Source organism: Streptomyces tirandamycinicus, assembly GCF_003097515.1.
GTDB classification, from domain to species: domain Bacteria; phylum Actinomycetota; class Actinomycetes; order Streptomycetales; family Streptomycetaceae; genus Streptomyces; species Streptomyces tirandamycinicus.
The window spans coordinates 1,832,897-1,948,239 of the sequence record NZ_CP029188.1 but is presented as its reverse complement, the minus strand read 5'-3'; the positions used below and the strand labels follow the sequence as shown (position 1 = coordinate 1,948,239).

The following is a 115,343-nucleotide window of genomic DNA, read 5'->3' as shown; positions in this document are numbered from 1 at the left end:
GTGATCTACTTCTTCACGCGAACTGTCTTCGTGGAGCGCGTTTCGAGTGTCATCTCGTCCGCTTCCGTGACCCTTGCCTTCAGCCGCACAGTACCCGTCGCCGCGTCGACGACGTCCACCACCTTCGCCAGCAGCTTCGCGGTGTCCTCGTTGCCGGAGGCCGCCGCCAGTTGCACGGCGCGGCCGAGTTTCGCGGTGGCGTTGTCGAAATCTCCCGACTTGCGGGCGTCCAGGCCCTGCTGGATGACCTGTGCCAGTTCGGCCTGGCCGGTGTAGTGCGCGACCTGGGGGTTGATGGCGGTCGAAGCCGCCATGTCGTCGGTCCACACCGCCCGCACGAGCCCCTGGGCGAGGGGCCGCGGGGTGCCACCGGCCGGCTCCGGGATGATCAGCGACGCCCGGGCCGCCAGCATCTCCCTGCCGACGCCCGCCTCCGGCACCCGCACGCACACGTGGTAGTCGCGGGACTCGTCCCCCCAGGAACCGGTCGGATAGTCGCCGAAGCGGGCCCCCACCTCCGTGCGTCTGCCGGTCAGATCCTCGACCGTCGGCGCCACCTGCTTCACGAACGCGATCTCCGCGCCGACGGGGGTCCACAGCCGCAGGGTCACGTCCGCGACCTCCTTGCCCATCGCGTGCTCCATCATCCTGGTGAAGTCCGCGGCGAGCCCGGACGGATCCGCGACGATGTCGGCCGTGCCGAGTAGCGCGGAGGCGATGCCGGTGACCTCCTTGACCTCCCAGTCGGTCCCCACGCCGCGCGCGTCGCAGGTGAAGCGCCCCGCGCAGGCCTCCAGGGCGGCCCGCAGGGCCTCGGGCGTCTCGTGCTCGTTGCGGCCGTCGGTGAGCAGGATGCCGTGCCGGATCGGCACGTCGGCGCCGCCCAGCAACCGGTCCGCCAGCCGCAGCCAGGTGCCGATCGCGGTGCCGCCGCCGGCGCTCAGTCTGCGCAGCGCCTCCTTGGCCCGGGCCCGCGTCGTCGCGTCCGCCGTCGCCAGCCGACCGCCGCCCGGGTACACCTCGGTGGCCAGGTGCGTTCCCGAGACCACGGCGAACGCGGTGCCGTCGCGCAGGGTGTCGACCGCCGCGGCCGTGGCGTCACGGGCGTTGCGCATCTTGGTGGGCGGATAGTCCATGGAGCCCGAGCAGTCGACCATCACCACCACGGCTGCGTCCGTCCGCCGTCCCGGCAGGGAGGAAGCGGAAGCGGAGGCTCCGGTGAGGGGGATGCCGCCGTTCGTGCCGCCGCCGGTGGAGGTGACCGTCACGATCGCGTTCACCTCGCGCCCGCCCTCGGGCAGAAACTCGTTCTGGTACACCTCGACCGAGAACAGCGGCGCGTTCGACTTGGAGAAAGTGGCCATCCGAACTGGCTCCTCGATGCTCAGCTGGGCAGACAGACATGGCGTAGGGGTGCCGAACGGACGCGGGGGCGAGGGGCATGACCGTGTTCAGGGTTCAGACCGATCCTGCCCCCTGCCGCGGCACCGCGAACGGGAGCACGGCCACTGTTACGTTGTCGTGGCCCCCGCCGTCGAGCGCATGGCCGAGCAGGACCCGCGCCCCGTGCAGCGGACGGCCCGCCGCGTCGGGCGGCAGGATCTGCGCCATCTCCTCCGGCGCCTCCGCGTAGTTCCACAGCCCGTCCGTGCAGACGACCACCACGCCGGGGCGGTCGGGTTTGAACGCGGCCGTGTGCGGTTCCAGCTCATAGGCGTCCGCGCCGAGCCAGCCGGTGATCGCGTGTGCGCGCTCGTCCGCGTACGCCTCGGCCTCGCTCATCAGGCCGGCGGAGACCATCTGGGCCGCCCAGGAGTCGTCCTCGGTGAGCCGGGCGGGCGGGCCGCCGCGGTCGTCCGGGACCCAGTACGCGCGGCTGTCGCCGACCCAGCCCACCACCAGCAGCCCCCCGGCGGCGACGGCGCCCACCAGCGTGCACGCGGGAGCGTTCCGGTGGCGGTGCGGGTCGTGCTCCATGGCCCCACCGGGCTCCGCAGCCAGGGAGTTGACCGCGGAGGCGGCGGCGAGGATCGCCTCGTGCATGGCCTGCTGCGGATGCGTGCCCCGGGGCAGCGACTCCAGCAGGTGCTCGTTGGCGGAACGCGCCGCGGCGGAGGACGCGTCGTCGGGCCGGGTGGCCGAGGACACGCCGTCGCAGACGATCGCGATCACCGCCGGCGAGCCGTCGGGCAGGGCCGTGGCCGACACCGCGAACGAGTCCTCGTTGCGGTGGTGCCGCAGCCCCCGGTCGCTGACCGCGGCCACGCCGGACAGCTCCTGCTCCATGTGGTCGCGCTCGCGCGGCTGGGCGTGCCCGCAGTGCTCGCAGTAGCCGTCGGGGTCCACCTGCCCGGCGCGGCACGCGACACAGAGCTTCGCTCCGGGCGGGGGCGCCGCGGGGTCCTCGCCGGAGTGCCCACCGGTGTGCCTGGCGGCGCGGGGGTCGGGCGAGGCCGGCCCGGAGCCGCCGGACGCCGGTTCGACCGGCACGGCCGGGCCGAACCGCGCTTCGGCACCGGCCCGCGGGCCCGGCGGAGGCGCCGCCGCGGAGGCCGGCGGCGCATCGGGGCGGTCGAAGTGGACGGGGGTCGCGGGCAGTTCACGGCCGCCCGAGTCGGTACCCGGCAGCTCTCCGGGCCGCTGCGGCGTCCCCGGGCGGCCGAAGCCGCCGGCCCCGGGGGTCTCGGGGGCATGGGGCGCCTCGGGCCAGTGCACCCGGGTGCCCGTCGCCACGGCAGGGCGGTCCCGCGGCGGTTCGGGCACGGCGGCAGGGCGGTCCCGCGGCGGTTCGGGCACGGCGGAGAGGTCGTACCCGCACGCTCCGCAGAACAGATCACCGGATTCGAGCGGCTCCTCGCATCCGGGGCACTTCGAGCAGGCCGCCTGCCGGGGCATCTGCGGCGTCATTCGCTTTCACCTCGCCTTGATGTGCCGGGCGCGCCCAGGTCATTGCGCCGGACGTCCGGGGACGTGTCCCCCCGACGGCGCGGCATCACACCCACGTCCGGGGGCGGTAGCGGTTGGCCCGCTCCACCAGTTCGATGCGCTCCCCGCCGTCCTGCGCGAGCCGGGCGAGCACCCTGAACGAGCGTTCGAGGCCGAAGCGCAGTCCGCGCTCGTCGAGTTCGCTGCCGAGCAGGACGGCCCTCACCGGCCGGGCGCCGGCACTGCCGGAGAGTACCCAGTCCAGCGCCGTCCCCAGAACCTCCGTGGACAGCCGCTCACGCCGCACCGCGTCCAGTCCGAGCCCTTCCAGCGCCGTGACCTGGTCGGCGGCGGCCGTGAGGTCGTCGGCGAGCGGATCCTGCACGGCGCGCCGGCGCAGCCGTGCCCGTACCGCGGCGACCCGGGCGGCCGTGTAGTGGATCGACGACTCGGGGACGGAGTCGAGCGTGCGGACGGCCGCGGTGCGGTCGCCGGCCGCGAGTTGCACCCGGGCCAGTCCGAACGCGGCGCTCACATAGCCCGGGTCCGTGGTCCACACCAGGCGGTAGTACTCCGCGGCGTTGTCCAGCTGGCCCAGCACCTCGGCGCACAGGGCGAGCGCCAGCTTGGGCGCGGCCTCGCCCGGGAACGCGTCGTAGATCGCGTCGAACGACAGCGCGGCCGTCTCGTCGTCGCCGGTGACGAGCGAGGCGACGCCGCGGTACCAGACCACCCGCCAGTCGTCGGGGTGCCCGGCCTCGAGATCGGCCAGGGCGGCGGCCGCCGAGGTGAGCTCGCCCAGCTCCAGCCGCGCCCGCAGCTCGCACAGCCGCAGTTCCGGGGAGTTCGCGGGCGCGCCGTGCAGCGCGGCGAGCAGTTCGGCCGGCGCGGAGGCCAGGAGACCGGCGAGGAACCCCGCGTTGGGGTCGCTCGGGTCGACGCGGGGGACCGGCAGTGCGAGTGCGGTCGCGCGGACGTCCAGGTCCGCGAGGTGCGGTTGCCGCGCCGCCGCCGGCTCCCCGTGCGGTCCGGGAGGCGCCGCCTGCGACGGGACGCCTGCCGGGCCGGGGGCGTACGGATGCGGGACGCCGGAGGCGCGGCTCCCCGCCGCTTCCGGTCCGGCGGCACCTGCTCCCGGTCCGGCGACTCCCGCTTCCGGTCCGGCGGCTCCCGCTCCCGCCGCGTAGGGGTGACTCCCGGGCGCCGGGCCGCCGACGGAGCCCGGTGCCCGCGGGGCGGGCGCCGCCCGGGACGTGCCGCGGCCCCGGCGCGTGGGCCGCCCGGCGCCCAGCACCGAGACCTCGCCGTGGAGTTCGGCGAACAGCTCCGTGTCCGTGACCCGCAGCTCCGGGCCGAACAGGGTCGACAGCGACGGGCGCGGCCGGCCGGTCTGCAGCGCGACGACCTCTCTGAGCACGCCCGTGAGCTGGTCCGCCATCTCCTGCGCGGAGGCGAACCGGCGCGCCGGGTCGGGGTCGGTCGCGCGGACGAGGAGCCGGTAGAACGACTCGTACGTCCGGAACACCTCGATGTTGTCCGGGTCCGGGAGGGAGTCCGCGAACACGTTGGTGAAGCCCTGGAAGTCGAACGTCAGCACCGCCAGGGTGCGGGCCACCGTGTAGAGGTCCGAGGCGACCGACGGGCCGGCCTCGGCCACCTCCGGTGCCTGGTAGCCGACCGTGCCGTAGATCGCCGACTCCTCGTCGTCCATCCGCCGCACGGCGCCCATGTCGATCAGCTTGAGCTGGTCCTCGGTCTGGATGGCGTTGTCGACCTTGAAGTCGCAGTACAGGAGGTTCCGGCTGTGCAGATGCCCGAGCGCCTCCAGCGCCTCGATGCCGTAGGCGCACGCCTGCTCGACCGGCAGCGGGTCGCGTCTGCCGTCGGGGGTGCGCCGCTCGTTGGCGATCTCCTTCAGGGACTTGCCCCCCACGTACTCCATGACGATGTAGCCGTCCATGGAGCCGGTCCGCTGGTCCAGGTGCTCGACGAAGTTGTAGATGCGGACGATGTTGGAGTGCTCGATCTCCGCGAGGAACCGGCGCTCCGAGATGGCTGCCGCCATCGCGTCCTGGTCGCCCGTGTCCAGCAGGCCCTTGAGGACGACCCAGCGGTCGGACACCGCCCGGTCCACGGCGAGGTAGACCCAGCCCAGGCCGCCGTGGGCCAGACAGCCCATCACCTCGTACTGCCCGTGGACGACGTCGCCGTCGCGCAGTTTGGGAACGAACGAGTATGGATGGCCGCACTTGGTGCAGAAGCCCTCGGTGCGGCCCGGGCGGTCGCCGCGCGCACGGCCCACCGGTGCTCCGCAGTCGCCGCGGCTGCAGAATCGCTTCCGCTCCGGAACCTCCGGCTCCGCCATCACCGCCGAACGCGGGTCGGGGCGCGGCACGTCCGGGACCGAGACCAGCCCCGCCCCCAGTCGGTGCCGGCCCGACGAGGAGGCCGAGGAGCCCGAGCTGCGGACCGACACCGAGCGGTCCGAGCCGCGCCCGGACAGCGAACGGGACAGCCGGCCCGAGACCGACCGCCGTGACGTCGAGGAGCGCGACGACCCGGCCGAACGTGACGAGCGGGGCGAACGCGACGAGCGGGATCCCGACGGCGAACTGCCGTGTCCCGAGCCGCCGCTCCCGTTCCCGCTCGCGCCGCCTCCCGTGGCTCCGGTGGGCGGCGACGACAGCCCGCCGCTCCGCGCGACGACCGGGGCGAGCCCGCAGGTGCCGCAGTAGAGCCGGCCGCCACCGACGTCCTCGTACACCCCGTCGCAGCCCGGGCGCTGGCAGGCCTGTGTGGGTGCGGAGGCGCCGGAGTGGGCCGCCGAGGAGACCGCGGCCGGGGGTGTGGCACCCTGCCCGGTCTCGGGGGCGAGTCCGCAGGTGCCGCAGTAGAGCCGGCCGCCACCGACGTCCTCGTACGCCCCGTCGCAGCCCGGGCGGCTGCACGTCGTCAGGTCACTCACGGCTCCCCCTGCCTGCTCGCCGGCCCGGTCCCCGATGACGCGGACGGGATCCGCGTCGTGCTGCCGGTCCGGGCGCGGATCACGACTCCCCCCGGTGGCCCGGGCCGTCCACGGACCCCTGCTGCCGCGGGACCAGGACCTCGGCCGCGGCACGCTGGTAGCGCAGGACCGCCTGCTCGGCGGCGCGCAGGTCGCACGGCGCGCTCCACAGCATCCGGCGTGCCACGTCGTACCGCTCGATCAGCAGCGGGTCCTCGGCCATGCCGTGCCGGGCGACCTTCGCCTTGTACGCGTCGAGCCGGCCGCGCAGCTCCGCACGGACCGCCAGCGGTGCCGTCACGGCCGTCAACGACTCGCGCGCACGCATCAGTTCGTCCTCGGCCTCCCGCTCCAGCGACTCCAGCAGCGGCGACAGCCGGTGCCACTGGGCGTGCCTGCGGTACTCGGCCGCGGCCGCCAGCCGCTCCTGCAGCACGGTCGGCGGGCCGCTGACCGCGGGGACCTCGGACGCTGCGATCTTGGCCAGCACCTCGCCCCGTGCGGCACGCGCCTCGGTGAGCGTGCGGTCCGCGCGGGAGAGCACGTCCCGCAGCCGCAGGAGCCGCGTCTCCGAGTCCTGCCGCACCGCGAGGACCGCCTCGATCTCACGGCGGACGTCCTCCAGCGAACGCGCCGCCCGGTCGTAGCGTCCCGTGTCGGGACGGCCGCCGCCGGGCGCCGAACTCGCCGTCGCCGGCGACCAGAACGCCAGCGGGTCCGACACGACCTGCGCCCGCAGCGCGGACAGCTCCCGGGTGATGGACTCCAGCTCGTCGCCCGCCGGGTGCTCGCCCGGCCGCACGCCCACCGAGTGGGCCAGCGAACGGGTCCGCTGCAACTCCGCGGCGAGCAGGTCGATGCGCGCGGGCAGTGCCGACCACACCGTGTCGGCGGCCACCACCACGTCCAGGGAGCGGGCGTACAGCGTGTTCATCCGGCTGACCAGTCCCTCCAGCGTGAACCGCTCGGAGAGCTTGGCGGGGCCGCCCACGGACGGCGCGGGGTGGGCCGCGGCACTGGCGACGGTGACGCTGGGGCCGCGCAGCCGGTCCGTCAGCGCCACCAGGTCGTCCCGGCTCGGCCAGCGGCGCCGGGACCGCACCTCACGCGCCGAGCGCAACGCCCCCGCGTATGCCTCGAAGTAGCCCCACAGCAGCCCGATCGCCTGCTCGGTGGAGGCCCAGCGGTCCTTGGTGACGCCCGTCAGCTCCGCTCCCTCCAGGAGCCTGCGGCCCGCATGGTCCTGGAGGGCGAGGAGCGAGGTCTCGATCGCCTCGTGCTCCTCCTGGAGCCGTGCCAGCGCACGGTCCACCTCGTCCCGGTCCATTACCGGCCCGGGGGGTCCCGCGACGCCCATCGATCACCTCTCCGCTCGTGTACTCGCCACCACCGCCCGGCGTCCCGCCGGTGCGGCCTTCCCGCCGGGCCGCACGCTCCCGGCGACCGGGTCCCGACTGACTCCCGACTGACTCTCGACCGACCCCCGACCGACTCCCGACTGACTCCCCACTGACTCCGACTGGGTCCCGACTGACTTTCGGCCGCTTCCGGCGGCCTGCCGGACGGCGCGTCAATCCTCCCGGTACTTCGGCGCCGGGGGGCCGGTTATGCCGGGCAGGTCCTCCTTCAGCCACTTGACGTACGCCTGTGTCCAGGGGCCCGCCCGGTACTGCTCCAGCACCTTGTTGACCCTGCGGACGAGGTCGTCCCTGCCCAGTCTGGCGGCCACGCCGTAGTACTCGGTGGTGAAAGGCCCGTCGCCCTTGAGTTCGACGGACGGGTCCTGGGCGGCCTGGCCCGCGGCGAGGGCCGCGTCCGTCACGACCGCGTCCACCTCGCCGAGCTGCAGCCGGACCAGGCAGTCCAGTTGGTTGGGGACCGTCAGCCGGTTCCGGTCGCCGGGACCGTCGTCGTCCTCGTCCCGGAACAGCGCTCCGTGCGAGTCCTTCTCCAGCGCGTCGTAGGCCGTCGAGCCCTCGGCGGAGCAGACCCGCCGGCCCTTGAGGGAGTCGTCGAAGCCGGTGATCGGGGACTGCCGGGGCGCGAGCACCTGCTGGCCGGTGCGGAAGTACGCCGTGGAGAAGGCGACCTGCTTGATCCGGGCGCAGTTGATGGTCATGGTCCGTACGACGAGGTCCACGGTGCCGTTGTCGAGCGCGGCGATCCGCCGGTTGGTCGGGACCGCCCGGAAGATGATCTTCTCGGGGTCTCCCAGGATGTCCCGGGCGATCGCCCGGGCCAGGTCGATGTCGAAGCCCTCCAGCTCGCCGTCCGCCCGGCGGTAGCCCCAGCGGTAGCTGTTCTGGTCGATGCCGACGATGAGCCGCCCGCGCCGCTTGATCTCCTCGATCGCCGGGCCGTCCGCCGACGACGGCCGCAGCGACGCCTCCGGGCTGGTGCAGTCGTCGGCCTTCGCGGGTGGCGCGGCCGCCGGGCCGGCACCCGGGGGGGCGCCGCCCGGCGGGCCTCCCCGTGAGAGCGGGAGCAGGGTGAGGGCGGCGGTGAGCGCACAGACCGCCGCCATCCCGGCGACACCGCCCCAGCCGCGCAGCCGCGGCGCGAGGTGTCCGATGCGGTGCGGGCGGCGCGGCCGGGCCGCTTCCGCGGCCGTGGCCCCGGTCTTGGCTTGTGGTGTCGCGTTCGTCGTGCCGTCCGGAGACGCGTTCGTGGTGATGTCCGGTGCTGCGCTCGTCGTGCCGCCCGGTGTCGCCTTCGTCGTGCCGTCCGGTGTCGCACCGGGCATCGGGTCAGTCATCCCTCCCCCTCTCACCGGTACTCCGAAAGCCGCCGGCCGATGCCCAGGACGGCGCCGGCCGCGCCGAGGGCCGCCAGCACGGCCGCGCCGGCCGGCAGGCCCGCCAGCGCGCCCCGGCCGCCCTCGGCGGCCTCGGTGAACTCGGCCTGCTCATGCGCCAGCGCCCTCTCCAGCGCGGCGTCCACCCGGTCGAAGCACTGGCCGGTGGAGCCCTCGCCGCCGATCACCTTGGCCAGCGCACCGTCGTAGTCGCCCGCCCGGTCGCTCTCACCGGCCTGCCGGTGCCTGCTCCTCCACTCCGAGGCCGCGGAGACGGCCCGGGCGACCGGTGCGCGGCCCGCACCGTCGCCGGCGAGCTGCCCGGCGCGGCCGAGCGACGCGGTGAGCCTGCTCATGCCCGCGGCGTAGTCCGTCTCGTACTTGTCGCCCTTGCCGTCCTCGGTGAGCACCGCACCGCGGGCCACCAGGGTCAGGTTCTCGTTGGCCCGGGCCTTCAGGCTGCTGATCCTGGCGTCGTTGAGGACCGCCAGCGACTCCTGCCCCTCGGCCCGGGCCTCGTCGAGCCCCGCTCGCGCGAGGGCGTGCCCGGCGCCGAGCCAGAGCAGCGTCACCGTGCAGGCGGCGGTGGCGGCGAGCAGCCCGGGGCTGAACACCCGTTTCGTGCGGAGGTAGTTGCGGCGCTGTGCCCAGGCCAGACCGCCGAGCGCCACCACTCCCAGGCCCAGCGACAGGAGGGGCCATGGCCGGGCGTCGCCGTGGTCGTCGTCGAGCCGGGCCGTCTCCTCCTCGTACAGCTTCTCCGCCGCCGGCAGCAGCTCGGTCGTCATCAGCTCGTTCGCGTACCGCAGATAGGCGCCGCCGAGGGGGAGGCCCTGGCGGTTGTTGGCCCGGGCCCGCTCGACCAGTCCCGTGTAGCGGGGGAGTTGTTCGTTGAGCGTGGCGATCCAGCGGCGCGAGTCCGTCGAACCGTCCGTGTTCGCCGCCGCCTTCACCAGCAGTCGTGAGGCACCGGTGATGTCCTTGCGATAGCGCTCCCGCACCGCCGCCGGCTCCTGCGCCCCGGCCAGGAAGCCGCTGGCGGCCGCCGTGTCGGCGTCGGCGAGGGAGCGGTAGATGCTCGCCGCGTCGGCGCTGAGCGGCTGGCTGCGGTCGACCACGGCGTCGGCCGATGCGGCGCGGTCGGCGATCTCGACCGCCGTCACGGCGCCGAACGCCACCACCAGCGCCGCCAGTACGGCGCCGATGATCCGCAGCCGGCCGGGCTCCGTCGTCGCGGCGGCGCGCAGCCGCGACGACGTCTCCGCCCAGGCGCTGCGCCGCGCGGGTGGTCCCGCAGGCCGTGCCGACCGGTCGGAGGAGGGCGGTGACCCCGGGCCGGGCGCCGGGCGCGGCTGTGCCGGGACATGCGGCACCGGCGGCGCGGGCGGGCCCGCCGCGCTCGGCGTGTGTGTCACCTGACCTCCCCCTCGGTCACTGACGGCGTGCCACCTCCCGCGGGCGGGGAACACCTTCCGGCCAGAAGTATGGCCGCAGGAGCGGACATTCCACACCCGGGGTTCACTGGATCTTGTGTCATCCGGCGTGTCGCGTCAATGCCGCCCCTTGCCGGTACCTCCGTCCTGAATACGCCGCCGACGGCCGATCGGTTCCGTCCGGCCGCGTGGTCCGGTGCGCCGGACCACGCGAGGGTGCGCGGGCGTACGCGAGCGTGCGCGGGCGTGCACGGCCGTGGGCGGGGGTGCACGGCCGTGGGTGCGGGTGCCACCCGGTGGTGCCCGGCTTCAGCGGTCCGGCGGCCCGGTTCCCCCCAACGGTGTCGGGCTTCGGCGGATCGGCAGGGCCCGGCTTCAGCGGCCCGGCGGCGGAGCGCCTGATCCCCCTACCGCGGAGGCCTGTTCGCCGTACCGCGACCGCAGCCGGGCCCGTGCCGCGGCCGGCGACCCGAGGCGGTCCAGGCCCAGCAGCGCCGCGCCCAGCACGGGCGGCGCGGTCACCACGGAGACGACCGCCTTGGGCGCACGGGCGGCGAGCAACTCCTCGATCCCGCCGAGGAGCCGGGGGTGCCGCGCCGCGAGCACGCTGCCGCCGAGCACCACGGGGACCTCCTCGTCCAGCAGCCCGAGCCGGCCGAGTGCCACCGTGGACATCAGGACGACCTCCTCCGCGAGCCGGTCGACGATCGCGCCCGCGACGGTGTCGCCGGCGGCGGCGGTCGAGAACAGGACCGGGGTGAGTTCGTGCCTGCGCCCCGCGGCGAGACGTCCCAGGTGCAGCGCCTCGACGAGTGCGTACATCGACGGCAGACCGAAGTGCGCGGGCAGCGTACGGGCCAGTTCGGTCGGTGCACCGCGCCCGTCCTCGGCCCGCGCGGCGAACCACAGCGCCTCCTCCGCGAGCCCCGCGCCCCCTCCCCAGTCCCCGGAGATCCTGCCGACGGCCGGGAAGCGCGCGGTACGGCCGTCCGGCACCATGCCCACGCAGTTGATGCCCGCACCGCAGACGACGGCGACGCCCCTGGGCTCGTCGACCCCGGCCCGCAGGACCGCGAAGGTGTCGTTGCGGACCTCGCTGCTGGCACCCCAGCCGCGGGCCCGTACGGCCTCCGCCAACTCCGCCTCCTCGGCTGGGAGATCGGCATTGGCCAGACAGGCGGAGACATGGGTGACGGAGCTCAGCCCCGCGCTGCCGAGGGCCTGCCGGACCGTGCCGTCGAGTCCGTCGAGTCCGTCGAGTCCGTCGAGTCCGGTGAGTGTGTGGAGCGCGTGGAGTGCATGGAGTTGGCCCGGTTCGTCCCGTCTGGCGCCTCCGTCCGGTCCGGCCCCTCCGTTCGGTCTGTCCGGTCTGTCCGGTGCCGCCGCGGCACCCGCTCTCGGTGGCCGGAATCCGCCGCCGCGGGCCGAGCCCAGGACCGAACCCTCCGCGTCGACCACCGCCACGTCCGTCTTGCTGTTGCCGGCGTCGATGGCGAGGACCGTGGCCGGGGGGCGGCGCGGCCCCGAGCCGGGCACGGCCGGGACGCGCGCGGCCGGATCGTTCACGCCCACGGGAGGTGCTCCCGGTTGTGTGCGACCAGCCGCTCCGTCAGCGCTTCGGCGGACGCGTGCTGGCCGACCAGGGGGTGGGCCAGCAGCGCCTTGAAGACGCGGTCACGGCCGCCGCGCAGCGCCGCCTCCAGCGCCAGCTCCTCGTAGGCCGTGACGCTCGCGATCAGCCCGCGGTACAGCGGATCGACGTCGGGCGGCGGCAGCGGCGCGGCACCCTTGGTGCCGACGGCCGCCTGCACCTCGACGACGGCGTCGTCGGGGAGGAACGGCAGCGTGCCGTCGTTGTACGTGTTGACCACCTGGTAGGGGCTGCCCGTTCCGCCGAGCAGCGACGCGACGAGGTCCACGGCGGCCTCCGAGTAGTAGGCGCCGCCCCGCCGGGCGAGCAGTGCGGGCTTCTCGTCCAGCGACGGGTCGCCGTACATCTCCAGGAGCCGCTCCTCCAGGGCCGCGACCTCCGTGGCCCGCGGCGGCCCGGCCTTCATCTCCCGTACGACCGCGTCGTGCTCGTAGAAGTAGCGCAGGTAGTACGACGGCACCGCGCCGAGGCGGTCCAGGATCTCGCGCGGAAGCCGCAGGTCCCCGGCGAGCGTGTCGCCGTGCGCGGCGAGCAGCCGCGGCAGGACGTTCTCGCCCTCCGGGCCGCCCAGCCGGACACCCGTCTCCCAGGTCAGATGGTTGAGGCCCACGTGGTCCAGGTGCACCTCGCCCGGGGCGGTGTCCAGCAGCGCGGCGAACTTCCGCTGCAGGCCGATCGCGACGTTGCACAGCCCGACGGCCCGGTGCCCGGCGCGGAGCAGCGCACGGGTCACGATGCCGACCGGGTTGGTGAAGTCGACGATCCAGGCGTCGGGGGCCGCGCGCCGCACCCGTTCGGCGATGTCCAGTACCACCGGCACGGTGCGCAGCGCCTTGGCCAGCCCGCCGGCCCCCGTCGTCTCCTGCCCGACGCAGCCGCACTCCAGCGGCCAGGTCTCGTCCTGCTGTCGTGCGGCCTGACCGCCGACGCGCAGCTGCAGCAGCACGGCGTCGGCACCGGCCACTCCCGCGTCCAGGTCGCCGGTGGTCGAGATGGTCCCGGGGTGGCCCTGGCGGGCGAAGATCCGCCGGGCGAGCCCGCCGACCAGGTCCAGCCGATCGGCTGCCGGGTCGATGAGCACCAGCTCGCGGAGCGGCAGGGCCTCCCTCAACCGGGCGAATCCGTCGATCAGTTCGGGTGTGTACGTGGAGCCGCCGCCCACGACGGCGATCTTCGCCTGCCGGGGGAGCGGGGGGTGGCCCACGGTGGATTGCGGCATGTGCGTCTCAGCCCTTCACTCCGGTCGATGTGTCGGTGCGACGCCCTCGACGAGCGCTCTCCGGGTGGAAGTACCCGACCGTCACCGGCGCCATGACCATCACGGTCGCCGTCACCATCACGGACGCCCCCGCCGCCGGGTTCGCGTCCGTCCGGCGCGCTCCGCTGAAGGGCTTCCGGCCGTGGGAGAGCCCTCGCACGGTGATACCGCCACGCGGCCCGCCGCCCGGCCCGGCGGGTGGACGGACGGTGGGTGGACGGCGGGCGCACCGCGCAGGACGGCGTCGCAGCCTTCGTCGCGGGTGTCCGCCGGGGCGCTCCCGGTGCCCGGGCGGGGCTGGGCGCAGCCGAGGGAGCGCATGTTCCTCCGGTGGCCGGGCAGGCCTCTCGGTCCCGCGCCGGTCGTCACGGCCTGGCCGCTGCCCCGCCCCGTGTGGGCGAGGCGAGAGACTCCACGGTCCACCTCTGGTCGCTGCCGCCGGTCGCGGCCCGAAGCTCCAGAGGCCGTGGGTTCACCACCCAGTCCGGGTCCGGGACGAGGGCGACCTTCGGGTCGGACTTCGGCCGGATCGGGCCCACCGGTTCGAGGAGGAAGGCCATCTTGCCCAGCTTCTCCGGGTTGTCCGAGTCGCACGGGCGGACGCCGACCTCCGCGTCGTCCCCGTCCGCTTTCAGGCAGAACGTGGAGTCGTGGAGATTGCGGAGCCGTCCCTGCGCGTCCAGAGCCCATCGTTGCGTGGTGGCCTGGGTGCATCGGGCCACCACGGTGCCGCCCCGCTTGACGATCACTCCGTCCTCGATGTCCAGGCACAGCCCGCTGCCCGCGTGCACGATCCGTCCGTAGACGAGAGCGCCGGGCGGAGCCGTGATCCCGGACTCGGGCTGCGCGGGTGCGGTGGTGGCCCCGCTCGGCGATGCCGAGGCGGACGGGCGGTCCTCGGCCCGGCCGCGGCCGGGCCCGGGCTGCTCTCCGGAGTGGCGCTCGGCGACGAGCAGCAGGGGGAGCGAGACGACGGCCACCGCGGCCACCGCACCGGCGACGCGCACCCCGCGTCCCGGCCGGCGCCGGGGGAGGGGGCGGGCTGCCGGGCCGGGGTCCCACATCGCGCCGCCCCCGTCCTCCGCCCCTCCGCTCGGCGGGGGACCGGAGTCCGGCGTGTGCAGCCCCCGCGCGACGGCGGACGCGTAGGCCGCTCCGTCCAGGACGAGCAGCCCGTCGGCCAGTGCCGTGCGCAGGTCGTCGGCGAGCAGGATCAGCTGCGTCAGCAGCCCGTCGCAGGCCGGGCATGTGTCGAGGTGGAGGGTGAGGTCGCCGCAGCGGGGGCTGTCGCCGGCGACCGCCGCGGCCTCGACGAGGCGCCGGAAGCCGTTGCAGCGGGTGTCCCCGGCGCGCTCCGCGTGAGCCTGGAGCAGGGCGGCGTGCAGGGACTCCCGTGCCCTGGCCCGGAGGGCCGGAACATCGCCCGCTGCCACGCCGACGTAGGTCGCGACCCTCTCGTCCGGCTCCCGGTCCACCAGCGAGTACCAGAGGACGCCCCTGGCGGCCTCGGGGAGGGCGAAGAAGCCCTCGCGGAGCGCCTGCTGCTGCCCCGGCTTCGCCGGCGGCCCGGCAGGACGTCCGCCGCTGCTGTGGCCGTCCGCCCCGCTCTCGCCGTGGCCGTCCGCCCAGCTGAGGAAGGAGGGGGCGAGCAGGGCCCGTCTGCCGCCCCGGGCCCAGCTCAGGGCCGTGTGGTGCACGCACGTCAGGACGAAGTCGCGCCAGGTGCCGGAGGGGTCGACGCCCGAGCGCGCGGCCTCGGCCGCCCGCTTCAGCGCCTCACGCGCCAGCCGGTCGGCGGCCACCCGGCCCCGGGTGCACAGCTGTGCGCAGACCACGGCGTACGCGAGGTGACGCTGATTCAGTTCGTTTTCGGCCCGGTGGTCGACCGGACCTTGCGAGCGGACGCGCTCGGCGAGTTCCGAGTCCGTGGCGTTCGCACAGCCACTCTCCCAGGACGCCGTCGTCGAAACGGCCTTCTGCAGTTCCGGCATCGGACCCCTCACTTACTGCGCCTCCGCGCCCGTGGTGCTTCGGGCGCCACGGAGGCGTTGGTTACGGGGGATTACGGGGAACGGCGCCGCCCCGCTCAACTCCTCTACCTCGTATTGCGGTTGAGAAGACCTCATGGTGCGGGAACGGACGCGCCGAGGAAAAGTGTTTCCATCGGTAAGCTCCCCGCGCCGGGGCGGTATTGGGAGGTGATGCCCCGGAATCTCGCGGGGTCCGGGCAGCTGCTCGACCCGGCGCGGCGCCCGATCGGACCCGCCGGAACCGGGCCGCCGCCGCAGAGCGGGTTCGGCAGGGAACCGGGTAGCCGTCGCCGTACGGATCGGCGACCGTCGCCGCATGACCGCATGACCGCATGACCGCATGACCGCATGACCGCATGACCGCATGACCGCATGACCGCATGGCGCATGGCGGCGTGGCCGCGTCGCCACTTGCCGCGGGGAGAGCGCCGCCCCGGTCGCGGACCTACTTCGACAGGGGTGCCGGCGGGGAGATCGGGGACGCCGCCACCGACTGCGGCGACGTGGTGGAGGCGTATGCGGAGGGGGCCGCCATGCCCGCCGTCGGGTCGCTCGCCGCCTGCTCCCCGCCGGCCTGCTGGGGCAGTCCGCCGACGATCCGCACGCCCGCCTCGTCGAAGGCGCGCTTGATGCGCCATCGCAGCTCGCGCTCCACGCCCAGCGCCTTGCCCGGCATGGTCTTGGCGGACACGGAGACCGTCATCCGGTCGATCAGCACCTCGGTCAGGCCCAGGACCTCGACCGGACCCCACAGCCGCTCGTTCCAGGGTTCCTCCTTGGCCATGGCGGTGGCGGCCTCCTCGATGAGTTCGCGCACCCGGCCCAGGTCCTCGGCCGGCGGCACGTTCACCTCCACCGAGGCGGTCGCCCAGCCCTGGCTCAGGTTGCCGATCCGCTTGATCTCGCCGTTGCGGACGTACCAGATCTCGCCGTCGGCGCCGCGCAGCTTGGTCACCCGCAGGCCGACCTCGATCACCTCGCCCGAGGCGACCCCCGCGTCGATCGTGTCGCCGACTCCGTACTGGTCCTCGAGGATCATGAAGACGCCGGAGAGGAAGTCGGTGACCAGATTCCGCGCGCCGAACCCGAGGGCCACGCCCGCGACTCCGGCGGAGGCGAGCAGCGGGGCCAGATTGATGTTGAGGGCGCCGAGGACCATCAGACCCGCCGTGGCCAGGATCACGAACGACGCGACCGACCTCAGCACCGAGCCGATCGCCTCGGAGCGCTGTCTGCGCCGCTCGGCGTTCACCAGCAGCCCGCCGAGGGCGGTGCCCTCCACGGCCTGGGCGCTGCGGTTCATCCGTTCTATGAGCTTGGTGAGCGCGCGGCGGACGGCGATGCGCAGCATGATCGCGATCACCACGATCAGCAGGATCCGCAGGCCCACGTTCAGCCAGGTGGCCCAGTTCTGCTCCACCCATCCGGCAGCTTCGTTGGCCCGCTCGGCGGCCTCGTCGAGACTGACGGGCGGATCGGACGGATCGGCGGCCAGGAACACGGGGGAACCTCCGGGTGTGCGATCGGCGGACCATCCACACTATCGGGGCATACGCCGTGCCTCCGGCGTTCTCCGCAAGGGAGAGACGAGGCTCACCGCGAGCGAGAGACGCGCCTCACCACAAGAGCGAGGCGTGGCTCACCACAAGGGGGAGACGCGCCTCACCACAAAGGGCAGACGCGGCTCACCACGGGGGAGAGACGCGCCTCACCGCGGCGACCTCGCGTCCGGCGTGATCCGGCCGCTGCCGTCCGTCGCCGAAAGGAAGCCCGCATCCGCTGTGGCCGAGCGCACACAAAATCCCTCCGGCCCGTTACGGGTACGTAGTGGCGCTTCGACCAGGCATGAGGAGAGACTGAGTACAGATCGTCCCGGCGCGAGCCACGCGCCGCCGGCGTACAAGGAGGCATCCGTGCCGCATGTCCTGGTCCTCAACGCGTCGTACGAGCCGCTCGGCGTCGTACCGCTCCGCCGCGCGCTCGTCCTCGTCCTCGAGAACAAGGCCGTCTGCCTCGAGGAGTCCGGCGCCTTCATGCACAGCGCGACCCGGGTGATCCCCGCGCCCAGCGTGGTCCGGCTCAAGCGTTTCGTCCGGGTCCCCTACCGGGGGCCCGTTCCTCTGACCCGTCGCGCGCTGTTCGCCCGCGACGGGGGCCGCTGCATGTACTGCGGTGGCGTCGCAACCAGCGTCGACCACGTCGTTCCGCGCAGTCGCGGCGGTCAGCACGTCTGGGACAACGTGGTGGCGGCGTGCCGCCGCTGCAACCACGTCAAGGCCGACCGGCACCTGCGCGAGCTGGGCTGGCGGCTGCGGCACCAACCCGCCCCGCCGAGCGGGCTCGCCTGGCGCATCATCGGCACCGGGCATAGGGACCCGCGCTGGCTGCCATACCTGCAGCCGTACGGCGCGGACGACGCGATGGCCCGGATCGACGGCATCTCCGCCTGAGGATCCGGGCCACTGTCGTGTGCGCGCGCTCCGGGCCACCGGGCGCGCGCTGCCGTGCCCGGCTCGGGGCGCCGCCGCCGGGGCGGTCAGGGTTCGCCGGCGCCCTGCTCCGACACCGCGTACCCCTCGACCGACCACAGCGAGTAGCCGAAGCGCGTCGCCCGCGCGTCACCCTGCACCCGGACGAAACGGGTTCCCGGCGCGTCCAGGCGGACCGACTCGTGGCCGCCCCTGCCGTCGCGGACGGTGGCGGCGGTGCGCCAGGTGCGCCCGTCGCCCGAGACCTGGATGCGGTAGCTCGCCGCATGCGCCTCCTGCCAGTGCAGGACCACCTGGCCCAGCCGGGCCGGCCGGGGGAGTTCCGCCTGCCACCAGGCGCCGTCCTCCGCGGGGGAGGACCAGCGGGTGCCGGGGTCGCCGTCCGTGGCGGCGGCGGCCGGGAAGTCGGGGGTCTCGTCCCCGGACGACGACGCCGCCGCCGTCCGGAACAGGTCGGGGCCGCCGGTCGCCGGGTAGGCCCGTACGGTCAGCGTGCTCTCCTCCCCTCCGAAGGCGAGCGGCACCTCGTACTCGCCCGCGGGGGTCCCCGGCGGCACCGTCACCTCGACGGGCACGGCCGTACGCCGGCCGCGGGGCGCCCGCACCTCCTTCGGCACGGCCACCCTGATGCCCTTCGGCGCCCTGGCGGTGAGCGCGCCGCGCACCTCGTCCGGCCGCTGGGCGTCGACGTACGCCTCGGTGCGCTGCGGGCCGCCGCCGATCGGCGCGTCCAGCTCGCCGCGGCCGAGGGCGAGCCGGGCCTGGGGCTCGTCGGCGAACCACGGCACGAGCGCGTGCACCGAGGGCGCCGCCGGTGCCCCGGTGATCCGGAGGGCGTCCGCGCGCAGCCCCCTCAGGCGGCTCTGGGTCCAGCCGGATGCCGCGAGCCCGCCGAGCGTCCGCCAGCCCTGGCCCGGGACATGCGCCTCCAGCGTGCCCGCGGCGCCGTCCGGACCGGGCTCGGTCATCGCGGTCACGGCCTCCACGGGCCGGGCGCGGTCCAGCCGGACCGTGTACGCGTCGCCGGTACGGGTCACCGGGCCCGGCCTGCGGTCGGCGCCCGTCCACGTCGCCGACTCCTTCGCCACCCGGGTGAGGAAGGGGTCGAGCACGCCCTTGCCGACGGTCACCTTCCCCCGGCCGATCTCGGTGCGCACGGGGGTGAGCGCCAGCGACGTCCGCCAGGCGGTCTCGCCGTCGCCGCGCGCCTGGGCCTGCAGCATGTCGACGGCGAGTTCCCCGGCGGTGCCGTAGCGCGCCAGCTGGTCCAGCCAGGGACCCACTTCGGCGTCGAGCGGGGCCAGCCGCTCCGGGGCCTCCCGCATCACGGTGAACGCCGCCCGCAGCCGCCGCGCCGCCTCGTCCCTGGCCTTGGCGTCGTCGGTGGTGCGCGAGCGCCAGAACTCGGCCATCAGGGGCTGGAGGTACGCGGACTCGGTGGAGCCGAGGATGGACGAGGTGTGGTTCCCGGCGAGCGCGCCGAGCGCCTCCCGGGTCCGCGGGTCGCCGCCCGCGAGGTCGTCCACCGCCGCGTGCCAGGACTCCTGGGGCCGGTAGCCCTTCGGGTTCCAGGCGTAGTCGGCTGCGGTGAACAGCGGGATGCGGGACACCGTCGGCTGCTCCATGGCGTTGGCGAGCAGCGCGGCGGAGCCGGACGCGACGGCCGGCTCCCGTCCGGTGTAGGGCCCGAGGAAGATGCGGCCCTGCGCATAGTCGTTGACGGGGTAGTTGTCCATGGTGACCATCGCGCGGCCGAACACCCGCCGGGCCCCGGCCAGTTCCCGTCCGGTGATGGTGCGCGGAACGACCCCGACCCCCGTCCAGGCGACCTGGACGGCGGGGTCCAGCAGCTCGGCGAGCGCCGTGCGGTACTCGGTCGCGCCGTCCTGGTAGAACTCCGTGGGCATCACCGTCAGCGGCTCGGCGCCGGGGTGGCGTTCGGCGAGGTGCCCGGCGATCTCCCCGGCGAGCCGCGCGTGCGCCCGGGCCGCGGCGCCCGGGCCGGAACCGAAGGTGTCGGGGTCCCGGCCGCAGTGCCACTCGCTGTAGCTGACGTCCTGGAACTGCAGCTGGAAGGCGCGCACACCGAGCGCCCACATCGCGTCGATCTTGCGCTTGAGCGCCTTCACGTCGTCGTCGGAGGCCAGGCACATGGACTGGGCGGGGGCGACGGCCCAGGCGAGCGTCACATGGTTGCGCCGGGCCCGCTCGGCCAGCTCGCGGAACTCGGCGCGTTGGGCGGCGGGGTACGGTTCGCGCCAGCGGGCCTGCCGGAACGCGTCGTCGCCCGGTGCGTAGAGGTAGCGGTTCTGTTTGGTGCGGCCCATGAAGTCGAGCTGCGCCAGCCGCTGCTGGTGGCTCCACGGCCGGCCGTAGAAGCCCTCGGTCACCCCGCGGACGGCCGTGCCGGGCCAGTCCCGTACGGCCACACCGGGCACGGTGCCGTTCACGGCGAGCTGCCGCAGCGTCTGGGCCCCGTGGAAGAGCCCGTCCGCGCCGACTCCGTCCACGGCGACGGTGTCGCGTCCGGCGATCCGGCCGGTGCCGATCCGGTAGCCGCCCCGGGGCAGATCGGCGCGTTCGGGTACCCGCAGGGCGCGCAGCGCCTCGAGTGCTCCGGTTCCGCCGAGACGGAGCAGCGTGCCGCGCCCGGGCAGCTCCGTGTGGACGTTCCGCACCCCGGCGGCGCGCAGCGCCTCGCGCACGGTCTCGACGGCGTAGGGGTCGGCGTCCGGGGCCGCCAGCAGCGTCACATCCTCACCCAGCGGCACGGCGGGCCCGGTGGCCCTGAGCGTCTGCGGACGGGGCCAGATCTGCGGCGGCGTCCCGGCGGCCTCCCGCTCGGGGGTGGCCGTGCTGGTGGAGCCGGGTACCTCCGGGGCGGCGAGGGCCCCGGGAGCCGTCCCCAGCAGCCCGCCGATCACGGCGACGGCGACGGCGGTCGCCGTCTGCTTCCTGCGCCCGAACCGCACGTCCGGTCTCCCCTCGACTCCCCGTGCCCCGTGAATCGGGATCGAGCCCACCACCGCGGTGGTGAAGGTGTCAATGCGGCTGACGGTTGTGTCGTATTTGCCCATCGGCGCGCGCGAGTCGCGAGCGGCCCGTCCAACTTCCCTGCGTGCAGCAGAATGTGACACGGAACACGTTGACGAGAGGTGTACGTCTGCGGCCGTGCCCACTGGGTAGGGCTGCGAATGTCCTGTTGCCCATCGTGAGGAGGCCCTCCGTGGCCGCACCCGCACAGCTTCTGCTCCCCGCCCTGTCCAAACAGGTTCTCGGCCCGCTGACCAGCGAGCCGCCGCTGACCTCGGTACCGCCCCTGACCGGCGAGCCGCCGCTCGCCGCCGGTCCGCTCACCAGCGAGCCGCCGCTCGCCGCCGCCCTGCCGCTCACCAGCGAGCCCCCTCTCGTGGACGCCGCCCCCCTCACCAGCGAACCCACCGCCACCGGCGACGCCGGGGGCTCGGAGTCCCCAGGAGTCTGAATGGGCCTGGCCCGGCTCGCCGCGCTGCACGGTGTCGCCACCACGTACTCGCCCTCGGCGGGCGTCACCGTCCCCGTCCCCGACTCCACGGTCGTCGCGGTGCTCGCCGCTCTCGGCGTGGACGCCGCCACGCCGGAAGCGGTCCGCGCCGCCCTCACGGCAGCCGAATCCGCGGCCGGGGAACGGCTGCTCCCGCCGACCGTGGTCGCGTGGCTCCCCGCCACCGGGCCTCCCCCCGTCGCCGTCCCGCCCGGCTCCCGGGTCCGCGTGGACCTGGAGGACGGCGGCCTGCTGGAATGGCGCGAACTCGCCCCCGGCGCACCCGCACCGGAAACCGGCGGCAATCCGGCCGCGGAGCGTCCCGCCCCCGCCGGGGGCGGCCCGTCCGCGGCGCACCGCTGGGCGCAACTGCCCGCCGGGGTGCACCGGCTGACTGTCAGGACGGACGGCGGACGCACCGGCAGCGCCGCGCTCGTCGTCGCCCCCGAGGCCGTGGACCAGCCCGCGGAGCGGGTCCACGGCTTTCTGGTGCAGCTGTACTCGCTGCTGTCCGCACGTTCCTGGGGCATGGGCGACCTCGGGGACCTCGGCGAGCTGGCGTCCTGGGCCGGCCGCTGTCTCGGATCGGGATTCGTGCAGGTCAACCCGCTGCACGCGGCCGTGCCCGGCGAGCCGGCCGACCCGTCCCCCTACCGCCCGTCCTCGCGCCGCTTCCCCGACCCGGTGCATCTGCGGATCGAGGACATCCCCGAGTACGCGTACGTCACCGGCCAGGACCGGTACCGGCTGGACGCGATCCTGGAGAAGGCCGCCGAACTGCGCGCCTCCGTCCTGGAGAAGGGCGCGCTGATCGACCGGGACGCCGTGTGGCGGCTCAAGGCCCGGGCGCTGGAGCTGGTGGCGCGGGTTCCCCTCGGTCCCGGCCGCCGGGCCGCGTACTGCGCCTATCTGGCCGAGCGGGGCCGGGCGCTGGACGACCACGCCACCTGGTGCGCCCTCGCCGAGGTGCACGGCCCCGACTGGCACACCTGGCCCGAGGGCCTGCGCGACCCGCGCTCCCCGGAGACGGCCCGCGCCCGCGGGGACCTCATGGACCGCGTCGACTTCCACTGCCGGCTCGCCTGGCTGACGGACGAGCAGCTGGCGGCGGCCGCGGCGGCGGCCCGCGGCGCCGGGATGGCCGTCGGGATCGTGCACGACCTCGCGGTCGGCGTGCACCCGGACGGCGCGGACGCCTGGGCCGAGCAGGACGCCTTCGCCGCGGGCATGTCGGTGGGCGCCCCGCCCGACGCGTTCAACGCCCGCGGCCAGGACTGGGGCCTGCCGCCCTGGCGGCCCGACGTCCTCGCCGCCTCCGGCTACGCCCCCTTCCGGGGGCTGCTGCGCGGGCTGCTGCGGCACGCGGGCGCGCTGCGCCTCGACCACGTCATGGGCCTGTTCCGGCTCTGGTGGGTCCCCGCCGGAGCCCGGCCCACCGAAGGCACCTACGTCCGCTACGACGCCGAGGCGATGCTCGCCGTCCTGGTCCTGGAGGCCCGCCGCGCCGGGGCGGTCGTGATAGGGGAAGACCTGGGCACCGTCGAGTGCGGCGTGCGCGAGGCGCTGTCGCGCCGGGGGGTGCTCGGCACGTCCGTGCTCTGGTTCGAACGCGACTGGGCGGGCGGCGGCCGGCCGCTGCCGCCCGAGGACTGGCGCGAGGGCTGTGTGGCCACGGCCACCACCCACGACCTGCCGTCCACCGCGGCCCGCCTCACGGGCGAGCACGTGGCGCTGCGCCACCGGCTGGGCCTGCTCACCCGGCCGCTGGACCAGGAGCGCCGGGAGGACTCCGCCGAGGTGGCCGAGTGGCGCGCGTGCCTGGCCCGGCTCGGGCTGCTGCCGGAGGGCAGCCACGACGAGGAGGGCGGGATCCGCGCGGTGTACCGGTTCCTGCTGCGGACCCCGGCCCGCATGGTGGGTGTCTGGCTGCCGGACGCCGTGGGGGACCGGCGTCCGCAGAACCTGCCCGGTACCTGGGACCAGTACCCGAACTGGCGGCTGCCCGTCGCGGACGCCGCCGGCCGCCCGATGACCCTGGAGGACCTGGCCGCCTCGCCGAGGCTGCACGCGCTCATGGGCGTGTTCCGGCCGGAGCCCGCGCCCCGTTCGGGCACCCCGGGCGCGCGGCCGTCCTAGCCGTTCGCTACGTTTGCCCCGTGGACAAGAAGAACGCCCTGCGCACCGGCGCCGTCGCGGCCGGTACGACGCTGATGATGCTGCTCATGTCGTCCCCCGCGCTCGCTCTGACCCGTGACGACGGCGACGACCCGGGTACCGGTCTGAGCGTGGCCGAGACGCTCGGCCTGTTCGTCGTGGCGCCGATCGCGCTGTTCGTGCTGATCGCGGGCCTGGTGATGGTCCTCGACAAGTCCGACCGGCCCGGCAGGAAGCAGGCCTGACCTCCTGACGCCCGGCCCGGGAATCCGGGCCCGCGGGCGCCGCGGACGCGGCGCCGCACCGTGGAACGCCGCGAGGGCGCCGTACGGTACACACCGTGCGGCGCCCTCGTGCCGTCCACGGCACGGTGGTGATCGGCCCGGTGGTGATCGGCTCGACAATGATCGGCCCGGCGGTTACCGGCCGGGTGGTGACCGGCCGGCGGCCGTAGCGCGGGGGCGGGTCGGCAGTCCGCCGCCTGCCGGGCGCCGGTCAGGCCCCGGTGGCGTTGAGCAGCTTCCGCAGCAGCCCCGCGAGCTGCTCCGCCTCGGACTCGTCGAGGGCCGCCGCCAGCGCCTCGCGCTGCACCGCGAGCCCGGCCCCGACGGCACCGTCCACCACCTCGAGGCCGCGTTCGCTCAGCGTCACCCGCAGCCCGCGCCGGTCGTGCGGGTCCGGGCTCCGGCTGAGCAGTCCGGCCCGCTCCAGCCGGTCCAGCCGCCCCGTCATGCCGCCGGTGGTCAGCATCAGCGTCTCCGACAGCCGGCGCGGCGAGAGCGTGTAGGGCTTTCCCGCCCGCCGTAGCGTCGCGAGCACGTCGAACTCGCCGCGTGAGACGCCGTACGGCTTGTACGCCCGGTCGATGCGCTGGGCCATGGTGCCGGACAGCCGGTAGATCCGTCCGAAGACGGCCATCGGGACCGTGTCCAGATCGGGGCGCACGGTGGCCCACTGTGCGGTGATGGCGTCCACGGGATCGGCTGCCGAGACTGCTGGGGATGCCGAGTTCGTCGAGGAGCTCGTGGCCGCCGGGGCCGACGAGGCCGCCGGGGCCGACGAGGATTTCGAGGAGGAGGTCATCGCACCATTTTCGGCCAACGTCCGGTCGCTCACAAGCAAGCTGCTTGATGATTAGTAGCTCACTAGCAAGTAGCTTGATGCTAAGCTACTTGCTAGTGAGCTACCCATGCCGCCGCCGTCCCGAAGGGGCCGAAGTGCCGTCCCGAAAAGCCCCCCTCATCGCCCTCGTCGCCGTGACCGCGCTCGCCCCGGTCGCCTGGGGCTCCACCTACGCCGTCACCACGGAGCTCCTGCCGCCGGACCGCCCCCTCTTCACCGGGCTGATGCGCGCCCTGCCCGCCGGACTGGCCCTTCTCGCGCTGACCCGCACGCTGCCGCGCGGCGCCTGGTGGGGAAAGGCGACCGTGCTCGGCGCGCTCAACATCGGGGCGTTCTTCCCCCTGCTGTTCCTCGCCGCGTACCGCCTGCCCGGCGGGGTCGCCGCGGTCGTGGGCTCGGTCGGGCCGCTGTGCGTCATCGGGCTCGCGGCGCTGCTGCTCGGCGACCGGCCGAGCGCACGGGGGCTTCTGGCCGCCGTCGCCGCGGTCTTCGGGGTGAGCCTGGTGGTCCTCCGGGCCGGCGCGGCCCTGGATCTCGCCGGAGTGCTGGCCGGGCTCGCGGGCGCGGGGTCGATGTCCGCGGGGACGGTGCTGACCAAACGCTGGGGCCGCCCCGAGGGCGTCGGCCCGCTCGCGATGACCGGCTGGCAGCTCACCGCCGGCGGACTGCTGATCGCCTCGCTGGCCTGGCTCGCCGAGGGACCGCCGCCCGCGCTCGACGGCCGTGCCCTGGCCGGGTACGCCTATCTCGCCCTGGCCGGCACCGCCGTCGGCTACTGGCTCTGGTTCCGCGGCATCGAGCGGCTCACCGCCACCTCGGTGACGCTGCTCGGCCCACTCTCACCGGTCACCGCGGCCGTGATCGGCTGGGCGATGCTCGGTCAGGAGCTGACGCCGCTGCAGCTCACCGGCATGGCGATCGCGGTCGTCGCCACGGTGGTGGGGCAGATCCCGACCGGCAGACCGCCCGGCGTCACCGCGGCGACCGGACGCGGGGACCCGCCGGCGGGAGGGCGTACCGGCGCCCCCGCGGCGGCCCCCGCGACCCGGGTCCGCTGAGCGGCCACGCGGGCACCGGTCGCATGCCGTCGACGGCATCCGGCCGGTGCCCACCGCCCGGCGCAGTCCTCCCGCCACCGCCCCGCCCGCCGGTCCGGGCGGCAGGCGATGTGCGGGCGGGGTCACAGCCCGCCGGTGAAGAGGAGCCGGTTCGGCGACCCGCGGGTGATGCTCCGCACGACGTTCTTCGTGGACTGGGCGATGAGCCAGTCGGCGACCTCCTGCGGGCCGGCCGCGGGGTGGGCCGCCTTGTAGAGCGCGGCGACCCCGGCCACGTGCGGTGCGGCCATCGAGGTGCCGTTCATCGACGTCGTGCCACCGCCCATCCGCGCGGACGTGATGTCGCTGCCCGGGGCGTACAGCCGGAGGCACTCGCCGTAGTTGCTGTAGTCGGTCTCGGTGTCCGCCGTGTCGGTCGCACCGACCGTCAGGACGTTCGGCGCGCTCGCGGGCGAGACCCCGCACGCGTCCTCCGCGGAGTTGCCCGCCGCGACGACGGGCAGCACCCCGCTGTCGAAGACGGCCCGGGCGGCGGCGTTGGCGGAGGGGGACACGGGGCCTCCGAGGGAGGCGTTCAGCACGGCGGGGTGCCGGGCGTTCTTCGCCACCCAGTCGAGGCCCGCGATGATCCTGGACCAGGCACCCTCACCCTCGCAGTCGAGCACCCGGACGCTGACCACATGGGCCTGCGGCGCCACCCCGTACGCGGCCCCCGCCACCGTCCCCGCGACATGGGTGCCGTGGCCCTCGCAGTCCTGGCCGCGGCGCCCGTCGCCGATGGCGTCGAACCCGGCCACGGCCCGGCCGCCGAACTCGCTGTGACCGTAGTCGATCCCGGTGTCTACGACGTAGACCGTGACGCCCCAGCCCGTCGACGTCGCGGTGAACTGCCCGTCCAGCGGCAGGGCCCGCTGGTCCGCGCGGTCCAGTCCCCAGCTCGCGGCCTGCCTGCGGAACGCCGTGGCGACGCCCGGGTCCGCGAGACGGGCGGCGGACGGGACGCGCGGCCCCTCGGGGAGCCCGCGCGCGGACACCCGCGCGTCCTCCTCCACGGCCGCCACGCCCGGTGCGAGCCGCAGGGCGTTGAGCTGGGCCGCGTTCAGCGTCGCGGAGAACCCGCGCATGGCCCGGTTGTAGGTGTACCGGCGCTTCACACCCGCGTCCCGGGCGACCGCGGCCGGGTCGGCGCCCTCCCGGAGGGAGACGATGTAGCTGCCCTTCACCGGCTCGGACGACCGGTACAGCGGGGCGGGGGTCGGCCCCTCCGTGCCGGCCGCCGCGGCCGGTCCGGGGGCTGCCGCCGACACGGCGAGCAGCAGAGCGGCGACCGCGCGGCGCGCGAACAGTCGCATGGGGACTCCCATCCGATCGACGATGATCACATCACCGTTTCTCGACCCGGTCGCGCCGCCGCTTGAGCCCTTGTCAGCCGATCGCCGGTCCGCGTGCACCGATCTCCCCCGACTGCTCCACTCACCCGGAGGCGGGGCGCCCACCCGGGTGGCGGGCGGCCCGCCGGGCGGGTACGAGGGCGGGCCCGGCGCCCGGCGAACGGTGACGAGGGCGGCCCGGGCGTTCGCCGGGCGGGTACGAGGGGGCGGCCCGGGCGGCACCGACGGCCCGCCCGGGGGGCTCGGGCCCTCGGCCCAGGAGCCGCCCGGCCCGCCCGCTCAGGACGCCTGCTGCTCCGCCGCCAGGCCCTGCAGATACCGCATCAGCGTCATCAGCACGTCCCTGCTCGACGACCGCTGCCGGGCGTCGCAGGTCACGATCGGCACCGACTCCGGGAGATCGAGCGCCCCGCGGAGCTCCTCGACCGGGTGGTCCGGCGCGTCCGGGAAGGAGTTGACGGCCACGACGAACGGCACGGACCGCTCCTCCAGCCGGCCGATGACGTCGAAGCTGACCTCCAGCCGCCGGGTGTCGACCAGCACCACCGCGCCCAGCGCGCCCTCGAACAGCCCGCGCCACAGGAACCAGAAGCGCTCCTGCCCCGGCGTGCCGAACAGGTACAGCACCAGTTCCTCGTTGACGGAGATCCGGCCGAAGTCCATCGCCACGGTCGTTGCGTTCTTGCCGCCGATGCCCGAGGTGTCGTCGATGCCGACACCGGCCTGGGTCATCGTCTCCTCGGTGGTCAGCGGGCGGATCTCGCTGACCGATCCGACCAGCGTCGTCTTGCCGACCCCGAAGCCGCCCACGATCACCACCTTGACGGCGGCCGCGGCCGTCTCGGGCAGCGCGTCCTCGCTCCGCGGCCCGGTCGTCCGTACCGGCTGCTCAGAGCTTCTGAAGTCCATCGATCACTGCCTCAATCAAAGCGCGGTCGGGGAGTCTGGCGGGTGGGACGGGCGCGCGTGCGACCACCCGTCCTCCGGCGAGGAGGTCGCCGAGCAGGACGGTGACGACGCTGACCGGGAGCCCCGAGTACGCGGAGACCTCCGCGACGGACAGGGGCGACTGGCACAGCTCGAGAATCGCCGCGTGCTCCGGCTGCATGCCGGGCTTCGGCCGGGACCTGGCCACGATCAGCGTGACCAGGTCGAGTTCGACGGGGGCGGACGTGCTGCTGCGGCCGCCGGTGATGACGTACAGCCGCTCGGGACTGGCCTCCTCCCAGTCCCCGCCGCCCGGGTGGCTCACCTGGCCGCACCGTCCTGCCGGGGCGGGCTGCTCAGGTGGGCGCCGATCCGCAGCACCAGGTCGCGCATCCGCTGGCCCATGAGTCCGGCGTCCACGCCCTCGTCGGCGAGCACGGCGAGGAAGGCGCCGGCGCCGGCGGCCATCAGGTAGAAGAAGCCCCCGTCCATCTCGATCACGACGAGCCGCATCCGGGCGTCGCTGTGCGGGAGTTCGGCCCCCACCGCGGCGGCGAGGGACTGGAGGCCCGCGCACGCGGCGGCGAGCCGGTCGGCGGTGTCGGTGTCCGTGCCGTACTGGGCCATGCGCAGACCGTCGGCGGAGAGCACGACCACGTGCCTGGTCTGCGGCACGCCTTCCGCGAGGTCCTTGAGCATCCAGTCCATGTTGGCCTGCTGCTGAATCATGGCTGTGTGTTCCCCTTGCTGGCGTCGGTGGGCTCCCCGGACAGGCCGCTCTGGAAGGCGGCCAGCCACATTCCGGGCTGCACCTGCGGAGTGGGCTCCTGCTGCGGAGCCGGGTCCGGCGTGGACGACGCCGGCGTGTTCGGGGCGGCGGGCGGGACGGCGGGCGTCCTGCGGCGCCGCTGGGGGAGGCCGTTCGGCGTCCGCTCCACCACCACCGGGTCCGGCTCGGACGTCACCGGCCCGGTGGCCGGCCGCCGCGGGGCGGGCACCGGAGCCGCGCCGCGGGCCGGGGTGCTCGGCGCGGCCTGGGCCGCCTCCGGCGGGAGGGTCGTCCGGGGCACCGACGCGGCTCCGATGCCGTGGGCGAGACCGGTCGCCGCCGCGGTCGTGGTGATCAGGTCCTGCGGCACGACGAGGACCGCGCGCACGCCGCCGTACGCGGACGGCCGCAGCGAGACCTGGAAGCCGTAGGCCTGCGCCAGCCGGCCGACCACGGCGAGGCCGAGGCGCGGCGTCTCACCGAGGTCGTTGAGGTCGATGCCCTGCCGGGCCTGGCTCAGCATCCGCTCCGCACGCTCGCGGGCCTCCTCGCTCATGCTGACGCCGCCGTCCTCGATCTCGACGGCGATGCCCGACTGGACGTCGACGGCGGTCAGATGGACCTTGGTCTGCGGCGGGGAGTAGCGGGTCGCGTTGTCGAGGAGCTCGGCCAGCGCGTGGATCAGCGGCTCGACGGCGGGGCCGGTGACAGCCACCTCGGAGACGGAGTGCAGCTCGACGCGCTGGTAGTCGATGATCCGCGACATGGCGCCGCGCAGCACGCTGTACAGGGGCACGGCCCGGCTCCACTGGCGGCCGGGCCTGGTGCCGCCGAGCACCGCGATGGAGTCGGCGAGCCGGCCGATCAGCGCGGTGCCGTGGTCGAGGCGGAGCAGGTCGCCGAAGACCTCGGGCGACTTGCCGTGCCGGTCCTCCATCTCCCTGAGCTCCTGGGCCTGCCGGTGGACGATGGCCTGAACCCGGCGGGCGATGTTCACGAAGGCGCGCTGGGCGGACTCGCGCAGGTCCTCCTCGGCGACGACGGCGTCGAGCACGGTGCGGACGACGGCCCGGTGGGACTCGGGGGCGTCGAGCGAGGCGAGCACGTCCTCCGGGAACTCGCCCTTGCGCAGCCGCTCCACGACGTCCGGCAGCAGGGTGCCGGCGAGGTGCGCCGTACGGGAGGCCTGCTGGGCCAGTACGGAGTCGCGTTCGGCGACGGCACGGCGCAGCGAGCCGATCATCCTGCCGCGGCGGGCGGCCTCGGCGCCGACGGCGGCGAGCGCGACCGCGGCGACGGCTCCGAGCACCGCGACGGGGCCCCGGGCCGGGGCGGGGGCCAGCAGCACCGTGACCACGGTGCCGACGACTGTCAGAGTGGCGGGCAGCAGCCACCCGAAAGCGGCCGCGGGGCGCGGGTTGCCACTTCCGGGCGACGATTCCTCACGGATCATCAGCACCCTTGAATCATCCGAACCGAAACGATCATATGACGACGGTGAGGGAGCATAGTCGTTTGTGCGAACGGCTGTTGACGCATGGTCACACTTCAGACAGGCGGCCGACGGCGCTCTCCGGACATACGAGAGGGCGCCCCGGACACGATGGTTCCGGGGCGCCCTCCAGCGCGTCGTACGGGGCTCGCGGCCCCGCAGGTCAGGACGCCGCCGCGTCCGCCGCGCGGGCCTTCAGGGCCCGCTCCACACCGGCGCGGGACTCCAGGACGAGCCGGCGCAGCGCCGCGTTCGGGGCGGCGGAATCCAGCCATGCGTCCGTCGCGTCCAGCGTCTTGGCCGACACCTGGAGCGCGGGGTAGAGGCCCACCGCGATCTGCTGGGCGATCTCGTGGGAGCGCGACTCCCACACGCCCTTGACCGCCGAGAAGTACTTCTCCGTGTACGGGGCAAGCAGCTCGCGCTGGTCGGTCTGGACGAACCCGCCGATGACGGCCTCCTGCACCGCGTTCGGCAGCTCGCCGGTCCCGACGACCGACTCCCAGGCCTCGGCCTTGGCCTCCGGCGTCGGACGGGCCGCCCGGGCCGTCGCCGCGTGCCGCTCACCGGCGGCCGTGCGGTCCCGCTCCAGCTCGGCCGCGATCTCCTCCTCGTCGTATACCCCGGTCGCCGCCAGCCGCTCCACGAACGCCCAGCGCAGCTCCGTGTCCATGGCCAGGCCCTCGATCGAGTCACGGCCCTCCAGCAGCGCCTGCAGCAGGTCCAGCTGCTGCGGGGTGCGCGCGGTCGCGGCGAAGGCCCGCGCCCACGCCAGCTGGTGGTCGCTGCCCGGCTCCGCCGCGCGCAGATGCGCCAGCGTCGCGTCGGTCCACCGGGTCAGCCCCGTCTCGCGCCACTCCGGAGCCGCGTACAGGTCCAGGGCGAGCTTCACCTGCCGGTGCAGCGACTGCACCACGCCGATGTCCGACTCCTTGCCGATGCCCGACAGCACCAGCGACAGGTAGTCGCGGGCGGGCAGCTCGCCGTCGCGGGTCATGTCCCACGCCGAGGCCCAGCACAGGGCCCGCGGCAGCGAGTCGGTGAAGTCGCCCAGGTGCTCGGTGACGGTCCTGAGCGACTCCTCGTCCAGGCGGACCTTGGTGTACGTCAGGTCGTCGTCGTTGAGCAGCACCACCGCCGGGCGGGGCCTGCCCACGAGTTCCGGCACCGCGGTGAACTCGCCGTCGACGTCCAGCTCGACGCGGTGGGTGCGCACCAGCCTTCCGGCCTCGTCCAGGTCGTAGGCGCCGATGGCGATGCGGTGCGGGCGCAGCAGCGGCTCGCCCTTCGCGCCCGGCGGCAGCGCCGGGGCCTCCTGCTTCACCGCGAACGAGGTGATCGTCCCGGCCGCGTCGGTGTCCACCACCGGCCGCAGGACGTTGATGCCGGCGGTCTCCAGCCAGGCCCTGGACCAGGTCTTCAGATCGCGTCCGCTGGTCTCCTCCAGCGCGGTCAGCAGGTCGGTCAGCCGGGTGTTCCCGAAGGCGTGCCGCTTGAAGTACGCCTGGACGCCGCGGAAGAACTCGTCCGTGCCGACGTAGGCGACGAGCTGCTTCAGCACCGAGGCGCCCTTGGCGTAGGTGATTCCGTCGAAGTTGACGAGCACGTCGTCCAGGTCGCGGATCTCGGCCATGATCGGGTGCGTGGACGGGAGCTGGTCCTGCCGGTACGCCCAGGTCTTCATCGAGTTGGCGAACGTCGTCCACGCCTGCGGCCAGCTGGAGCCGGGCGCGTGCGCCTGGCAGGCGACCGACGTGTAGGTGGCGAACGACTCGTTCAGCCACAGGTCGTTCCACCACTCCATGGTGACCAGGTCGCCGAACCACATGTGCGCCAACTCGTGCAGGATGGTCTCGGCGCGCGTCTCGTACGCCGCGTCCGTCACCTTCGAGCGGAACACGTACTGGTCCCGGATGGTCACCGCGCCCGCGTTCTCCATCGCGCCCGCGTTGAACTCCGGCACGAAGAGCTGGTCGTACTTGGCGAACGGGTAGGCGTAGTCGAACTTCTCCTGGAACCAGTCGAAGCCCTGCCGGGTGACCTCGAAGATCGCGTCCGCGTCCAGGAACTCGGCCAGCGACGGGCGGCAGTAGATGCCGAGCGGGACGCTCTGCCCGTCCTTCTCGTAGGAGCTGTGGACGGAGTGGTACGGACCCACGATCAGGGCGGTGATGTACGTGGAGATCCGCGGGGTCGGCTCGAAGTGCCAGACGTTGTCCTTGGGCTCCGGCGTCGGCGAGTTGGAGACCACGGTCCAGCCCTCCGGCGCCTTCACGGTGAACCGGAACGTGGCCTTCAGGTCGGGCTGCTCGAAGTTGGCGAACACCCGGCGGGCGTCCGGCACCTCGAACTGGGTGTAGAGGTAGGTCTGCTGGTCCACCGGGTCGACGAACCGGTGCAGGCCCTCGCCCGTGTTGGTGTACGCGCAGTCCGCGACGACGGTCAGCTCGTTCGGGCCCTCGTGCAGATGCCGCAGGGCGATCCGCGAGTCCCGGAAGACCGCGGCCACGTCCTGCGGACGGCCGTTCAGCACGACCTCGTGCACCGCGGGGGCCACCAGGTCGATGAAGGTCTCCGCGCCGTGTTCGGCGGAGTCGAAGCGCACGGTGGTCGCGGACCGGTAGGTGCCGCCCTCCTGCGCCCCGGTGAGATCGAGGTCGATCTCGTACGAGTCAACGGTGATCAGGCGCGCCCGCGCCTGTGCCTCTTCGCGGGTCAGGTTTGTGCCAGGCACCCGGTCATCTCCTCGTTTCTGCGTCCTCGGTATGCGACGTTTCGGCCCATCCTTCCACGGGCCCCCCACGGCCCGCCCGTCCCCCGGCGGACTCCACGGGCGGGCTCCCCGGGCGGGCTCCCCGGGGGCGGGCGACGTACGACGGGGGCGGGTGACGTGACGACGGCGGGGCGGGGTCCCGTGCGCTCGGCACGTGACCCCGCCCCGCGGTGATCCGGGCGGATCAGGCCCTGAGCTCGTCCGCCACCAGCTCGGCGATCTGGACCGCGTTCAGCGCGGCACCCTTGCGCAGGTTGTCGTTCGACACGAACAGGGCGAGGCCGTTCTCGACGGTCTCGTCGACCCGGATGCGGCCCACGTAGGAGGCGTCCCTGCCGGCCGCCTGCAGCGGGGTCGGGATGTCGGACAGCTCGACGCCCTCCGCGTCCGCCAGCAGCGCGTGGGCCCGCTCCACGCTCAGCGGACGCTCGAAGCGCGCGTTGACCTGAAGCGAGTGCCCGGAGAACACGGGGACGCGGACACAGGTGCCGGAGACCCTGAGCTCCGGGATCTCCAGGATCTTGCGGGACTCGTGGCGGAGCTTCTGCTCCTCGTCGGTCTCGTGGGAGCCGTCGTCGACGATCGAGCCGGCCAGCGGGAGCACGTTGAAGGCGATGGGGCGCTGGTAGACGCCCGGCTCCGGGTACACGACGGCCTCGCCGTCGTGGGTCAGCTCGGCGGCCCGCTCGGCGACGGCCTTCACCTGGCCGTCGAGCTCGGCGACACCGGCCAGGCCGGAGCCGGAGACCGCCTGGTAGGTGGTGGCGACCAGCGCGGTGAGTCCGGCCTCCCGGTGGAGCGGCTTCAGCACGGGCATCGCGGCCATGGTCGTGCAGTTCGGGTTGGCGATGATCCCCTTCGGGCGGTCCTTGACCGCGTGCGGGTTCACCTCGGAGACGACCAGCGGCACGTCGGGGTCCCGGCGCCAGGCGGAGGAGTTGTCGATCACGACGGCACCCTGGGCGGCGACCTTCTCGGCGAGCGCGCGGGAGGTCGCGCCGCCGGCCGAGAACAGCACGATGTCCAGTCCGGAGTAGTCGGCGGTGGCGGCGTCCTCGACGGTGATCTCCCGTCCCTGCCCCTCGATCGTGGACCCCGCGGACCGGGCGGAGGCGAACAGCCGGAGCTCGTCGGCCGGGAACTTCCGCTCGGCGAGGATCTTGCGCATGACCGTGCCGACCTGCCCGGTGGCTCCGACGATTCCGACCTTCACGGGGACTCCTCCGTACGCTTGTGCAGCCTGCATGGCCTGGGTGTCTTCCATGATGCGTCTGTCCACGGCCGTTTTGTCCAATCCATTGTCCGAGGGGCGGGACGCATGGCCTTCCTCACACACGCCTCACGCACGAGCGGCGGCCCGCACGCACGGAGGGCGGGCGTCCCGCCGGACGCCCGCCCCCGTGACCAGGTCGGACCGTTACGGCACGACCTTCTCGATCACCACGCTGCCGGTGCCCGCGGCGGTGCCGCGCGCGTTCACCAGCCGGACCTCGCCGAAGAACCGGCGGCCCTCCGGTGCGGGACCGGCCACCTTCACCTCGGCGGAGACCTGCGCGCTCGCGCCGTTGGCCAGCGAGACCGTCTTCGACTCGTCGACCTCGACGGTGCCCAGCGCCGACGAGAAGTACACGTCCTTGTAGTCGTACGTGGTGCCGCCGGGCGCCACCGCGTAGCCGTCGACGAGGATCGTGTACGTACCGGCGGCCGGGTTGACCAGGGACACCGACTCCTCCGAGTCGCCGTCCGCGGACTGGCCGACCAGCCTGCCGTCCTTGAGGACCGCGAGGTCCAGGTCGGCGCCCTTGTCGGAGGTGTTCCCGATCACCACGTCCAGCCGCTCGACGCCCGCGCCGATGGTGACCGTGGACACCTGGCGCTCGTCCTGCGCGATGGTCGGCTTCGCGGTCTTCGCTGAGCCCAGCGAGCCGCCCTTCAGCTTGCCCTCCAGCGCGGCCGCGTCATTGGTGACCTGCCAGTCGACCGTCGTCGGAGTGCCGACCCCGGCCTCGGGGAGGGTCTGCACCGCCGGGTCGAAGGTGGCGCCCAGCAGGGTGACGTCCAGCTTGTACGGGTTGTCCAGCACCGGGGACGTACGGCGCGACTCGACCTCGATCTCCCAGACACCCGGCTGCGGGTTGGCGTAGGAGCGCACGTCCGGGCGGCAGGTGTTGGCCGGGTTGTTGTAGTTCGGGTAGCAGACCGTGGACGCGGTGCTCTCGAACGCCACGCCGTACGGGTGGATCGAGATGAACCGGGTCTGGCTGCCCGCGGCGAGACCGCCGAGCGCGACCTCCAGCGTCCGGGCGCCCTTCGGCACCGTGACGAAGTAGGACGTGAAGCTGTTGCGCTGCACCGACCCCTCGGCGGAGTAGGAGTAGCCGGGCTTCACCAGCTCGTTCGAGGCGACCACGGTGGCGAGGATCTGCTTGTCGACGCCCTCGGTGCGCTCGTCGTCCACCTCCAGGATGGCGCTGTGCACACCGGTGGAGCCGGCCTTGGCCTGCACCTTCACGGTGACCGGCCGGTTCAGCGGCAGGTCCACCTCGTCGTCGCCGACGATACGGAACGTGCCGTCGTTGTTGCGGAGGTCCAGCTCGTGCTCGATCGGCCGGTTCGGGCCGCTCGTGCGCGTGATGGTGACGTCGTACGTCTTGCGCTGGCCGGGCTTCAGCCCGCTCTCGCGGTCGTAGATGCCGGCTCCGAAGCCCGCCTCCGGCTTCAGCAGGTGGTCGAGCGCCGTGTCGACCGGTGCCTTCACCGTGTAGGAGTGGGCGGTGGCGCCGTCCCGGATGGACTCCCACGCCTCGTCGACGTCGATCAGGCCCGCGCCCTGCTCGTGCGCCTTTACCCCGGGGATCCGCTTGGCGGTGCTGGTCAGCGCGGTCCGCAGGGTGAGCGGGGAGAGCTTCGTGTAACGCTGCTTGGCGGCCGAGATGAGCAGCGCACTGGCGCCCGTCGCCTGCGGCGCGGACATCGACGTGCCGTTCAGCATGCCGTAGCCCGCGGGCAGGGTGTACCCGGCCTCGGGCACCGGGGCGCCCGCCTGCCAGGTCGGGATGGTGTTGACCGACGCACCGGGTGCGGTGATCGTCGGCGTGAAGCCGCCGTTCTCCGTCGGGCCGCGGGAGGAGAAGTTGAACATGTTGTAGCGCTTCTCGACCTGCGAGCCGTAGTTGGCGGCCCAGGTGCTGCGGGAGATGGCCGCGCCGACCGAGATGACCTTGTTGGCCAGGGCCGGGTCGCCGATCGTGTTCACGCCGGGGCCCGAGTTGCCGGCCGAGATGACCAGCTGGACGCCGTAGGTGTCGATCAGGCGGTTGTAGAGCAGGGCGCGCGCGTTGTCGGCGTCGTCGCCGCGGTCGCTGTCGTCGTAGTTCAGCGCGGGCAGACCGCCGATGGACATGTTGACGATGTCCACACCGCGGTTGACGACCAGGTCCCGCATGCCCTCGAGCAGCGCGATGTTGGTGCAGCCGCCGCTCCAGGTGCAGGCGCGCGACGAGACCAGCTTGGCGCCGGGCGCCGCGCCGTCCATCCGGCCGCCGAAGAGGCCGTTGGCGGCGGCGATACCGGCCACGTGGGTGCCGTGCGAGCCCTCGACGACGCCGATGTTGACGTAGTCGGAGAACTTCCCGGCCTCGAACTCGACGTCCTTGCGGATCTCCACCACGAACGGGATGCGCTCGGCGATGTCGGTGGCGGGGTCGTCGGTGCCGAAGTACCCGAACTGGTGGCCGTCCTTGTACGGCTTCATCGCGACGTCGTTGGTGAAGTCCGCGTCGTCGTTCAGGTCGACGCGGACCGTACCGGCGGCGGCGTCGTACAGGACGCCCCACTTGTCGGTGGTGTCGCCGTCGCGGTTCAGGTCTCCGGCCATGTCGCCGCCGAGGGTGGCCCGCTCCTCGAAGACGCTGAACCGGTGCTCGCCGGCCGGCGCCTTCCAGCTGCGGTCGCCCACGGTGAACACGGGACCGGTGACCCCGGTGTCCATCCGCCGCCAGGTGCCGTCGCCGTCCCGGGCCGGGTCGGTCGCGGTCACCCAGTCGACGATCTTGCGCTCGCCGGTGGTGGTCTTCTGCAGGGCCGGGTGGCCGAGGTCGATCCCGGAGTCGAGGATGCCGATGGTCACGCCGCGGCCGTCGGCCCGCGGGTGGTCCTCGACGAACTCCACGGCGCCCGTCTCGTGGGACGGGTTGTACGGGTTCTTCGCCTTGGTCTTCTTGCCCGGCGCCGGGTAGGTGGACGACACCGAGGCGGCGGAAGCGGTACCCCTGGCGCCCGCGTCCGGCCTCGGATCGTCCAGCTTGATCTCGCGCTGGAGGTCCATGCCCTGGACCGTGTCGAGTTCGCCCGCCCTGCCGAGGGCGCTCTTCGCCTTGGCGGTGGGGAGCGTGGCCCGGACGTAGCCGAGCTTGTCGTCCTTCTGGCCGACGACGGCGCCCGGGACGGCGTCCAGCTGACCGGCGACCTGCTCGGTCTGTCCGGGAGCGGTGGCGACCATCACGGTGACGGTCTTCTGGCCCTTCGCCTCGGCCTCGGCGAGGAGCTGGGCGTCGGCCCCGCCGAGCTTGTCGGCGGCCGTCTCGGCGGTCTTGACCGGGCCTCCGGCCGGGTCGTCCACCGAGGTGGCGGCGAAGGCGGGGGCGGCGCCGGTGGCCACCAGCGCGGCCACGAGGCCTGCGGCGGCGGCGACCCGGGCCACGCGTCTTGGCCCTGGTATGGAGCCCTGGGACTCGAGGGTTGTCATCAGCATCCCTGTTTGGTGAAAGAAGGGGTCCGGTATTCGGTACCGGATGACCGCTCACCCTTTCGCAAGTGACACAGGTTTGTGGAGAGTTGACGGAGGCGGGATGCGGTCCTGGCGGACATCCGCCAGTGGCGGAACATGTGCCGCGAGGAGCAAAGGGGTGGATATCCCGTCGATCCGGCTCGCCGGGGGGTTCGGGAACGGACGACTTCCCGTGTCGGCCGGCCGCCTCGGCGCCGTCCGGGCTCAGCGGCGAGCGGAGCGCCGCCGGGCAAGGTGGCCGGTTCTCGCAGGGCCGCGTGCCGCGGCATCCCGTGCATCCCCCCGCGCCCAGTGCATCCCGTGTATCCGCCGCGCCCAGTGCATCCCGCGCCATCCCTGCATCCCGCCGCGCGGCCGCACCTGGTGCCGGGCGTCGTCGCGGGGTTGCCGTGGGCCGTGGTGCGGCACCCGCACCGGCGCCGCTCCACGGCCCGTCGGGGAACCGCGGCGCGCACAGGCTGTGGCGCGGGCGCGGGCGCGGGCGCCGGGTCGGGGTCGGGGTCGGGGTTGAGGTGGGGGTGGGAGTGGGGGCGCTAGCGGGGGAGTACGACGACATACGGTGCCGGTTCCCGGTCCGACGAGGCCATCAGGGCCGTACGCAGCACCATGGCCTGCTGCACGGGGGCGTCCCGCAGTTGCCCGGGCGCGATCCGGACGACGGTGATCCCGAGGCGCTCCAGTTGCTCGCGCCGCCGGCCGGACGCCGACCACTCCGGGTCCGCGTCCGGCCCGCCGCGGGCGGCCGCGGCGCGCGGCGCCCGGGTGTCGAGTTCGACGGCGACGGCCTCGTCGGGCCAGTAGGCGTCGACACCGCCCAGGTGCGGGCCGCCGGGCAGGCGCAGATCCACGTTCCACACCGGCTCGGGAACCCCGTACATCCGCACCAGGTCGTAGAGGCGCCCCTCGGCGACCGACCGTCCCTCGGCCAGGAGGGTGTCGACGGCGTCCACGACATGGGGACGGGACAGCAGCCGGGCCCGCGTCAACTCGGCCACCACGGGACCCGGTTCGCAGTGGCCGGCCCGTACGGCCTCGGTCAGCAGCCGGCGCACCGCCGCCGGGTCGGTCAGCCGGGCGACCGCGTCGGCCAGCGCGCGCGCCACGGGGGCCACGGGCAGTCCCGTCACCAGGTCCGGCACCGGCGGCGTCTGCGTGCGGATCAGCCGGGCGCAGCCCGCCGAGCGCACCCGCCGGGTACGCGGCACGAGCACGTCGATCCGCTCCAGCGCCGTCAGGGGCGGCGCCGAGGTGAAGCGGTGCAGCGCGAGCGCCGCCAGCCCCGTCACCATGGCCTCGCCTCCGCCGGGGCGGCCCGCGTACGTCACCGCGGCGTGCAGCCGCTCCTCACTGGTGGGCGCCCCCGGGTGCAGCAGGAACACGCCGGGCAGGATCTGCTGCCAGGGGCCGCCGGGGCCGCACCGCTCGGCGGCGTGCTCGGCGGTCACCCCCCGGGCACGCAGCTGCGCGGTCGACAGCACGCGCCGCCGTACGTCGGAGAGGTCGCTCAACGGGCGGGGGGAGAGAGGGGTGTTGTGGTTCATGCCCCGCCGATTCCCGCGCGGCGGCGGGCTCCTAACCGCTGTTACACAGCCGTCGACAATTCAGGACATCACCGTCCTAAAGTACGGGCGTTCGATGGCCGATCAGTTCTGCCGCGCAGGGTGCTCCCCGCCGGGCCCGGAGCCGGGCCCGGAGCCGGGCGGGGGCACCCACTGCGCAGGGGCGGCGCCGTCAGCCGGCCGTCGCGTCGCAGGACTGGGCCCGCAGGGCGCGGGCGAGGTCGTCCCGGGACTCGAGCACCAGCCGGCGCAGCGCCGGCGCCGCGTCCGGGTGGGAGCCGAGCCACGCGTCCGTCGCCCGCAGCGTGGCCTCGTCGTCCTGGAGCGCGGGGAAGAGGCCGTGGACCACGTCCATGCCGATCTGGATCGACCGCTCCGCCCAGACCCGCTCGATCGCCGCGAAGTACTTCTCGGCGTACGGTGCGAGCAGCTCCCGCTGCGACGCCTGGGTGAAGCCCGAAATGGTCGCCTCCACCAGCGCGTTCGACAGCGCGTCCGACTCGACGACCTGCGCCCACGCCTGGTCCTTGACCGCGGCGTCGGGCCGGGCGGCCAGACAGCGCACCTGGTGGCGCTTGCCGGACGCGGTGTCGTCCCGCGCCAGCTCCGCGCCGATCGCCCGCTCGTCGGCCACCCCGTGCGAGGCGAGCGGTTCCAGGAACGCCCACCGCAGCTCCTGGTCGACCTCCAGGCCGTCGATCCTGGCGGTGCCCTCCAGCAGCCCCCGGAGCAGCTGGAGATCCGCCTCCGTGGCCGCCACCGTCGCGAAGAACCGCGCCCACGCCAGCTGGTGCTGGCTTCCCGGCTCCGCGAGCCGCAGCTCGCGCAGCGCCCCCTCCGACAGCCGCCGGCCGCCCTCCCCGCGCCAGCCGGGCGCGGCGTAGTGCACGAGTGCGGCGCGCGCCCAGGCGTGCACCATCTGCAGCACGCCGATGTCCGACTCCCGTCCGGCGAAGTCCAGGACGAGCCCGACGAAGTCCCGGGCCGGCATCAGGGCGTCGCGCGTCAGGTTCCACAGCGCCGACCAGCACACCGCCCGCGCCAGCGGGTCCGTGACCGACCCGAGGTGGTCCCGCAGCGTGTCCAGGGACCCCTCGTCGAAGCGGACCTTGCAGTAGGTGAGGTCGTCGTCGTTGACGAGGACCAGCGCCGGGCGCTCCCGGCCCGCCAGTTCCGGCACGGCCGTCCGGGCCCCGGTGACGTCCACCTCGGCCCGTGCGTAGCGCACCAGCTCGGCGCCCTCGTGCCGGTACAGGCCCACGGCCACCCGGTGGGGCCGCGCGGCCGGCGAGGTCGCGGCGCCGGGCCCGGCGCCGCCGTCCTGCACGACCGCGAGCTCGGTGATCCGGTCGCCCGCGTCGCAGGTGAGCTGCGGTGTCAGCGTGTTGACCCCGGAGGTCTCCAGCCACGACCGCGACCAGGCCTTCATATCCCGCCCGGAGGTCTCCTCCAGCACCGCCAGCAGGTCGTCCAGGCGGGTGTTGCCGTAGGCATGGCGCTTGAAGTAGCGCCGCGCGCCCTCCAGGAACGCCTCGCGCCCCGCGTACGCCACGAGCTGCTTCAGGACCGAGGCGCCCTTGGCGTAGGTGATCCCGTCGAAGTTGAGCTTGGCGTCCTCCAGGTCGTGGATGTCCGCGGTGACGGGGTGCGTGGACGGCAGCTGGTCGGCGCGGTACGCCCACGCCTTGCGGTTGTTGGCGAACGTCACCCAGCCGTTCCGGAAGCGGGTCGCCTCGACCAGCGACAGCGCCCCCATGTAGTCGGCGAAGGACTCCTTCAGCCACAGGTCGTCCCACCACCGCATGGTGACCAGGTCGCCGAACCACATGTGCGCCATCTCGTGCAGGATGACGTTCGCCCGGCGCTCGAACGAGGCCTGCGTCACCTTGCCCCGGAAGACGAACTCCTCCCGGAAGGTCACACAGCCCGGGTTCTCCATCGCGCCGATGTTGTACTCGGGCACGAACGCCTGGTCGTACTTGCCGAAGGGGTACGGGTAGTCGAAGTTGTCGTGGAAGAAGTCCAGGCCCTGCTTGGTGACGAGGAAGACGTCGTCCGCGTCGAAGTGCTTGGCCAGGCCCTTGCGGCACATGGCGCCGAGCGGGATCTCCAGCGTCCGCCCGTCGTCGAGGGTGCGGGTGTAGAGATCGCTCTCGTAGTGGTACGGGCCGGCCACGACGGCGGTGATGTACGTGGAGATCGGCTTGGTCTCGGCGAAGCGCCAGGTCCCGCCCTCGCGCGACTCCACCGCGGCGTTGCTCCAGACCGTCCAGTCCTCGGGTGCGGCCACCTCGAAGCGGAAGGGGGCCTTCAGGTCGGGCTGCTCGAAGTCGGCGAAGACGCGCCGGGCGTCGGCGGGTTCGTACTGCGTGTACAGGTAGACCTCGCCGTCCTCGGGGTCGACGAAGCGGTGCATGCCCTCGCCGGTGCGGCTGTAGGCGCACTGCGCGTCCACCACCAGGACGTTCTCCGCCCGCAGGCCGTTCAGGGCGATCCGGGAGCCGTCGAAGACCTCGGCCGGGTCGAGCTCACGGCCGTTGAGCGTCACCGCGTTCACCGAGGGGGCGACGAGATCGGCGAAGGTGCTGTCGCCCTCGCCGGTGCGGCGGAACCTGATCGTGGTGACCGAGCGGAACGTCCGCGGCTGCGCCTCCTCGCCCTCCGCGGTCGCGGACCGCAGGTCGAGGAAGACCTCGTACCCGTCGACCGACAGCAGCTCGGCCCGGGCGCGGGCCTCGTCGCGGGACAGATTCACTCCGGGCACGTCCACTCCTTCGTGTGTCGTTCGGGCAGGTCCGATCCTCGCACGCGCCCGTGGCCGGGGGGATCGGGGAATGCGGTCGTGCAGTGCGGTCGTGCAATGCGGTCGTGCAATGGGTTGGGGAATGCGTCCGGTGACCTCCGGGGTTGGTCAGGGGGAGCGACCCCCGCCACGAGCACGAGGAGTGACATGTCCGACAGCAGCAGGACCCCCGCCGACTTCTGGTTCGACCCGCTGTGCCCCTGGGCCTGGATGACCTCCCGCTGGATGCTCGAGGTGGAGAAGGTGCGGCCGGTGGAGGTGCGCTGGCACGTCATGAGCCTGGCGGTGCTGAACGAGGACAGGCTGGACGAGCTCCCCGAGGAGTACCGCCGCGCGATGGAGGACGCCTGGGGACCGGTGCGCGTGGTGATCGCCGCCCAGCAGAAGTACGGCGACGAGGTCGTCGGCCCCCTCTACACCGCCCTCGGCACCCGGATCCACAACGAGGGCCGCGGCATCACGCCCGAGGTGGTCCGGGAGGCCCTTGACGCGGTGGGCCTGCCGGCCGAACTCGCCGACTACGCCGAGTCGGACGCCTACGACGCCGAGCTGCGCGCCTCCCACGGCGAGGGAATCTCCAAGGTGGGCCAGGACGTCGGCACGCCGGTCATCGCGGTGCCCGGCGCGGACGGCGAGCAGATCGCGTTCTTCGGCCCGGTCGTGACCCCGGCGCCCAAGGGCGAGGAGGCGGCCAGGCTCTGGGACGGCACGCTGATGGTGGCGTCGATTCCCGGCTTCTACGAGATCAAGCGCACCCGGACGAAGGACCCCGACTTCTCCTGAAGCCCCTCGGGCCCGCCCGGGGCCGGATACGGAAGGGACCCCCGCGGGTCAGTCCCCCCCCCAGAGCCTCTGGGAGGAGCCGCCACTCGCGGGGGCCTCTTCTTTCCGCCTGCCGGTGAAGGGTGAGAAGACGATCACGAGCAGGACGGCCTACGGCCGGGACGGGGCCCGGGTCACGGGGTGATCAGCGGGGTGCGGTCCTTGGCCTCGGCGTAGCGCCTCGCCACGTCCTGCCAGTTGACGACGCCCCACATGGCGTCGATGAAGTCCACCTTCTGGTTCTTGTACTGCAGGTAGAAGGCGTGCTCCCAGGCGTCGAAGACCAGGATCGGCACCGAGCCCTGGCCGACGTTGCCCTGGTGGTCGTAGACCTGCTCGACGATCAGCCGGCCGCTGACCGGCTCGTAGGCGAGCACGCCCCAGCCCGAGCCCTGGGTGGTCGCGGCGGCCTTCGACAGCTGGGTACGGAACTTCGCGAAGGAGCCGAAGGAGTCGGTGATCGCATCCGCCAGTTCGCCGACGCCGTCCGCCGCGAGCGGCTCGCCGCCGCCGCCCTCCTTGGGCGCGACCATGTTGTGCCAGTAGATGCTGTGCAGGATGTGGCCGGAGAGGTGGAACGCGAGGTTCTTCTCCAGGCCGTTGATCGAGCCCCAGGCTTCCTTGTCGCGCGCCTCGGCGAGCCGCTCGAGGGTGTCGTTGGCGCCCTTGACGTACGCGGCGTGGTGCTTGTCGTGGTGCAGCTCGATGATCTGCGGGTTGATCACCGGCTCCAGAGCCGCGTAGTCGTACGGAAGTTCAGGAAGCGTGTACGTGGCCATGTCCGAGCCCCTCCGACTGCTTATTGCAAACCTTTCGCAACTGCAGGCTAGCAGCAGAAGGGCGGGAACGTGATCAGCGCGTCCGGCGGGTGCCGTGCGCCGCGGGCGATCGGGGCCGGGCCGGGCCGTCCGGGGAGGCCGGTGCCAACGGTGGCGACGGTGACAACGGCGGCGACGGCGGCGACGATGACGAGCCGGTGGCGACGGCTCCGGCGACGGCACCGAGGCGCCGTGCGGCCGTACTCACCGTGCGGCCGTACTCCGCGCAGGCGTCGCCGACGGCGATCGGATCGGCACCCCGGCCCGGGACCCCGCATGCTCCGGAAACGCCAGGACCCCCCGGGCCTCCTTCGGCCCGGGGGGTCCTGCGTCGCGGGGGAGTCCCGCTCAGTCCTTGACGGCGCCCGCCGGTGCCGCCTCCCGCTCGGCGCCCCCGTCGGCCGTCCCGCCCGCGGCACCGGCCTTGCGCCGGCGCTGCAGCAGGGCGCCCGACGCGGCCAGCACCAGCGTCATCGCACCGGTCGCCATCAGCTGGTCACGGGTGCCCGGCTGGCGCAGCATCAGCACGAAGACGGCGAGCATGCCCGCGATGGCGACCCAGGTCAGCGCCGGGAACAGCCACATCCGCACCACGAGCCGCTCCGGGGCCTCGCGCTCCGTGCGGCGCCGCAGCACCAGCTGCGAGACCGCGATGAACAGCCAGACGACGAGGATGACCGCGCCGATCATCTTCAGCAGCCACGGGAAGACGTCGTCGGGCCGCCAGTAGCTGAGCAGCACGCACAGGAAGCCGAACGCGGAGGAGGCCAGCACCGCGATCCGGGGCACCCCGCCCGACACCCTGCCGATCGCCTTCGGGCCCTGGCCCCGGGCGACCAGGGAGTACGCCATCCGGGAGGCGCCGTAGATGTTGGCGTTCATCGCGGACAGCAGCGCCACCAGCACGACGATCTGCATCACCAGGCCGGCGCCCGGGATGCCCAGGTGGCTCAGCGCGGTGACGTAGGGGCCCTTGTCGGGGTTGGCGACGTCCGGGTCGTCCCACGGCACCAGCGTGACGATGACCGCCATCGAGCCGATGTAGAACAGCGCGATACGCCACATCGCGGTGCGCACGGCCTTGGCGACCCCCTGGACCGGGTGCTCGGACTCGGCCGCCGCGATGGTGACGGTCTCCAGGCCGCCGTACGCGAAGATCGACGCGAGCAGGCCGATGACCAGCCCCTCCGCCCCGTTCGGCAGGAACCCTCCGTCGCCGGTGAGGTTGGCGGTGCCGGGCGCCTCCGTCCCCGGCAGCATTCCGAGGATGGCCAGCCCGCCGAGGATCAGGAACAGCGTGATCGCGCCGACCTTGAGGGCGGCGAACCAGAACTCGAACTCGCCGAAATTGCGCACCGCGGCCAGGTTGGTGACACAGAACACCAGCATGAACAGCGCGACCCAGGCCCACTCGGGGGTGCCGGGCAGCCAGCCGCTGACGATCTTCGCCGCGCCGATGCCCTCCAGGCCGACGGCGACGGACAGCAGCACCCAGAAGGACCAGCCCGCGGTGAAGCCCGCCCAGGGACCGAGCGCCCGCTCGGCGTGCACGGAGAAGGAACCGGAGGCCGGGTTCGCCGCGGACATCTCGCCCAGCATGCGCATCACCAGCATGACGAGCAGACCGGACACCGCGTAGGCGATGACGATGGACGGGCCGGCGGCGGCGATACCGGCACCGGAGCCGACGAAGAGTCCGGCGCCGATCACACCGCCCAGGGCGATCATCGACAGATGGCGCTGCTTGAGGCCGTGGGCGAGCGGTGAGTCGGCTCGGGCGCCGTCGGGCGCGGGTGCCGGGGTCCGGGACATGGGGGTGCCTGTTCATGAGCGGATGGGGGGCGGTGACAGTCTGGAGGGCCCACCGCTCACCGAGCACCCATGACCGCTATACGGACAGAATGCTCACACAATGTGAAGAGACGGTGCCTCCTCCCGCAGGCTCGGGCCCGGTCGCCGGTGCCCGGTGCGACCCGCCCGGATGCCGCGCGAGCGCCGAGGCCCGCCACCGGCGGCGCCACCGGCGCCGCCGGCCGACCACCGTACCCGGGCCGGGCCGTGCGTCGCGCATCCGCGCGGCACTCCAGACGGCATTCCACACGGGGCTCTCGGGGTGTGGGGGCGACCAGGCTCTCGGCCGGGTCGGGATTTGGGGGGAACCTACAACCCCTCCGAGCCCCGTCCGGCACGCCGGAGCGGCGTTGCCCGGCCACCACCTCAGTGACGAGCATCACGCGCCCCAGGCGCTTGCCCTGGCTGATTTGTGCGAACTCAACCATGCGGCCAAGTGGCGCTTTGTCATCGGCTGACGGTGATCGACCGTTCACTTCTGGGCTAACGTCGCCATGTCCACAACGACGTCATCACCGCCCTCGCACCCGGAGTCCCGATGAGCACTGCTGCCGCTTCCACCCCTCGCCAGGGGCTGGTCCTCGCCGATCTGCTGCCCGCCTCGCGCGCCACGTCCGCGGTGGACGCGGCCCTGGTCGTGGGCGGTGCCGTGCTCACCGGAGTCGCCGCGCAGATCTCCGTGGCCGTGCCGGGCTCCCCGGTCCCGGTCACCGGCCAGACCTTCGCCGCCCTCCTCGTCGGCACCGCGCTCGGCGCGCGGCGCGGCTTCCTCTCCCTCGCGCTGTACGCCCTCGCCGGAATGGCCGGCATGCCGTGGTTCGCCGAGGCGTCCTCCGGCTGGGCGATGCCGTCCCTCGGCTACATCCTCGGCATGCTGGTCGCCGCCACCGTCGTCGGCGCCCTCGCCCGGCGCGGCGCGGACCGCTCCGTCCTGCGCACCGCGGGTGCGATGGTCCTGGGCTCCGCGATCATCTACGCGATCGGCGTGCCGTACCTGGCGCTCGCCACCGGCATGACGCTGCCGCAGGCCGTGGCGGCCGGCCTCGTCCCCTTCCTGATCGGCGACGCGCTCAAGGCCGCGCTCGCCATGGGCGTGCTGCCCGCCGCCTGGAAGCTCGCAGGCCGACGCGGCTGAGCGCCCCGCGGCCATGCCGCGTACGCCGCGGCTCCTCGCGGGAGCCGCCCCCACCACCACGGAGGTCCGCCGGGCCGCACGGCCCGGCGGACCTCCTCCTCTTCGCGCCTCCTCCTCTTCGCGCCTTCTCCGCTTCGCGCGTGTCCCGCGGCGGCGCACCCGGGCCTGCCGGCCGGGGGCGTACACCGCCGTACCCCGCTGCCGAGTTCCCGGCCTCCCGCGTGCCACACTCGGACCATGCGCGTCTACCTCGGCTCCGACCATGCCGGCTTCGAACTCAAGAACCACCTCGTCGCGTGGCTCACGGCCCACGGCCACGAGCCCGTCGACTGCGGCCCCCACATCTACGACGCCCAGGACGACTACCCGCCGTTCTGCCTGCGCGCCGCCGAGCGGACGGCCGCGGACCCGGACAGCCTCGGCATCGTGATCGGCGGCTCCGGCAACGGCGAGCAGATCGCCGCCAACAAGGTCAGGGGCGTCCGCGCCGCGCTGGCCTGGAGCGTGCAGACCGCGGCCCTCGGCCGGGAGCACAACAACGCCAACGTCGTCGCCGTCGGCGCCCGGATGCACACGACCGACGAGGCCACCACCTTCGTCGAGGTCTTCCTCAAGACCCCGTACTCCGGCGAGGAGCGCCACACCCGCCGCATCGAGATGCTCGACCGGTACGAGACCACCGGCGAGCTGCCCCCCGTCCCGGCGCACCACCCGCAGGAGCCGACCGCCTGATGCCCGAAGGGCACACCATCCACCGGCTGGCCGCCGACTACCGCGAACGGTTCGGCGGCCGGTCCGTGCGGGTCACCAGCCCGCAGGGCAGGTTCGCCGACTCCGCGGCGCTGCTGGACGGCACGGTGCTGGAGCGCACCGAGGCCCACGGCAAGCACCTCTTCCTCGGCTTCGGCGGCCGCGACGGCTTCGGCGCCCGTGGCGGCGGTGAGTGGATCCACATCCATCTCGGCCTGTTCGGCACGGTGGACTTCGGCGAAGCGCCGGCCCCGCCGCCCGCCGGCACCGTGCGGCTGCGGCTCGCGAACCCCGGGTCGTACGTCGATCTGCGCGGCCCCACGGCCTGCGCCCTGATCACGGACGGCGAGAAGGCCGCGATACACGCGCGGCTCGGCCCCGATCCGCTCCGCCCGGACGACGGCCCCGACCGCGCCTGGGCCAGGATCTCCCGCTCCCGGACGACGATCGCCGCCCTGCTGATGGACCAGAAGGTCGTCGCGGGCGTCGGCAACGTCTACCGGGCGGAAGTCCTCTTCCGGCACGGCATCGACCCGTACCGCCCGGGCAGGGACCTCACCGAGCGCGAGTGGCGCGCCCTCTGGGCCGACCTGACCGCCCTGATGCGCGAAGGCGTACGGAACAACCGCATCGACACCGTACGGCCCGAGCACACACCGGAGGCGATGGGCCGGGCCCCGCGCGCCGACGACCACGGCGGCGAGGTCTACGTCTACCGCAGGGCCCGGCTGCCCTGCCACATCTGCGGCGGCGAGATCCGCACCGCCGCTCTCGCCGCCCGCAACCTCTTCTGGTGCGCCGGCTGCCAGCCCGCCTGACGCCCCGCGGCCCGGCCCGGGACCACCGCGGCCTCCGCCACCAAGGAGGCCGCGGCCGTCAAGGAGGCCGCTGCCCCCAGGGAGGCCGCCGCCGCGGGCGGCGCCGGTCCCGTCCCGCGCCGCCCGGCTGCGGACGGGCTCAGAAGCCGTGCGGCAGCCAGGGCGCCACATCCGAGGCGAAGGCCGTCGACGCCTCCGCCAGCGCACCCCCGCGCAGTTCACGCACCCGGCCCGCCGCCGCCAGGGACGACAGCGTCACCCCGCCCAGGAACGCGGCACCCAGGTCCCGCACGTCCAGGGCCAGATCGGCCGGACCGGAGCCGCGCTCGCACGACGCGCCCTTGGCGTCCCCCGAGAGCCGCCAACGCCCCTCGTTCCAGGGGCAGAACGGGTCCGCCACCTCGAACACGACGTCCACCGGCGTCCGGTACGTCCTCGCCACCAGCGCCGCGCCCACGTCGACCAGCCGCACATGCAGCGAATCCCGTACCCGCACACCGCAGCGCCGGACGTCCGTGACGAGATGCAGCAGCGGGTCGTCCACCGGCCGGTTGCGGACCCGGATCCGCGACGTCAGGTCGATGCCGAAGAGGAACCGCCACAGCGCCGCGTACGCCGCCGGGTCCAGTGCCTCCACATCCCGCAGCAGGATCGAGCCGTTGGGCCCGGACGCGTCCCACTCCGGCTTGTTGTGGAAGCGGACGTAGCCCACGACGTCGCCGTCCCGCTCGGCGAGCACGCACTGCGCAGCCGAGGCACCCTCGCGGTCGGCGGGCGGGTCGAGCAGCGCCAGCCGCTCCCAGCCGGGCGTCCGCGCGAACATCCCGGGCCGTGAGCCGAGCCTGCTCCGGTACACCGCCTCGCACGCCCCGGCCGACTCCTCGACCGGGGCGAACCGCAGCCGCACGTCGTCCGTCCCGGGCGGCGCGACGATCCCCCCACGGACCGTGTCGACGTCCATACTCAGCTGGTAGGTCGCGACGCCGTACCCGAACCGGCCGTAGATCTCCGGCTCCGAGGCCGTCAGCACGGCCAGCGGCTCGCCCAGCGCACGGACGTCGTCCAGCTGGCGCCGCATCATCGACGTGAGCACGCCGCGCCGCCGGTGGGTCGCGGCCACGCTCACCATGGTGACCCCGGCCGCGGGCACGAACGAACCGCCCGGAACCGACACCCGGAAGGAGAAGGCCCCGGCCGTGCCGACGCACTCGCCGTCCTCCCAGGCGCCGATCGAACGTTCGTGTTCCGTGAGTTCGCTCCACAGCGCGCGCTCCTCGGGGGACTCCGGGACGCCGCCGAAGGCGAGCTCCAGTCTCCCGTACCACTGGTCCCACTCCTCGGGACGGAGTACCCGCAGTTCAGTCGTCATGCGCCATGCCTACCAGCGCACCCCGTCCGGTCGCGACCCGATTTCGAACGCAATGTCATGGGGTCCCCCTCCACGGCGGACGAGGGTGTGGATAGGGTCGCCGACGATGGCACGTGGCGCAGCGGACTCGTACACGGCCCGGATGCGGAAGGCGACGCACCGGGCCCGCACGGCGCTGCGCAAATCCGGCGTCGACTACTTCCGCGGCGACGGCTCCGACTGGATCGCGCTGGCCGGACTGCTGCTGACCGTCCCGGCGATCGCCTGGGGCACGATCCTCATGCCGGTGTGGTGTGCGCCGGCCGCCCTCGTGCTGCCGATCGTCGCGGGCGGACTGCTGCTGCGCCCCGCGAGCCTGCTCGGTCTGTACGCGGCCGCCGCCCTCGCGCTGATCGTCGAGTCGCTCGTGCTCGGCCCGTACACCGAGGGCCCGGCGCGGGTCACTCCGGGGACCGTGCTGGTGGTGGCGGCCTGCGGATTGTTCGGGCTGCTCATCGCCCAGTTTCGGGCCCGGGTCGGGGTGCCCTGGCGGCGCGGCGGGACCATGCTCTTCGACCTGCGCGAACGGATCCGGGTGCAGAGCGCCCTGCCGCGGCTGCCGCAGGGCTGGCACCGCGAGATGGCCCTGCGCCCGGCCGGCGGCCAGTCGTTCTCCGGGGACTTCGTCGTCGCGGCCCGCACCAACGGCGGCCGCACCCTCGAAGTCGTCCTCACCGACGTCTCCGGCAAGGGCATGGACGCCGCCTCCCGCGCCCTGCTGCTCTCCGGCGCCTTCGGCGGCCTCCTCGGGTCCCTTCCCCCGCACGGCTTCCTCCCCGCCGCCAACGGCTATCTGCTGCGCCAGGACTGGGACGAGGGTTTCGCCACCTCCGTCCATCTCGTGCTCGACCTGGACTCCGGCGACTACGAGATGCTCTCCGCCGGGCATCTGCCCGCGCTCCAGCTCCAGGCGGGCACCGGCCGCTGGGAGGAGAAGGCCGCGGAGGGCCCGCTGCTCGGGGTGTACGAGGGCGCCCAGTTCGACCCGGTCAAGGGCACGCTGCGCCCCGGGGACGTCCTGATGCTCTTCACCGACGGCCTCGTCGAGGCGAACGACCGGGACATCGCCGAGGGCGTGGACCGGCTCACCGGTGAGGCCGACCGCTATGTGGGGACGGGCTTCGAGGGGGCCGCCTGGCACCTCATCGAGGCCGTGGCGAAGGACGTCAACGACGACCGGGCCCTGCTGCTGATCCGCCGGCAGCCGTGACGGCCGCGCGGGCGGCCCGGCCCTCGTAAAGTCGTACGCATGAACCTCACGGTCGACCAGGTCGAGGCGATCGCCCGGAAAGCCCACGCGGACCAGACCGACAAGGCGGGCCGCCCCTACGCCGAGCACCTCCGGGCGGTGGCCGACGGGGTGCGGCAGCGGGGCGGCACCGACGAGCAGATCGCCGCCGCCTGGCTGCACGACGCCATCGAGGACGGCGTGCTGACGCGGGAATGGCTCGCGGCAGCCGCACTCCCCACGCGGGTCAAGGACATGGTGGACGCGATGACCAAGCGGCCCGGGGAGGACGCCGAGTCGTACGCCCGGCGCATCCTCGCCACCCCGGGCGCCCGCCTCGTCAAGGAGGCGGACCTCGCCCACAACGCGGATCCGGACCGGCTCGCCCTGCTCGGCGAGCCGACCCGGAGCCGGCTCAGCGCGAAGTACGCGACGATGCGGCGCCTGCTCGGCCTGACGACAGCCGGGTGACGTCCCGGCGGAACGCCCACGACAGCTCCGGCTCGGTCACGACACGCAGTGCGCTCCGCACCGGCGGCGTGCAGAGCAGCGTCACGGCCGCAGCCGCGGCGAGCGTGACCACGATCACCCCGGCGGGCTCCGCCAGCCACGGAAACTGCGCCACCAGCCCCAGGTAGTCCAGGGACTTCACGAGGAAGCCGTGCAGCAGGTAGCCGCAGATGGTGCCCGCGCCGAGCACGGTGAACCACGTCCTGCGACGCGGCACCCAGGCCAGGAAGGCGGCCGTCAGCAGCAGCGCGCAGCCGAACAGCCCGAGGGTCATCAGCGGACCCGCCCACCACGGCGCGTCCAGTTCCACGGCGCTGGTGGAGCGGTAGAACCACCCCATGCGCACATCGGGCGCCACCCAGTAGGTGAACACCGCCGCGCCCGCGAGCACCGGCAGCGCCAGCAGCCGCACCTCCCGGCGCCGCAGCAGCTGGAAGTGCTCCGGGCGCAGCGACAGACCCAGCACGAAGAACGGCAGGAACTGCAGGATGCGCTGGAGGTCGAGGCTCTGGCCCATGCCCGGGGTGAGCGTCCCGACCGCCGCGAGGGCGAGGGCGACGGCCAGCGGCCACTTCACCGAGCGCCACAGGGGAGTCGAGAGCCGCCACACGAACAGCGCGATCAGGAACCAGGTCAGGTAGATCGGGTCGTTCATGCTGAACGGGTAGTGGGGGTCCTCGTCGGCCCACCGCTTGAACAGCGTGTACGCGACCTCGAAGACGACGTACGGCACGACGACTCCGCTGACCAGCCGTTTCAGTTGGTCGGGCCGGGCCTGGAAACTGCGCGAGAAGTAGCCGGAGATGATGATGAACGCCGGCATGTGGAAGGTGTAGACGAGCATGTACGCGGCTCTGGTGGCGCGGCTGCCGTCCATCACCGGCTCCCACGCGTGCGCCACCGCCACCAGCACGATGGCGAGGTACTTGGCGTTGTCGAAGTAGGCGTCGCGTCTCTTGGCCGGGGCCGGCCGGGGTGCCTCCGGCGTCACCGGTACGGGTGCCTCGTGCGACGCCGGCGCGGGGGGCGCGGGCGGTGCGGGTGCGGCCGTCGCCGTCCTCCCGTGGAGGGGCTCCGGCTCGCGGGAGGCGCCGGGGGCGCGATCCTTCTGCAATCCATTCGGAGCGTGGAACATTCGAGGCACCCTAACCGGATGCCCGGGAATTCGTAAAACCCACTGGAAGATCTCCTGCATTCGGTGCCGGGGTAACCGTGAAACGTCCGGTATGCCCCGATTAATCCTGCTTAAACGGTGCGAACTGGTGAACCCCGAAGCGTCGGTGAATTTCCTCACCGGTATTACCTGAATTTCCTGTGACCCGTATGTGTGTATTTCGCGACGCCGGGTAGCAGTAAACGGTGGTGTGCCGCCGGCCCACCCGCCGGTGGGGCCCGATGTGATCCGGCCCATTCGCTGACGACCTGTCAGGCGGTCACTCCCACCCGGATTTTGGTGGCACGATGATGGGGCGGGGGGTGTGCCGGGCCGCACGGCCCCCGGCGGGCAAGGCGGACCGACCGAGGGTGTGATCAGTTGTGGCCATTTCACTGTCTGTGGTGCTGCTGTTGGCGATCATCCTCGTGGTGATGATCCGAGGTGGCTCGCTCAAGGCCGGTCCCGCGATAGTCGCGGCGCTGTTCGGCTTCTTCCTCGCATCGAGCGGCATGGCGCCGTCGATCAACAACTTTCTGAACTCGCTCGCCGACTCGATCAATGCGATCAGATTCTGAACGAGTTCGTCCCGCGGCGTGCGTCCTGCGTTCTTCGTCCTGTGTTCTTCCCGGATCGCCTGGTCCTTCCCGGCCGGCCCCCCGGCCGACGTCAGGGCCGGTGTCAGGGTCGGTGACAGGGCCGGTGACAGGGCCGGTGAAAGGGGCCGACCGCTCGCGCGGCCCCGCGGAACCGGCGGAGGCGGTGGAGTCGGCGGGGCGTCCCGCGCGCGGGTGCAGAGGTACGCGCAACGGGCACGCGGTGGGCGCAGCGGGCACGCAGGCCGGAGGAAGCTCGGGGAACGCATCAGGGCCAGGCAGAGGAATCAGCCTCTGACCTGGCCCTGAGCCATCTGGAGCGGGCGACGGGAATCGAACCCGCGTAGCTAGTTTGGAAGACTAGGGCTCTACCATTGAGCTACGCCCGCAAGCACCGCGCCGCAGGTCGTGGTGGCCGCGGCACGAAGAGCATCGTAGCGGGTCCTCGGCGTGCGCCGCACACCCATTGCCCCCGCCGCGCCCCGGCCGCCGCGGCGGGTGCCGTGTGTCCCCGGCATCCCGGGGGGAAAGCGGCCTGCCCGCAGCCGGGGGCCATGTACCCTACGTGTCGCACCGACGGGGTGTGGCGCAGCTTGGTAGCGCGTCCGCTTTGGGAGCGGAAGGCCGTGGGTTCAAATCCCGCCACCCCGACCAACGTCGCGATCAGGCCGGGCCAAGATCGCATTGTGGGGCCGATCCCGCTTGCGGTTACTATGCAATCCGTGTGCCCGTGTGTCCGACCGAGTGTCCGAGGCGCCGGGCCCGATCCGCTGCTCCGCCGCAGGACGATCCTCCGTGGTGGACCCAGCAGAGCCCCAGAATTCAGCCACCAAGGAGACCGAACCGTGAAGAGCGCCGTGGAGACCCTGAACCCGACCCGGGTTCGGCTCACTGTCGAGGTGCCCTTCGAGGAGCTCAAGGCCAGCCTCGACGCGGCGTACAAGAAGATCAACCAGCAGGTCACGGTCAAGGGCTTCCGCAAGGGCAAGGTCCCGGCGCGCGTCATCGACCAGCGGTTCGGTCGCGGCGCGGTGCTGGAGGAGGCCGTCAACGACGCGCTCCCGAAGTTCTACACCGACGCGGTCAACGAGGCGGAGATCAACCCGCTCGGCCAGCCCGAGGTCGACATCACCGAGCTGAAGGACGGCGAGACGCTGAACTTCACCGCCGAGGTCGACGTCCGGCCGGCCATCGAGATCCCGGACTACTCCGGCATCGAGGTCGAGGTCGACGCCGTGGAGGTGTCGGACGAGGACGTCGAGAAGTCCGTCGAGCAGCTGCGCACCCGCTTCGCGTCCACCTCCCCGGTCGAGCGCGCCGCCGCCGAGGGCGACGTCGTGACGATCGACCTGGAGGCCAAGGTCGACGGCGAGGTCCTCGCGGACGGCGTCGCCGACGGCGTGCAGTACACGATCGGCTCCGGTGAGCTCCTCGACGGCATCGACGAGGCCGTCACCGGCCTGGAGGCCGGCGCCGAGGCCACCTTCACCTCGCAGCTGAAGGGCGGCTCCGCCGAGGGCAAGGACGCCGAGATCACCGTCAAGGTGACCCAGGTCGCCGCGCGCGAGCTTCCCGAGCCGGACGACGAGTTCGCCCAGATGGCCAGCGAGTTCGACACCCTCGAGGAGCTGAAGGCCGACAGCCGCAAGCGCCTCGAGAACATGAAGCAGTACGACCAGGCCACCCAGGCCCAGGAGCGCGTGCTCGAGAAGCTCCTGGAGCTGGTCGAGGTCCCGATCCCCGAGAAGCTCCTCGAGGACGAGATCCGCACCCGCAAGCACAACCTGGAGCACCACCAGCTCGGCCAGATGGGCCTCGACCTCGTGAAGTACCTGGAGATCCAGGGCAAGACCGAGGAGGAGTTCGACGCCGAGACCAAGGAGCAGGCGGTCAAGGGCATCAAGACCCAGTTCGTCCTCGACGAGCTGGTCTCCAGGGAGAAGCTCAACGTCAGCCAGGAGGAGCTCACCGAGCACCTCATGCGGCGTGCCGCCTCCTCCGGCATGTCCCCCGACCAGTTCGCGCAGGCGGTCGTCGAGGGCGGTCAGGTGCCGATGCTCGTCGGCGAGGTCGCCCGCGGCAAGGCCCTCGCCACGGTCGTCGAGGCCGCCACGGTCAAGGACACCAAGGGCGAGGTCGTCGACCTGAGCGACGACGAGGACGAGGTCGAGGAGGCCACCGAGGTCGCTGCGGCGGCCACCGGTGACGAGCAGAAGTCCGAGGGCTGAGTTCCCGACTCCGCCAGGGCGCGGGCCGGCGCGGACACGCGCCGCCCGGCGCCCGGTAGCGACCCGTGCGACGGGCCCGGAACCACGCCGGCGCGGTTCTGGGCCCGTCGCCGCGTCCCGGGGCCGGGGCAGGGCCCCACGGTCCCCGCGGCCCCCGCGGCCCCGGCCGGGCCCACGGCACCGGAGGGCGCCTGCAGGACCCGGGAGGGCCCGTACGGCCCCCGGCGCGGACCGTGCCGAAGGCACCGCCACGGGGCGTGTTCAGGCCGGTGCGCGCCCCCTAGCTTGCGCTGCCAGCGAACAGTTCGGGAACCGGGATGGCGCCCGCCCACCAGCGCGTTAGGGTCCATGAATACGAGGGCAGGGGACTACCCGCCCGCGGGGTTCCCCCCGCCCCCAGGTTCCCAGACGCTGAGACGGCCGCAGCCGTCAGAGACGAGCAGGTGGATTACGTGACGATTCTGATGCCTAACGCCGCCGGTGAGCCGTCCATCGGTGGAGGCCTCGGCGACCAGGTCTACAGCCGGCTGCTCGGCGAGCGCATCATCTTCCTGGGCCAGCAGGTGGACGACGACATCGCCAACAAGATCACGGCACAGCTCCTTCTCCTGGCCGCCGATCCGGAGAAGGACGTCTACCTCTACATCAACAGCCCCGGCGGCTCGGTGACGGCCGGCATGGCGATCTACGACACCATGCAGTACATCCCGAACGACGTCGTCACCATCGGCATGGGCATGGCCGCCTCGATGGGCCAGTTCCTGCTCACCGGCGGCAGCGCCGGCAAGCGCTTCGCCCTGCCGCACACCGACATCCTGATGCACCAGGGCTCGGCCGGCATCGGCGGCACCGCCTCGGACATCAAGATCCAGGCCGAGTACCTGCTGCGCACCAAGCAGCGCATGGCCGAGATCACCGCCCGCCACTCCGGCCAGACCGTCGAGACGATCATCCGCGACGGCGACCGCGACCGCTGGTTCACGGCCGAGGAGGCCAAGGACTACGGGCTCATCGACGAGATCATCTCCGCCGCTTCGGGCGTTCCGGGCGGCGGCGGCACCGGCGCCTGAGCCCGGCCGCCGGGGGCCCGCGCCCCCGGCACCGGGCCCGCGCCCCGCCCGCCTCCCGAAACCCCAGCCCCCCGAACGCCACCAGGATGGTGAACACGACCATGAACCAGTTCCCCGCAGCCTCCGCGAGCGGCCTCTACACCGGCCCGCAGGTGGACAACCGGTACGTCGTCCCCCGTTTCGTCGAGCGCACCTCCCAGGGCGTGCGCGAGTACGACCCGTACGCGAAGCTCTTCGAGGAGCGCGTGATCTTCCTCGGGGTCCAGATCGACGACGCGTCGGCCAACGACGTCATGGCGCAGCTGCTGTGCCTGGAGTCGATGGACCCGGACCGCGACATCTCCATCTACATCAACAGCCCCGGTGGCTCCTTCACGGCGCTGACCGCCATCTACGACACGATGCAGTTCGTGAAGCCGGACATCCAGACGGTCTGCATGGGCCAGGCGGCGTCCGCCGCGGCCGTGCTGCTCGCCGCCGGTACCCCCGGCAAGCGGATGGCCCTCCCGCACGCCCGGGTGCTGATCCACCAGCCGTCCTCGCAGACGGGCCGGGAGCAGCTCTCGGACCTGGAGATCGCGGCCAACGAGATCCTGCGGATGCGCGAGCAGCTCGAGGAGATGCTGGCCAAGCACTCCTCCACGCCGATCGAGAAGGTCCGCGAGGACATCGAGCGCGACAAGATCCTCACCGCCGAGGACGCGCTCGCGTACGGCCTGGTCGACCAGATCGTGTCGACCCGCAAGAGCGCGGCCGCAGCGGCCGCCTGACGTTCGACCTGCCCTTGGCGCGGTACACGTCAATGTGAACCGCGCCAAGGGGGGCCCGAACCGGGGGCCCGGCAAGGTACCGTCGGATATGAGGCACCAGGAGCCGCTGAACCAAGCGCTCCCAGGCGAAGGGGAAGCACCTCGTGGCACGCATCGGTGATGGCGGCGACCTGCTCAAGTGCTCGTTCTGCGGAAAGAGCCAGAAGCAGGTGAAGAAGCTCATCGCAGGCCCCGGGGTGTACATCTGCGACGAGTGCATCGACCTCTGCAACGAGATCATCGAGGAGGAGCTCGCCGAGACCTCCGAGGTGCGGTGGGAGGAACTTCCCAAGCCGCGCGAGATCTACGAGTTCCTCGAGGGGTACGTCGTCGGGCAGGAGCCCGCGAAGAAGGCCCTCTCGGTCGCGGTGTACAACCATTACAAGCGCGTCCAGGCCGGCGAGAACGGCCAGGGCCGGGACGACGCCATCGAACTCGCGAAGTCCAACATCCTGCTGCTGGGCCCCACGGGCTCGGGCAAGACGCTGCTCGCCCAGACCCTGGCGCGGATGCTCAACGTGCCGTTCGCCATCGCCGACGCCACGGCGCTGACCGAGGCCGGGTACGTGGGCGAGGACGTCGAGAACATCCTGCTGAAGCTGATCCAGGCGGCTGACTACGACGTCAAGAAGGCCGAGACCGGGATCATCTACATCGACGAGATCGACAAGGTCGCCCGAAAGAGCGAAAATCCGTCGATCACCCGGGACGTGTCGGGCGAGGGGGTCCAGCAGGCCCTGCTGAAGATCCTGGAGGGCACCACGGCCTCCGTCCCGCCGCAGGGCGGACGGAAGCACCCGCACCAGGAGTTCATCCAGATCGACACCACCAACGTGCTGTTCATCGTGGGCGGTGCGTTCGCCGGGCTGGAGAAGATCATCGAGTCCCGCGCCGGTGCCAAGGGCATCGGGTTCGGTGCGACGATCCGCTCCAAGCGCGAGATCGACGCCAGCGACCAGTTCCAGGAGGTCATGCCGGAGGACCTGGTGAAGTTCGGGATGATTCCCGAGTTCATCGGCCGCCTGCCGGTCATCACCTCGGTCCACAACCTGGACCGCGAGGCCCTGCTGAAGATCCTGGTCGAGCCGCGCAACGCGCTGGTGAAGCAGTACCAGCGCCTCTTCGAACTCGACGGCGTGGAGCTGGACTTCGACCGCCCGGCCCTCGAGGCCATCGCCGACCAGGCCATCCTGCGCGGTACGGGCGCGCGCGGTCTGCGCGCCATCATGGAGGAGGTCCTGATGTCGGTGATGTACGAGGTGCCGTCCCGCAAGGACGTCGCCCGTGTCGTCATCACGGCGGACGTCGTCCACAACAACGTCAACCCGACGCTGGTACCGCGGATCGTGAAGAACGACGGCCGTCACGAGAAGAGCGCGTAGCACGGTACGCAGGGGGCGGGGGCCGGTTCACCGAACCGGCCCCCGCCCCCTTGTGGTGTCTCGCCCCCTGCGGCGCGGAACGGCAGCCGCCGAGGGGGGTGCGTGACCCGGCTTCCCGCCGGGAGCACGGGGAGTGCCGGGAAAGGCGGGGGCTGGGCCGTGCTCAGACCTTCGTGCGCGAGGTGTTGTAGAGCTTCGCCGTCAGGTCGGCGACCTCGTTCTGAGGCACCGCCTTGCCCCCGCCTCCCAGGATCTGCGACAGATCGACGACGTTCACTCCGGCGATGGTGCTGAAGTCGGCCCATGCGCACATGGGTACCTCGAACGTCTTCGCGCCCAGGCCCGCCGACGAGGCGTCGCCGGTGGGGGTGAGCCTGGCGGTCCGGCACTTCATGAGGGCGCCGTCGAACCCGTCGGGTTCCACGTCGGAGGGCTCGCCGACGAATTCGACCTTCACATCGTCCGAGGCGTTCCCGTCGCTCTCCTCCAGCTTGCGGAACCAGCCGTCGAGCGCCTTCTCCGGGTCGTCGATCTCGCCCCACAGACCGGTCAGACTCAGCGCCTTGCCCGCCAGGGGCTGCCCGGGGTCACCCGCCTTGTAGCCGGCGCCCGCCTGCCGGGGGTCCTTGATGCCGAGGAGGGTCTCGGCCTCCGACTTCTCCTTCGCGGAGAGCGACTCCGGGTTGTCCTTGTCCTTCTTGAACTCGCCCGCCGACGCCGCCGGCGTCAGCTTGTAGCCCTTCGTGTCCGCCGCGACGCCGGAGCCCGCTCCGCCGGACGTGAACCACCACGCGGCGCCCGCGACCACCGCGAGGGCGACGACCGCGCCGCCGACGACCAGGGCGGTCCTCCTGCCACCCGGCCGCGACGGCGGCGGGGGCGGGTAGGCGCCCGGGCCCGCCCCGTACGGCGGCTGCGGGCCGTACGGTCCCGGCTGCTGCACCTGCGGGCCGTACGGTCCCGGCTGCTGGGCCTGCGGGTGGCCGTAACCGGGCTGCTGCGGGGGGAAGCCCTGCGGAGGCTGCTGGGGGTGCCCGTAGCCCGGCTGCGGCGCTCCCCCCGGCCCCTGGGGCGGCGGCGGGCCGTAGGGGCCCGGCCCGCCGTACGGTCCGGGCTGCTGGGGCTGACCGCCGTACGGGCCCGGCTGGTTGTGGCTCATTCCTGGGTTCCCCCTCCAGATGCTCGTGCGCTCCCGACATCCTGGCGGAAGTGCTCCGCCCCCGAGGCCACCGGGCCCCACACCGTTACGGAACATTCCCGTTTCAGAACGGGACCGTGACCCCTCTAAACTGTGGCCCGTGACCGAGAACACTCAGCAGCAGCCAGCCAGCACCCCCGAACTGCCGACCCAGTACGCGCCGGCCGAGGTGGAGGGGAAGCTGTACGAGCGCTGGGTAGAGCGCGGTTACTTCGAGGCGGACGCGAAGAGCGACAAGCCCGCGTACACGGTCGTCATCCCGCCGCCGAACGTCACCGGCAGCCTCCACCTGGGCCACGCCTTCGAGCACACGCTGATCGACGCCCTCACCCGCCGCAAGCGGATGCAGGGCCACGAGACGCTGTGGCAGCCCGGCATGGACCACGCGGGCATCGCCACGCAGAACGTCGTCGAGCGCGAGCTCGCCAAGGAGGGCAAGTCCCGCCACGACCTCGGCCGCGAGGCGTTCATCGAGCGCGTCTGGCAGTGGAAGGCCGAGTCCGGCGGGCAGATCTCCGGCCAGATGAGGCGCCTCGGCGACGGCGTCGCCTGGTCCCGTGAGCGCTTCACCATGGACGAGGGCCTGTCCAAGGCCGTCCAGACCATCTTCAAACGGCTCTACGAGGACGAGCTGATCTACCGCGCCGAGCGCATCATCAACTGGTGCCCGCGCTGTCTGACGGCCATCTCCGACATCGAGGTCGAGTACCAGGACGACGACGGCGAGCTGGTCTCGATCCGGTACGGCGAGGGCGACGAGGCGATCGTCGTCGCGACCACCCGCGCCGAGACGATGCTCGGTGACACCGCGGTCGCCGTCCACCCCGAGGACGAGCGCTACCGGCACCTCGTCGGCCGCGAGATCGAACTGCCGCTCACCGGCCGCCGCATCCCGGTCGTCGCCGACGAGCACGTCGACCCGGAGTTCGGCACGGGCGCCGTCAAGGTGACGCCCGCCCACGATCCGAACGACTTCGAGATCGGCCGCCGCCACGGGCTGCCGAACCTCGCCGTCATGGACGAGCGCGCGGTCATCACCGCGCACGGCCCGTTCCAGGGCCTGGACCGCCTGGAGGCCCGCTCCGCCATCGTCGCCGCGCTCCGCGCCGAAGGCCGGATCGTCGCCGAGAAGCGCCCGTACGTCCACTCCGTCGGCCACTGCTCGCGTTGCAAGACCACCATCGAGCCGCGGCTGTCCATGCAGTGGTGGGTCAAGGTCGGCCCGCTGGCGAAGGCCGCCGGTGACGCGGTCCGCGACGGCAGGGTCAAGATCCACCCGCAGGAGATGGAGAAGCGGTACTTCGACTGGGTCGACAACCTCCACGACTGGTGCATCTCGCGTCAGCTGTGGTGGGGCCACCGCATCCCGGTCTGGTACGGCCCGGACGGCGAGGTCGTCTGCGTCGGCCCCGACGAGGAGCCGCCGTCCGGCGAGGGCTGGCACCAGGAGACCGACGTCCTGGACACCTGGTTCTCGTCCGGCCTGTGGCCCTTCTCCACGCTGGGCTGGCCGGAGCGGACCGAGAGCCTCGCGAAGTTCTATCCGAACTCCGTCCTGGTCACCGGCTACGACATCCTGTTCTTCTGGGTCGCCCGGATGATGATGTTCGGCCTGTACGCGATGGACGGCACCCCGCCGTTCCACACCATCGCCCTGCACGGCATGGTCCGCGACCAGTTCGGCAAGAAGATGTCGAAGTCCTTCGGCAACGCGGTCAACCCGCTGGACTGGATGGACAAGTACGGCTCCGACGCGCTGCGCTTCACCCTCGCCCGCGGTGCCAACCCCGGTGTCGACGTCCCCATCGGCGAGGACTGGGTCCAGGGCTCGCGCAACTTCGCCAACAAGATCTGGAACGCGACCCGCTTCGCGCTGATGAACGGCGCCACGGTCGAGGGCCCGATGCCGCCGCACGAGCGGATGTCGGCGACCGACCGCTGGATCCTCTCGCGGCTGAACGCGGTGGTCGCCGAGGTCGACGCGTACTACGAGGACTACCAGTTCGCGAAGCTGTCGGACACCCTCTTCCACTTCGCCTGGGACGAGGTCTTCGACTGGTACGTCGAGCTCTCCAAGACCACGTTCATGGCCGGCGGCGAGCCCGCGAAGGTCTCCGCCCGCGTGCTCGGCGAGGTCCTCGACGTCACGCTGCGCCTGCTGCACCCGGTGGTCCCGTTCGTCACCGAGACGCTGTGGACCACCCTCACGGGCGGCGAGTCGGTCGTCGTCGCCGACTGGCCCGAGGCGGTGGCCGTTCCCGGAGCCGACGCCCCGGGCGGTTTCCGCGACGCCGCGGCCGAGCGGGAGATCGAGCTCGTCCAGCGCGTCGTCACCGAGGTCCGGCGGTTCCGCTCCGACCAGGGACTGCAGCCCGGCCAGAAGGTCCCGGCCCGGCTGACGCTCGACGGCACGGACCTCGCCCCCCACGAGAGCGCGATCCGGCAGCTGCTCCGGCTGCAGCCGGAGGGCGACTCCTTCCGCGCCACGGCCACGCTCCCGGTCGCGGGCGCCGAGGTCGCGCTGGACCTCTCCGGCGCGATCGACGTGGACGCGGAGCGCAAGCGCCTCGCGAAGGACCTCGCGGCCGCCGAGAAGGAGAAGGCCCAGGCGACGGCGAAGCTCGGCAACGAGGCGTTCCTCGCCAAGGCGCCCGACAACGTCGTGGACAAGATCCGCGGACGGCTCGCCAAGGCCGAGGAGGACATCGAGCGCATCGGTGTCCAGCTGGCGAACCTGCCGCAGGGCTGATCCGCGGCACCCGCCGCCGCGCGCGAGGCCCCCGGAGTCCGGCGAGTCCGGACCCGGGGGCCTCGGCATCGCACGCCGTGGAGCCGCCGGTCGCCGGGGCGGGCGGCGGGAGCGCGGCCCGGCGCGCACCGTGTGCGGGCGCCCCCGCCCGCGGGCGCCCGGTGGCATCGGGTAGGCCCGGCCCAGGCACGGGCCGGGCCTCGGTCCGGGTGCCGGCGGCGCTCCGTAGACTGTCAGGCGTGAGCGACCAGCAGCCAGAGCCCTTCGACGCAACCGGCGACGAGTTCGACGCGATCGTCGACGCCGAGACCGACCGCGACCCCGATCTGGCGGTGATCGAGGCCGGGAGCCGTACGCTGCGCACCCAGGCCGGGGCGCCGCAGGGCGACCAGGTCCCGGGGCGGCCCGCCGACCCGGAGGTGGACAAGGCGCTCCGCGAGGTCGAGCAGGAGCTCGCCGGCCGCTGGGGCGAGACCAAGCTGGAGCCGTCGGTCAGCCGGATCGCCGCGCTGATGGACGTGCTGGGGGAGCCCCAGCGCGCCTACCCGTCGATCCACATCACGGGCACCAACGGCAAGACCTCCACCGCCCGCATGATCGAGGCGCTGCTGGGCGCCTTCGAGCTGCGCACCGGCCGGTACACCTCGCCCCACGTGCAGTCGGTCACCGAGCGGATCAGCCTGGACGGCGCCCCGATCGACCCCGAGCGGTTCATCGCCACCTACCAGGACGTCAAGCCGTACGTGGACATGGTCGACACCGCCCAGGAGTACCGGCTCTCCTTCTTCGAGGTGCTCACCGGGATGGCCTACGCGGCGTTCGCCGACGCACCGGTCGACGTGGCCGTCGTCGAGGTCGGCATGGGCGGCAGCTGGGACGCGACCAACGTCATCGACGGCTCGGTCGCGGTGGTCACCCCCATCGACCTGGACCACACCGACCGGCTGGGCAGCACCGCGGCCGAGATCGCCGGCGAGAAGGCCGGGATCATCAAGCAGGGCGCGACGGTGATCCTGGCGCAGCAGCCCGTGGACGCCGCGCAGGTGATGCTGAAGCGGGCCGTCGAGGTGGACGCGACGGTGGCCCGTGAGGGAATGGAGTTCGGCGTCGCGTCGCGGGAGGTCGCCGTGGGCGGGCAGCTGCTGACGCTGCGCGGTCTCGGCGGCGAGTACGAGGAGATCTTCCTGCCGCTGCACGGCGCCCACCAGGCGCACAACGCGGCGGTGGCGCTGGCTGCGGTCGAGGCGTTCTTCGGCATCGGTGCGGAGCACGCGCGGACGCTGGACGCCGAGACGGTCCGCTCCGCGTTCGCCTCGGTGGTGTCGCCGGGCCGGCTGGAGGTCGTGCGCCGCAGCCCGACCGTCGTGCTGGACGCCGCGCACAACCCGGCCGGAGCCCGTGCGGCCGCGGAGGCCGTCACCGAGTCGTTCGGCTTCTCGCGGCTGGTCGGAGTCGTCGGCGCGAGCGCCGACAAGGACGTGAAGGCGGTCCTGGAGGCCTTCGAGCCGATCTTCACCGAGATCGTCGTCACGCAGAACTCCAGCCACCGGGCGATGGACGCCGACGAGCTCGCGGCGATCGCCGTGGAGGTGTTCGGGGACGAGCGGGTGGTCGTGGAGCCGCGGCTGGACGACGCGCTGGAAGCGGCGATCACGCTCGCCGAGGAGGAGGCCGAGTACTCGGGCGCGGGCGTCCTGGTGACCGGCTCCGTCATCACGGTCGGCGAGGCCCGGCTGCTGCTGGGAAGGGACTGAGTCCATGCGTACCCTCTGCGCGTCGACGCTGATCGGCGAGTTCTTCGTGATCGGCTTCGCCGGCCTGGTGGCGATGAAGGACCCGGATCTGTCCGCGGCCACCGTGTGGACGGTGAGCGGGGTCGCGATGCTGCTGTCGCTGGTGCTGTGCGGGATGGTCACCCGGCCCGGCGGGGTGCCGCTCGGCTGGGCGCTGCAGATCGGCCTGATCGCGAGCGGCTTCGTGGTCCCGACGATGTTCGCCCTCGGGGCCGTGTTCGCGGGCCTGTGGTGGGCCTCGGTGCACTACGGCCGCAAGGTCGACGAGGCCAAGGCCCGCTGGGCGGAGCAGCAGTCCGCGGCGGGTACCGCAGAGCCTGACGCTGCGTGACGGGTGCCGGCGGGAGCCCTGTAGCCTCTGAGCACCGGCAAGACCGTTCAGACCGTTCATCCTGCGGACTCCCCCATCCAGGAACTCCCGGGACCCGCACTCGAAGGAGCCCTTTGTGAGCCAGCGCACGCTCGTCCTGCTCAAGCCCGACGCCGTACGCCGCGGCCTGATCGGCGAGATCATCGGCCGCATCGAGCGCAAGGCGGGCTGGCGGATCACCGCGCTGGAGCTGCGCGAACTGGACCAGGACACCCTGGAGCAGCACTACGGCGAGCACCGGGGCAAGCCGTTCTACGAGCCGCTGGTCGCCTTCATGTCCTCCGGGCCCGTCGTCGCCCTCGTCGTGGAGGGCGAGCGGGTCATCGAGGGGGTGCGCGCCCTGGCCGGCCCGACCGACCCGATCGCGGCCGCGCCGGGTTCCATCCGCGGCGACTACGGCACGATCGTCCGGGAGAACCTGATCCACGCCTCGGACTCGGAGGAGTCCGCGGCCCGGGAGCTGAAGATCTTCTTCCCGGGGCGTTGAGAAGCCCGTCCCCGCCGGTTCCCCGCCGGGGACACTGACCGGCAGTCAGCCGTACAGCGCTCGGCCCCTGGGGCGACCGAAGGAATTTCGGTCGCCCCCCGGCATAGGCGGCCCGATACCGGGAACGCATCGCTCCGACTCGTCGTCACCCTTATTGAGGCGGGGCCCAGCGCGCGGAGTCGCCGCAGGCGGCACTACGATGGAAGCCTTCACGCCGTAGCACTCGCGCATCACCCTCCTCGCCTGCCTGAAAAGCCGTCAAAGCTCGATTTGGGAAGGCCCGACGCATCCTCATGGGACACAAGGGGAACTCTATGTCGTTCATCGGCCGTGACATGGCTGTCGACCTCGGGACCGCCAACACGCTGGTGTACGTCAGGGGTCGGGGGATCGTCCTCAACGAGCCGTCGGTGGTCGCCATCAACACCAACACCGGCGGCATCCTCGCGGTGGGGGCCGAGGCGAAGAAGATGATCGGCCGCACGCCCGGGAACATCGTCGCGGTGCGCCCGCTGAAGGACGGCGTGATCGCCGACTTCGAGATCACCGAGCGGATGCTCCGCTACTTCATCCTCAAGATCCACAAGCGCCGGTGGGCGGCCCGGCCCCGCATCGTCGTCTGCGTGCCCTCCGGTATCACCGGGGTCGAGCGCCGGGCGGTCATCGAGGCGTCCACCCAGGCCGGCGCCCGGCAGGTGCACATCATCGAGGAGCCGATGGCGGCCGCCATCGGAGCGGGCCTCCCGGTCCACGAGGCCACCGGCAACATGGTGGTGGACATCGGCGGCGGCACCACCGAGGTCGCCGTGATCTCCCTCGGAGGAATCGTCACGGCACAGTCCATCCGGGTGGCCGGTGACGAGCTGGACAACGCGATCATCCAGCACGTCAAGAAGGAGTACAGCCTCCTCCTCGGCGAGCGGACCGCGGAGAGCATCAAGATCACCATCGGCTCGGCGTTCGACCTGGACAAGGACGAGCACACCGAGATCCGCGGGCGCGACCTGGTCTCCGGGCTGCCCAAGACCGTGGTCATCTCCGCCGCCGAGGTCCGCAAGGCCATCGAGGAGCCGGTCAACGCGATCGTCGACGCGGTGAAGACCACCCTGGACAAGTGCCCGCCGGAGCTGTCCGGCGACGTCATGGACCGCGGCATCGTCCTCACCGGCGGCGGCGCGCTGCTGCGCGGGCTCGACGAGCGGCTCCGCAGCGAGACGGGCATGCCCATCCATATCGCCGAGGACCCGCTGGACTCGGTGGCGCTCGGCTCGGGCAAGTGCGTCGAGGAGTTCGAGGCGCTCCAGCAGGTGCTGGACGCCCAGCCCCGCCGCTAGCGCGGGGCCGCGATCGGCCGTCCGGGTGCCCTTCGGCCCCGTTCGGCCGGTCGTTCGTACAACAGCACAGGCACGACGGACCCAGCACGTAACCCAGCAGACACAGCACGCCCGAAGACACAGCACGCATCACCACGCACCACAGAGCTCGGCATCCACATTCCGACGAGGAAGGCACGGCCGCCGCACGTGAGGGACACGAAAGAGAGCCGGCTGCTCCTGGTCCTGCTGATCGCCATCGCGTTCGCACTGATCACGGTGGACATCCGCGGCGGCGAGGAGTCACCGGTCGACGGCGCCCGGCAGGCGGCGGCCACCGTCTTCGGGCCGGTCGAGAACGGCGTGGCCTCCGCCGTCGATCCGGTCGGCAACGCCATAGGGGCGATCCGCGACTCGGGCGAGCGGCACGACCGCATCGCCGTCCTCGAACGCGAGAACGCCGCCCTCAAGGCGAGACTCGGCAGCGACGACCGCAACCGCAGCAGGATCCGCCAGCTCGACAGCATGCTGAAGAAGGCGGCCAGCGGCCAGTACGGCATCAAGGGCGCCGAGGTCATCGCCATAGGAGCCGCCCAGGGCTTCTCCTGGACGGTCACCATCGACGCCGGCTCCGTCGACGGCATCCGGCGCGACATGACCGTGCTCAACGGCGACGGCCTCGTCGGCCGGGTGACCACCGTCGGCCCCGACACCGCGACCGTGCTCCTCGCCAACGACCCGGACTTCACGGTCGGCACCCGCATGGAGCGGACCGACGAACTGGGCTTCGCCACCGGCCAGGGCGACCGGCCCCTGTCCGTGCAGCTCCTCAACGGCAAGGCGAAGGTGCGCAAGGGGGACCGGCTGGTCACCTTCGGCTCGCAGGCCGACAAGCCGTTCGTACCCGGCGTGCCGGTCGGCGAGGTCATCCGCGTCGACCCGTCCGGCGGCGCGCTGACCCGCAACGTCTTCGTACGGCCGTACGCCGCCTTCACCAAGCTGGACATCGTCGGGGTCGTCGTCCAGGCGCCCCGCACCGACCCGCGTGACGCGGTGCTGCCTCCCAGGCCCAAGCCGACGCCCACGCCGACGGTGACGGTCACCGTCACCCCCTCCGCGGACGGCGGCGTCCGGGCTCAGACCGGCGCACCGGACGAGCTGGACCAGGACCAGGAGCAGCAGCAGGAGCAGGACCGGGACCCGGGCGGGCAGACCCCGCGGGCGAACAGCACCGCGGCCGTCACCGGCCGCGACGACGAGTAGCAGGAGGAGCTGAACACCATGCGCTTCAACCGGATGCTCCTCTCCACGACGCTCGTCGTGGTCGCGCTCGTCGTCCAGGTCACCGTCCTCGCCCGGCTCCAGCTTCCCGGAGCCGTGCCGGACCTGCTCCTGCTCACCGTCGTGGCCCTCGCGCTGGTCTACGGCCACACCAGCGGCGCCCTCATCGGCTTCGGCGCGGGACTTCTCGCCGACCTCGCCCCGCCCGCCGACCACGCCGTCGGCCGCTACGCCCTCGTGCTGTGCGTCATCGGCTACCTCGTCGGACTCGCCCGGCCCGAGAACGGCCGGCTGACCTCCGCCACCGGCCCGATGGTGGTGGTCGTGGCGGCGGCCGTCGGCTCGACCCTGCTGTACGCGGGCGTCGGCGCGCTCGTCGGCGACACCGCCGCACGCCACGTCGGCCTCGGCTCGCTGCTGTTCACGGCCGCCCTGTACGACCTGCTCCTCGCCCCGTTCACCGTGCCGCTGATCATGGCTCTGGCCAGACGCGCCGAGAACGATCCGCTGGCCGAGCCCCAGGCCGGCGCCGCCGACGTCTCCAGCGGCTGGGCCACCTCCGGCACCGGACTGAGCATCGGCCGCCAGCGCGGCGGGCTGCGGATCAAGGCGGCCAGGACGCGGGCCTCCCGCGCCGGCCGCATCCGCGGAGTCAAGCGACTGTGACCGAGGGGGTATCGGCAGCGTGAGCAACATTCCCGAGACCGGGCGGACCCCGCGCGTCCAGATCCGGCTCGTCGTGATCCAGGTCCTCGTCTTCTCCCTCTTCGCCACCCTCGGCGGGCGCCTCTGGTACCTCCAGATCCGCAACGGCGACGAGTACACGAACGAGGCCAAGGGCAACCACGTCCAGCAGGTCGTCCAGCCCGCCGTGCGCGGCTCGATCCTGGACGCCAGGGGCGTGCCCCTGGCGGACAACGAGACCCGGCTCGTCGTCTCCGCGTCCCGCACCGACCTGATGAAGATGAAGGACGACGGCAAGGGGGTGCTCACCCGGCTCGCGGGCGTCCTCGGCATGAAGCCGAAGGACGTCATGGACAAGGTCCGGCTCTGTGACTCCAAGACCCCCCAGCCCTGCTGGAACGGCTCCCCGTACCAGCCCATCCCCGTCACCGACGAGGCCACCACCCAGCAGGCCCTGCAGATCCGCGAACGCGCCGAGGACTTCCCCGGCATCACCGCCGAGCCGATGGCCGTACGCCGCTACGCCGCCCCGGGCAAGGCCAACACCGCGCAGGTCCTCGGCTACCTCTCGCCCGTCACCGACGAGGAGATCGAGAAGGCCAAGGACACCGACTCGCCGTTCCTGCGTTCCGACCAGGTCGGCCGCTCCGGACTCGAGCGCACGTACGACAAGGACCTGCGCGGCAAGGCGGGCGTCACCCGCTACGAGGTGGACAAGCTCGGCCGGGTCATCGGCCTGGCCCAGGCGGACAAGGCCGAGCCCGGCGCCAACGTCGTCACCTCCATCGACGCCCGCGTCCAGGCGGTCGCCGAGTGGGAGCTCGACAACGCCATGAAGGAGGCCCGCAAGGTCTTCGACGACAACACCAACACCAACTACAAGGCCGACTCGGGCGCCGTCGTCGTGATGGAGGCCAAGACCGGCCGGGTCGTCGCGATGGCGTCGCTGCCCACCTACGACCCGAACGCCTGGGTCGGCGGCATCTCGGCCAAGGACTACGCGCGCCTCACCGGCAAGAAGTCCAACTTCCCGCTGCTCAACCGCGCCATCCAGGGCCAGGCGGCACCCGGCTCCATCTTCAAGGTCATCCCGACCACCGCCGCGGTCAACGCCGGCTACGACTTCAACGGCCGCTACCCCTGCCCCAGCTCGTACTCCATCGGCAACCAGGTCTTCAAGAACTTCGAGTCCCAGGGCCACGGCAGCATCACCCTCGGCCAGGCCCTCGAGGTCTCCTGCGACACCGTCTACTACGCCCTCGCCCACCAGCAGTGGAAGAAGGACGGCGGCCTCAAGCCGAAGAAGGACCCGGCGGACTGGTTCTACAAGACCGCCCACCAGTTCGGCCTCGGCGCCGAGACCGGCATCGACCTGCCCAACGAGGTCACCGGCCGGGTCCCCGACCGCCGCTGGAAGCAGAACTTCTGGGAGGCCAACAAGGACTACTGGTGCAAGATCGGCAAGAAGGGCGGCGACTACATCCAGCAGCTCTCGTACGAGAACTGCCTGGAAGGCAATCTGATGCGCGCCGGTGACTCCGTCAACTACTCCATCGGCCAGGGCGACACGCTGGTCACCCCGATCCAGATGGCGACCATCTACGCGGCGATCTCCAACGGCGGCACCATGTGGAACCCCACCGTCGGCAAGGCGGTCGTCAGCGCCGACGGCAAGAGCATCCGCGAGATCCGGCCCAAGTCCCACGGCAAGCTCCCGATGAACGCCGAGACGCGCAAGCTGATGAACGAGGCCCTCGCGGGCGTCGCCACCCGCGGCACCGCCGCCTGGCGGTTCGGCGGCTGGCCGCAGGACAAGATCCCGATGCACGCCAAGACCGGTACCGCCGAGGTCCACGGCAAGCAGACGACGTCCTGGTTCGCCACGTACACCAAGGACTACTCCATCGTCATGACCATCTCCCAGGGCGGTACCGGCTCCGGTGCCTCCGGGCCCGCCGTGCGCAACATCTACAACGCGCTCTACGGACTGGACATGGAGGGCAACCAGGACCTCAAGAAGGCCCTGCTGCCCCAGCCCCAGAAGACGCTGCCGAAGATCCAGCCCGACGGTTCCATCGACGCACCGAAGATCACGCCCTATGCGCCGGCCAAGCCCGAGCCGGAGGAGGACACCTCCCTCGCCGGCCCGCCCCCGGCCACCGGACGGAGGGACTGAACGATGGCCGGACCCCACGGCTTCTCGGTCTCGCGGTACGCGCCGGAGCGCGGCGGCCTCGCCAAGCTCCTCGCCCGCGACTCGATAATCCGCCGGCTCGACTGGCCGATGCTCGCCTCCGCACTCACCCTGTCGCTGCTCGGCTCCCTGCTCGTCTGGTCCGCGACCCGCAACCGCACCGAGCTCAACGACGGCGACCCGTACTACTTCTTCCTGCGCCACCTGCTCAACACCGGCATCGGGCTCGCCCTGATGGTCGGCACCGTCTGGCTCGGGCACCGCACCCTGCGCGGCGCCGTGCCCGTGCTGTACGGCATCTCCCTGGTGCTGGTCGCCCTGGTGCTCACCCCGCTCGGCGCGACCATCAACGGCGCCCACGCCTGGATCGTGCTCGGCGGCGGCTTCTCCCTCCAGCCCTCCGAGTTCGTGAAGATCACGATCATCCTGGGCATGGCGATGCTGCTGGCGACCCAGGTCGACGCCGGCGACCAGCTCCATCCCGACCACCGCACCGTCGCGAAGTCGCTGGGCCTGGCGGTCCTGCCCATGATCATCGTGATGCTGATGCCGGACCTCGGCTCGGTGATGGTGATGGTGGTGATCGTCCTGGGCGTCCTGCTCGCCTCTGGCGCCTCCAACCGCTGGATCTTCGGGCTGATCGGCGCCGGCATCGGCGGCGCCGTACTGGTCACCGTCCTCGGCCTGCTGGACGAGTACCAGATCAACCGCTTCGCCGCGTTCGCCAACCCCGAACTCGACCCGGCCGGCGTCGGCTACAACACCAACCAGGCACGCATCGCCATCGGCTCCGGCGGGCTGCTCGGCACCGGCCTGTTCAAGGGCTCCCAGACCACCGGCCAGTTCGTACCCGAACAGCAGACCGACTTCGTGTTCACCGTCGCCGGTGAGGAGCTCGGCTTCGTCGGAGCGGGGCTCATCATCGTCCTGCTCGGCGTCGTCCTGTGGCGCGCCTGCCGCATCGCCCGCGACACCACCGAGCTGTACGGCACCATCGTCGCCGCCGGGATCATCGCCTGGTTCGCGTTCCAGTCCTTCGAGAACATCGGGATGACCCTCGGCATCATGCCCGTCGCCGGACTGCCGCTGCCGTTCGTCTCCTACGGCGGCTCGTCGATGTTCGCCGTGTGGGTGGCCGTCGGACTGCTGCAGTCCATCAAGGTGCAGCGCCCGATGTCCGCCTGACCCGGTCCTCCTCCCGCCCGGGCCGGGCTGGCCGTACGCCACGACCCACGACCCGCGACGACCGGGCGGCCGTACGCCACGACCCACGACCCACGCTCCGGGCCGACCGGGCGGACCCGGCGGACCGCGCTCCCGCCCCGCCGGTGCCGGACGCGGTCGAAACCCGGCCAAAGGATCAGCTCCGGACTTCGCCGCGACCGCTTAGAACAACACCGGGCGGATAGATTCAGTTCATGGCGGAGACGAAGCGAGAGATCGAGCGGAAGTACGAAGCCACACCCGACACACAGATCCCGGACCTCACCGGCGCGGCCGGGATCGCGGATGTCGTCGCGAAGGGCGTGGCCGGGCTCGACGCGGACTACTACGACACCCCCGGCCTGCGCCTCGCCGCCGACGGCATCACGCTGCGCCGCCGCACCGGCGGCACCGACGAGGGCTGGCACCTGAAGTTCCCCGTCGCCACCGGCATCCGCGAGGAGATCCACGCCCCCCTGGCGGACACGGTCCCCCGCCCCCTCGCCGGACTCGTCCGCTCCCGCACCCGGGCCACCCCCCTGACGGCCGTCGTCCGCCTCCGCTCCGACCGCGAGGTGCACCACCTCGTCGACGAGCGCGGCCGGCTCCTCGCCGAGCTCTCCCGCGACACCGTGCACGCCGAACGCCTGGCACCCGGCGACGGCACGGCGGAGTGGACCGAGATCGAGGTCGAGCTGGCCGACGGCGCCGACCCCGCCCTGCTGGACCGCGTGGAGAAGCGGCTCCGCAAGGCCGGCATCACGCCCGCGTCCTCCCCGTCCAAGCTCGCCAGGGCCCTTGCGGAGACCGCACCCGGCCCGGCCGCGAGCACCGCCGCAGCCGCCCCAACCACCCCAGTCGCCGCGGCCGCCCCAGTCGCCCCAGTCGCCGCGGCCGCCGCGGCCCGGAAGGCGGCCGCCGCCACCGGCCGCGCCACCTCCGCCGTGGAGGACCGCACGCCCTCCGCCCCCGCACCGGCCGACGAACAGGGCTCCTCGCGGCACGCCGACGCCTTCGCCCCGGCCGGCGCCGTACGCGCCCCCAAGGCCCCCGAGGCCGCCAAGAGCGTCCGCCCCCGGGGGGCACGGCTGAAGCCCACGCACGCGGGCGAACACGTCCTCGCCTACCTGCGCGAGCAGCGGGACGCCCTGGTCGCCCTCGACCCGGCCGTACGCCGCGACCTCCCCGACGCGGTCCACCAGATGCGGGTCGCCACCCGCCGTATGCGCAGCGCCTTCAAGACGTTCCGGAAGATCATCGACCCGAAGGCCACCGCCCCGGTCGGCGAAGAGCTGAAATGGCTGGCGGGCGAACTGGGCGCGGCTCGCGACCAGGAAGTGATGTCCGAACGGCTGCGCGCCCGCCTCGACGCCCTGCCACGCCGGCTCCAGCTCGGCCCCGTCCGAGGCAGGCTCCGGATCTGGGCCACCGCGCACCGCGCCGACGCGCGCCGCCGCTCCGTCGCGGTGCTCGACACCGGGCGCTACCTCGCCCTCCTCGACACCCTCGACGCGCTCCTCGACGAGCCGCCGCTGCTCCCCGCAGCAACCGCGAAGCCCGCGGTCGCCCTGCCCAAGGCCGTACTCAAGGACTACGACCGGCTCGCCGGCCGCGTCGAGCACGCCCTCGGCCTCCCCGCCGGCCACGACCGCGACACGGCCATGCACGACGCCCGCAAGGCCGCCAAGCGCGCCCGGTACGCGGCCGAGGCCGTCACCCCCGCACTCGGCAAGCCCGCCAAGAAGCTCGCCAAGCGCATGAAGGCCGTCCAGACCGTCCTCGGCGACCACCAGGACAGCGTCGTCGCCCGCGAGACCCTCCGCGACCTCGCCGTCCAGGCCCACGCGGCCGGCGAGTCCGCATTCACCTGGGGACTGCTGTTCGGATCGGAGCAGGCGACCGCCGCCGACCGGGAGCGTGATCTGCCCGCCGTCTGGGCGGACGCCTCCCGGCCCGAGTTCCGCACCGCGCTCAGGGGCTGACCGCGCCCCGGGCGGCCGGGACCTCCTCACGATCGGGTTACGCTTGAGAATCTCCCTCTGCCCGTCCACGAAGGTTCCTGATGTCTGCCGAGTCGGTCTTCCCACAGCTCGAAGCTCTGCTCCCGCATGTGCAGAAGCCCATCCAGTACGTCGGTGGTGAGCTGAACTCCACGGTCAAGCCGTGGGAGAGCTGCGACGTGCGCTGGGCGCTGATGTACCCGGACGCCTACGAGGTCGGACTGCCCAACCAGGGCGTCATGATCCTCTACGAGGTGCTCAACGAACGCGAGGGCGTCCTCGCCGAGCGGACCTACAGCGTCTGGCCGGACCTCGAGGAGCTGATGCGGGAGCACGGCGTCCCGCAGTTCACGGTCGACAGCCACCGCCCGGTGAAGGCCTTCGACGTCCTCGGCCTGAGCTTCTCCACCGAACTCGGCTACACCAACATGCTCACGGCCCTCGACCTGGCCGGCATCCCGCTGGAGGCCGCGGACCGCACCGACGACGACCCGATCGTGCTCGCCGGCGGCCACGCGGCCTTCAACCCGGAGCCCATCGCGGACTTCATCGACGCCGCGGTGATCGGTGACGGCGAGCAGGCCGTCCTGCAGATCACCGACATCATCCGCGCCTGGAAGGCCGAGGGCCGCCCCGGCGGCCGCAAGGAGCTGCTGTTCCGGCTGGCCAGGACGGGCGGGGTGTACGTCCCCGGCTACTACGACGTCGAGTACCTCCCCGACGGCCGCATCGGCCGCGTCGTACCCAACCGGTCCGGCGTGCCGTGGCGCGTGTCCAAGCACACCGTCATGGACCTGGACGAATGGCCCTACCCCAAGCAGCCGCTCGTCCCGCTCGCCGAGACCGTGCACGAGCGGATGTCCGTCGAGATCTTCCGCGGCTGCACCCGCGGCTGCCGCTTCTGCCAGGCCGGCATGATCACGCGACCCGTCCGGGAGCGGAGCATCACCGGCATCGGCGAGATGGTCGACAAGGGCCTCAAGGCGACCGGCTTCGAGGAGGTCGGCCTGCTCTCGCTGTCCTCCGCCGACCACAGCGAGATCGGCGACATCGCCAAGGGCCTCGCGGACCGGTACGAGGAGGACAAGATCGGCCTGTCCCTCCCCTCGACCCGTGTCGACGCCTTCAACGTCGACCTGGCCAACGAGCTGACCCGCAACGGCCGCCGCTCGGGTCTGACCTTCGCCCCCGAGGGCGGCTCCGAGCGCATGCGCAAGGTCATCAACAAGATGGTGTCGGAGGAGGACCTGATCCGCACCGTCGCCACCGCCTACGGCAACGGCTGGCGCCAGGTGAAGCTCTACTTCATGTGCGGCCTGCCCACCGAGACGGACGAGGACGTGCTGCAGATCGGCGACATGGCGGTCAACGTCATCGCCAAGGGCCGCGAGGTCTCCGGCTCCAACGACATCCGGTGCACGGTGTCCATCGGCGGCTTCGTGCCCAAGCCGCACACCCCCTTCCAGTGGGCGCCGCAGCTCTCCGCCGAGGAGACCGACGCCCGCCTGGAGAAGCTCCGCGACAAGATCCGCGGCGACAAGAAGTACGGCCGCTCCATCGGGTTCCGCTACCACGACGGCAAGCCCGGCATCGTGGAGGGCCTGCTCTCCCGCGGCGACCGCCGCGTCGGCGCCGTGATCCGCGCCGTCTACGAGGACGGCGGCCGCTTCGACGGCTGGCGCGAGCACTTCTCCTACGACCGCTGGATGGAGTGCGCCCGGAAGACGCTCCCCGGGCTCGGCGTGGACGTCGACTGGTACACGACCCGCGAGCGCACCTACGAGGAGGTCCTGCCCTGGGACCACCTGGACTCCGGTCTCGACAAGGACTGGCTCTGGGAGGACTGGCAGGACGCGCTGGACGAGACGGAGGTCGAGGACTGCCGCTGGACTCCGTGCTTCGACTGCGGGGTGTGTCCTCAGATGGACACGGCCATTCAGATCGGCCCCACCGGCAAGAAGCTGCTGCCGCTGACCGTGGTCAAGTAGCGCCGCCGTGACAGCCCGGCCCGGGGAGAGCCCCGGGCCGGGCTGCCGCGTCCCTGGGCCCCGGGCCGTGGAACCGGCAGCCGCCCGGGCGCGTAACCTGGGTGGTACGCAACACACACCGACTGTCCCCGGCGCGGCGCCCGGGCCCGGGTTCTCCCCGCACGAGCGGGGGTGACCGGGCGGGCCGCGCACCCGGGGTCCGAAGGCCACGAAGGGCGGCGCAGGAAGGCGTCCGCCCCGCACCGAGGAGAGGAACCACTGGGCAAGCGACAGCCCGAAGGCCCACCGCCCGCACCCGCGGTGCAGCGCATCCGACTGCGCTACACCAAGCGAGGCCGCCTCCGGTTCACCAGCCACCGCGACTTCCAGCGCGCCTTCGAGCGCGCGCTGCGCCGCGCCGAGGTGCCGATGGCGTACTCGGCGGGCTTCACCCCGCACCCGAAGGTGTCGTACGCCAACGCCGCCCCCACGGGTACGGGCTCCGAGGCCGAGTACCTCGAGATCGCATTGACCGATCACCGTGACCCGGCGGAGCTGCGTGAGCTCCTCGACGAGTCGCTGCCCGACGGGCTCGACGTCGTCGACGCCGTCGAGGCCCGCACGTCGGGGCTGGCCGACCGGCTGACGGCGTCCGTGTGGGAGCTGCGGCTCGGCGGTGTCCCGGTGGAGGAGGCCGAGAAGGCGATCGCCGCCTTCCTCGCGGCGGACGCCGTCGAGGTCCGGCGCAAGACCAAGAACGGGATGCGGACCTTCGACACCCGTGGTGCGGTGGTCGACCTGCAGGCGAGTTGTCCACAGCCTGATAGGCCCGAAGAGGGGCCCTGTGCGATACTGCGGCTGGTTGTTCGGCACGTGACACCTGCCGTGCGACCCGACGACGTCCTGTCCGGTCTCCGAGCTGTGGCCGACCTGGCGCCGCCGGTCCCCGCAGCGGTGACCAGGCTGGCGCAGGGGCTCTTCGACGAGGAGTCCGGCACGGTGACCGATCCGCTCGCGCCCGACCGCGAGGCAGTCACGGCCGCCCCGGCCGATCGCTCAGGGGCCGCCGCAGCCGCCGCGACGGTGCCCGCGGGTACCGGTTCCGCGTAGGGGCAGTCGTTGTAGCGCCGCCCTCGTACTCGGGAGCCACCTGGGTCGGGCAGCGCAAAGACCAGGAGACTTTCGCCAGGCCGTGCGTACAACGCGTACGGAACCGGCGAGCCAGACATACAGCTCCCGTGCGGCGCCCGCGCCCCGGACGGAGGCCCCGCACTCATCACGCGGGACGCGCCACCGGACCGGATCGAGGCTCGGCGCCCGGGAGCGTGACGGGAGAACCGCCCGCATGCTCGAACCGAAGGACCCCGGTGCGACCGGGGACACCGAAGAGAACGACAGCTCCACCCCGAGTGACACGCTGCCGCCGCGCCGCCGCCGCGCCGCTTCGCGGCCGGCGGGCCCGCCGGCGGGTGCCGTGCAGGTGGAGACCGTCGCCGATGTGACGGCGACCCTCTCGGCGGCCATACCGTCCGCGGAGGCCGCGGAGGCCGCAGAGGACGTGGCCGAGGCGCCCGCGCCGCGTACCCGCCGCCGGGCGACCCGTAAGGCGACCGCGTCCGCCGGTTCGCCGGACCCCGCCGAGGCCGCCGCAGAGCCCGCCTCCGCCGGCGCTCCCGTGACGGAGCCGGCCGCCCCCGCCGAGGCATCCGCCGAAGCAACCGCAGCCGGAAGCCCCGCTCCGGCCACCGAGGACGTCGCCGACGACGTCGCCGAGGCGCCCGCGCCGCGTACCCGCCGCCGGGCTACCCGCAAGGCGACCGCGCCCGCCGGTTCGCCGGACCCCGCCGAGGCCGCCGCAGAGCCCGCCTCCGCCGAGGCGCCCGCGACCTCGCCCGCTCCGGCGCCTGCGGCCGTCGCCGCCACCGACGCAGACGCCGACGAAGACATCGAGGAAGGTGCCGTGAGCGAGACCGCCGCGGAAACCGGGCCCGCCGAGGAGCCCGTGCGCCGTACCCGCCGCCGGGCCACCGCCCCCGCGGGCGCGCCGCAGGCCGCCGAGACGGCCGACGAGACCACCGGGACCACCGGGACCAGCGAGCCTGCTGCCGTGGACGCACCGGCCGCGGGGGAGACGGCGGAGGAGGCGCCGCGCGCCCGCACGCGTCGCCGTGCCACGCGCCGGGCCGCCGCCCCGGCCGGTGCGCCGGAGACGGCCGACGCGGACGGGGCCGCGGCGGGTGAGAGCCTGCCCGCGGACACCGTCGCGCGCATCGCCGCCGACGAGGCCGAGGTCGAGGCGGCGGGGAAGGCCGCCGCGCGGGGCCGTACCCGCCGCCGGGCCACCGCCGAGCGGGCCGCCGCCGAGCCCGTGCAGGACGAGCGCGCCGATGAGGAGCGTGACGGGGGCGAGGAGCGCGGGGAGCGGACCGGGCCGGCCGCCCGCGGACGCCGGGCCGGGCGGCCCGCGGTCCCGGTGTTCCAGGCCCCGGTCTTCACCGAGCCGGTGTTCCAGACCCCGGAGACCGCCGCCGCTGCCGCCGCTGCCGCCGCCTCCGACGAGGGCGAAGCGGCCGGCGAGGCCGATGAGGCAGCGGAGACCGAGGCCCCGGCCGCCGCGAGCGCCCAGCGTCGCCGCCGGCGCCGTCGCGGCGAGTCCGCGCCCGCCGTCGAGACCACGCAGACCGAGCCGGCCGACGAGGCCGAGGTCGAGTCCGGGGAGCCGGAGTCCGAGGAACCGGAGTCCGACGACACCGAGGAGTCCGACGAGTACGAGGGCCGTCCTTCCCGCCGTCGCCGCCGCGGTGGCCGCCGCCGTCGCCGTGGCGAGTCGGCCGACGCGGCGGAGGCCGGGACCGACGAGGAGCATGAGGCCGGGGCCGACGAGGAGCCGGAGCCCGAGGGCGACGAGGAGGAGGATCAGGACGCCGCCACTCCGTCCGCCGCGGGCACCAGCAGCAGCCGTCGCCGCCGTCGCCGGCGCCGTCGCAGCGGTGACGCCGCCGAGCCCGAGCCCGGCGCCGACGAGCCGGAGCGCACGGTGGTGAAGATCCGCGAGCCCCGCCCCAAGGCGGAGCCGTCGGACGAGGTGCAGTCGATCAAGGGCTCGACCCGGCTGGAGGCGAAGAAGCAGCGCCGCCGTGAGGGCCGCGAGCAGGGCCGCCGCCGGGTGCCGATCATCACCGAGGCGGAGTTCCTGGCGCGCCGCGAGGCCGTCGAGCGCGTGATGGTCGTACGGCAGCACGGCGACCGCACCCAGATCGGCGTCCTCGAGGACAACGTGCTGGTCGAGCACTACGTCAACAAGGAGCAGTCGACGTCGTACGTCGGCAACGTCTACCTGGGCAAGGTGCAGAACGTCCTGCCGTCGATGGAGGCCGCCTTCGTCGACATCGGCAAGGGCCGCAACGCCGTCCTGTACGCGGGCGAGGTGAACTTCGAGGCGCTCGGTCTCGCCAACGGCCCGCGCCGTATCGAGTCCGCGCTGAAGTCCGGCCAGTCGGTCCTGGTGCAGGTCACCAAGGACCCGATCGGCCACAAGGGAGCCCGGCTCACCAGCCAGGTGTCCCTCCCGGGCCGGTACCTGGTGTACGTGCCCGAGGGCTCGATGACGGGCATCAGCCGGAAGCTCCCCGACACCGAGCGGGCCCGGCTGAAGACGATCCTGAAGAAGATCGTCCCCGAGGACGCGGGTGTGATCGTGCGCACCGCCGCGGAGGGCGCCAGCGAGGACGAGCTGCGCCGTGACGTCGAGCGGCTGCAGGCCCAGTGGGAGGAGATCCGGAAGAAGGCGAAGAACGGCAACGCGCCGACGCTCCTCTACGGCGAGCCGGACATGACCGTCCGCGTCGTCCGCGACATCTTCAACGAGGACTTCTCCAAGGTCATCGTGAGCGGCGACGAGGCGTGGGAGACCGTCCACGGCTATGTGTCGCACGTCGCGCCCGACCTGGCGGACCGGCTGCAGCGCTGGACCAGCGAGACCGACGTGTTCGCCGTGCACCGGATCGACGAGCAGCTGATGAAGGCGCTGGACCGCAAGGTCTGGCTGCCCTCCGGCGGTTCGCTGGTGATCGACAAGACCGAGGCGATGGTCGTGGTCGACGTCAACACCGGCAAGTTCACCGGCCAGGGCGGCAACCTCGAGGAGACCGTCACCAGGAACAATTTGGAGGCGGCCGAGGAGATCGTGCGCCAGCTGCGGCTGCGGGACCTCGGCGGGATCGTCGTCATCGACTTCATCGACATGGTCCTGGAGTCCAACCGCGACCTGGTGCTGCGGCGCCTGCTGGAGTGCCTGGGCCGGGACCGCACGAAGCACCAGGTGGCCGAGGTGACCTCGCTGGGCCTGGTGCAGATGACCCGCAAGCGGGTGGGCCAGGGGCTGCTGGAGTCGTTCTCCGAGACCTGTGTCCACTGCAACGGCCGCGGTGTGATCGTGCACATGGAGCAGCCGGCGGCCGTCGGCGGCGGTGGCGGCGGCAAGCGCAAGAAGCGCGGCCGCGGTGGTGCCGAGCACGTCCACGAGCACGAGGTGGTCGTCGAGGCGCCGGGCGCCGAGGCCCCGCCGAGCGAGATCGAGGAGACCGAGGCCGAGGTCGCGGCGGAGGCCGCGGCGCCGACGGCGCTTCCGGAGCCGGCCTTCGCCCCCGACGAGGAGCTCTACAGCAGCGCCGCCGAGGCGGAGGCCGCCGCCTCCCGCCGCGGCCGTCGCCGGGCGTCCCGCAAGGCGACCGCACCGGCCGGCGCGCCGAAGCACGCCGAGACGGTCGAGGCCGGGGTGCAGCAGGCGGAGCAGGTGCCGGCCCGGGAGAGTGCCGAGGCGGCCGCCGAACCGGTCGCCGGGCCCGAGGCCGTGCCCGCCGCGGTGGAGGAGCCGGCTCCCGTGGGCCGTACCCGCCGCCGGGCCACCCGCAAGGCGTCGGCGCCGGCCGGTTCCCCGAAGGGCAGCGAGGCCGCCGAGATCGTGACCGAGGCCACCGAGGCCACCGAGGCCGCCGAGGTCCCGGCCGGGGCGCCCGCTGCCGGGGCCCCGGAGGCACCGGCCGAGGAGGCTCCCGTCGCCGCGCCGCCGCGTGCCCGTCGCCGGGTGACCCGCAAGGTCACCGCCCCGGCGGGTTCGCCGTCCGGAGCGGACGACGCGGCGGTCGTCGTGGTCGTCGCGCCCCAGGAGCCCGGTGCGGAGTCCGGAGCCGGTTCCGGTGCGGAGGCCGACGCGGGACCCGCCGAGGAGCCGGCGGAGGCCCCGGCCAAGAAGACGGTCCGCAAGACCGCCAAGAAGGCCACGGCGAAGAAGGCCGCCACGAAGAAGACGGCGGCCAAGAAGACCACCGCGGCGAAGAAGACGACCGCCAAGAAGGCGGCCAAGTCGGCCGCCAAGAAGACCGCCGCGGCGGAGCAGCAGAGCCTGCCGACCGTGACGGCTTCGGCGGAGAGCTGAACAATCCATGACCGGTGGTTGAATGTTCGTGTCCCGCCCCCGCGGACTCGGGGGCGGGACACGCCATTTGTTTCGGAATTGATGCCTGGGGCCGTTAACGGCCCGGAAATTGCCTGGGAAATCCCTGATAATGTGACGGCGGTCGCTGCCGTGCCGAGGACTCACCCGGAGACTACGGTCGGTGACCGGCCCGGTTAAGGGACAGACCGGTCCCAGCATTCCTCGGTAGGGCGTCGGCCATCACGCCGGAGGGGTTCGCGCGGCCCGAAGACGCCCCGCAGACCCCTGACCTCTGCCATATAGAGCTCTCGCGGTGTTCAAGGAGGACGTCCAATGCCGAGCAGCAACGCGCAGCCCATCCCCGCTGCCCGCCCGGTCATCGGTGAAGAGGAGATCGAAGCGGCCGTACGCGTGCTGCGCAGCGGCCGGGTGGTCCAGGGCCCCGAGGTGGCCGCTTTCGAGGAGGGCTTCTCGGAGCTCGTGGACGGCCGCCACTGCGTGGCCGTCAACTCCGGCACCTCCGCGCTGCACCTCCTTTTGATGGCTCTCGGCATCGGCCCGGGTGACGAGGTGATCGTCCCGTCGTTCTCGTTCGCCGCCTCGGCGAACTCGGTCCGCCTGGTCGGCGCCGACGTCGTCTTCGCCGACATCGACCCGGACACGTACTGCCTCTCCCCGGCCGCGGTCGAGGCCGCGATCACCCCCCGTACCGCCGCGATCATGCCGGTGCACCTGTACGGCCACCCTGCCGCGATGGACCGGATCACGGCCATCGCCGACAAGCACAAGCTGGCCGTCGTCGAGGACGCCTGCCAGGCGCACGCGGCCGCGCTGAACGGCACCCCGGTCGGCGCCTTCGGCTCCGGCGGCACGTTCAGCTTCTACCCGACCAAGAACATGCACAGCCTCGAGGGCGGCATGATCTCCACGGGCGACGCCGAGGTCGCCCGCACCCTGCGGCTGCTGCGCAACCAGGGCATGGAGCAGCGCTACGCGAACGAGATCGTCGGCGCCAACATGCGGATGACCGACGTCTCCGCCGCCATCGGGCGCGTCCAGCTCGCCAAGCTGCCCGGCTGGACCGAGCAGCGCATCGCCAACGCCGCGTACCTCTCGGAGAACATCACCGCGGCGAGCGTGGTGACCCCGGTCGTCGCGGAGGGCGCACGCCACATCTACCACCAGTACACGATCCGGGTCCGCGGTGACCGCGACGCCGCCATGGCGAAGCTCACCGAGGCGGGTGTCGGCAACGCCGTCTACTACCCGACGCCGATCCACCGGCTGAAGCCGTACTGGGAGCCGGACCAGAAGGCAGGCCGCGACTGGGACCTGCCCGAGACCGAGCGGGCGGCCGCCGAGGTCGTGTCGCTGCCCGTCCACCCGTCGCTCACCGAGGGCGACCTCGAGCGCATCGTCACCGCCGTGAACGCGCTGGGAGAGAACCTGTGACCGCCGCCGCACTGCGGGCCGGCCTGATCGGCCTGGGCTCCATGGGACGCCACCACGCCCGCGTACTGGCCGGGCTCGACGGCGTCGAACTCGTCGCCGTCGTGGACCCCATGGGGGACAAGAACGGCTGGGCGCAGAGCGCCCCCGTGCTGTCCACCGTCGACGAGCTGATCGCGCTCGGCATCGACTACGCCGTCGTGGCCTGCCCGACCGCACTGCACGAGGAAGTCGGCCTGAAGCTGGCCGAGGCCGGCGTCGGCGCGCTGATCGAGAAGCCGGTCGCGGACACCGTCGAGGGCGCCCGCCGGCTGGTCGAGGCCTTCGAGACGCGCGGCCTGGTGGCCGGCGTGGGCCACATCGAGCGCTGCAACCCGGCCCTGCGCAGCCTGCGCGCCCGGCTGGAGGCCGGCGAGCTCGGGGACGTCTTCCAGGTCGTCACCCGCCGCCAGGGCCCCTTCCCGCACCGCATCGCCGACGTCGGCGTGGTCAAGGACCTCGCCACCCACGACATCGACCTGACGGCCTGGGTCACCGGCCAGCAGTACACGTCGATCGCGGCGCACACCGTCTCCAAGTCGGGCCGCCCGCACGAGGACATGGTCTCGGCCGTCGGCAAGCTCTCCGACGGCACGATGGTCAGCCACCTCGTCAACTGGCTGAGCCCGCTCAAGGAGCGCTTCACCTCGGTCACCGGCGACCGCGGCTGCTTCATCGCCGACACCCTCACCGCCGACCTGACGTTCTACTCCAACGCGGCCGTGGCGACCGAGTGGGAGGCCCTGCAGGCCTTCCGCGGTGTCTCCGAGGGGGACATGATCCGCTACGCGATCCCCAAGCGCGAGCCGCTCCTCGTCGAGCACGAGCTCTTCCGGGACGCGGTGCTCGGCAAGTCCCAGGACATCTGCACGCTGCGGCAGGGCCTGCGGACCGTCGAGGTCGCCGCCGCCGTCATCGACTCCGCCAAGAGCGGGACGACCGTGCGGCTGGACCCGGAGGGCGTGGCCAGTTGACCACCCCGGATGTCACCGTCGTCGTGGCCGTCTACAACACGATGCCGTACCTCACCGAGTGCCTCGAGTCGCTGGTGAACCAGAGCATCGGAGTGGACCGGCTGGAGGTCGTGGCCGTCGACGACGGCTCGACCGACGACAGCGGCCGGGAACTCGACCGCTTCGCGGAGCGGTACCCCGGCACCGTGAAGGTGATCCACCAGCCCAACTCCGGAGGCCCGGCGGCGCCCAGCAACCGGGCCCTGGAGGTGGCCACCGGCCGCTACGTGTACTTCGTCGGCTCCGACGACCGCCTCGGCGAGGACGCGCTGAAGCGCATGGTGGCCTGTGCCGACGAGCACGGCTCCGACGTCGTCGTCGGCAAGATGGTCGGCACCAACGGCCGCTACGTCCACCAGGCGCTCTACAAGAAGAGCGACCCGGACGTCAGCCTGTACGACTCGGCGCTGCCCTTCACGCTGGCCAACACCAAGTTGTTCCGGCGCGAACTGGTCGAGCGGCACAAGCTGCGCTTCCCCGAGGACCTGCCGGTCGGCAGCGACCAGCCGTTCACGATCGAGGCCTGCGTCCGGGCGCGGAAGATCTCCGTCCTCGCGGACTACACGTACTACTACGCGGTCAAGCGCGGGGACGCGAGCAACATCACCTACCGCGCCGACCACCTCGCGCGGCTGCGCTGCACCGCCGAGATCATGAAGTTCACGGCCGGGCTGATCGAGGCGGGCCCGCAGCGTGACGCGGTGTTCCGGCGCCACTTCACCTGGGAGCTCGCCAAGCTGGTCCAGCACGACTTCCCGGCACTCGACCGTCCGACGCAGGTCCAGGTCTGCGCCGGGATCGCCGCCCTCGCCGACGACTACTTCACCGAACCGCTCCGCGACGCGATGGACGTCCGGCGCCGGGTGCGGATCGCGCTGGCCCAGCGCGGCGCCGTCACCGAACTGGTGCGCGCCATCGAGGAGGAGGCCGCCGCGGGGCCCCCTCCGCTGCTGCTGGAGGACGGCCGGGCGTTCCTGCGCTACCCCGGGTTCCGCGACCCTGCCCTGGCGCTGCCGGACCGGCTGTACGAGGTGATCGGCGAGTCCGTGCCCAAGCAGCTCGCCGAGGGCACCGGGCTGGTCTCGGCGCGGTGGGAGCAGCAGGGCGGGGACCTGACCGCGGTCCTGTCCGTGCGCGTCCCCGTCACGGGCGAGACGGACCGCGCCGTGATCCGCCTCGCGGGCAAGGCGATGCCGAAGAGCGCCGACAAGCCGGGTGCCCGCAGGCTGCCGGTGGGCAGCGAGCTCCCCGCCCCGGCGGGGGAGCTGAGCCGCACCGGCACCGACGACGGCACGGGGACGGTGCTCACCGCCCGTATCCCCGTCGAGCCCGTCAGGGCCAAACTCGGCGTCCGGGTCTATCTGGACGTGGCGGGCTCGACGTACGAGGTCCCGGTGAGGACCCTGGACCGGCCGCTGCCGCTGGCCCGGCGCTGGCGCGAGAAGGTCCCGTACCGTGTCTCCGCGAACGCCAACGCCAAGGGGCGGCTCGTCATCACCACGGCTCCGCTCTGGGAGTCCTCGCCGTCCGGCGAGCGCAGCCGGCTGCGTCACCTGATGTCCCGTGTGAAGAGGAAACTGACCCGATGAATATCTGTGTAGTCGCGCTCGGCAAGATCGGGCTTCCGCTCGCCGTGCAGTTCGCCGCCAAGGGCCACAAGGTCATCGGCGCCGACGTCAACGAGAAGGTCGTCGAGCTGGTCAACGCCGGCACCGAGCCCTTCCCCGGCGAGCACGACCTGGACGTCAAGCTGAAGCAGGCCGTCGACGCCGGGCTGCTGTCCGCCACCACCGACACCGCCGCGGCCGTCGCGCAGTCCGAGGCGGTCGTGGTCGTCGTCCCGCTGTTCGTGGACGCCGAGGGCACCCCGGACTTCGGCTGGATGGACTCCGCCACCCAGGCCATCGCCAAGGGCCTCAAGCCCGGCACCCTGGTCTCGTACGAGACGACCCTGCCGGTCGGCACCACCCGCACCCGCTGGGCACCGATGCTGGAGCAGGGCTCCGGCCTCACCGCGGGCGAGGACTTCCACCTGGTGTTCTCCCCGGAGCGCGTGCTCACCGGCCGGGTCTTCGCCGATCTGCGCCGCTACCCCAAGCTGGTCGGCGGCATCGACGAGGCCTCCACCGCGCGCGGTGTGGAGTTCTACGAGCAGGTCCTGGACTTCGACGAGCGCGGCGACCTCCCGCAGCCGAACGGTGTCTGGGACCTGGGCACCGCCGAGGCCTCCGAGCTCGCGAAGCTCGCCGAGACCACCTACCGCGACGTCAACATCGGTCTGGCCAACCAGTTCGCCCGGTTCGCCGACAAGAACGGCATCGACGTCAAGAAGGTCATCGAGGCCTGCAACTCGCAGCCCTACAGCCACATCCACCAGCCCGGCATCGCCGTCGGCGGCCACTGCATCCCGATCTACCCGCGGATGTACCTGTGGAACGACCCGGAGGCGACCGTGGTGCGCTCGGCCCGCGAGGCCAACGCGGCCATGCCCGAGTACGCCGTGGACCTGCTCGCCGCCGCCTACGGCGACCTGGCGGGCGTCAACGTGCTCGTGCTCGGCGCCGCCTACCGCGGTGGTGTGAAGGAGACCGCGTTCTCCGGCGTCTTCGGGACCGTCGAGGCCCTCAAGGCCCGCGGCGCGGTGCCGTTCGTCTCCGACCCGATGTACACCGCCGAGGAGCTGGCCGCGCACGGCCTCACCCCGCACCGGGGCGAGAAGGTCACCGCCGCGGTCCTCCAGGCGGACCACGCCGAGTACCGCGAGCTGGCCGCCTCCGACCTGCCGGACGTCACCGTCCTGGTCGACGGCCGCCGCACCACCGACCCGACCCGCTGGGAGGGCGTCCGCCGCGTCGTCATCGGCGGCTGACGGACGGCCCGCTCCGTACGCGACGACCCGGCCCTGCCCCGCGCACGCGTGGGGCAGGGCCCGCTTGCAGGAAGGTTCCCATGACCTGGTTGATCACCGGCGGCGCCGGCTTCATCGGATCGCACGTGGTGAAGGCGATGGCGGAGGGCGGCGAACACGTCGTCGTCCTCGACGACCTGAGCACGGGGCGTGCCGAGCGGCTGCCCGCCGGGGTGCCGCTGGAGATCGGCACCGTCCTCGACCGCGACACCGTGGACCGCGTCCTGCGCGATCACGCCGTCACCGGCATCGTGCACATCGCGGGCAAGAAGCAGGTGGGCGAGTCCGTCGAGAAGCCGCTCCACTACTACCGGGAGAACGTCGAAGGACTCCGGGTCCTCCTCGACGCCGCGGTCGCCGCCGGGGTGAGCCGGTTCCTGTTCTCGTCCTCCGCGGCCGTGTACGGCATGCCGGACGTCGACCTGGTCACCGAGGAGACGCCGTGCGCGCCCATCAACCCGTACGGCGAGACCAAGCTCGCCGGTGAGTGGCTGGTCACGGCAGTCGGCAGGGTCCACCCCGTCGCCACCGCCTCGCTGCGCTACTTCAACGTCGCCGGCGCGGCCACGCCCGAGCTCGCCGACGAGGGCGTCTTCAACCTCGTGCCGATGGTGTTCGAGCGGCTCACGTCCGGCGAGGCGCCGCGGATCTTCGGCGACGACTACCCCACGCCGGACGGCACCTGCATCCGCGACTACATCCATGTCGAGGACATCGCCTCCGCCCATGTCGCCGCGGCCCGCAGGCTCGCCGCCGACCCGGAGGCCCGGCTGATCCTCAACATCGGCCGCGGCGAGGGCGTCTCGGTCGCCGACATGGTCGGGATCATCCAGGACGTCACCGGTCACCCGGACGTCAAGCCCGAGGTCACGGACCGCCGGCCGGGCGACCCGGCCCGGGTGGTGGCCTCCGCCGACCGCATCCGCGCGGAGCTGGGCTGGAGCGCGCGCCACGAGGTGCGGGAGATGGTCGAGTCCGCGTGGGCGGGCTGGCGGCTGCGGCACCCGTAGGGGGCGGTGGCCCGTAGGAAGCCGGAGGCGGTGGCCCGGCCGGCCCGCAGCGGGCCACCGGACACCGCATCGGGCCGGCACCGGCCGCACCGGGAGGCCCGAGGGATGCAGGAGGGGCCCGGGACATCGTCCCGGGCCCCTCCTGCTGCATGCAGCTCGCTAGCGGTCCTCGAGGAACAGCTTCTCGAAGTGCTTCCGCACCACGGGCCAGTCCCACGCGGACAGTGCGTGCTCGGCCGCGAGCTTGCCCGCGTTCCGCCACGCCTCCTCGGTGGCGGTGGCCTCCAGGATCCGCTTCGCCGCTTCCTCGGGGGAGCCGACGACCCAGCCCTCGGGGTAGAGGGTGCGGGCGCTGTTCGGCTTGCCCGCGTAGAACGGCCAGTCGCGGACGACCGGGACGGCGGCACTCGCCGCGCCCTCCATCAGACCCACATGGCAGCCCTCGCGGACCGAGGAGCTGATGATGGTGCCGATCTCCTGCAGCTTCGACGGAACGTCGTCCGTCGGGCCCAGGCGGACCACGGCGCCCGACTCCTCCAGGGGAGCCAGCTCCTTCTCGAACTCGCGGCGGTACTCGCGGGTCGCCATGCTCGTCTTCGGGTCCATGTCCCCGCCGACCAGGATCAGCCGGTAGCGCTCGTCGTGCCGGCGGACCCGCTCGAGGACGTCCACCGCCCACTTGGGGTCCTTGGCGACCTGGCTTATCCCGATCAGCCCCAGGTTGAACCGGGCCTCGGCGGGCTTGGGCCGGGCGAAGCCGGACAGGTCCATCGCGTTGTCGACGAGGTGGAAGCGGGGCGCCCGGTCGCCGCGCAGCTGCGGGACCAGCGACACCGCCAGGTCCCTCACATGCGGGGCCACGAAGACCAGGTCGTCGATCCGGGAGAAGTCCGTCATGTGCGGCCAGCGCGTGAACGCCTCGTAGCTGTGCAGCCGGACCACGATCCGGGTGTCGCCCGGGTCGATGGTGGTGAGCATCCCCGCGGGGCCCACCGACCAGTCCAGGAACACCGTGTCGGCCCAGTCGAGGTAGGGGCGGAACAGCCGCTCCACCTCTTCCTGGTAGTCGCTGCTGCCGCCGGACAGCCGGTCCTCCAGCATCCGCCGGCCCGCCCACGCGATCCGCTTCAGGTGCTTCGAAGCGGCCAGGTCCAGGAAGCGCAGCTCGACGCCGGGGTGGTCGCCGAAGTGGTCCAGGATGTGGTGCAGGAAGTTGTCGTTGGCGCTGGTGGTGACCAGCAGCCGCAGCGGCCGGTCGGTGGGCGCCTTCTTGTACGGCGTCCGCCGGCCCTGCGGACGGCTCAGCGCCCGCATCGCCCCGGAGCGGTACAGCGGGGCGACGAAGCCCTCCGCGTCCTTGGCCAGCGGCGAGGACAGCTGGTCGATGTGCAGCACCCGGTGGAAGTGCAGGAACAGCGCACGGTCGAGCGCTCCGGCCGCCGTCTCCAGGCGCCCGGCGGCGAACTCCCGGTCCGCGTGGGCGAGCTGGGCCGCCACCGCCCTGTCGAGATGGCGCGGGTTGAGGCCCTTCGCGATCTCCTTCATCACGCCCTCGTCGAGGAGCTGCGCCTTGAGCCGGAGGTCCGGGATCTTCGACGCGGCGTCGGCGAGCGCTATGGCGGCACCGCTCGTGCGGCCGGCCCACTGCATGCCCTCGGCGACATAACGGGAGGTCGCGGCGCGCACCCGGGTCGGCACACCGGGGGCGGTGACGGCGGTGCGCCACAGCCGGGCCCCGACGGTGGAGCGCATCACGGGACGTGCCGTCGCGGTCCGCATCACCGCGGCCGGCAGCCCGTCCACTGAGCGCCGGACGTCGCGGGCCACCGCGTCCAGCGGCGGCAGCACCGAGCGGCGCTGCACACTGCCGCCCTGCGCGGTCAGGCCCTCGACGGCCTTCAGGCCCGGCGCCAGGCCGAACACGGCGGCGGCGCCGCGGTTGTACTGGGCCAGCCGCCACACGGTGTACACGGCTCCGGGGTCGAGCGCGACCATGACGTCCGCCCGGCGGGCCCGCTCCCGCAGCCACGAGTCGCGCTTGGCCTGCATCCACACCCGCATGCCCAGCGGTGACGTACGCGCCTTGCGGCGCAGTGCCTGGCTGCGGTGCGCGACGCTGCGCGGCAGCTGGTGCAGCCCGGACAGCTCCAGCGCTGCGACCTCCTCGGCGGAGGACTCCAGGTGGAACGTGGCCGCGAGGTGCACCCGCGCGCCCAGGGCGTTGAACTTGCGCACCGAGTCGGCGAGCACGCCGAACTGCGGCTTGGCAGCGGCGACGAACAGGACTTCGGTCACGGGGTGGGTCCTCCGGCGACGATCGACTTCTCGGCGGGGGGCGCCACGTCCCCGGTGCCCGCAGCCGCGGCACCGCCGGGCGCGGCCTCCCGCGTGCCCGGTGCGGCGTGCTTCGCCGTGAACTCCTCGACGAGGTTCTTCACGGCCACGGTCATCAGCGCCTCGCGGGTGAACTGGTCCGCGTGGGCCATGGCCTCGGCGTGCACCTCGTCGCTGGTCTCCACCGCCATGTGGGCGGCCCGGACGAACGACTCGGTCAGGCCCTCCTCGTCGATGCCGACGGCGCCCGTCCACAGCGGGTGCCCGCTCAGGACGTTCGACGCGTCGTGCTCGACGACGTGCGCCGACACGATCGGCAGGCCGGTGGCCATGTACTCGTACACCTTGCCGGAGGTGACGTAGCGGCCGCCGATCAGGATCAGCACCATGGCGTCCCAGCCGGAGTAGATCGACGCGACCTCGGCCTTCGCCGCGGGGCCGCCGAAGTGGACGCCGTCGGCCTCGGCCTGCTTGAGGATCTCCGTGTGCCGGTTCGCCTCCCGGCCGGCGCCGTTGCCGATGTGCCCGCGCACCTCGAAGCGCGCGTTGGCCAGCAGCGGCTCCTTCTCCCGCGCCGCCTTCCAGGCGTTGAGCACCGTCTCCAGGTGCTGCGGGGTGAAGTTGACCGTACCGAGGTAGCCGAAGACCAGCCCGGACTCGGGGTCGGGGGCGTGGGCCCGGCCCGGGGAGCTGTCGGCGTCGTAGCCGTTGCGCACGACGTGGACGCGGTCGGCGAAGTCCGGGTAGCGCTTGCGGTAGTGGTCGGCGATGGGGTCGTTGACGACCCACAGGGAGAGGGCCTCGTCGAGGATCTTCCGCTCCCAGCGGCCCTCCTCGGAGTCGGGCCCGAAGGCCTCGACGCCCTCGATGACGTCGATGGACCAGCCGTCGCGGAAGTCCACCGCGTACGGGACCCGCTTCTCCTCCCACAGCTTCCAGGCCGCGGCGAGGTTCACGTACGGCACGCAGCTGGCGAGCAGCAGATCGGCCGGGTGCTCCTGGTGGATGCGCAGGACCGCCTGCTCCAGGTCGGTGCGCCACTCGCCGAAATTGGGCTCGGGGAACGGCTTCGTCTGGCGGCGGCGCAGCTGGGCGACCCAGCCGTTGGGGTTGAGCGCGCGGGCCTCGTCGTAGAGGCGGATGTCGGTCTCGAGATCCTCGCGCGCCAGCGGCAGCTCGACGATCTTGACCCTGGGGTCGACCTGGTCCAGCAGGGTGAGGTCGACGCCGGAGTCCCGCTCCCAGGACTCCTGGGCGACGTTGACGACGGTCACGTCCCAGCCCACGTTGATGAACTGGTTCGCGGTCTCGCGCATACGGTAGGCCGAGCTCTTGGCGGCCGGCGGGAACCCGATGGCGAGGTAGATCACATGAGGCCGCTTGCCTTCGGCGGGCAGCCCGGACCCGGGAGACGCTGACATAGTCGGTGACGCTAGCACGGTGACATGTACGGATTCGGGCCACCTGATCGCCGCGTCGCCCATCGCGGGCGCGCGGCGCGGAGCCCCTGGTCCGTCACGCGTGCCGGCTGCCCCCCTTCCACTCTTCCATGATCCGGACAACGTTCCTGGCGGCCCGGCCGTCACCGTACGGGGTGCCGGGGTCGGCGGTCGGCACGGCGCGGGTCACCGTCGCGGCCCACTCCTCCGGAGAGAGCGAGTGCGGGTCGGGAACAAGGACGTTCCAGCCGGTGTCGACGGTTTCCACCCACTCGGTCTCGGGGCGGACCGTGGTGCAGATGCGCTCCAGCAGGAACGCCTCCTTCTGCAGGCCGCCGGAGTCCGTCACCACACCGGTCGAGGCCAGCACGGCGGCGACCAGCCCCGCGTACGGCAGCGGCCGGCCGACGTGCACATTGCCCTGGGCCAGGTTGATGCCGTGCGCCTCGGCCCGCGCGACCAGGCGAGGGTGGGCCAGCAGCGCCACCGGGACCGGCAGCTTCGCCAGCGACTCCAGGATCGCGGAGAGGCGCTGCGGGTCGTCGGTGTTGTCCGGGCGGTGCAGCGTCGCCAGCAGGAACGGCTGGGACGGGTCGATGCCCTCGGGCAGCGCCGGCGCGGGGTGCTCCCCGGCGCGTACGGCGTCCCGGATCTTCAGGCAGATGTCGACCATGACGTCACCGGCGAGCCGGGCCCGGTCGGCGAGGCCCTCGCCCGCGAGGTGGCGCATGGCCTCCTCGGTCGGGGCCAGCAGCAGGTCGGCGCAATGGTCGGTGAGGACGCGGTTGTGCTCCTCCGGCATCCGCCGGTTGAAGGAGCGCAGGCCCGCCTCGAGGTGCGCCACCGGAAGGTGCATCTTCACGGCCGAGAGCGCGCCCGCGATGGTGCTGTTGGTGTCGCCGTACACGAGGACCCAGTCCGGCTTCTCACGCTCCAGGACCGGGTCGAGGGCGGAGAGTACGGAGCCGGTCTGCACACCGTGGCTGCCGGAGCCCACGCCCAGGTGCACGTCGGGGTCGGGGATGCCCAGGCCGTCGAAGAAGACGTCGGAGAGGTCGGCGTCGTAGTGCTGTCCGGTGTGCACGATGACGTGCTCGTGCGCGGTCTCCGCGAACGCCGCCGCGATGGGGGCGAGCTTCACCAGTTGAGGACGGGCTCCGACGATGCTGATGACTTTCACTGAGCACTCTTCTTCTCGGTCCGGCGTGGGCAGGCGTGTCACGGTCTCACACTGCTCGCAATGGTAGGCAATCCGCGCACTGACCAGGGCCAGGGCCGTGGTGCCGCACCCGGTCGGAGGCCGCCCGTGCAGAGGTCAGCCCATCCTGGACGATCACCCGGGGACCGCATAACGATTGTGTGAACCGTGTGCGTGGTTCGGTCGAAACCGGGGCAGCAGGGGCCGTCCCGGGCGGCCGGGCCGGGCGCCGCTCAGCGCCCGTCGGTGACGACGTCGCCGGCGTGCACCCAGAAGCCCTCCAGGGCCCCGCCGGCGATCCGGCACATCGGCCGTCCGTCGACGACCGACCGCCGGTCGAAGGGCGCTCCGGACGCCCGGTCGAACGCGACGGTGCGGGTGGCGGTGGTGCCGCCGTCCGCACCGTAGCGGTGGCAGGTCACCACGCTGCCCGCCGGGAAGGTCAGCGTCCGGCCGGGCCGGTAGTCGCTGGGGAGGTACTCGCCGAGCAGATGGCACCTGGGGTGCGACTCGCCGGCCCACCAGCCCGCGTGGGGTCCGGAGTCGATCCGGTAGGCCACGCCGCGGCCCATGATCCGGCGGCGGCGGTTCGCGGTGGCCCGGGTGGTGCGGGGGAAGCTCACCGTCCTGCGCGCGAGCTCGGCGTCACCCCTCGCCGCGACGAAGTCACCGTCCGCGTCGGTGTCGTAGCGGTACAGGGTGTGCGTACCGGCGGCGAGGACGACCGGCGACCCCTCCGGCAGGATGCCCGAGGGGTGGTCGTCCGTGAGCAGGTCGCTCATGTGGGCGAAGCGCGGACTGCCGGTCTGCCAGTGCAACTGCCGGTACAGATTGATGTGGTGCTGGTGGTACGAGGGCGCCGGGATCCGGTGCGTCAGGCAGTAGTAGGAAGCCCAGCGCCGGTTGCGCAGGGTGGGGAAGTAGTGGTCGACGGTGGTGCACGCCCCGTCGTACAGCCGGGCCGCCAGCGTGTTCCCCGTCATCCGGGCGTAGTCCCACAGCCCGAACATGGCGAAGATCATGCCGTTGTACGTGCGGTCGGAGGTGCCCGGCGGGTCGACCGGGTACTCCTGGATCCACAGGTAGCCCTCGTCGTCCCGGTTCACCACCCACGGCTCGCCGTCGTCCGAGCGCAGCAGCGACGCGAACGCCCCGTCGGCGGCCGTCCGGTACAGCGCCCGCTCCTCGGGCGTGACCCCGTCGAGCAGGGACAGCTGCACGAACAGGCTGATCGCCTCGCCCTGCGCCATCCCCGAGTACCAGGGCGCCCGGTAGGAGATGCCGCTGTGGCTGCCGTGGGTGAAGTCGAACGGGTACGGGAAGTACCAGGCTCCGCGGGCCTCGACGCGCCTGTCGATCAGGCGCTTCGCCTGGGCCTTGGCGCGCCGGAGGTACAGCGCCCTGCGCGCGGGGTTCGTGGTGGTGCGGTACGCGGCGGCGCAGCCGAGGCCGAACTGGATCTGGGTGACGGGCTGGTCGTACCCGGGGGCCGACCTGCGCGGGCGGTACATGATGACGCCGTCGGGGTCGAGGTAGGTGTGCGTGGTGTCCGGGGTGACGGCGGACCAGGGCGTGGGCCGGTCGCGCCAGGGACGCAGCCGCTCCGGCAGCTCCGTCGCGGTGTAGCCGTTGCCGTGGAACGCGAACGGGAGGGCGTCCGGGCGGGCGGCGCGTACGGCCGCGGTGGCGGGGGTGCCGTCGGGGCGGGGGGCGCGGACGGAGGGTGCGGGGGGAGTCACCATTCCTCCCGAGAGCTGGTCGGGCAGGGGCGGGAGCGGTGGGAGTGAGGCCCGGGGGAGCGGCCGGGCCGCGGCCGGTGGGCCCGGTGCGGCCTGCGCCGCACCCGCTCCGGTGCCGGTTCCGGTTCCGGTGAGGGCGGTGCCCAGCGCGGTGCCGCCCGCGAGCCGGATGAACCCTCTGCGGTCCAGTGTGGAACGCTCCGGCGCACGGTGTTCCGGTGCGGAGCTCTCCGGTGCGGAACGGTTCCGTGCGGTGCCACCGCTCTCAGCCATGCCTGAAGCCCCCGGGGAAGATCGGCGATGGCTGCGGATCCTATGCGGACATTCCGGGCGGGAGCCGGGACAGACACGCGGAAGCGGGGAGGCCGACTCGATCGGCCGGTCGGGCCGGTCGGGCCGGTCGGGCCGGTCGAGTCGGTCGGGCCGGTCTCCCGGCCGTCACCCCCGTCCGTCACTCCCGTCCGTCACCCGGCCACACCGTTCGTCATGCGGCCGGCGATCGCCGGGGAACGCCGTACGGGCGCACCCGCGAGGGGCCGGGGAGGCCGCATCCATGCCCCGCTGCGGTGGGGGCAGCATCCACGCCCCGCTGCGGTGGCGGTGGCGGTGGTCCGGCCCGGCGGGCGGCGCGGAGCGTTCCGTGGGGTCAGCGCTCGGTGAGTACGCCGTCCTTCTCCTCGTAGAGGGCGCCGGTCTGCGGGCACTCCCAGACGCCCGGCTCGCCCTCCCGCTCGGCCAGCCGTACACCGGCCCGGCCGACCCAGCCGATCCGCCGCGCGGGCACCCCGACGACCAGGGCGAAGTCCGGCACGTCCTTCGTCACCACGGCGCCGGCGGCGACCATCGACCAGCGGCCGATGGCGACGGGGGCGACGCACACCGAGCGTGCGCCGATCGAGGCGCCGTCGGCGATCCTCACACCGACGGCTTCCCAGTCGCCGCCGCGCTTCTGCTTGCCCTCGGGGTCGACGGAACGCGGGTTGTGGTCGTTGGTGAGCACCACGGCAGGGCCGATGAAGACGCCGTCACCGAGCTCGGCCGGCTCGTACACCAGCGCGTAGTTCTGCAGCTTGCAGTTGTCGCCCATGCGGACGCCCGTGCCGACGTACGCGCCCCGGCCGATCACACAGCCCTCGCCGAGGAGGGCACCCTCGCGGATCTGCGCGAGATCCCACACACTGCTGCCGGCGCCGATCTCGGCGGTCTCGTCGACCTGGGCGCTGGGCTGGACCCTGTAGTTCACTTCTCTGCCTTCCGGTGTCTGGCCTCCGGCCGAGCATACGGGCCGCCCGCCCCGGCCGTTCACGATCGGCCTCCGGTCGAAGGCCGCCGTGGTGGCGGTCGCGTACCGGACGTTCCTGGTGGAGCCGACCGCGCCGTTCGTGCCGAACTTGTACACCGGGATGTCGGTGTCGGTGCGGAACGTCAGCGTGCGCTGCACCCGGTAGTCCGTCGCCAGGTACTCACCGCGCAGGAAGGCGTTGGGGAAGGACTCGCCCATCCAGTAGCCCTTGTACGCCCCGGCACTGATCTGGTACCAGGTCCGTCGCACGGCCCCTCGCACGGCCCCTCGCACGGCCCCTCGCACGGCCCCTCGCACGGCCCGTCGCGGAAGGGGTGTGGCCGGTTCCCCGCTGCCGTGCGGCCCCTCGGGGCTGGTTTGACCCCTTGCGGCGCTGCCCGTAACCTTGACCGTCGGCGTGTTTCCATACGCCAGCTTCTGAGCACCTCCCTCCGGGTCCGTGATCCGGAGAGGCCGTCCATCCCCAGCGGACAGTCCGGGCCCCGGCCCGTGCGGGCGGCTGGCATCAGGGGTATCCGTGACGAGCGAGAGAGAGATCCGCGTGTACGCCATCGTGCGCAGCGGTGGTCGCCAGCACAAGGTTGCTGTCGGCGACATCGTTGAGGTTGACAAGATTTCCACTGCCAAGGTCGGCGACACGGTCGAGCTCTCGACCCTGCTCGTTGTCGACGGCGACGCCGTGACCAGCGACCCGTGGGTGCTGGCCGGGATCAAGGTCCAGGCCGAGGTCGTGGACCACCACAAGGGCGCCAAGATCGACATCCTGCGCTACAAGAACAAGACCGGCTACCGCCGTCGTCAGGGCCACCGCCAGCAGTACACGGCGATCAAGGTCACGGCGATCCCCACGGCTGCGAAGTAAGGGACTGAGGAGAGATGGCACACAAGAAGGGCGCATCGTCCACCCGGAACGGTCGCGACTCCAACGCTCAGCGGCTCGGCGTGAAGCGCTTCGGCGGTCAGGTCGTCAACGCCGGTGAGATCCTGGTCCGTCAGCGCGGCACGCACTTCCACCCGGGCGCCGGCGTCGGCCGCGGCGGCGACGACACGCTGTTCGCGCTGCAGCCCGGTGCCGTGGAGTTCGGCACCTTCCGCGGCCGCAAGGTCGTGAACATCGTTCCGGTCGCCTGACCGGAGTTCTTGCGAGGGCGGACCACTTCCCCGGGCGGGAAGCAGGTCCGCCTTTCGCTTGTTGACAGACAGGCATATCGGCACGGACGTCCCGTGCTCTGCATTTCGCCACTTCGCACTGGAGGCACAGGACCATGACCACCTTCGTGGACCGCGTCGAGCTGCACATCGCCGCGGGTAACGGAGGCCACGGCTGCGCCTCCGTCCATCGCGAGAAGTTCAAGCCGCTCGGCGGGCCGGACGGGGGCAACGGCGGGCGCGGCGGTGACGTCGTCCTCACGGTCGACCAGTCCGTCACGACGCTGCTCGAGTACCACCACTCGCCGCACCGCAAGGCGACCAACGGCAAGCCCGGCGAGGGCGGCAACCGCTCCGGGAAGGACGGCCAGGACCTGGTGCTGACCGTGCCGGACGGCACCGTCGTCCTCGACAAGCGGGGCAATGTGCTGGCCGACCTGGTCGGGCACGGGACGACGTACGTGGCCGCCGAGGGCGGTCGCGGCGGCCTCGGCAACGCGGCCCTGGCCTCGGCCCGCCGCAAGGCGCCCGGCTTCGCCCTGCTCGGCGAGCCCGGCCGGTCCGGTGACATCGTCCTGGAGCTCAAGACGGTCGCCGACGTGGCGCTCGTCGGCTACCCCAGCGCCGGCAAGTCCTCGCTGATCTCGGTGCTGTCAGCCGCCAAACCGAAGATCGCGGACTACCCCTTCACCACGCTGGTGCCGAACCTCGGCGTGGTCACCGCCGGCTCGACCGTCTACACCATCGCCGACGTCCCCGGCCTGATCCCCGGCGCCAGCCAGGGCCGCGGCCTGGGCCTGGAGTTCCTCCGCCACGTCGAGCGCTGCTCGGTTCTGGTGCACGTGCTGGACACGGCGACGCTGGAGTCCGACCGCGACCCGGTCTCCGACCTCGACGTCATCGAGGAGGAGCTGCGGCACTACGGCGGTCTGGACGACCGTCCGCGGATCGTCGTCCTCAACAAGGTCGACGTCCCCGACGGCAAGGACCTCGCGGACATGATCCGCCCCGACCTGGAGGAGCGCGGGTACCGCGTCTTCGAGGTGTCGGCGGTCGCCCGCACCGGGCTCAAGGAGCTGTCCTTCGCGCTGGCCGACATCGTCGCCAAGGCGCGCGCGGCCAGGCCGAAGGAGGAGGCGACCCGCATCGTCATCCGTCCGAAGGCGGTCGACGACACCGGCTTCACCGTCACCCAGGAGGCGGACGGCCTGTTCCGCGTGCGCGGCGACAAGCCCGAACGCTGGGTTCGCCAGACCGACTTCAACAACGACGAGGCCGTGGGCTACCTCGCGGACCGGCTGAACCGCCTCGGCGTCGAGGAGGAGCTGATGAAGGCCGGTGCGCGGGCCGGTGACGGCGTGGCCATCGGCTCCGAGGACGACGCCGTCGTCTTCGACTGGGAGCCGACGATGATGGCGGGCGCGGAGATGCTCGGCCGCCGCGGCGAGGACCACCGCTTCGAGGCCCCGCGCCCCGCGGCGCAGCGCCGCAAGGACCGCCAGGCGGAGCGCGACGAGGTCACGCGCGAGTACGACGACTTCGAGCCGTTCTGACGACGCGGGGCGGGCGGCCCCGGCCGCCGCCTGCCGTCCGGGTAGGGCGGGCGTCGTCTCGGTCCGGGCTGCCGCCGTGCCCCGTCCGCCGTTCCGTGATCGCCGTTCCGTGACCGTTCGCCCGCGGGCCCGGCCGCCCGCGCACCCCGCTCACCCGCTCACCCGGGGCGCCCCTCAGGGCACACTCTCGTTCCGTGGCCGTTCGCCCGCGGGCACCGGGCGCCCGGGCCGGCCGTCCCTCAGGGCACTCCGGGGCCCGCGCGTCCCCGGCCGTTCCCAGGGACCGGGAAACGCGGGCCCGTGCGTCCCCGGCCGCCCCAGGGCCCGGGACCGCGGCCCGCTGCCCCTGCCGGCCCCAGCGCCACTCCCGCGAACCACGCCCGCCGTCGCCGCTCGGGACGGGTCATGATGGCATGACCGGTATCGGGGGACGTGTCCCCTCCGCTCCGATCCGTACGGTGGCGCAACCTCGACCCCGATATCTCCGTCTTGTTCGCGGGGGTGGGGCGGCAAGCGCCCCAGCACGGTCGAGCGGAGCGTTGATGAAGGTCTCCTTCCTCATCCACACCATCTACGGCATCGGCGGCACCATCCGCACCACGCTCAATCTCGCGGAGGAACTGGCCGGACGCCACGAGGTGGAGATCGTCTCCGTCTTCCGGCACCGTGACGAGCCGCTCTTCGCCATCGACCCGCGGATCACCGTCGTCCCGCTGGTGGACACCCGCCCCTCGTCTCCCGGCGACGAGACGAAGCACCCCCTCGCGCTGGAGCCCTCCGAGTGCGTTCCGGCCCATGAGGCGCGGTTCGCGGAGTACAGCGTGCTCACCGACCGGCGCGTGCGCGAGCACTACGCCCGCTCCGACGCGGACGTGGTCATCGGCACCCGCCCCGGCCTCGTCGCGTACGTCGCCCGGTTCGCGCCCGCCCGCGCCGTGCTCATCGGCCAGGAGCACATGACGCACCATCACCACAGCCCCGGGCTGCGCGCCGAGCTGCGCCCGCACCTCGCCGCGCTGGACGCCTTCGTGACGGTCTCCGAGGGCGACGCCGCGGTGTGGCGGGAGTGGATGCCGCTGCCGGGCACCCGGGTGCCGGCCATACCGAACAGCGTCCCCGAGCCCGTGGTGCCCGTCTCCGACCTCGGCGGGACGACCGTCGTCGCGGCCGGCCGGCTCGCCGCGGAGAAGCAGTACGACGTCCTGATCGAGGCCTTCGCCGAGGTCGTGGCCGTGCGTCCGCAGTGGACCCTGCGCATCTGCGGCTGGGGCAGGCAGAAGGACCGTCTCCGCAGGCGCATCGACGAGCTCGGCCTCTACAACCACGTCCATCTGATGGGGCCTCGCTCGCCCATCGAGACGGAGTGGGCCAAGGGCGCCATCGCGGTGTCCACCTCGCGCCACGAGTCCTTCGGCATGACGCTCGTCGAGGCGATGCGGTGCGGACTGCCCGTGGTCAGCACGGACTGCGACTACGGCCCGCGCGAGATCGTCGCCGACGGCGTCGACGGCCTGCTCGTCCCCGTCGGCGACCGCGGGGCCGTCGCCGCCGCCCTGCTCCGCCTCATCGACGACGAGCCGCTGCGCCGCCGCATGGGCGCCGCCGCCCGCTCCCACGCCGCCCGCTTCGACCCGGGGCCGGTCGCGAAACGGTACGAGGAGCTGTTCGCGGCCCTCGGTGCGGGTACGCGGCCGTACCTCCAGGGGACGGCCCCCGCCGAGACCGGGAACGACCGGCCGGCCCCCGGCCCGCTGGTGGACTGCGCCGCCGAGCAGGACGGTGCGGTGACCGTGACCCTGCTCGGCGAGTGCACCGGGCGGCCGGTCCTCGTCTGCTGCCACCCCGATGCCGCGGTACCCGACCGGGTCTTCCCGTTCGACGCGGCAGGCCGTGCCGTGATCCCCGCCGGATCCGGCCTGGCCGAGGGTGTCTGGACCTGCCACATCGACCCTCCGCCGTCCTGCACCGCTCCGCCGTCCGTCGATCCTCCGCCGCCCTGCGCCGCTCGCGCGCAGGACGGCGCCGCCGCCCGTCCGCGGCTCGTCGCCCGGGCCGTCGACCAGCGCGGGGCCATGCGGGCCGCCGAACGCGTCCGGCCGGGGGAGCCCGTGCGCACCCTCGTCCCCTATGTGCGGCACGGCGGCCTCACCCTGCGCTCCTGGGTGCGACCGGCGCACGCAGAGTCCGGCGCGATCACCGTCGGCTCCCGGCGCATCACCGTGTCCGGGCGGCTGCTCGGGCAGGCGCGGCCGGCCGGGGACCCGGTTCTCCTGCTGCGCCGCCGCGGAGCGCACGCGGGCGAGCTGGAGTTCCCCGGCGCCCGCGTCGGCGCCGACGGGTTCCGCTGTACGATCCCGCTCGCCGCGCCGGTCGCGGTCCAGGCCTCCGCCCACGACGTCTGGGACCTCTGGCTGCGCCCCGCGCCCGGAGCCGCGCCGGTGCGGATCGGCCGGGTGCTCGACGACGTGGTGGAGAAGGGCGGGATCTTTCCCTACCCCGCCGTCGACCTCCTCAAGAAGCGCCCCCTCGCCCGCGTCCGCGCGGTCGTGGACGGGCTCCGCCTGCGGGCACCGGAGCGGGTCACGGTGAAGATGTTCTTCAGTGCCGGGAACGAACTGGTGCTCAATGTCGTCGACAAAGCGATGAAGTAACGCTGCGCCACAGCCTTGGCCTGTGGCATCAGTCACCTCTTCGGCCGGTTCGTCCTCGCAAACCTCCCTGACCGCGTGGTGAACAAGGGGTTTCCGGGCGGTGTGGAGTCCTTGAGGAGCGCCTTGCGGGACGGTCACGCAGAGTGCGACCATCACACCGTCCCCAGTCATCGCAAGGTAGAGGTCCGTCTGTGTCCGTGCCGCACGAAGCCAAGCCCCGCACCACCGCAGTCGTGCTCGCCGGTGGTACCGGCCAGCGCGTGGGGCTCGCGATCCCCAAGCAGCTGCTGAAGATCGCCGGCAAGGCCGTCATCGAGCACACGCTGACGATCTTCGAGCAGGCCGAGGCGATCGACGATGTGATCGTGCTGATGGCACCGGGTTTCGTGCCCGACGTGGAGAGGATCATCGCCAAGGCCGGGCTGACCAAGGTGCGCCGGGTCATCGAGGGCGGCGCGACCCGGAACCAGACCACCGAGCGCGCCATCGCCGCCCTCGGCGAGGGCCTCGCGGAGGGGGAGGACGCCAACGTCCTCTTCCATGACGCGGTGCGTCCGCTTCTGTCACAGCGAGTGATCGCGGACTGTGTGAGGGCCCTGGAGCGCTACCAGGCCGTGGACGTGGCCATCCCCTCCGCCGACACCATCATCGTGACCCGCACGCACGGCGGGGACGGCGAGTTCATCACCGACGTGCCGGACCGCTCACGGCTGCGCCGCGGCCAGACCCCGCAGGCGTTCAAGCTCTCCACGATCCGCCGGGCGTACGAGATCGCCGCGGGCGACCCGAACTTCCAGGCGACCGACGACTGCAGCGTCGTCCTCAAGTACCTCCCCGACGTGCCGATCTACGTCGTCGCGGGTGACGAGTACAACATGAAGGTGACGCAGCCGGTCGACGTCTTCATCGCCGACAAGCTCTTCCAGCTCGCCTCCACCGCCGCCCCGCGCCAGGCCGACGAGGCCGCCTACCGCGAGCTGCTGGCCGGCCGGACCCTGGTCGTCTTCGGCGGCTCGTACGGCATCGGCGCGGACATCGCCGCCCTCGCCGAGGAGTACGGCGCGGACGTCTACGCGCTGGGCCGCTCCACCACCGGCACCCACGTGGAGAACCCGGAGCACGTGGACGACGCCCTCTCCAAGGCGTACGCGGAGACCGGACGCGTCGACTACGTCATCAACACCGCGGGCGTACTGCGCATCGGCAAGCTCGCCGAGACCGACAACGCGACCATTCAGGAAGCGTTGAACGTCAATTACCTGGCGCCCGTCCAGATTGCCCGTGCCTCGTACAAGTATTTGGCGGAGAGCAAGGGGCAACTGCTCCTCTACACTTCCTCCAGCTACACCCGGGGCCGCGCCGAATACAGCCTCTACTCGTCGACCAAGGCGGCTATGGTGAATCTCACCCAGGCCCTCTCCGACGAATGGGCGGCCGAGGGAATCCGGGTGAATTGCGTCAACCCCGAGCGCACGGCCACGCCGATGCGCACCAAGGCGTTCGGCCAGGAGCCGGCCGGCTCGCTGCTCTCCTCCGAGGCCGTGGCCCGGACCTCGCTGGACGTGCTGCTTTCCGAGCTGACCGGCCATGTCATCGACGTACGGCAGCAGGACCCGACCCGTGGGGCCGGCGAGGCCTCCGGATTCGAGCAGGCCCTGGCGTCCGTACTGGACCGCCAGGAGGATGTGTAATACTCCTCCGTCAATGATCCGGCTCGGGCCTCTGGGATCGCTTCCGCGATCCACAGAGGCCCGAGTTCGTGAGGGGCCACCCTCACAAATTCCTCCAATGTGAATCAACCGGCACTTTCGGAGCAGGTTCTACGTGATTTCGAGCGTCATTCGCCTGGCACGTGTGGGCAGCAGGTCAGAGCTGGCCGCCGCGGTCCTGATGGGCCTGGGCTACCCCTGCGTGATGATCGCCGCGCTGATCCCGGACATCTGGATGTTCGCGGCGGCCGCGGCCGTGACCTACGCCGCCGACTGGTACCTGCACCAGCGCGGCAGCTACCTGGTCAACCGCCTCGACAAGGTCCGGGCCGGTCTGCCGATCCGCTTCCTGCTCCGCCAGCTGCTGCTGATCCTGCTGCTCGCCCGCATGGGCCTCGCCGAGGAACCGCTGTTCTACGCGGCCGTCGCCTTCTTCCTCCTCTTCTACGGCCTGCAGGCCCCGCACGGCGCGCTCACCACCCTGATCCGGCTGCGCCGGACCATGCCGGTCGTCACCCGTAACGTCGACCTCAACGCCGTGCGCATCCCGGACGCCCCGCCGCGCGCCCTGCTGCACCGCTCCGGCCGGAAGATGCTGCACCTCGACATCCCCGCGATGGCGGGCGTCGTCGTCGCGGCCGCCACCGGGTACGACATCGCCGGCTACGCCGGCACCGCCCTGAGTGTCGCCCTCGGCCTCGCGTACACGGCGGCCCTCGTGCCCTATCTGCGCCGCGGGCGGCGGGTGCCCTCCGGACCCGCCGTGCTCAAGGCCGTCCAGAAGTGGCTCGGCGAGTACCAGCCCACCGTGGCGCTGTACTTCTCCGGCTCAGAGGACTCCGCGTACCAGGTCAACATGTGGCTGGAGACCATGGAGCAGCTCGAGGGGCGGCCGATCGTCGTCATGCGCGAGCGGGGTCTCGTGGCGAAGCTCAACCAGACCTCCGTTCCCGTGCTGTGCATCCCGGGCGGCCAGCACCTGATGGCGATGCAGTTCGACTCGGTCCGGGTCGCGCTCTACCCGGCCAACGTCGGCAAGAACATCCACATGCTGCGCGTCCCGACCATGAAGCACGTCTTCATCGGTCACGGCGACAGCGACAAGCTCGCCAGCGTCAACCCCTTCTCCAAGGTGTACGACGAGGTGTGGACCGCGGGCCGGGCCGGCCGCGACCGGTACGCCATCGCCGACGTCGGCGTCCGCGACGACGACATCGTCGAGGTCGGCCGCCCGCAGCTGGCCCCCATCGAGTCCTGGACCGGCGCGCCGAGGAACCCCGTCCCCACCATCCTCTACGCCCCCACCTGGGAGGGCTGGGACAACAACCCCGGCAACACCTCCCTGCTTCTCGCCGGCGAGAACATCGTCCGGCGGCTGCTCGAGGCGGAGCGCCCGGTGCGCCTGATCTACAAGCCGCACCCCTTCACCGGAATCCGCAACAAGAAGGCCCTCGCCGCCCACGAGCGGATCACGGCGATGGTGCGGAAGGCAGCCGCCGAGCGGGCAGCCGACCCGCGCTGGGCCGGGGAGGCGGCCGCCGGGCAGGACGAACGGGCCGCCGCCCGTGCCGCGCTGGCCCGGATCGAGGCCCGGCTCGCCGAGCTCGCCAAGCCCGGCCGCGCCGGCGGCGACGAGGCCGAGGAGTCCCGCGTCTCCCTCGCCGACCCCGAGCGCCTGGCCGAGATCAAGCGCCTGCGGGCCGAGTGGAACGGCGCCTACTGGCGCTCCCTCGGGTGGTGGGAGCACACCGTCGTCACCGGCTCCCAGCCCACGCTGTACGACTGCTTCAACGAGTCCGACGCCATGGTCTCCGACATCTCCAGTGTCGTCTCGGACTTCATCGCCAGCGGCAAGCCGTACGCGGTGACCGACTCCGCGGAGCTCGGCGCGGAGGAGTTCAGGCGCCAGAACACCGCGGTCCGCGCGGCGGTCGTCCTCTCCAACGGTGCCGGGGAGCTCGACCGGCTGCTGGCGGCCGTCGCCGACCCGGCGGCCGACACCCTGGCGGGCGCGCGCGCCGAACTGAGGAAGTACCTCCTCGGGCCGGACGAGCCCTCGTCGATCGAGCAGTTCGACGCCGCGGTGCGCGCCCTCGCGGCCAAGGCCGAGGCCCGCAACGCCGGGGTCCGGCAGCGCGTCGGCGAGCAGGCCATCGGCGAGCTCGACCGGGAGTCGGACGCCGGTGCGCAGGGCGCCGAAGCCGAGGGCAACGGGGGCGCCGGCGGGACCGGCGGCGCCGGAGCGGCGGCCGCCGCCGCCCGCTGACCCGGCGGCCGGAACCTCCGGCCGGCCCGTGAGCTGCCCCGCGGGAGGCTCGCTCACGGGCCGGCCGGCGTCACTGCCCGAGCGGCGCCGAACGAACCGGCCCCACCCGGGCCCGGACCGTCCGGCTGCCTGCCCGGCCACGTCTCCAGCCGAGTGTCCAGCCGCGTGTCCAGCCGGCGAAACGAAGGCGCGCCGACAGCCGCGCCTGACATAGATTCGCCACGTGACAGTGGCAAGGCAGCATGTGACGGAAGCACGCAGAGTCGTCGTGAAGGTGGGCTCGTCCTCGCTCACCACGGCCTCCGGGGGACTCGACGCCGACCGGGTGGACGCCCTGGTGGACGTGCTGGCCAAGGTCCGCAGCGGCGGTGAGAAGGAGATAGTGCTCGTCTCCAGCGGCGCCATCGCCGCCGGGCTCGCACCGCTCGGGCTGGCCCGCCGGCCCAAGGACCTGGCCCGTCAGCAAGCCGCCGCCAGCGTCGGCCAGGGCCTGCTGGTCGCCCGCTACACCGCCTCCTTCGCCCGCTACGGTGTCCGCGTCGGGCAGGTGCTCCTCACCACCGACGACACCAGCCGGCGCGCCCACTACCGCAACGCCTACCGCACCCTCGACCAGCTCCTCGCCATGGGCGCCGTCCCGGTCGTCAACGAGAACGACACCGTCGCCACGGACGAGATCCGCTTCGGGGACAACGACCGGCTCGCGGCCCTCGTCGCCCACCTCGTCCGCGCCGATCTGCTGGTGCTGCTCTCCGACGTGGACGGCCTCTACGACGGCGACCCGGGCAGGCCCGGCACCTCCCGGATCGCGGAGGTCGGCGGGCCCGCCGACCTGGCGGGCGTGGAGATCGGCTCGGCCGGCAAGGCCGGCGTCGGCACCGGCGGCATGGTCACCAAGGTGGAGGCGGCCCGGATCGCCGCGGCGGCCGGCGTCCCGGTCGTCCTCACCTCCGCCTCCCGTGCCGCCGACGCTCTCGCCGGACGGGACACCGGCACCTACTTCCGCCGCACCGGACGGCGGTCCGCCGACCGGCTGCTCTGGCTCGCCCACGCCTCCACCCCGCAGGGCGCGCTCACCCTCGACGACGGGGCCGTACAGGCCGTGGTGGAGGGCCGGAAGTCCCTGCTGCCCGCGGGAATCGCGGCGGTCGACGGCGAGTTCACCGCCGGGGACCCGGTGGAGTTGCGGGACGCCGGGGGCCGGGCCGTCGCCCGGGGCCTGGTGAACTACGACTCCAGGGAACTCCCCCTGCTGCTGGGCCGCTCCACCCGCGACCTCGCCAGGGAACTCGGTCCCGCCTACGAGCGAGAGGTCGTACACAGGGACGACCTCGTCGTCCTGAACCCCTGACGCCACCCTGAAACGGCTGAAAGTCCGGCCCTCCGGCAGGGACCTTCATCAAAACCGCCCCACCACCGGCCCCGGACTGGTCAACTTTGTCAGGGGGGGTAAGGCGGGGTTCGGCACCACGACGCATCGACAGGAGGCCGCCGGTGAGACGAGCGCGCCCAGGGGCGGCGCCCCGTGGGACACGGGCAACCACCCACGCCCGCAGGTCCGTTGGGGAGCAGCGCGCCCTGAGCAGTGTGGACGCGGGACCCGACCTCGAACGGCCCGCGGACCTCGGCGCCGGGGACGGCCTCACCCGGGCCGACGGGCCCCACCGGAGGGAGCGCGAGGCAGGCGAGGACACCGAGCCGCACGCCGGTGAGCGGGCCCTGTCCCGGCTGTGGCACATCACCCTCTGCGTCTCGGGTGCGGAGGCGCCGCTGAACGAGGTCAGACGCGGGCTGGAGCAGCTCGCCCACGACCATCCGTTCCTGCTCACCAGCCGGTACGCCGACGACCACGCCGAGATCCGCTACTGGGAGGAGGCCCGGGACCTGCACGACGCCGCCGCGGTCGCCCTGCGCCTGTGGGGCGAGCACCGCTCCAGTGCCAAGCTGCCGCCGTGGGAGATCGTCGGCCTGGAGGTCATCGACCGCGAGACCTACCACCAGCGCATCGCCGAAGGGTACGGGCCGCCCCCGGCCACGCCCGTCGGCGTTCACCCTTTCTGACGACGGCGGCCCCGGAACCGGCGTCCGCGACCGGGCCGGCCGCCGCCGGGGAAGCCCCCGTCCCGTACCAGCGCCCGGTCCGTCACGTCTCGCAGTGCGGAATACGTGAGGGATGTCCGCAGCGTGCGCATTACCCTGCGGGCATGACCTCGCTCTCGCCGTACGACAACCTGACCCCGGTCACCCGGGCCGCCTACCGGGCCCGCGCCGCGGCCGCCGACATCGCGCCACTTCCGCGCGCGGTCAAGGACGACGCCCTGCTGGCGATCGCCGACGCCCTCGAGGTGCGGACCAGCGAGATCGTCGAGGCCAACGCCGAGGACATCGCCCGCGCCCGGGAGGCCGGCACCAGCGAGGCGATCGTCGACAGGCTCACCCTGACCCCGGAGCGGGTGCGGGCCATCGCCGCGGACGTCCGGCACGTCGCCGCGCTGCCCGACCCGGTCGGCGAGGTCGTCCGCGGCTCGACCCTCCCCAACGGGATCGACCTGCGCCAGGTCCGCGTCCCCCTCGGCGTCGTCGGCATCATCTACGAGGCCCGGCCGAACGTGACGGTGGACGCCGCCGCGCTGTGCCTGAAGTCCGGCAACGCCGTGCTGCTCCGCGGCTCCTCCTCCGCGTACTCCTCCAACACCGCCCTGGTGCGGGTGGTGCGGGACGCCGTCGGCGGCTCCGGGCTGCCCGCGGACGCCGTGCAGCTCGTCCCCGGTGAGAGCCGCGAATCCGTGCGGGAGCTGATGCGCGCCCGCGGTCTCGTCGACGTCCTCATCCCGCGCGGCGGCGCCTCGCTGATCCGGACCGTGGTCGAGGAGTCCACCGTCCCGGTCATCGAGACCGGCACCGGCAACTGCCACGTCTACGTCGACGCCCAGGCCGATCTCGACATGGCCGTCGAGATCCTGGTCAACTCCAAGGCCCAGCGGCCCAGCGTGTGCAACGCCGCCGAGACCCTCCTGGTCCACCAGGACATCGCCGGGGCGTTCCTGCCCCGGGCCCTGCAAGCCCTCGCGGAGGCCGGTGTCACCGTCCACGCCGACGAGCGCACCCTCGCGCTCGCCGAGGGCTCCAAGGCCACGGTCGTGCCGGCCACGGACGAGGACTGGGAGACCGAGTACCTGTCCTACGACATCGCCGCGGCCGTGGTGGACTCCCTCGACAAGGCCGTCGAGCACATCCGCCTGTGGTCCTCCGGGCACACCGAGGCCATCGTCACCACCTCCCAGGCGGCCGCCCGCCGTTTCACCCGGCTGGTGGACTCGACGACGGTGGCCGTGAACGCGTCCACCCGCTTCACCGACGGCGGTCAGTTCGGCTTCGGCGCCGAGATCGGGATCTCCACGCAGAAGCTGCACGCCCGCGGCCCGATGGGCCTGCCCGAGCTGACCTCGACCAAGTACATCGTGACGGGGGACGGTCACACCCGGTGACGGATGGGTGCGGTCGGTTGCCCCCACTCCCTGACGAAAACCCACGCCCAGGTCTACCCTGAAGGGGTGCCGGACGACGTGGGGGGCAGGCCGTTCCCGGACGGCTGGGAGCCCGACGACGACCGCGGAGGCGCGGACCAGGACTTCGCCTCCGTGGTGTTCGACGAGGACTTCGTCAGGGCGGCCGAGATCCACGAACCGAGCGCGGTCGAGCGGCTCCTCGCGGCCGCGCAGGCCCGTGCGGAGGCCGAGGCGGCGCGCGCCCGCTCCGGCGCCGGTCCCGCCGACGACGAGCTCTACGACGACGGCCGGGGCCCAGCCGACTACGGCCGGGAGCGAGGCCACGGTGACCTCGACCCCGACGGCCTCGACGGCTACGCGGACCCCTACGGACCGCACGGAGGCGCGCTGCGGCCCTACCGTGGGGCCGCCCGCTGGTACCGTCCGGTCGCCTGGGTCCTCGCCGTGGTGATGGGCGTCGGCATGGTGGCCCTGGCCTTCACGGCCGTGTACCGGGGGGCGGCTGCCGGCCGCCAGGACCGCGTGCCCACACCGACCACCACCGGCGTCGACGTGCCCGCCCGGGGCACCGTCCCGGACCGCGGTACGCATCCCTCCGCCTCGGCCGAGTACTCCGCGCCTCCCGTCTCCGCGGTCCCGCGCACGCCCTGACCCGGCCGGCCCGTCCGCGGCCACGCGGCGTCCCGCGCCGCGTTTACGTGGACGTCCACAGACCTACCCTGAAGGTATGGCAGGGCGTGGAGACCCACCTGAGGGGACACCCGAGGGGCTCCCCGGCGGAAACGACGACGAATACCGGTCCGTCGTCTTCGACGAATCGTTCGTCCGTGCTGCCCGGCTCCAGGAGTTCTCCGCGCAGGAGCGGATGGGCGACCACGCCAGGGCCGTCCGCAGCCGGCCCGGATGGGGACTGCGCAAGGGGCCCAGGCACTTCCTGGTGCTGGTGCTGCTGATCGCCATGGCCTTCGGTGCCGCGCTCTACATGGGCGTGCGCCACCCCTACCGGCCGCCCGAGCCCCAGCCCGTCCAGGCGCTGCGGAGCACCGTCGTCCCGCTCGCTCCCGAGGGAACCGTGGCGGCTGGTGACCCGGCCGGTCTGTACGCCCGCAGCCCCGCAGCGGACTTCCGTGCCGGGGCCGCCGGCATCACCCTTCCGGCGGTACGGCACACCAGGAACTTCTCGGACGACCAGGTGATGACCGCGCTGACCATCGCCAAGGACTACCTGGTGGGGTCCTCCCTCGACCCCGCGGTCCTCACCGAGGGCGCCGTACGGCCCGTGCGGGTACTGCTCGACCCGGACCAGCTGAACCAGTTCGACCGGTCGATGAACGACCCCGAGGACGACGGGCGCCACGCGGCGACAGGGTGGCTCGTCCGCTTCGACCCGGACCGCGTCGCCCTGGCCTCCCCGGAGGTACGGGTCCGCGGCGCACTGGCCTTCGCCGAGGCCGGTCCCGACGCGCTGGAGGTGACCACGGACCACACCTTCGCCTACACGGTGCGCCCCGCCGGGGCGGGAGAGGGCGCGGCCGCCGGTGCGGACGGCCGGACCGCGGACGATGCCTCCCTCTTCACCGTGCGGCGGCAACTGCACTTCCGCTTCGACCGCGACGATCTGCGCGCTCACCGGGCCGAGCTGCTGCTCAGCTACACCCAGGCGGGCCCGATGTCGTGCGCGGCCGACGCGGCCGCGGTGATGCAGCCGCTGCTGGCGGGCCAGCGGGCGACCGGCAAGGGACCGGCCGGAACCGACCCGTACGACTCCGGCCGCGCCGCGGCAGCGGTCTGCGGCACCCTCTCCAGCGCCGGTCAGCCCTCGCGCTGACCCGTCGCCCCGGGGCCGTCGTCCCCGGAACCGGTCCCGTCGTCCTTCGGGCCGCTCCCGTTGCCGCCGCCGTTGCCGCCGCCGCGGTTCCCGCCGGCCGCGGCACCGGTGAACCTGTCCCGCAGCCGGCCGCCCAGGTCGCCGGCGCCGCCGGCTATGTCCCCCACCAGCTTCATCAGCGGATCCTTGCTGCCGCGCACCGAGTCCGCGTAGTGGGAGGCGGACTCGCGGAACGAGTCGCTGACGGAGGCGTCCTTGTCCTCCGTGCGCCGCGGGTAGTGGCCGTCCATGATCCGCTGGTAGTCACGGCTCTCCGCCCACTTCTTCAGCTCGGCGGCGCGCACGGTGGTGAACGGATGCGTCCTGGGCAGCATGTTGAGGATCTTGAGCACCGAGTCCCGCAGGTCGCCCCCGGCCTCGTACTCCTCGGCCTGCTCCAGGAAGGAGTCCACGTTCATCTCGTGCAGATGGTTGCCACCCGCGATCTTCATCAGGCCGCGCATCGAGGCCTGCAGATCCTGGCCCACCAGGAGCCCGGCCCGGTCCGCGGACAGCTCCGACTTGCGGAACCACTCCCGCAGCGCGGTCACGATCGCCATGACGGCCATGTTGCCCAGCGGAATCCAGGCCACCTTCACCGCGAGGTTGGTGAGGAACAGCAGGATCGTGCGGTAGACGGAGTGGCCGGACAGGGCGTGCCCCACCTCGTGGCCCACCACCGCCCGCATCTCCTCCTCGTCGAGCAGCTCCACCAGGCCGGTGGTGACCGTGATGATCGGCTCGTCCAGGCCGATGCACATGGCGTTCGGCTTCGGGTCCTGCGTGACGTACATCTGCGGGACCTTCTCCAGGTCCAGGATGTAGCAGGCGTCGCGCAGCATCGTGTGCAGGTGTGCGAACTGGGTCTCGCTCACCCGCACCGAGTCGGACAGGAAGAGCAGCCGCAGGCTGCGCTCGGGCAGCAGCCCGCTGAGCGCCTTGAACACCGTGTCGAATCCGCTCAGCCTGCGCAGGGCGACCAGCGCCGAACGGTCCGCCGGATGCTCGTAGGCCCGTGAGGAGATCCCCGGGAAGCGGGTGCGGTGCCTGCCCGGCACGTTCTCGGAACTGCGGTCGGTCATGGTGGCCCCCTGGTTCTTCGCGCGCCCTGCTTCCTGACGCGTCCTGCCGTCGTCACGGGTCGTGCCCCGTCCCCTGACAGACCCCACACTAGGCGCTGGGGTCGCGAAGCGGCGGGGGCTGTGGACAACTCCGCCGGGCCCCGGTCTCACCATGGCGGCGCCCGTCCGGCGGACACCGCGCCCGGTGGTGGAACGGGCCGGTGGACCGGCAACGACTGAGTCGGCGTGAGCGTGCCCGGAGCGCACGCATACGATGTGCCCGAAGTCTCCGCTCCGACTCCGATCGATAGGGCCTGCAGAAGATGAGTCTCGCCAGCACCGCCGCCACCCTGGTCACTCTCGCCGAGGACGCCGAGCACGGTGGCAACCACCAAAGCCTCAGCCCCTACCTCACCGGCTTCGGCGCGCTGGCCGCGCTGCTCCTGCTGCTGTGGATCACCACCCGCTTCAACCGCGACCGCTGAGCCGTATCCGAACGGCCGTGCCAGTAGGCTCTGCACGCATGGGACAGCAGGAAGTGCCTACGACCGGCCGCGGCAAGCGCCGACTCGGCGTCATGGGCGGGACGTTCGACCCGATCCACCATGGACACCTGGTGGCCGCCAGTGAGGTGGCGGCCCTGTTCCACCTCGACGAGGTGGTGTTCGTACCGACCGGACAGCCGTGGCAGAAGAGCCACAAGGCGGTGTCGCCGGCGGAGGACCGCTATCTGATGACGGTCATCGCCACGGCTTCCAACCCGCAGTTCTCCGTCAGCCGCATCGACATCGACCGCGGCGGGCCGACGTACACCATCGACACCCTCCGGGACCTGCGGGCGCTCAACACCGACTCGGACCTCTTCTTCATCACCGGGGCCGACGCGCTCTCCCAGATCCTCACCTGGCGGGACGCGGAGGAGCTGTTCTCCCTCGCGCACTTCATCGGCGTCACCCGGCCGGGGCACGACCTCACGGACGACGGGCTCCCCAAGGGCGGCGTCTCCCTGGTGGAGGTGCCGGCGCTGGCGATCTCGTCCACCGACTGCCGGGCGAGGGTCGCGCAGGGCGATCCGGTCTGGTATCTGGTGCCGGACGGCGTGGTGCGCTACATCGACAAGCGCCAGTTGTACCGCGGCGAGTGAGCCACGGAGAGGGGCACCGGTGAACGACCAGCAGTACCCGTACGACCCGTACGACCCGTACCACCCGCAGCAGCCGCGGATCGTCGGCTACGACGAGTACGGGCAGCCGGTCTACCAGCAGCCCCAGCAGCCCCAGCAGTCCCAGCAGTCCCAGCACGACCCGCAGTCCCACGGCTACGACGCGTACGGCCGGCCGTCCCAGGAGCAGTACCAGCCGCAGCACGAGCAGCCGCCGACAGCGGCGTCCCACGGGTACGGCTACGACCCCTACGCGCAACCCCAGCAGCACGCGCACCAGCAGCCCCAGGACACGCAGCCGCAGCCGTACGACCCCTACGGCCGGGAGCAACCGCCCGGGGACGGCTACGGGTACGGCTACGACGGCCCTGCCCACGGCCACGGCACGGGCCGGCCGGTGCCCGTCGGCACCGACGGCCAGTGGAGCGCGCCGCCCGGGCAGCAGCCCGCCGCCCCGCCGCGACCCGACGAGCACCGGGGTCCTGCCCCGGCCGAGCCGGACCGGGACGGCCCGGCCGTGCCCGGGCAGCGCCGTCCCGCGGCCGGTGACGACGGCGAGTACCGCACCGAGCAGTTCTCCTTCGTCGAGGAGCCGGACGAGGACTCCGAGGACGTCATCGACTGGCTCAAGTTCACCGAGAGCCGTTCCGAGCGCCGCGAGGAGGCCAAGCGGCGCGGCCGCAACCGGGTCGTGGCCCTCGCCGTCGTCCTGGCCCTCGTCGTCGCCGGCGGCGTCGGCTACCTCTGGTACGCGGGCAAGCTGCCCGGCACCTCGGACCCCGGGGGCGCCCAGACCACCGCGACCGGTCCGCAGAAGCGGGACGTGATCGTCCTGCACCTCCACAACACCAAGAAGAAGGGCACGTCGACCGCCCTTCTCGTGGACAACGCCACCACCAGGCAGGGCACCACCGTGCTGCTGCCGAACTCGCTCTCCGTCGCCGACGACGAGGGGGTCGCGACCACCCTCGGCAAGTCCGTCGACGAGGACGGCACCACGGGCACGCGCGAGGCCGTCGGCACTCTCCTCGGCACCCGGATCACCGGCACCTGGCGCCTGGACACCCCGTACCTGGAGAACCTCGTCGAGCTGGTCGGGGGCATCGACATCACCACCGACACGGTCGTGCCCGGAGCGCGGAAGGGCGACGCGCCCCTGGTGAAGGAGGGCGAGAACCAGACGCTCACCGGCCGCACGGCCGTCGCCTACGCCACCTACCGCGCCCCGGGAGAGGCCGAGGCCGAGCAGCTGCAGCGGTTCGGGCAGGTCATGTACGGCGTGCTGCGGAAGATGCCGAGCGACCCGGCGTCCGCCACGGTGACCATCGAGACCCTGGCCCAGATCCTGGACCCGTCGCTGCCCGAGAAGGACCTCGGGGCTTCGCTCGCGAAGCTCGCCGAGCGCGCCAAGGGCGGCGACTACAAGACCGCCGTACTGCCCGTCCAGGACGACGGCACACTCAGCCGGGAAGTCGCCGACGGTGTGGTGAAGGACGTCCTGGGCGGCCGCGTCAGCGCACCGGAGCAGGGCGCGGCGGTCCGGGTGGCCGTCCGCAACGCCACCGGCGACGGCGACGCGACCGAGAGCACCAGGATCGTCCTGGTGAACGGCGGATACGCGTTCGTGGACGCCGGGACGGCGGACCCGGGGTCGTCGACGCGGGTCGTCTACGGTGACGCGGCGCAGAAGCAGAACGCCGTGGAGGTCGCCAAGACCCTGGGCCTGGACGAGAGCGCGGTCGGGAAGGGCGAGGCGGCCTCGAACGCCGATGTGCTGGTCGTACTCGGCCAGGACTACGAGCCCAGATGAGCCGACCGGCCCGTGAGCCGCGTGACGGAGCGGCCCGCGGCCCCGGGTGACCGGGCCGTGCGTCCGCGCGGTGCGGTCTCGTCCGGCGGGTCGGTCCCGGTCGTGCGTCCGCGCGGTGCGGTTCGTCCGGCGGGTCGGTCCCGGTCGTGCGTCCGCGCGGTGCGGTTCGTCCGGCGGGTCGGTCCCGGTCGTGCGTCCGCGCGGTGCGGTTCGTCCGGCGGGTCGTCCGGGCCGTGCGTCCCTCCGGCCCGTACCGGCGGTCCGGCGGGGCGCGGGCGGCTGAGCGCTGCCCGCGATCAATTGCCGCGTGGGCTGTCGGCGGTCCGTGAGACCCTGTAAGGGCCCAGACCGCCGACGAAAGCCTGCTTGTGACCGCTACGGACCGTTCCCTCGAGCTCATCAACGTCGCCGCCCAGGCGGCCGCGGACAAGCTCGCGCACGACATCATCGCCTACGACGTCAGCGATGTGCTGTCGATCACCGACGCATTCCTCCTCGCCTCCGCCCCGAGCGACCGCCAGGTCAAGTCGATCGTGGACGAGATCGAGGAGAAGCTGCTCAAGGAGCTGGGCGCCAAGCCGGTGCGCCGCGAGGGCGACCGTGACGCGCGCTGGATCCTGCTCGACTACGTCGACATCGTGGTCCACGTCCAGCACAGCGAGGAGCGGGTCTTCTACGCCCTGGAGCGGCTTTGGAAGGACTGCCCGGAGCTTCCGCTGCCCGAGGACGCCGTGAAGACCAGGGGCAAGGCAGAGGAGCACGCCAGGCTCACCGGCGACGGCAGCGGATCGGACGGTGAGCTGAGCTGAGCCGCAGCGACACCGGCCAGGGCCGAGGCCGCCGCATCGTCCTGTGGCGGCACGGCCAGACCGCCTGGAACCTCGAACGCCGGTTCCAGGGTTCCACGGACATCGAGTTGACCGAGACCGGCGTCGGCCAGGCCCGGCGGTCCGCCCGGCTGCTGGCCTCGCTGAAG

The 115,343-nt window shown here is 72.8% G+C and carries 84 protein-coding genes and 2 tRNA genes (1 of these 86 cut by a window edge); 52 read left to right on the top strand and 34 right to left on the bottom strand.

The genetic code is table 11. From position 1 onward, the window contains the following. Positions 1–5: 5 nt before the first annotated feature. From DDW44_RS08605 to DDW44_RS08555, 10 genes are all read right to left on the bottom strand, one after another. Positions 6–1,364 (bottom strand): vWA domain-containing protein, encoded by a 1,359-nt coding sequence (locus tag DDW44_RS08605; protein WP_108906054.1) that lies wholly within the window; start codon positions 1,362–1,364, stop codon positions 6–8. A gap of 94 nt (positions 1,365–1,458) precedes the next feature. Further along, complete coding sequence (locus DDW44_RS08600; RefSeq protein WP_108906053.1) at positions 1,459–2,907, bottom strand: protein phosphatase 2C domain-containing protein; 1,449 nt, start codon at positions 2,905–2,907, stop codon at positions 1,459–1,461. Between the two features lie 85 nt (positions 2,908–2,992). Continuing rightward, positions 2,993–5,689 carry a serine/threonine-protein kinase gene (locus tag DDW44_RS08595; protein ID WP_108908767.1) on the bottom strand — a complete coding sequence of 899 codons (2,697 nt, stop codon included), beginning with the start codon at positions 5,687–5,689 and terminating at the stop codon, positions 2,993–2,995. A gap of 280 nt (positions 5,690–5,969) precedes the next feature. After that, entirely contained in the window at positions 5,970–7,256 is a 1,287-nt protein-coding gene (locus tag DDW44_RS08590) for a coiled-coil domain-containing protein (protein ID WP_108906052.1), read from the bottom strand. Between the two features lie 243 nt (positions 7,257–7,499). Further along, positions 7,500–8,672: a glutamate ABC transporter substrate-binding protein gene (locus DDW44_RS08585; RefSeq protein ID WP_108906051.1), complete on the bottom strand. Its 1,173-nt coding sequence runs from the start codon at positions 8,670–8,672 to the stop codon at positions 7,500–7,502. A gap of 23 nt (positions 8,673–8,695) precedes the next feature. Further along, a complete protein-coding gene (locus DDW44_RS08580) occupies positions 8,696–10,138 on the bottom strand; it encodes a hypothetical protein (RefSeq protein ID WP_208647947.1) in 1,443 nt (480 codons plus the stop codon). A 393-nt stretch (positions 10,139–10,531) separates the two neighbouring features. Then, positions 10,532–11,692, bottom strand: a complete 1,161-nt coding sequence (locus DDW44_RS08575) for an N-acetylglucosamine kinase (RefSeq protein WP_108908765.1) — start codon at positions 11,690–11,692, stop codon at positions 10,532–10,534. A gap of 26 nt (positions 11,693–11,718) precedes the next feature. Next, positions 11,719–13,026 (bottom strand): 6-phospho-beta-glucosidase, encoded by a 1,308-nt coding sequence (locus DDW44_RS08570; protein WP_108906050.1) that lies wholly within the window; start codon positions 13,024–13,026, stop codon positions 11,719–11,721. Positions 13,027–13,430: 404 nt separating this feature from the next. Next, positions 13,431–15,056: a ricin-type beta-trefoil lectin domain protein gene (locus DDW44_RS08565; protein WP_108906049.1), complete on the bottom strand. Its 1,626-nt coding sequence runs from the start codon at positions 15,054–15,056 to the stop codon at positions 13,431–13,433. Positions 15,057–15,540: 484 nt separating this feature from the next. Continuing rightward, positions 15,541–16,596, bottom strand: coding sequence for a mechanosensitive ion channel family protein (locus tag DDW44_RS08555; protein WP_017944863.1), 1,056 nt, complete (start codon positions 16,594–16,596; stop codon positions 15,541–15,543). A gap of 412 nt (positions 16,597–17,008) precedes the next feature. Between DDW44_RS08555 and DDW44_RS08550 the strand changes: the two genes are divergently transcribed. After that, entirely contained in the window at positions 17,009–17,545 is a 537-nt protein-coding gene (locus DDW44_RS08550; protein ID WP_017944864.1) for an HNH endonuclease, read from the top strand. 86 nt (positions 17,546–17,631) lie between these two features. On the opposite strand, the gene DDW44_RS08545 is transcribed toward DDW44_RS08550, so the two are convergent. Beyond that, on the bottom strand, positions 17,632–20,556 hold the full coding sequence (locus tag DDW44_RS08545) for a glycoside hydrolase family 84 protein (protein WP_108908764.1): 2,925 nt from the start codon (positions 20,554–20,556) through the stop codon (positions 17,632–17,634). 254 nt (positions 20,557–20,810) lie between these two features. Here DDW44_RS08545 and DDW44_RS08540 point away from each other — a divergent pair, with 254 nt between their 5' ends. From DDW44_RS08540 to DDW44_RS08530, 3 genes are read left to right on the top strand one after another with little or no spacing between them, the layout of a single operon-like run. Beyond that, positions 20,811–21,068, top strand: coding sequence for a hypothetical protein (locus DDW44_RS08540; protein WP_108906047.1), 258 nt, complete (start codon positions 20,811–20,813; stop codon positions 21,066–21,068). Next, the gene (gene malQ / locus DDW44_RS08535) at positions 21,069–23,243 is read left to right on the top strand and encodes a 4-alpha-glucanotransferase (RefSeq protein WP_108906046.1); all 2,175 of its coding nucleotides are present in this window, start codon (positions 21,069–21,071) and stop codon (positions 23,241–23,243) included. Positions 23,244–23,263: 20 nt separating this feature from the next. After that, on the top strand, positions 23,264–23,506 hold the full coding sequence (locus DDW44_RS08530; RefSeq protein WP_017944868.1) for a hypothetical protein: 243 nt from the start codon (positions 23,264–23,266) through the stop codon (positions 23,504–23,506). Between the two features lie 250 nt (positions 23,507–23,756). Here DDW44_RS08530 and DDW44_RS08525 read toward each other — a convergent pair whose 3' ends face one another. Continuing rightward, on the bottom strand, positions 23,757–24,236 hold the full coding sequence (locus DDW44_RS08525; RefSeq protein WP_017944869.1) for a MarR family winged helix-turn-helix transcriptional regulator: 480 nt from the start codon (positions 24,234–24,236) through the stop codon (positions 23,757–23,759). Here DDW44_RS08525 and DDW44_RS31995 point away from each other — a divergent pair. Together DDW44_RS31995 and DDW44_RS08520 are read left to right on the top strand one after the other, a co-directional pair. Beyond that, entirely contained in the window at positions 24,226–24,399 is a 174-nt protein-coding gene (locus DDW44_RS31995; protein ID WP_167455480.1) for a hypothetical protein, read from the top strand. The genes DDW44_RS08525 and DDW44_RS31995 overlap by 11 nt on opposite strands. Before the next feature lie 79 nt (positions 24,400–24,478). Further along, positions 24,479–25,441, top strand: a complete 963-nt coding sequence (locus DDW44_RS08520; protein WP_108906045.1) for an EamA family transporter — start codon at positions 24,479–24,481, stop codon at positions 25,439–25,441. A 122-nt stretch (positions 25,442–25,563) separates the two neighbouring features. On the opposite strand, the gene DDW44_RS08515 is transcribed toward DDW44_RS08520, so the two are convergent. The 10 genes from DDW44_RS08515 to pepN (DDW44_RS08470) all read right to left on the bottom strand — a co-directional run bounded on the left by DDW44_RS08515 (position 25,564) and on the right by pepN (DDW44_RS08470) (position 41,905). Next, complete coding sequence (locus DDW44_RS08515; RefSeq protein WP_208647946.1) at positions 25,564–26,793, bottom strand: S8 family peptidase; 1,230 nt, start codon at positions 26,791–26,793, stop codon at positions 25,564–25,566. Positions 26,794–27,111: 318 nt separating this feature from the next. Further along, complete coding sequence (locus DDW44_RS08510) at positions 27,112–27,741, bottom strand: GTP-binding protein (protein WP_017944873.1); 630 nt, start codon at positions 27,739–27,741, stop codon at positions 27,112–27,114. Continuing rightward, positions 27,722–28,084: a DUF742 domain-containing protein gene (locus DDW44_RS08505; RefSeq protein WP_017944874.1), complete on the bottom strand. Its 363-nt coding sequence runs from the start codon at positions 28,082–28,084 to the stop codon at positions 27,722–27,724. Before DDW44_RS08505 ends, DDW44_RS08510 begins: the two co-directional genes overlap by 20 nt. Next, entirely contained in the window at positions 28,081–28,488 is a 408-nt protein-coding gene (locus DDW44_RS08500) for a roadblock/LC7 domain-containing protein (RefSeq protein WP_017944875.1), read from the bottom strand. Before DDW44_RS08500 ends, DDW44_RS08505 begins: the two co-directional genes overlap by 4 nt. Next, the gene (locus DDW44_RS08495; protein WP_244224191.1) at positions 28,485–29,981 is read right to left on the bottom strand and encodes a sensor histidine kinase; all 1,497 of its coding nucleotides are present in this window, start codon (positions 29,979–29,981) and stop codon (positions 28,485–28,487) included. Before DDW44_RS08495 ends, DDW44_RS08500 begins: the two co-directional genes overlap by 4 nt. 202 nt (positions 29,982–30,183) lie before the next feature. Further along, positions 30,184–32,754: an aminopeptidase N gene (gene pepN / locus DDW44_RS08490; protein WP_108906042.1), complete on the bottom strand. Its 2,571-nt coding sequence runs from the start codon at positions 32,752–32,754 to the stop codon at positions 30,184–30,186. A 223-nt stretch (positions 32,755–32,977) separates the two neighbouring features. Next, positions 32,978–34,006 (bottom strand): aspartate-semialdehyde dehydrogenase, encoded by a 1,029-nt coding sequence (locus tag DDW44_RS08485; protein ID WP_108906041.1) that lies wholly within the window; start codon positions 34,004–34,006, stop codon positions 32,978–32,980. A gap of 204 nt (positions 34,007–34,210) precedes the next feature. After that, positions 34,211–37,540: a S8 family serine peptidase gene (locus DDW44_RS08480; protein ID WP_208647945.1), complete on the bottom strand. Its 3,330-nt coding sequence runs from the start codon at positions 37,538–37,540 to the stop codon at positions 34,211–34,213. A 575-nt stretch (positions 37,541–38,115) separates the two neighbouring features. Continuing rightward, positions 38,116–39,123, bottom strand: coding sequence for a hypothetical protein (locus tag DDW44_RS08475; protein ID WP_108906039.1), 1,008 nt, complete (start codon positions 39,121–39,123; stop codon positions 38,116–38,118). 190 nt (positions 39,124–39,313) lie between these two features. Next, positions 39,314–41,905, bottom strand: a complete 2,592-nt coding sequence (gene pepN / locus DDW44_RS08470; protein WP_167455479.1) for an aminopeptidase N — start codon at positions 41,903–41,905, stop codon at positions 39,314–39,316. 186 nt (positions 41,906–42,091) lie between these two features. Here pepN (DDW44_RS08470) and DDW44_RS08465 point away from each other — a divergent pair, with 186 nt between their 5' ends. After that, the gene (locus DDW44_RS08465; protein ID WP_108906037.1) at positions 42,092–42,727 is read left to right on the top strand and encodes a DsbA family oxidoreductase; all 636 of its coding nucleotides are present in this window, start codon (positions 42,092–42,094) and stop codon (positions 42,725–42,727) included. Between the two features lie 173 nt (positions 42,728–42,900). On the opposite strand, the gene DDW44_RS08460 is transcribed toward DDW44_RS08465, so the two are convergent. Both DDW44_RS08460 and DDW44_RS08455 read right to left on the bottom strand, forming a co-directional pair. Beyond that, a complete protein-coding gene (locus DDW44_RS08460) occupies positions 42,901–43,545 on the bottom strand; it encodes a superoxide dismutase (RefSeq protein WP_108906036.1) in 645 nt (214 codons plus the stop codon). A gap of 387 nt (positions 43,546–43,932) precedes the next feature. Then, complete coding sequence (locus DDW44_RS08455) at positions 43,933–45,396, bottom strand: amino acid permease (protein ID WP_108906035.1); 1,464 nt, start codon at positions 45,394–45,396, stop codon at positions 43,933–43,935. Between the two features lie 577 nt (positions 45,397–45,973). Here DDW44_RS08455 and DDW44_RS08450 point away from each other — a divergent pair. From DDW44_RS08450 to DDW44_RS08440, 3 genes are all read left to right on the top strand, one after another. After that, positions 45,974–46,570, top strand: coding sequence for a biotin transporter BioY (locus DDW44_RS08450; protein ID WP_017944885.1), 597 nt, complete (start codon positions 45,974–45,976; stop codon positions 46,568–46,570). 237 nt (positions 46,571–46,807) lie between these two features. Continuing rightward, the gene (locus DDW44_RS08445) at positions 46,808–47,302 is read left to right on the top strand and encodes a ribose-5-phosphate isomerase (RefSeq protein WP_017944886.1); all 495 of its coding nucleotides are present in this window, start codon (positions 46,808–46,810) and stop codon (positions 47,300–47,302) included. Continuing rightward, positions 47,302–48,138, top strand: coding sequence for an Fpg/Nei family DNA glycosylase (locus DDW44_RS08440; RefSeq protein WP_108906034.1), 837 nt, complete (start codon positions 47,302–47,304; stop codon positions 48,136–48,138). The genes DDW44_RS08445 and DDW44_RS08440 overlap by 1 nt, the downstream gene beginning before the upstream one ends. A 139-nt stretch (positions 48,139–48,277) precedes the next feature. Here the strand turns inward: DDW44_RS08440 and DDW44_RS08435 are convergent, their stop codons facing one another. Next, positions 48,278–49,507: a GNAT family N-acetyltransferase gene (locus DDW44_RS08435; protein WP_108906033.1), complete on the bottom strand. Its 1,230-nt coding sequence runs from the start codon at positions 49,505–49,507 to the stop codon at positions 48,278–48,280. Between the two features lie 106 nt (positions 49,508–49,613). Between DDW44_RS08435 and DDW44_RS08430 the strand changes: the two genes are divergently transcribed. Both DDW44_RS08430 and DDW44_RS08425 read left to right on the top strand, forming a co-directional pair. Beyond that, positions 49,614–50,756 carry a PP2C family protein-serine/threonine phosphatase gene (locus tag DDW44_RS08430; RefSeq protein ID WP_108906032.1) on the top strand — a complete coding sequence of 381 codons (1,143 nt, stop codon included), beginning with the start codon at positions 49,614–49,616 and terminating at the stop codon, positions 50,754–50,756. A 39-nt stretch (positions 50,757–50,795) separates the two neighbouring features. Further along, positions 50,796–51,245, top strand: coding sequence for an HD domain-containing protein (locus tag DDW44_RS08425; protein ID WP_108906031.1), 450 nt, complete (start codon positions 50,796–50,798; stop codon positions 51,243–51,245). On the opposite strand, the gene DDW44_RS08420 is transcribed toward DDW44_RS08425, so the two are convergent. Then, positions 51,190–52,275 (bottom strand): acyltransferase family protein, encoded by a 1,086-nt coding sequence (locus tag DDW44_RS08420; RefSeq protein WP_108908763.1) that lies wholly within the window; start codon positions 52,273–52,275, stop codon positions 51,190–51,192. The genes DDW44_RS08425 and DDW44_RS08420 overlap by 56 nt on opposite strands. A 545-nt stretch (positions 52,276–52,820) precedes the next feature. Here DDW44_RS08420 and DDW44_RS08415 point away from each other — a divergent pair. Further along, positions 52,821–53,015 carry a hypothetical protein gene (locus DDW44_RS08415; protein WP_026164820.1) on the top strand — a complete coding sequence of 65 codons (195 nt, stop codon included), beginning with the start codon at positions 52,821–52,823 and terminating at the stop codon, positions 53,013–53,015. Positions 53,016–53,348: 333 nt separating this feature from the next. Here the strand turns inward: DDW44_RS08415 and DDW44_RS08410 are convergent. Further along, positions 53,349–53,422 (bottom strand) — tRNA-Gly (locus DDW44_RS08410). A gap of 188 nt (positions 53,423–53,610) precedes the next feature. Here DDW44_RS08410 and DDW44_RS08405 point away from each other — a divergent pair. The 5 genes from DDW44_RS08405 (at position 53,611) to clpX (ending at position 58,522) form a co-directional block, all read left to right on the top strand. After that, positions 53,611–53,687: transfer RNA gene (locus DDW44_RS08405), tRNA-Pro, on the top strand. A 191-nt stretch (positions 53,688–53,878) separates the two neighbouring features. Beyond that, entirely contained in the window at positions 53,879–55,261 is a 1,383-nt protein-coding gene (gene tig / locus DDW44_RS08400; protein ID WP_018890029.1) for a trigger factor, read from the top strand. A 464-nt stretch (positions 55,262–55,725) separates the two neighbouring features. After that, positions 55,726–56,331 carry an ATP-dependent Clp protease proteolytic subunit gene (locus DDW44_RS08395; protein ID WP_017944894.1) on the top strand — a complete coding sequence of 202 codons (606 nt, stop codon included), beginning with the start codon at positions 55,726–55,728 and terminating at the stop codon, positions 56,329–56,331. 86 nt (positions 56,332–56,417) lie between these two features. After that, a complete protein-coding gene (locus DDW44_RS08390; protein WP_017944895.1) occupies positions 56,418–57,101 on the top strand; it encodes an ATP-dependent Clp protease proteolytic subunit in 684 nt (227 codons plus the stop codon). A gap of 143 nt (positions 57,102–57,244) precedes the next feature. Further along, positions 57,245–58,522 (top strand): ATP-dependent Clp protease ATP-binding subunit ClpX, encoded by a 1,278-nt coding sequence (gene clpX / locus DDW44_RS08385; RefSeq protein ID WP_017944896.1) that lies wholly within the window; start codon positions 57,245–57,247, stop codon positions 58,520–58,522. A 163-nt stretch (positions 58,523–58,685) separates the two neighbouring features. Here the strand turns inward: clpX and DDW44_RS08380 are convergent, their stop codons facing one another. Beyond that, positions 58,686–59,681: a hypothetical protein gene (locus DDW44_RS08380; RefSeq protein WP_108906030.1), complete on the bottom strand. Its 996-nt coding sequence runs from the start codon at positions 59,679–59,681 to the stop codon at positions 58,686–58,688. 139 nt (positions 59,682–59,820) lie between these two features. Between DDW44_RS08380 and DDW44_RS08375 the strand changes: the two genes are divergently transcribed. From DDW44_RS08375 to galE, 18 genes are all read left to right on the top strand, one after another. Then, positions 59,821–62,469 carry a valine--tRNA ligase gene (locus DDW44_RS08375; protein WP_018890026.1) on the top strand — a complete coding sequence of 883 codons (2,649 nt, stop codon included), beginning with the start codon at positions 59,821–59,823 and terminating at the stop codon, positions 62,467–62,469. Positions 62,470–62,708: 239 nt separating this feature from the next. Continuing rightward, positions 62,709–64,223, top strand: coding sequence for a bifunctional tetrahydrofolate synthase/dihydrofolate synthase (gene folC, locus DDW44_RS08370; RefSeq protein WP_108906029.1), 1,515 nt, complete (start codon positions 62,709–62,711; stop codon positions 64,221–64,223). A gap of 4 nt (positions 64,224–64,227) precedes the next feature. Further along, complete coding sequence (locus DDW44_RS08365; RefSeq protein WP_017944900.1) at positions 64,228–64,593, top strand: DUF4233 domain-containing protein; 366 nt, start codon at positions 64,228–64,230, stop codon at positions 64,591–64,593. A 115-nt stretch (positions 64,594–64,708) separates the two neighbouring features. Then, the gene (gene ndk / locus DDW44_RS08360) at positions 64,709–65,119 is read left to right on the top strand and encodes a nucleoside-diphosphate kinase (RefSeq protein ID WP_017944901.1); all 411 of its coding nucleotides are present in this window, start codon (positions 64,709–64,711) and stop codon (positions 65,117–65,119) included. A gap of 314 nt (positions 65,120–65,433) precedes the next feature. Beyond that, complete coding sequence (locus DDW44_RS08355; protein ID WP_017944902.1) at positions 65,434–66,453, top strand: rod shape-determining protein; 1,020 nt, start codon at positions 65,434–65,436, stop codon at positions 66,451–66,453. Positions 66,454–66,642: 189 nt separating this feature from the next. Further along, a complete protein-coding gene (gene mreC, locus DDW44_RS08350) occupies positions 66,643–67,695 on the top strand; it encodes a rod shape-determining protein MreC (protein ID WP_108906028.1) in 1,053 nt (350 codons plus the stop codon). An 18-nt stretch (positions 67,696–67,713) separates the two neighbouring features. Continuing rightward, positions 67,714–68,379 (top strand): rod shape-determining protein MreD, encoded by a 666-nt coding sequence (mreD, locus tag DDW44_RS08345; protein WP_108906027.1) that lies wholly within the window; start codon positions 67,714–67,716, stop codon positions 68,377–68,379. 19 nt (positions 68,380–68,398) lie between these two features. Then, positions 68,399–70,573: a penicillin-binding protein 2 gene (gene mrdA / locus DDW44_RS08340; protein WP_108906026.1), complete on the top strand. Its 2,175-nt coding sequence runs from the start codon at positions 68,399–68,401 to the stop codon at positions 70,571–70,573. A gap of 3 nt (positions 70,574–70,576) precedes the next feature. Continuing rightward, entirely contained in the window at positions 70,577–71,776 is a 1,200-nt protein-coding gene (gene rodA, locus DDW44_RS08335; RefSeq protein ID WP_017944906.1) for a rod shape-determining protein RodA, read from the top strand. A gap of 233 nt (positions 71,777–72,009) precedes the next feature. After that, complete coding sequence (locus tag DDW44_RS08330) at positions 72,010–73,776, top strand: CYTH and CHAD domain-containing protein (protein ID WP_108906025.1); 1,767 nt, start codon at positions 72,010–72,012, stop codon at positions 73,774–73,776. An 80-nt stretch (positions 73,777–73,856) separates the two neighbouring features. Beyond that, a complete protein-coding gene (locus tag DDW44_RS08325; RefSeq protein ID WP_108906024.1) occupies positions 73,857–75,782 on the top strand; it encodes a TIGR03960 family B12-binding radical SAM protein in 1,926 nt (641 codons plus the stop codon). 300 nt (positions 75,783–76,082) lie between these two features. Further along, positions 76,083–76,871, top strand: a complete 789-nt coding sequence (locus DDW44_RS08320; RefSeq protein WP_108906023.1) for a TIGR03936 family radical SAM-associated protein — start codon at positions 76,083–76,085, stop codon at positions 76,869–76,871. 235 nt (positions 76,872–77,106) lie between these two features. After that, positions 77,107–81,198: an Rne/Rng family ribonuclease gene (locus DDW44_RS08315; RefSeq protein ID WP_108906022.1), complete on the top strand. Its 4,092-nt coding sequence runs from the start codon at positions 77,107–77,109 to the stop codon at positions 81,196–81,198. A gap of 333 nt (positions 81,199–81,531) precedes the next feature. Then, complete coding sequence (locus tag DDW44_RS08310; protein WP_027731279.1) at positions 81,532–82,650, top strand: DegT/DnrJ/EryC1/StrS family aminotransferase; 1,119 nt, start codon at positions 81,532–81,534, stop codon at positions 82,648–82,650. Next, positions 82,647–83,660, top strand: coding sequence for a Gfo/Idh/MocA family protein (locus DDW44_RS08305; RefSeq protein WP_018890015.1), 1,014 nt, complete (start codon positions 82,647–82,649; stop codon positions 83,658–83,660). The genes DDW44_RS08310 and DDW44_RS08305 overlap by 4 nt, the downstream gene beginning before the upstream one ends. After that, positions 83,657–85,288 carry a glycosyltransferase family 2 protein gene (locus tag DDW44_RS08300; protein ID WP_108906021.1) on the top strand — a complete coding sequence of 544 codons (1,632 nt, stop codon included), beginning with the start codon at positions 83,657–83,659 and terminating at the stop codon, positions 85,286–85,288. The genes DDW44_RS08305 and DDW44_RS08300 overlap by 4 nt, the downstream gene beginning before the upstream one ends. After that, positions 85,285–86,568 carry a nucleotide sugar dehydrogenase gene (locus DDW44_RS08295; protein ID WP_108906020.1) on the top strand — a complete coding sequence of 428 codons (1,284 nt, stop codon included), beginning with the start codon at positions 85,285–85,287 and terminating at the stop codon, positions 86,566–86,568. The genes DDW44_RS08300 and DDW44_RS08295 overlap by 4 nt, the downstream gene beginning before the upstream one ends. Positions 86,569–86,648: 80 nt before the next feature. Beyond that, a complete protein-coding gene (gene galE, locus DDW44_RS08290) occupies positions 86,649–87,617 on the top strand; it encodes a UDP-glucose 4-epimerase GalE (protein ID WP_018890013.1) in 969 nt (322 codons plus the stop codon). 159 nt (positions 87,618–87,776) lie between these two features. On the opposite strand, the gene DDW44_RS08285 is transcribed toward galE, so the two are convergent. From DDW44_RS08285 to DDW44_RS08265, 5 genes are all read right to left on the bottom strand, one after another. After that, positions 87,777–89,912 carry a glycosyltransferase family protein gene (locus tag DDW44_RS08285; protein ID WP_108906019.1) on the bottom strand — a complete coding sequence of 712 codons (2,136 nt, stop codon included), beginning with the start codon at positions 89,910–89,912 and terminating at the stop codon, positions 87,777–87,779. Beyond that, a complete protein-coding gene (locus tag DDW44_RS08280) occupies positions 89,909–91,321 on the bottom strand; it encodes a glycosyltransferase (protein WP_108906018.1) in 1,413 nt (470 codons plus the stop codon). Before DDW44_RS08280 ends, DDW44_RS08285 begins: the two co-directional genes overlap by 4 nt. Before the next feature lie 145 nt (positions 91,322–91,466). Continuing rightward, positions 91,467–92,570, bottom strand: coding sequence for a non-hydrolyzing UDP-N-acetylglucosamine 2-epimerase (wecB, locus tag DDW44_RS08275; protein ID WP_026281690.1), 1,104 nt, complete (start codon positions 92,568–92,570; stop codon positions 91,467–91,469). A 251-nt stretch (positions 92,571–92,821) separates the two neighbouring features. Continuing rightward, on the bottom strand, positions 92,822–94,330 hold the full coding sequence (locus DDW44_RS08270) for a D-glucuronyl C5-epimerase family protein (RefSeq protein WP_244223984.1): 1,509 nt from the start codon (positions 94,328–94,330) through the stop codon (positions 92,822–92,824). A gap of 643 nt (positions 94,331–94,973) precedes the next feature. Further along, a complete protein-coding gene (locus tag DDW44_RS08265; protein ID WP_108908762.1) occupies positions 94,974–95,570 on the bottom strand; it encodes an acyltransferase in 597 nt (198 codons plus the stop codon). Between the two features lie 601 nt (positions 95,571–96,171). Here DDW44_RS08265 and rplU point away from each other — a divergent pair. The 11 genes from rplU to DDW44_RS08210 all read left to right on the top strand — a co-directional run bounded on the left by rplU (position 96,172) and on the right by DDW44_RS08210 (position 110,295). Then, the gene (gene rplU, locus DDW44_RS08260; RefSeq protein ID WP_017944922.1) at positions 96,172–96,492 is read left to right on the top strand and encodes a 50S ribosomal protein L21; all 321 of its coding nucleotides are present in this window, start codon (positions 96,172–96,174) and stop codon (positions 96,490–96,492) included. A 14-nt stretch (positions 96,493–96,506) separates the two neighbouring features. Continuing rightward, positions 96,507–96,761, top strand: a complete 255-nt coding sequence (rpmA, locus tag DDW44_RS08255; RefSeq protein ID WP_017944923.1) for a 50S ribosomal protein L27 — start codon at positions 96,507–96,509, stop codon at positions 96,759–96,761. 134 nt (positions 96,762–96,895) lie between these two features. Beyond that, positions 96,896–98,332, top strand: a complete 1,437-nt coding sequence (obgE, locus tag DDW44_RS08250; RefSeq protein ID WP_017944924.1) for a GTPase ObgE — start codon at positions 96,896–96,898, stop codon at positions 98,330–98,332. A gap of 542 nt (positions 98,333–98,874) precedes the next feature. Further along, positions 98,875–100,983 carry a glycosyltransferase family 4 protein gene (locus DDW44_RS08245; protein ID WP_108906016.1) on the top strand — a complete coding sequence of 703 codons (2,109 nt, stop codon included), beginning with the start codon at positions 98,875–98,877 and terminating at the stop codon, positions 100,981–100,983. A 191-nt stretch (positions 100,984–101,174) separates the two neighbouring features. Beyond that, positions 101,175–102,674 carry a bifunctional cytidylyltransferase/SDR family oxidoreductase gene (locus DDW44_RS08240; RefSeq protein ID WP_108906015.1) on the top strand — a complete coding sequence of 500 codons (1,500 nt, stop codon included), beginning with the start codon at positions 101,175–101,177 and terminating at the stop codon, positions 102,672–102,674. Positions 102,675–102,807: 133 nt separating this feature from the next. Further along, a complete protein-coding gene (locus DDW44_RS08235; RefSeq protein WP_108906014.1) occupies positions 102,808–104,958 on the top strand; it encodes a hypothetical protein in 2,151 nt (716 codons plus the stop codon). Positions 104,959–105,202: 244 nt separating this feature from the next. Then, positions 105,203–106,309, top strand: a complete 1,107-nt coding sequence (gene proB, locus DDW44_RS08230; protein ID WP_026164822.1) for a glutamate 5-kinase — start codon at positions 105,203–105,205, stop codon at positions 106,307–106,309. Positions 106,310–106,452: 143 nt separating this feature from the next. Beyond that, positions 106,453–107,019 (top strand): hypothetical protein, encoded by a 567-nt coding sequence (locus DDW44_RS08225; protein ID WP_199786757.1) that lies wholly within the window; start codon positions 106,453–106,455, stop codon positions 107,017–107,019. 143 nt (positions 107,020–107,162) lie between these two features. Further along, complete coding sequence (locus tag DDW44_RS08220) at positions 107,163–108,446, top strand: glutamate-5-semialdehyde dehydrogenase (protein ID WP_018890004.1); 1,284 nt, start codon at positions 107,163–107,165, stop codon at positions 108,444–108,446. Between the two features lie 66 nt (positions 108,447–108,512). After that, positions 108,513–109,118 carry an SCO2584 family spore wall biosynthesis protein gene (locus tag DDW44_RS08215; protein ID WP_018890003.1) on the top strand — a complete coding sequence of 202 codons (606 nt, stop codon included), beginning with the start codon at positions 108,513–108,515 and terminating at the stop codon, positions 109,116–109,118. Between the two features lie 76 nt (positions 109,119–109,194). Next, complete coding sequence (locus DDW44_RS08210) at positions 109,195–110,295, top strand: SCO2583 family membrane protein (protein ID WP_108906013.1); 1,101 nt, start codon at positions 109,195–109,197, stop codon at positions 110,293–110,295. On the opposite strand, the gene DDW44_RS08205 is transcribed toward DDW44_RS08210, so the two are convergent. Next, complete coding sequence (locus DDW44_RS08205; RefSeq protein WP_108906012.1) at positions 110,280–111,416, bottom strand: M48 family metallopeptidase; 1,137 nt, start codon at positions 111,414–111,416, stop codon at positions 110,280–110,282. The genes DDW44_RS08210 and DDW44_RS08205 overlap by 16 nt on opposite strands. Before the next feature lie 302 nt (positions 111,417–111,718). On the opposite strand from DDW44_RS08205, the gene DDW44_RS31990 reads away from it, so the two are divergent. The 5 genes from DDW44_RS31990 to DDW44_RS08185 all read left to right on the top strand — a co-directional run. After that, positions 111,719–111,880 carry a hypothetical protein gene (locus DDW44_RS31990; protein ID WP_018890000.1) on the top strand — a complete coding sequence of 54 codons (162 nt, stop codon included), beginning with the start codon at positions 111,719–111,721 and terminating at the stop codon, positions 111,878–111,880. Positions 111,881–111,918: 38 nt separating this feature from the next. Continuing rightward, a complete protein-coding gene (gene nadD, locus DDW44_RS08200) occupies positions 111,919–112,539 on the top strand; it encodes a nicotinate-nucleotide adenylyltransferase (protein ID WP_026164824.1) in 621 nt (206 codons plus the stop codon). A gap of 19 nt (positions 112,540–112,558) precedes the next feature. Beyond that, the gene (locus tag DDW44_RS08195) at positions 112,559–114,367 is read left to right on the top strand and encodes an LCP family protein (RefSeq protein ID WP_108906011.1); all 1,809 of its coding nucleotides are present in this window, start codon (positions 112,559–112,561) and stop codon (positions 114,365–114,367) included. Positions 114,368–114,735: 368 nt separating this feature from the next. After that, the gene (rsfS, locus tag DDW44_RS08190) at positions 114,736–115,176 is read left to right on the top strand and encodes a ribosome silencing factor (RefSeq protein WP_018889998.1); all 441 of its coding nucleotides are present in this window, start codon (positions 114,736–114,738) and stop codon (positions 115,174–115,176) included. Next, positions 115,173–115,343: the beginning of a histidine phosphatase family protein gene (locus tag DDW44_RS08185; protein ID WP_026164825.1), read on the top strand. Its footprint extends 489 nt past the window's final position; 171 of the gene's 660 nt are visible here — the first part of the coding sequence; its start codon is at positions 115,173–115,175; its stop codon lies beyond the right edge, outside the window. Before rsfS ends, DDW44_RS08185 begins: the two co-directional genes overlap by 4 nt.

Coding starts and splice junctions, on each gene's coding strand:
- DDW44_RS08460 (WP_108906036.1), bottom strand. CDS start 43,545: ATGGCCACGTACACGCTTCCTGAACTTCCGTACGACTACGCGGCTCTG.
- DDW44_RS08475 (WP_108906039.1), bottom strand. CDS start 39,123: ATGAACCACAACACCCCTCTCTCCCCCCGCCCGTTGAGCGACCTCTCC.
- DDW44_RS08315 (WP_108906022.1), top strand. CDS start 77,107: ATGCTCGAACCGAAGGACCCCGGTGCGACCGGGGACACCGAAGAGAAC.
- DDW44_RS08390 (WP_017944895.1), top strand. CDS start 56,418: ATGGTGAACACGACCATGAACCAGTTCCCCGCAGCCTCCGCGAGCGGC.
- DDW44_RS08465 (WP_108906037.1), top strand. CDS start 42,092: ATGTCCGACAGCAGCAGGACCCCCGCCGACTTCTGGTTCGACCCGCTG.
- DDW44_RS08270 (WP_244223984.1), bottom strand. CDS start 94,330: ATGGTGACTCCCCCCGCACCCTCCGTCCGCGCCCCCCGCCCCGACGGC.
- DDW44_RS08380 (WP_108906030.1), bottom strand. CDS start 59,681: ATGAGCCACAACCAGCCGGGCCCGTACGGCGGTCAGCCCCAGCAGCCC.
- DDW44_RS08590 (WP_108906052.1), bottom strand. CDS start 7,256: ATGGACCGGGACGAGGTGGACCGTGCGCTGGCACGGCTCCAGGAGGAG.
- obgE (WP_017944924.1), top strand. CDS start 96,896: ATGACCACCTTCGTGGACCGCGTCGAGCTGCACATCGCCGCGGGTAAC.
- DDW44_RS31995 (WP_167455480.1), top strand. CDS start 24,226: ATGGCGTCCACGGGATCGGCTGCCGAGACTGCTGGGGATGCCGAGTTC.
- DDW44_RS08510 (WP_017944873.1), bottom strand. CDS start 27,741: ATGGACTTCAGAAGCTCTGAGCAGCCGGTACGGACGACCGGGCCGCGG.
- DDW44_RS08430 (WP_108906032.1), top strand. CDS start 49,614: ATGGCACGTGGCGCAGCGGACTCGTACACGGCCCGGATGCGGAAGGCG.
- DDW44_RS08365 (WP_017944900.1), top strand. CDS start 64,228: ATGCGTACCCTCTGCGCGTCGACGCTGATCGGCGAGTTCTTCGTGATC.
- galE (WP_018890013.1), top strand. CDS start 86,649: ATGACCTGGTTGATCACCGGCGGCGCCGGCTTCATCGGATCGCACGTG.
- DDW44_RS08325 (WP_108906024.1), top strand. CDS start 73,857: ATGTCTGCCGAGTCGGTCTTCCCACAGCTCGAAGCTCTGCTCCCGCAT.
- DDW44_RS08440 (WP_108906034.1), top strand. CDS start 47,302: ATGCCCGAAGGGCACACCATCCACCGGCTGGCCGCCGACTACCGCGAA.
- DDW44_RS08210 (WP_108906013.1), top strand. CDS start 109,195: ATGGCAGGGCGTGGAGACCCACCTGAGGGGACACCCGAGGGGCTCCCC.
- DDW44_RS08435 (WP_108906033.1), bottom strand. CDS start 49,507: ATGACGACTGAACTGCGGGTACTCCGTCCCGAGGAGTGGGACCAGTGG.
- DDW44_RS08565 (WP_108906049.1), bottom strand. CDS start 15,056: ATGCCGGAACTGCAGAAGGCCGTTTCGACGACGGCGTCCTGGGAGAGT.
- DDW44_RS08455 (WP_108906035.1), bottom strand. CDS start 45,396: ATGTCCCGGACCCCGGCACCCGCGCCCGACGGCGCCCGAGCCGACTCA.
- DDW44_RS08585 (WP_108906051.1), bottom strand. CDS start 8,672: ATGCCCGGTGCGACACCGGACGGCACGACGAAGGCGACACCGGGCGGC.
- rodA (WP_017944906.1), top strand. CDS start 70,577: ATGGCCGGACCCCACGGCTTCTCGGTCTCGCGGTACGCGCCGGAGCGC.
- DDW44_RS08450 (WP_017944885.1), top strand. CDS start 45,974: ATGAGCACTGCTGCCGCTTCCACCCCTCGCCAGGGGCTGGTCCTCGCC.
- DDW44_RS31990 (WP_018890000.1), top strand. CDS start 111,719: ATGAGTCTCGCCAGCACCGCCGCCACCCTGGTCACTCTCGCCGAGGAC.
- rpmA (WP_017944923.1), top strand. CDS start 96,507: ATGGCACACAAGAAGGGCGCATCGTCCACCCGGAACGGTCGCGACTCC.
- DDW44_RS08480 (WP_208647945.1), bottom strand. CDS start 37,540: ATGACAACCCTCGAGTCCCAGGGCTCCATACCAGGGCCAAGACGCGTG.
- DDW44_RS08310 (WP_027731279.1), top strand. CDS start 81,532: ATGCCGAGCAGCAACGCGCAGCCCATCCCCGCTGCCCGCCCGGTCATC.
- nadD (WP_026164824.1), top strand. CDS start 111,919: ATGGGACAGCAGGAAGTGCCTACGACCGGCCGCGGCAAGCGCCGACTC.
- malQ (WP_108906046.1), top strand. CDS start 21,069: ATGGGCCTGGCCCGGCTCGCCGCGCTGCACGGTGTCGCCACCACGTAC.
- DDW44_RS08605 (WP_108906054.1), bottom strand. CDS start 1,364: ATGGCCACTTTCTCCAAGTCGAACGCGCCGCTGTTCTCGGTCGAGGTG.
- DDW44_RS08600 (WP_108906053.1), bottom strand. CDS start 2,907: ATGACGCCGCAGATGCCCCGGCAGGCGGCCTGCTCGAAGTGCCCCGGA.
- DDW44_RS08220 (WP_018890004.1), top strand. CDS start 107,163: ATGACCTCGCTCTCGCCGTACGACAACCTGACCCCGGTCACCCGGGCC.
- DDW44_RS08395 (WP_017944894.1), top strand. CDS start 55,726: ATGCCTAACGCCGCCGGTGAGCCGTCCATCGGTGGAGGCCTCGGCGAC.
- DDW44_RS08245 (WP_108906016.1), top strand. CDS start 98,875: ATGAAGGTCTCCTTCCTCATCCACACCATCTACGGCATCGGCGGCACC.
- DDW44_RS08445 (WP_017944886.1), top strand. CDS start 46,808: ATGCGCGTCTACCTCGGCTCCGACCATGCCGGCTTCGAACTCAAGAAC.
- DDW44_RS08355 (WP_017944902.1), top strand. CDS start 65,434: ATGTCGTTCATCGGCCGTGACATGGCTGTCGACCTCGGGACCGCCAAC.
- mreD (WP_108906027.1), top strand. CDS start 67,714: ATGCGCTTCAACCGGATGCTCCTCTCCACGACGCTCGTCGTGGTCGCG.
- DDW44_RS08205 (WP_108906012.1), bottom strand. CDS start 111,416: ATGACCGACCGCAGTTCCGAGAACGTGCCGGGCAGGCACCGCACCCGC.
- DDW44_RS08515 (WP_208647946.1), bottom strand. CDS start 26,793: ATGCGACTGTTCGCGCGCCGCGCGGTCGCCGCTCTGCTGCTCGCCGTG.
- DDW44_RS08495 (WP_244224191.1), bottom strand. CDS start 29,981: ATGATCCGTGAGGAATCGTCGCCCGGAAGTGGCAACCCGCGCCCCGCG.
- DDW44_RS08500 (WP_017944875.1), bottom strand. CDS start 28,488: ATGATTCAGCAGCAGGCCAACATGGACTGGATGCTCAAGGACCTCGCG.
- DDW44_RS08570 (WP_108906050.1), bottom strand. CDS start 13,026: ATGCCGCAATCCACCGTGGGCCACCCCCCGCTCCCCCGGCAGGCGAAG.
- DDW44_RS08295 (WP_108906020.1), top strand. CDS start 85,285: ATGAATATCTGTGTAGTCGCGCTCGGCAAGATCGGGCTTCCGCTCGCC.
- DDW44_RS08330 (WP_108906025.1), top strand. CDS start 72,010: ATGGCGGAGACGAAGCGAGAGATCGAGCGGAAGTACGAAGCCACACCC.
- DDW44_RS08425 (WP_108906031.1), top strand. CDS start 50,796: ATGAACCTCACGGTCGACCAGGTCGAGGCGATCGCCCGGAAAGCCCAC.